Annotated in this window: 83 protein-coding genes and 2 tRNA genes; 48 read left to right on the top strand and 37 right to left on the bottom strand. The window is 41.0% G+C overall.

All coding sequences use genetic code 11. The features are described 5' to 3' along the window. The 3 genes from HWE15_RS06000 to HWE15_RS05990 form a co-directional block, all read left to right on the top strand. On the top strand, positions 1–1,219 hold a 1,219-nt coding region (locus HWE15_RS06000), incomplete at its 5' end, for an AAA family ATPase (protein WP_290506603.1). A gap of 75 nt (positions 1,220–1,294) precedes the next feature. After that, entirely contained in the window at positions 1,295–2,071 is a 777-nt protein-coding gene (locus tag HWE15_RS05995) for a UDP-2,3-diacylglucosamine diphosphatase (RefSeq protein ID WP_290506602.1), read from the top strand. Beyond that, complete coding sequence (locus tag HWE15_RS05990) at positions 2,068–2,898, top strand: hypothetical protein (protein ID WP_290506601.1); 831 nt, start codon at positions 2,068–2,070, stop codon at positions 2,896–2,898. Before HWE15_RS05995 ends, HWE15_RS05990 begins: the two co-directional genes overlap by 4 nt. Before the next feature lie 50 nt (positions 2,899–2,948). Here the strand turns inward: HWE15_RS05990 and HWE15_RS05985 are convergent, their stop codons facing one another. Then, complete coding sequence (locus HWE15_RS05985; protein ID WP_290506607.1) at positions 2,949–3,377, bottom strand: peptidylprolyl isomerase; 429 nt, start codon at positions 3,375–3,377, stop codon at positions 2,949–2,951. Between the two features lie 193 nt (positions 3,378–3,570). On the opposite strand from HWE15_RS05985, the gene HWE15_RS05980 reads away from it, so the two are divergent. The 3 genes from HWE15_RS05980 to HWE15_RS05970 are packed head-to-tail and all read left to right on the top strand — an operon-like array spanning position 3,571 to position 6,473. Continuing rightward, positions 3,571–4,953, top strand: a complete 1,383-nt coding sequence (locus HWE15_RS05980) for a sigma-54 dependent transcriptional regulator (protein WP_290506600.1) — start codon at positions 3,571–3,573, stop codon at positions 4,951–4,953. After that, positions 4,943–6,286: an ATP-binding protein gene (locus HWE15_RS05975; protein WP_290506599.1), complete on the top strand. Its 1,344-nt coding sequence runs from the start codon at positions 4,943–4,945 to the stop codon at positions 6,284–6,286. The genes HWE15_RS05980 and HWE15_RS05975 overlap by 11 nt, the downstream gene beginning before the upstream one ends. 1 nt (position 6,287) lies before the next feature. Further along, complete coding sequence (locus tag HWE15_RS05970; RefSeq protein ID WP_290506598.1) at positions 6,288–6,473, top strand: hypothetical protein; 186 nt, start codon at positions 6,288–6,290, stop codon at positions 6,471–6,473. Positions 6,474–6,493: 20 nt separating this feature from the next. Here HWE15_RS05970 and HWE15_RS05965 read toward each other — a convergent pair whose 3' ends face one another. Both HWE15_RS05965 and HWE15_RS05960 read right to left on the bottom strand, forming a co-directional pair. Further along, on the bottom strand, positions 6,494–7,819 hold the full coding sequence (locus tag HWE15_RS05965) for a polysaccharide deacetylase family protein (protein WP_290506597.1): 1,326 nt from the start codon (positions 7,817–7,819) through the stop codon (positions 6,494–6,496). A gap of 125 nt (positions 7,820–7,944) precedes the next feature. After that, the gene (locus HWE15_RS05960) at positions 7,945–9,294 is read right to left on the bottom strand and encodes a Gfo/Idh/MocA family oxidoreductase (protein ID WP_290506596.1); all 1,350 of its coding nucleotides are present in this window, start codon (positions 9,292–9,294) and stop codon (positions 7,945–7,947) included. Between the two features lie 257 nt (positions 9,295–9,551). Here HWE15_RS05960 and HWE15_RS05955 point away from each other — a divergent pair, with 257 nt between their 5' ends. After that, a complete protein-coding gene (locus HWE15_RS05955) occupies positions 9,552–10,358 on the top strand; it encodes a metallophosphoesterase (protein WP_290506595.1) in 807 nt (268 codons plus the stop codon). A 2-nt stretch (positions 10,359–10,360) separates the two neighbouring features. On the opposite strand, the gene HWE15_RS05950 is transcribed toward HWE15_RS05955, so the two are convergent. The 3 genes from HWE15_RS05950 to HWE15_RS05940 form a co-directional block, all read right to left on the bottom strand. Then, positions 10,361–11,089, bottom strand: coding sequence for a class I SAM-dependent methyltransferase (locus HWE15_RS05950; RefSeq protein WP_290506594.1), 729 nt, complete (start codon positions 11,087–11,089; stop codon positions 10,361–10,363). A 116-nt stretch (positions 11,090–11,205) separates the two neighbouring features. Beyond that, entirely contained in the window at positions 11,206–13,416 is a 2,211-nt protein-coding gene (gene katG / locus HWE15_RS05945; protein ID WP_290506593.1) for a catalase/peroxidase HPI, read from the bottom strand. Between the two features lie 215 nt (positions 13,417–13,631). Beyond that, positions 13,632–16,106: a DPP IV N-terminal domain-containing protein gene (locus HWE15_RS05940; RefSeq protein ID WP_290506592.1), complete on the bottom strand. Its 2,475-nt coding sequence runs from the start codon at positions 16,104–16,106 to the stop codon at positions 13,632–13,634. A gap of 356 nt (positions 16,107–16,462) precedes the next feature. Between HWE15_RS05940 and HWE15_RS05935 the strand changes: the two genes are divergently transcribed. Continuing rightward, entirely contained in the window at positions 16,463–19,135 is a 2,673-nt protein-coding gene (locus tag HWE15_RS05935) for a glucosidase (protein WP_290506591.1), read from the top strand. Continuing rightward, a complete protein-coding gene (locus HWE15_RS05930; protein ID WP_290506590.1) occupies positions 19,107–19,709 on the top strand; it encodes a ribonuclease HII in 603 nt (200 codons plus the stop codon). The genes HWE15_RS05935 and HWE15_RS05930 overlap by 29 nt, the downstream gene beginning before the upstream one ends. Before the next feature lie 16 nt (positions 19,710–19,725). On the opposite strand, the gene HWE15_RS05925 is transcribed toward HWE15_RS05930, so the two are convergent. From HWE15_RS05925 to tsaD, 5 genes are read right to left on the bottom strand one after another with little or no spacing between them, the layout of a single operon-like run. Continuing rightward, positions 19,726–20,175, bottom strand: coding sequence for a hypothetical protein (locus HWE15_RS05925; protein ID WP_290506589.1), 450 nt, complete (start codon positions 20,173–20,175; stop codon positions 19,726–19,728). Between the two features lie 41 nt (positions 20,176–20,216). Continuing rightward, positions 20,217–20,729: an HNH endonuclease gene (locus HWE15_RS05920; RefSeq protein WP_290506588.1), complete on the bottom strand. Its 513-nt coding sequence runs from the start codon at positions 20,727–20,729 to the stop codon at positions 20,217–20,219. Beyond that, positions 20,729–21,529, bottom strand: a complete 801-nt coding sequence (locus HWE15_RS05915; RefSeq protein WP_290506587.1) for an SH3 domain-containing protein — start codon at positions 21,527–21,529, stop codon at positions 20,729–20,731. Before HWE15_RS05915 ends, HWE15_RS05920 begins: the two co-directional genes overlap by 1 nt. After that, on the bottom strand, positions 21,492–21,959 hold the full coding sequence (gene smpB / locus HWE15_RS05910) for an SsrA-binding protein SmpB (RefSeq protein WP_290506586.1): 468 nt from the start codon (positions 21,957–21,959) through the stop codon (positions 21,492–21,494). The genes HWE15_RS05915 and smpB overlap by 38 nt, the downstream gene beginning before the upstream one ends. Before the next feature lies 1 nt (position 21,960). Next, complete coding sequence (tsaD, locus tag HWE15_RS05905; protein ID WP_290506585.1) at positions 21,961–22,974, bottom strand: tRNA (adenosine(37)-N6)-threonylcarbamoyltransferase complex transferase subunit TsaD; 1,014 nt, start codon at positions 22,972–22,974, stop codon at positions 21,961–21,963. Here tsaD and HWE15_RS05900 point away from each other — a divergent pair. From HWE15_RS05900 to HWE15_RS05885, 4 genes are read left to right on the top strand one after another with little or no spacing between them, the layout of a single operon-like run. Continuing rightward, positions 22,974–27,578, top strand: coding sequence for a translocation/assembly module TamB domain-containing protein (locus HWE15_RS05900; RefSeq protein WP_290506584.1), 4,605 nt, complete (start codon positions 22,974–22,976; stop codon positions 27,576–27,578). The genes tsaD and HWE15_RS05900 overlap by 1 nt on opposite strands. Positions 27,579–27,624: 46 nt before the next feature. Beyond that, positions 27,625–28,923, top strand: a complete 1,299-nt coding sequence (locus HWE15_RS05895) for a deoxyribodipyrimidine photo-lyase (RefSeq protein WP_290506583.1) — start codon at positions 27,625–27,627, stop codon at positions 28,921–28,923. Continuing rightward, positions 28,920–29,870: a Smr/MutS family protein gene (locus HWE15_RS05890; protein WP_290506582.1), complete on the top strand. Its 951-nt coding sequence runs from the start codon at positions 28,920–28,922 to the stop codon at positions 29,868–29,870. The genes HWE15_RS05895 and HWE15_RS05890 overlap by 4 nt, the downstream gene beginning before the upstream one ends. Positions 29,871–29,873: 3 nt before the next feature. Beyond that, complete coding sequence (locus HWE15_RS05885; protein ID WP_290506581.1) at positions 29,874–30,707, top strand: hypothetical protein; 834 nt, start codon at positions 29,874–29,876, stop codon at positions 30,705–30,707. On the opposite strand, the gene HWE15_RS05880 is transcribed toward HWE15_RS05885, so the two are convergent. After that, positions 30,708–31,853 (bottom strand): cystathionine gamma-synthase, encoded by a 1,146-nt coding sequence (locus HWE15_RS05880; RefSeq protein WP_290506580.1) that lies wholly within the window; start codon positions 31,851–31,853, stop codon positions 30,708–30,710. Between the two features lie 98 nt (positions 31,854–31,951). Here HWE15_RS05880 and HWE15_RS05875 point away from each other — a divergent pair, with 98 nt between their 5' ends. Beyond that, positions 31,952–32,647 (top strand): VTT domain-containing protein, encoded by a 696-nt coding sequence (locus tag HWE15_RS05875; RefSeq protein WP_290506579.1) that lies wholly within the window; start codon positions 31,952–31,954, stop codon positions 32,645–32,647. Here the strand turns inward: HWE15_RS05875 and HWE15_RS05870 are convergent. Together HWE15_RS05870 and HWE15_RS05865 are read right to left on the bottom strand one after the other, a co-directional pair. Beyond that, a complete protein-coding gene (locus tag HWE15_RS05870; RefSeq protein ID WP_290506578.1) occupies positions 32,644–37,662 on the bottom strand; it encodes a C25 family cysteine peptidase in 5,019 nt (1,672 codons plus the stop codon). The two genes, HWE15_RS05875 and HWE15_RS05870, sit on opposite strands and share 4 nt — an antisense overlap. Continuing rightward, a complete protein-coding gene (locus tag HWE15_RS05865; RefSeq protein ID WP_367203816.1) occupies positions 37,650–38,666 on the bottom strand; it encodes a PorV/PorQ family protein in 1,017 nt (338 codons plus the stop codon). The genes HWE15_RS05870 and HWE15_RS05865 overlap by 13 nt, the downstream gene beginning before the upstream one ends. Positions 38,667–39,126: 460 nt before the next feature. Here HWE15_RS05865 and HWE15_RS05860 point away from each other — a divergent pair, with 460 nt between their 5' ends. From HWE15_RS05860 to HWE15_RS05820, 9 genes are all read left to right on the top strand, one after another. Continuing rightward, entirely contained in the window at positions 39,127–39,456 is a 330-nt protein-coding gene (locus tag HWE15_RS05860) for a PadR family transcriptional regulator (protein WP_290506577.1), read from the top strand. A gap of 45 nt (positions 39,457–39,501) precedes the next feature. Continuing rightward, positions 39,502–41,460 carry a PspC domain-containing protein gene (locus HWE15_RS05855; RefSeq protein ID WP_290506576.1) on the top strand — a complete coding sequence of 653 codons (1,959 nt, stop codon included), beginning with the start codon at positions 39,502–39,504 and terminating at the stop codon, positions 41,458–41,460. Positions 41,461–41,520: 60 nt separating this feature from the next. Continuing rightward, on the top strand, positions 41,521–42,921 hold the full coding sequence (locus HWE15_RS05850; RefSeq protein ID WP_290506575.1) for an MBL fold metallo-hydrolase: 1,401 nt from the start codon (positions 41,521–41,523) through the stop codon (positions 42,919–42,921). A 10-nt stretch (positions 42,922–42,931) separates the two neighbouring features. After that, positions 42,932–43,399, top strand: a complete 468-nt coding sequence (locus tag HWE15_RS05845) for a carboxypeptidase regulatory-like domain-containing protein (protein WP_290506574.1) — start codon at positions 42,932–42,934, stop codon at positions 43,397–43,399. A 101-nt stretch (positions 43,400–43,500) separates the two neighbouring features. After that, positions 43,501–44,070 carry an RNA polymerase sigma factor gene (locus tag HWE15_RS05840; protein ID WP_290506573.1) on the top strand — a complete coding sequence of 190 codons (570 nt, stop codon included), beginning with the start codon at positions 43,501–43,503 and terminating at the stop codon, positions 44,068–44,070. Then, a complete protein-coding gene (locus tag HWE15_RS05835) occupies positions 44,063–44,854 on the top strand; it encodes a hypothetical protein (RefSeq protein ID WP_290506572.1) in 792 nt (263 codons plus the stop codon). The genes HWE15_RS05840 and HWE15_RS05835 overlap by 8 nt, the downstream gene beginning before the upstream one ends. A gap of 34 nt (positions 44,855–44,888) precedes the next feature. Beyond that, complete coding sequence (locus HWE15_RS05830) at positions 44,889–45,923, top strand: outer membrane beta-barrel protein (protein ID WP_290506571.1); 1,035 nt, start codon at positions 44,889–44,891, stop codon at positions 45,921–45,923. Between the two features lie 31 nt (positions 45,924–45,954). Then, positions 45,955–46,773, top strand: coding sequence for an outer membrane beta-barrel protein (locus tag HWE15_RS05825; protein ID WP_290506570.1), 819 nt, complete (start codon positions 45,955–45,957; stop codon positions 46,771–46,773). A gap of 10 nt (positions 46,774–46,783) precedes the next feature. After that, complete coding sequence (locus HWE15_RS05820; RefSeq protein ID WP_290506569.1) at positions 46,784–47,713, top strand: DUF4097 family beta strand repeat-containing protein; 930 nt, start codon at positions 46,784–46,786, stop codon at positions 47,711–47,713. A gap of 67 nt (positions 47,714–47,780) precedes the next feature. Here the strand turns inward: HWE15_RS05820 and HWE15_RS05815 are convergent, their stop codons facing one another. Both HWE15_RS05815 and HWE15_RS05810 read right to left on the bottom strand, forming a co-directional pair. Further along, positions 47,781–48,281, bottom strand: a complete 501-nt coding sequence (locus HWE15_RS05815; RefSeq protein WP_290506568.1) for a hypothetical protein — start codon at positions 48,279–48,281, stop codon at positions 47,781–47,783. Then, on the bottom strand, positions 48,274–49,377 hold the full coding sequence (locus tag HWE15_RS05810) for a ferredoxin--NADP reductase (protein ID WP_290506567.1): 1,104 nt from the start codon (positions 49,375–49,377) through the stop codon (positions 48,274–48,276). The genes HWE15_RS05815 and HWE15_RS05810 overlap by 8 nt, the downstream gene beginning before the upstream one ends. 202 nt (positions 49,378–49,579) lie before the next feature. Between HWE15_RS05810 and purB the strand changes: the two genes are divergently transcribed. Beyond that, entirely contained in the window at positions 49,580–50,923 is a 1,344-nt protein-coding gene (gene purB, locus HWE15_RS05805; protein WP_290506566.1) for an adenylosuccinate lyase, read from the top strand. A 167-nt stretch (positions 50,924–51,090) separates the two neighbouring features. On the opposite strand, the gene HWE15_RS05800 is transcribed toward purB, so the two are convergent. From HWE15_RS05800 to HWE15_RS05790, 3 genes are all read right to left on the bottom strand, one after another. Then, on the bottom strand, positions 51,091–51,447 hold the full coding sequence (locus HWE15_RS05800) for a transposase (RefSeq protein ID WP_290506565.1): 357 nt from the start codon (positions 51,445–51,447) through the stop codon (positions 51,091–51,093). Positions 51,448–51,983: 536 nt separating this feature from the next. Further along, positions 51,984–52,919, bottom strand: a complete 936-nt coding sequence (gene ctlX, locus HWE15_RS05795) for a citrulline utilization hydrolase CtlX (protein ID WP_290506605.1) — start codon at positions 52,917–52,919, stop codon at positions 51,984–51,986. Then, positions 52,915–53,787, bottom strand: coding sequence for a hypothetical protein (locus HWE15_RS05790; RefSeq protein WP_290506564.1), 873 nt, complete (start codon positions 53,785–53,787; stop codon positions 52,915–52,917). The genes ctlX and HWE15_RS05790 overlap by 5 nt, the downstream gene beginning before the upstream one ends. Before the next feature lie 61 nt (positions 53,788–53,848). On the opposite strand from HWE15_RS05790, the gene HWE15_RS05785 reads away from it, so the two are divergent. From HWE15_RS05785 to HWE15_RS05710, 16 genes are all read left to right on the top strand, one after another. Continuing rightward, complete coding sequence (locus tag HWE15_RS05785; RefSeq protein ID WP_290506563.1) at positions 53,849–54,271, top strand: hypothetical protein; 423 nt, start codon at positions 53,849–53,851, stop codon at positions 54,269–54,271. An 81-nt stretch (positions 54,272–54,352) separates the two neighbouring features. Beyond that, the gene (locus HWE15_RS05780; RefSeq protein ID WP_290506562.1) at positions 54,353–55,210 is read left to right on the top strand and encodes a hypothetical protein; all 858 of its coding nucleotides are present in this window, start codon (positions 54,353–54,355) and stop codon (positions 55,208–55,210) included. Positions 55,211–55,345: 135 nt separating this feature from the next. Continuing rightward, a tRNA-Asn gene (locus HWE15_RS05775) sits at positions 55,346–55,419 on the top strand. 187 nt (positions 55,420–55,606) lie between these two features. Continuing rightward, positions 55,607–56,818, top strand: coding sequence for a phage integrase SAM-like domain-containing protein (locus tag HWE15_RS05770; RefSeq protein WP_290506561.1), 1,212 nt, complete (start codon positions 55,607–55,609; stop codon positions 56,816–56,818). Between the two features lie 117 nt (positions 56,819–56,935). Next, complete coding sequence (locus HWE15_RS05765) at positions 56,936–57,793, top strand: AAA family ATPase (RefSeq protein WP_290506560.1); 858 nt, start codon at positions 56,936–56,938, stop codon at positions 57,791–57,793. Between the two features lie 980 nt (positions 57,794–58,773). Further along, positions 58,774–60,321, top strand: a complete 1,548-nt coding sequence (locus HWE15_RS05760; RefSeq protein ID WP_290506559.1) for a type I restriction-modification system subunit M — start codon at positions 58,774–58,776, stop codon at positions 60,319–60,321. Then, positions 60,318–61,484, top strand: a complete 1,167-nt coding sequence (locus HWE15_RS05755) for a restriction endonuclease subunit S (RefSeq protein ID WP_290506558.1) — start codon at positions 60,318–60,320, stop codon at positions 61,482–61,484. Before HWE15_RS05760 ends, HWE15_RS05755 begins: the two co-directional genes overlap by 4 nt. A 16-nt stretch (positions 61,485–61,500) precedes the next feature. Then, complete coding sequence (locus tag HWE15_RS05750; protein ID WP_290506557.1) at positions 61,501–62,640, top strand: hypothetical protein; 1,140 nt, start codon at positions 61,501–61,503, stop codon at positions 62,638–62,640. Next, complete coding sequence (locus HWE15_RS05745) at positions 62,627–65,734, top strand: type I restriction endonuclease subunit R (protein ID WP_290506556.1); 3,108 nt, start codon at positions 62,627–62,629, stop codon at positions 65,732–65,734. The genes HWE15_RS05750 and HWE15_RS05745 overlap by 14 nt, the downstream gene beginning before the upstream one ends. 64 nt (positions 65,735–65,798) lie before the next feature. Next, positions 65,799–65,978 (top strand): type I restriction enzyme endonuclease domain-containing protein, encoded by a 180-nt coding sequence (locus HWE15_RS05740; RefSeq protein ID WP_290506555.1) that lies wholly within the window; start codon positions 65,799–65,801, stop codon positions 65,976–65,978. A gap of 29 nt (positions 65,979–66,007) precedes the next feature. Beyond that, positions 66,008–67,201: a DUF4339 domain-containing protein gene (locus tag HWE15_RS05735; RefSeq protein ID WP_290506554.1), complete on the top strand. Its 1,194-nt coding sequence runs from the start codon at positions 66,008–66,010 to the stop codon at positions 67,199–67,201. 121 nt (positions 67,202–67,322) lie between these two features. Next, on the top strand, positions 67,323–68,300 hold the full coding sequence (locus HWE15_RS05730) for a DUF3871 family protein (protein ID WP_290506553.1): 978 nt from the start codon (positions 67,323–67,325) through the stop codon (positions 68,298–68,300). A 75-nt stretch (positions 68,301–68,375) separates the two neighbouring features. Beyond that, positions 68,376–68,438, top strand: a tRNA-Asn gene (locus HWE15_RS05725). Between the two features lie 735 nt (positions 68,439–69,173). Continuing rightward, positions 69,174–69,782, top strand: coding sequence for a hypothetical protein (locus HWE15_RS05720; RefSeq protein WP_290506552.1), 609 nt, complete (start codon positions 69,174–69,176; stop codon positions 69,780–69,782). Position 69,783: 1 nt separating this feature from the next. Further along, positions 69,784–70,236 (top strand): hypothetical protein, encoded by a 453-nt coding sequence (locus HWE15_RS05715; RefSeq protein WP_290506551.1) that lies wholly within the window; start codon positions 69,784–69,786, stop codon positions 70,234–70,236. Between the two features lie 24 nt (positions 70,237–70,260). Further along, positions 70,261–70,482 (top strand): hypothetical protein, encoded by a 222-nt coding sequence (locus HWE15_RS05710; protein ID WP_290506550.1) that lies wholly within the window; start codon positions 70,261–70,263, stop codon positions 70,480–70,482. A 366-nt stretch (positions 70,483–70,848) separates the two neighbouring features. Here HWE15_RS05710 and HWE15_RS05705 read toward each other — a convergent pair whose 3' ends face one another. Continuing rightward, positions 70,849–71,046 carry a hypothetical protein gene (locus HWE15_RS05705; protein WP_290506549.1) on the bottom strand — a complete coding sequence of 66 codons (198 nt, stop codon included), beginning with the start codon at positions 71,044–71,046 and terminating at the stop codon, positions 70,849–70,851. A gap of 204 nt (positions 71,047–71,250) precedes the next feature. Here HWE15_RS05705 and HWE15_RS05700 point away from each other — a divergent pair, with 204 nt between their 5' ends. The 8 genes from HWE15_RS05700 (at position 71,251) to HWE15_RS05665 (ending at position 80,150) form a co-directional block, all read left to right on the top strand. Continuing rightward, positions 71,251–73,008, top strand: a complete 1,758-nt coding sequence (locus tag HWE15_RS05700) for a tetratricopeptide repeat protein (RefSeq protein ID WP_290506548.1) — start codon at positions 71,251–71,253, stop codon at positions 73,006–73,008. A gap of 190 nt (positions 73,009–73,198) precedes the next feature. Next, positions 73,199–74,413: an alpha/beta hydrolase-fold protein gene (locus HWE15_RS05695; RefSeq protein ID WP_290506547.1), complete on the top strand. Its 1,215-nt coding sequence runs from the start codon at positions 73,199–73,201 to the stop codon at positions 74,411–74,413. After that, complete coding sequence (locus HWE15_RS05690) at positions 74,410–74,832, top strand: hypothetical protein (RefSeq protein WP_290506546.1); 423 nt, start codon at positions 74,410–74,412, stop codon at positions 74,830–74,832. The genes HWE15_RS05695 and HWE15_RS05690 overlap by 4 nt, the downstream gene beginning before the upstream one ends. 128 nt (positions 74,833–74,960) lie before the next feature. Then, positions 74,961–75,425, top strand: a complete 465-nt coding sequence (locus HWE15_RS05685; protein WP_290506545.1) for a GNAT family N-acetyltransferase — start codon at positions 74,961–74,963, stop codon at positions 75,423–75,425. Between the two features lie 120 nt (positions 75,426–75,545). Continuing rightward, the gene (locus tag HWE15_RS05680) at positions 75,546–76,460 is read left to right on the top strand and encodes a hypothetical protein (RefSeq protein ID WP_290506544.1); all 915 of its coding nucleotides are present in this window, start codon (positions 75,546–75,548) and stop codon (positions 76,458–76,460) included. A 118-nt stretch (positions 76,461–76,578) separates the two neighbouring features. Next, positions 76,579–77,925, top strand: a complete 1,347-nt coding sequence (locus HWE15_RS05675; RefSeq protein ID WP_290506543.1) for a serine hydrolase — start codon at positions 76,579–76,581, stop codon at positions 77,923–77,925. A gap of 21 nt (positions 77,926–77,946) precedes the next feature. Next, entirely contained in the window at positions 77,947–78,879 is a 933-nt protein-coding gene (locus HWE15_RS05670; RefSeq protein WP_290506542.1) for a hypothetical protein, read from the top strand. Beyond that, a complete protein-coding gene (locus HWE15_RS05665) occupies positions 78,876–80,150 on the top strand; it encodes a hypothetical protein (protein WP_290506541.1) in 1,275 nt (424 codons plus the stop codon). The genes HWE15_RS05670 and HWE15_RS05665 overlap by 4 nt, the downstream gene beginning before the upstream one ends. A gap of 808 nt (positions 80,151–80,958) precedes the next feature. On the opposite strand, the gene HWE15_RS05660 is transcribed toward HWE15_RS05665, so the two are convergent. From HWE15_RS05660 to HWE15_RS05585, 17 genes are all read right to left on the bottom strand, one after another. Further along, positions 80,959–81,267 (bottom strand): DUF5335 family protein, encoded by a 309-nt coding sequence (locus HWE15_RS05660; protein ID WP_290506540.1) that lies wholly within the window; start codon positions 81,265–81,267, stop codon positions 80,959–80,961. Positions 81,268–81,339: 72 nt separating this feature from the next. Then, on the bottom strand, positions 81,340–82,395 hold the full coding sequence (locus HWE15_RS05655; protein ID WP_290506539.1) for a hypothetical protein: 1,056 nt from the start codon (positions 82,393–82,395) through the stop codon (positions 81,340–81,342). Beyond that, positions 82,388–84,352, bottom strand: a complete 1,965-nt coding sequence (locus HWE15_RS05650) for a hypothetical protein (RefSeq protein ID WP_290506538.1) — start codon at positions 84,350–84,352, stop codon at positions 82,388–82,390. The genes HWE15_RS05655 and HWE15_RS05650 overlap by 8 nt, the downstream gene beginning before the upstream one ends. Before the next feature lie 126 nt (positions 84,353–84,478). Continuing rightward, positions 84,479–86,062 carry an amidohydrolase family protein gene (locus tag HWE15_RS05645; RefSeq protein ID WP_290506537.1) on the bottom strand — a complete coding sequence of 528 codons (1,584 nt, stop codon included), beginning with the start codon at positions 86,060–86,062 and terminating at the stop codon, positions 84,479–84,481. Positions 86,063–86,094: 32 nt separating this feature from the next. Next, positions 86,095–87,291, bottom strand: coding sequence for a carbohydrate porin (locus tag HWE15_RS05640; protein WP_290506604.1), 1,197 nt, complete (start codon positions 87,289–87,291; stop codon positions 86,095–86,097). Between the two features lie 203 nt (positions 87,292–87,494). Continuing rightward, positions 87,495–88,886, bottom strand: coding sequence for a Xaa-Pro peptidase family protein (locus HWE15_RS05635; protein WP_290506536.1), 1,392 nt, complete (start codon positions 88,884–88,886; stop codon positions 87,495–87,497). 285 nt (positions 88,887–89,171) lie between these two features. Next, a complete protein-coding gene (locus tag HWE15_RS05630) occupies positions 89,172–90,563 on the bottom strand; it encodes a Xaa-Pro peptidase family protein (protein WP_290506535.1) in 1,392 nt (463 codons plus the stop codon). Between the two features lie 130 nt (positions 90,564–90,693). Further along, positions 90,694–92,070, bottom strand: a complete 1,377-nt coding sequence (locus HWE15_RS05625) for a hypothetical protein (protein WP_290506534.1) — start codon at positions 92,068–92,070, stop codon at positions 90,694–90,696. A 73-nt stretch (positions 92,071–92,143) separates the two neighbouring features. Further along, positions 92,144–93,073: a hypothetical protein gene (locus HWE15_RS05620; protein ID WP_290506533.1), complete on the bottom strand. Its 930-nt coding sequence runs from the start codon at positions 93,071–93,073 to the stop codon at positions 92,144–92,146. Positions 93,074–93,324: 251 nt separating this feature from the next. Beyond that, on the bottom strand, positions 93,325–93,501 hold the full coding sequence (locus tag HWE15_RS16055) for a helix-turn-helix domain-containing protein (RefSeq protein WP_367203820.1): 177 nt from the start codon (positions 93,499–93,501) through the stop codon (positions 93,325–93,327). Between the two features lie 179 nt (positions 93,502–93,680). Beyond that, positions 93,681–95,012 carry a ferric reductase-like transmembrane domain-containing protein gene (locus tag HWE15_RS05615; protein ID WP_290506532.1) on the bottom strand — a complete coding sequence of 444 codons (1,332 nt, stop codon included), beginning with the start codon at positions 95,010–95,012 and terminating at the stop codon, positions 93,681–93,683. Positions 95,013–95,266: 254 nt separating this feature from the next. Then, positions 95,267–96,637 carry an amidohydrolase family protein gene (locus HWE15_RS05610; RefSeq protein ID WP_290506531.1) on the bottom strand — a complete coding sequence of 457 codons (1,371 nt, stop codon included), beginning with the start codon at positions 96,635–96,637 and terminating at the stop codon, positions 95,267–95,269. Between the two features lie 11 nt (positions 96,638–96,648). Continuing rightward, positions 96,649–97,077, bottom strand: coding sequence for an amidohydrolase family protein (locus HWE15_RS05605; protein WP_290506530.1), 429 nt, complete (start codon positions 97,075–97,077; stop codon positions 96,649–96,651). Positions 97,078–97,295: 218 nt separating this feature from the next. After that, positions 97,296–97,544, bottom strand: coding sequence for an AraC family transcriptional regulator (locus HWE15_RS05600; RefSeq protein ID WP_290506529.1), 249 nt, complete (start codon positions 97,542–97,544; stop codon positions 97,296–97,298). Positions 97,545–97,938: 394 nt separating this feature from the next. Continuing rightward, positions 97,939–99,111 carry a BamA/TamA family outer membrane protein gene (locus HWE15_RS05595; protein ID WP_290506528.1) on the bottom strand — a complete coding sequence of 391 codons (1,173 nt, stop codon included), beginning with the start codon at positions 99,109–99,111 and terminating at the stop codon, positions 97,939–97,941. Positions 99,112–99,181: 70 nt separating this feature from the next. Next, complete coding sequence (locus HWE15_RS05590) at positions 99,182–100,399, bottom strand: hypothetical protein (protein WP_290506527.1); 1,218 nt, start codon at positions 100,397–100,399, stop codon at positions 99,182–99,184. A 157-nt stretch (positions 100,400–100,556) separates the two neighbouring features. After that, positions 100,557–100,832, bottom strand: a complete 276-nt coding sequence (locus tag HWE15_RS05585; protein ID WP_290506526.1) for an amidohydrolase family protein — start codon at positions 100,830–100,832, stop codon at positions 100,557–100,559. Between the last annotated feature and the right edge of the window lie 309 nt (positions 100,833–101,141).

Raw genomic sequence — 101,141 nt, 5'->3', positions numbered from 1 at the left:
TATCATCTTTATTGATGAGATTGATGCGATCGGACGATCCCGCGGAAAAGGTCAGATGCCTGGTTCAAATGATGAACGAGAGAACACCCTAAATTCTCTATTGGTAGAAATGGATGGATTCGGAACAGACTCCGGAGTTATTGTCTTGGCAGCTACTAACCGTCCGGATGTATTGGATAGTGCTCTTCTAAGACCAGGTCGTTTTGATCGACAGATTTCCATTGACAAGCCTGACATCGCCGGACGAGAGGCAATTTTCAAAGTACACTTAAAGCCGATCAAAATTTCCGAGGATGTAGACGCTAAAAAATTGGCCGCTCAAACACCTGGATTTGCAGGTGCTGAAATCGCCAACGTCTGCAATGAAGCAGCCCTAATCGCTGCCCGACGCAATAAGACTGCGGTAGACATGCAGGATTTCCAGGACGCTATTGACCGAGTAATTGGTGGATTGGAAAAGAAAAACAAGATTATTTCTCCTGAAGAGAAGAAAATTGTAGCCTACCATGAAGCCGGTCATGCGGTTGCAGGATGGTTTTTGGAGCATGCAGATCCTTTGGTAAAAGTATCTATTGTTCCTCGAGGTGTAGCAGCTTTGGGTTATGCCCAATACCTTCCCAAGGAACAATTCCTATATCAAACAGAACAGTTGATCGATGAGATGTGTATGACCTTGGGTGGTCGTGCAGCCGAGGAGATTGTTTTTGGTAAAATCTCAACCGGAGCATTGAGTGACTTGGAGCGCATTACAAAAATGGCTTATTCAATCGTATCTATTTACGGTATGAATGAGAAGTTGGGGAATGTATCCTTCTATGACAGCAAGAGTGATGGCTACAAAATGACCAAGCCTTATTCTGAAGCTACTGCAGAATTGATTGACAAGGAAGTTCATAAGCTTATTGATTTTGCTTATCAGCGAACCCTAGATCTTCTCCGAGAAAGAAGAAATGAGTTAGAGACCTTGGCAAAAGAACTTCTTGAGAAAGAAATAATTTTCCAATCAGATTTGGAAAAACTTATCGGGAAACGACCATTTGCAAAGGAAACTACTTACCAGGCCTACACTAGTGGCAAAAAGGAAACTGCGGAAACCAAACAGGAAGGAGTAAAGGAAGAAAAAGAGCCTAAATCAGAAAAGGAATCTGAGAAACCTAAAAAAAAGGAGAAAAAAGAACCAGTTGCTGAAACTGGTAGTGAAGAAAAACCTTCCGAATAACTTTAAATCTACTTAAAAGAAAGTCCTGAGCAATCAGGACTTTTTATTTTTGCACTTCTAGTTCTATCTTTCCGCATGTCTCTGGAACCATTCAATTATCAATTACAGGATAAGAAGTTATTTTTCGCATCTGACTTTCATTTAGGTGCTCCCAACGAGCAAGAAAGTCTAGACAGAGAACAAAAAATCATCCGTTGGCTAGATCAAATCCAAGATGAGGCGGCTGCTATCTTTTTGGTTGGTGACATCTTTGACTTTTGGTTTGAATACAAGGAGGTAATCCCCAAAGGTTTCATTCCTTTCATTTCCAAGATCCATCAATTAAGAGAGAAAAAAATCCCAATTCTGTTTTTCACGGGGAATCATGACCTCTGGATGAAGGATTATTTCACCGAGCAATTAGGAATCCCTGTTTACCATCACCCCATCGAAATTGTAGTCAATGAAAAACGGATTTTGGTAGGCCATGGTGATGGTTTGGGTCCCGGGGATAAGAAGTACAAACTTTTGAAAAAGGTTTTTACAAACCCACTTGCTCAATGGCTCTTCAGATGGTTTCATCCGGATTTAGGAATCAAACTTGCAAAAGCCTGGTCCAGCAGTAGCCGAATTTCCAATATTGAGAAAAATGAAAATCATTTTTTGGGAGAAGACGAATGGCTTTGGCAATACTGCAAGGAAATCGAGAAGCGGAAACATCACGATTTTTACATCTTCGGACATAGGCACCTGCCCTTGGAATTGGAGGTTGGGAAGAATTCTACCTATTACAACCTAGGAGAATGGGTAAGTCAATATACCTATTTGGAATTCGATGGGCACAAAGCCAAACTATTACGTTTTGAAAAATGAGATGGGTTCTTTCTTTTGTATTCTTTTGGATCAATTGGGGAGTTTTTTCCCAAGTGGAAGATGCATTGAGCAAACCGATTGCTGAAATCCCCCTTCAGGAATTAGATCAGGTTTCATTGGATACCCGGGACCAAATTTATGTGAGTAATCCTCAAGGGGATATTTTTCTTTTTAATACTTCCGGAAAGCAACAAAACTATTTTTCACCGGCTCGCCAGGCCAAGCTCAGCCAACTGGAGGCCGCTTGGAGCGTGACAATTTTTTCCTTTTCTGAAGATCTGCAAGAATACCGTATTCTGGATCGTTTTCTAAATCCAATCGCTGAACGTAACTTTTTGGATGCCTCAGTCAATTTGGCTAAGGCTGCTACTTTGGGAAATAACAATATTGTTTGGGTATGGGATGAATCCGATCTCTCACTTAAACGGATGGATTATTTGAGAAATCTCATTTTGGATGTTCAACCTCTAAATCTGATCACCTCTGTCAAAAACCTTCAAATTTCTGCCTTAAAAGAATATAAAAATCGGGTGTTCGCACTAATCCCAGATGAAGGGGTATTGATTTTTGATAATCAAGGTAATCTACTACTTGACCTGAAACTTCCTCAACTAACGAAACTGAGCCTATATAAAGATTACTTGCTTTGGCTTGAAAATGGGTATTTAATGGGTTTTAATTTATCAAGTCGAACTGTTGAAGAAATTCAACCTTTGAAAACTCAGGCTGGAAGCTATGCACTTGTAGGTCAAACAGTTTTTTTACTGATTCATTCTGAAAAAATAGAAGTCTACCCCATTCCCGAATCCCTAAAAGAATTGCAATAAAAAAGCCGGAAAATATTCATTTCCCGGCCGTTTTTTAAACCTGACTTGAATTAGGAGATAGTCACTAGTTCAATTTCAAAGATCAAATCTTTCCCAGCCAATTGGTGATTGGCATCTAACGTTATTTTTTCTTCATCTACGAAAGTAACGGTCACAGGCATAGGCTGTCCATTACCTCCTTGAAGTGTCAATTGCATTCCAACCTCGGGGTTGATATTTGCCGGAACTTGGGCACGAGGTACATCAATCATCATATCATCTCTGCGCTCTCCATAAGCTTCAGCAGCTGGAATAGTTACTGTTTTTTTGTCTCCGACTTCCATCCCATGAACAGCCTCATCGAAGCCTTTAATCATATTACCATCGCCCAATGTAAACCCCAGAGGCTGACGGTTTACAGACGAATCAAAAACACTTCCGTCTTCTAGTTTTCCTGTGTAGTGTACCGCTACGGTATCACCTTTTTTTGCTTGCATAATACTAATTGGTTTTGTGTTACCACAAAGGTACAAATAATACGCCGGGGGATAAAACCGAACAAATTCAGGACAAACTGTCCGAATTCAATATAATTATGTACAATTACGGACACTTATTCAGTTAAAAACCCAAATAAATGCCTTAAATTGAGTTGGCACTATTTTCCCCATAAAAGGAGTAAACAATTGAAGTATGGAAAATCAAGACTTGGGAAAAATCCTTATTATCGACGATAACGAAGATTTACTATTTGCTGCAAAAATGCTTTTGAAAAAGCATGCAAAAGAAGTCAGTATCGAAAAAGACCCAAGACGCATCCCTTTTTTGATCAATAACAATAATTACGACGTCATCCTTTTAGATATGAATTTCCGAGAGGATACCACCTCAGGAAAGGAAGGGTTTTATTGGCTAAAGCAAATCAAGGAAATTGATCCAAAGGCAGTTGTCATTCTTATTACGGCTTTTGGAGACGTAGAAATGGCTGTACAGGCATTGAAAGAGGGAGCAACAGATTTTATCCTGAAGCCTTGGCAAAATGAAAAATTGATTGCTACCCTTTCCTCAGCTGTAAAGCTGAAAGAGAGTTACAACGAAGTAGAAAAGCTGCAGAAGAAACAAAAGGCCCTTCAAACCGATCTAAAAAAACCTTATACCGAGATTATCGGAAGTTCCGCTTCCATGAAGAATATCTTCTCCATCATTGACAAAGTTGCTCAAACCGATGCCAACGTTTTGATTCTTGGGGAAAACGGTACGGGTAAGGAATTAATTGCGCGAGCAATTCATGAACGATCCTTGAGAAAGGATGAGATTTTTGTTGGTGTGGATATGGGTGCAATCACAGAGACCCTCTTTGAATCAGAACTTTTCGGTCACAAAAAAGGAGCTTTTACAGACGCAAAAGAAGATCGTGCCGGTCGCTTTGAAGTTGCAGATCAAGGAACACTCTTTCTGGATGAAATCGGGAACCTTTCTATGCCTCTTCAATCTAAATTATTGACAGTCCTTCAACGTCGCGAAGTGACTCGTATCGGTACAAATAAGCCGATTTCTGTGGACATTCGACTTATTTGCGCGACCAATATGCCAGTTCATGAAATGGTGATGGAAAACACCTTCCGACAGGATTTACTCTACCGGATCAATACCGTAGAAATCTTCCTACCACCTTTACGTGAAAGACAGGATGATATTCCTCAATTGGCCAATCACTTCTTGAAAATATACAGTCAAAAATATAGGAAGACCCTCGATGGATTTACGCCATCAGCCATGGAATTATTACAGCGGTATTCCTGGCCAGGAAATATTCGTGAATTACAGCATGCTATCGAGCGGGCTATCATTATGTCCGATGGAAGTCAATTGGATAGCAGGGATTTCTTCTTCCTGTCTGCCAAACCAGCTACTGAAAAAATGCCGGCCAATAATACTTTGAATTTGGATGACATGGAGCGCACAACCATTCAACGAGCTATTGATAAAAATGGTGGAAATATCTCCAAAGCAGCGAAAGAACTGGGATTGACTCGGGCTTCCCTTTATAGAAGACTGGAAAAATATGGACTTTAAGGTAGGCCTTTTGGGGCGTATTGCCCTTTTGGCAGTCTCTTTATTTGCATTAGGTTATTCCATCGCAGATGAATGGGGAGTATTCATAAACTCTCTATTCATAATTTTGGTCATCATCCAAGTGGTATTCCTACTTCGGTATGCAGAAAGTTCATTCAAAAAAGTCCGAACCTTTCTCGACAATATCAAGCAGGATCAGTATTCTCAAGTCTATCCCGTAAAATTCGATGGAACTGAAACCGATGATCTTCACATTGAATTCAATGCTATCCTTGCCAAACTCAAGGAAGACCAAGCTGAAAAAGAAGCCAACTATCATTATTTCCGATCCGTATTCAAGCATTTGAGTATTGGACTGATCACCTATGGGGAAGATGGTAAAATCCAATTGATCAATACAGCTGCAAAACGCATCCTAAATGTGGATGATCTCAGTAATATCAATCAAATTGAATCGGTCAATAAGGAACTTCATCTAGCAATCCATCAGCTTAAAACAGGAGGAAGTGAACTTATCAAAATTGCTCACCCAGATGGCATCATGCAGCTTTCCGTGTATGTCATTGAATTGATGATGCGTGGGGAACAATTCAAATTGGTATCTCTTCAAAACATTCAGTCTGAGCTGGAAGAAAAGGAAATGGAGGCTTGGCAAAACCTGGTTCGAATTCTAACGCATGAGATTATGAATTCCATCGCCCCGATTTCTTCCTTAGCTGGAACAATTAAGACTGATATCGAACAAAAACTGGAGCAAGCAGATCCTGTTACCGATAGCGATTTGGAAGATTATTTAATGGGGATCACCACGGTCGAAAAACGTTCTGAAGGATTGATAAACTTCGTATCGGATTTCCGAAGTCTTGCCCATATACCAGCACCTAAATTCAGCAGTATTCGGCTTGCAAACCTCTTTGATCAGCTCGAGGTACTTTTCCAGCATCAATTGGAAACACACAATATCGAATTACTCAAAGAACTTGATCCACCCGAATTAATCTTGTTTGGTGACCAGAGCCAAATTGAACAAGTACTCATCAATCTAGTTCAGAACGCCATTCAGGCCTTGGAAGAATCAGAAAGAAAATTGATCCGACTACGGGCTTATATCGACGAGGCCGGAAAAATCATCTTAGAAGTTTGTGATACCGGAAAGGGAATAGAAGAAGAGGCATTGAGTAAAATCTTTATTCCTTTTTTCACTACCAAGAAAAAAGGTTCGGGTATCGGCTTAAGCCTTTCCAAACAAATCATGCGTCGCCACAAAGGCAACATCCAAGTTCGCTCTCAATTAGGCGAAGGAACAACCTTCAAATTAATCTTCAACGGTTAAAATGAATCAGATTTTTGATTGGTGTGTAGATTTCCTGTATTGGCTTTCTGATATTTTAGGGATGACCTACAAGGAAATCAACGTGTGGATTTTTGTTATTATTTGGCCCTTAATCTTCATCATTCAATGGATATATATAGCCTATTTGAAAAAGAAAATCCATGATAGCAAAAGACTAAAACCCTAAATCTTCTGGGCTAAAAGAAATCAACCTTCGGAGTTCATCAATATTATTCCCTGAGAATTGGGAGGTGTAGAATAGATCACAAAACTCCCCTTTCCATCCTTCATGATTTCTAAGTCTTGGCTTTCCTCTCCATTTTTCAATTTCACACTAACCCATTCCTGCGGAATATAGGTTTTTAAAGTTAGGGGCTCTTGGTATAATTTCGAATCCAGAGAACAAGTCAGATTGATTTCGATTATATCCGAATTTACTTCTACCTTCACCGTAGTAGCTTTTCTTTCCCGTAAATATTTGGTAACATTTCGAAATGGAGCAATCCAAAGTCGACCTTCATTGCTTTTCAGATAAGAAAAATATTCTACTAATTCAGCTCGCTTTTTAGGCTCCCATCCGAGATTCTCTACACCATGATAAACCAATACCAACCAGGTATTGTCATGATTCATAACCGTATCCGTCCATGCTTTCATTTGAGCTGGCGTAGTTCGAGTTAAGGGTCCCCGCTGCCATTGAACGTATTCTTTTATGGATTGACCTGGGGTGCGGTCACTCCCTCGATTGATTTCTTCCAACCAATCCTCTGGCATTCGATTTCTCAAGGAAGGATAAACTTGATGCGCATAATGCATGACCCGTTCATTTTCTGTCCCATAGGGACCTTCCGCTGAGAAAATGGATTCTTCACCAATAAATTTCAATAAATCCGATTTACTCTGCTCAAGTTCATACATCAAGTTCACTTCATCCAATACGGCTAAACGAGGATGTGTCACGGTATGGGAGGCGATTTCATGACCTTGAGCCGAATAGGATTTATATTGTTCCCAGGTAGTTGAATCCTCCACATTATTATGAAATACCACTTCATCGGAATTTCTCATGGCACCACTTCGGATTTTTGAATATCCCTCATCGGTCAATGCATAGGCTTCCTCCACTCTCCCCTGTTCAAATAAAGACCCAATTCGTGCATGATAATCCTCTGCCTCCGAAGTACCTGTGAAGGCAATCAAGGAAGCCCTTTCAAATAAGTTACTGGAGTCGGTAGGTATTTGAGCAGTCTCAGCAATGATTTCTTGGGGATCTCTCCCAATGAATTTTCCTTTTCCCGATCCTTCTACTTTTCCCGTAATGATGTAAAAAGTAGCTTTGAGATCTAAGCTATCCAAAATAGGTTTTGCGATCGTGAGCTGATTGATGATACCATCATCAAAAGTAATCGAAACAGCTCCTGATTTATTTCCTTGCCATTTTGTAATTTCCGTTTCGCCTACGACTGGATCTTGCGGACCACAAGAGCATACAAGAAGAGAAATAATAAGAATTAAAGAGTAGAACTGTTTCATGATTTTAAAGGGATCTTGATTATCTAAGTTCTGAATTTGACTTGAAAATCCAGTAACCGCTAAACAAAAAACCTTTGAGATCTTTCTGACCTCAAAGGTTTAAAATATACGGTTTATACTAATTTTTAGAATTTTCTATACTTGCCTTTCAGGAATTTATTGGCTTCTTTCTCTGCAAATCGAGCCTTTTTACTATCCCAGTTTAGGGTTTGATTCGGGAATCTACCTGCAATCACTCCCAACAAAATGGTTTCGGTCAAACGCGCTGAATAAGAAAAAGGAGCACTACATTCAGTTTTTCCCAAACAAGCATCTACAAACTCATGGTAATGCTTTTTACTTTCCTCAGCATAGTCCTTTACAGGCTCACCTAAGTTGAATTGAGCTATATCCATTTCCTTATACTGACCATCTACAATCAAGCGTGGCAACTGCATAAAGTGAGGCAAAAGTAATCTTCCTTTTTCTCCCATAAACATGGCACCTTGATCGGGAAGTTGATCGCCATTTGGCAACTGCAAATCAGGATGATCCGAAGGTGCTCCAGGACCATCGTACCAAACCCAAGTCAAGGTTTCGGCCGTGAATGGAGTCGATGGAAATTCATATGTAACCACATTGTGCTCAGGAAATCCAAAACCAGTTGGTTGACGACACTCATTTCGAATCGTTCGAGGCACATCCAATTCCAAAGCATTATACGGCGTATCAAAAATATGAACCCCCATATCACCCAAAGTTCCGCAACCGAAATCCATCACTTTTCGCCAGTTACCCGGATGATAGTATCCTTCTTTAAAGGGACGCTCTGGAGCAGTCCCCAACCATAAATTCCAGTCTAATCCTTCAGGAATCGGATCACTACCTGTTGGTTCGGGACCGTCAAAACCCCAATTTTTAGGGGACCAGGCACGAACTGCGTGGACCTTTCCAATAATCCCAGATTGAATTAGTAGCGTAGCCAATTTGTAATCATAGAAAGAGTGAACCTGAATTCCCATTTGAGTGACCAGCCCTTTCTTTTCGGCTACTTTCTTCATTTCTCTTGCTTCCGAAACATGATGAGTCAAAGGTTTTTGGCAGTAAACCGCCTTATCCATTTTCATCGCCATCAAAGAGGCTGGAGCATGCGTATGATCCGGAGTAGAAACAACTACTGCATCAATGTCATCTTCCAATTCCTTCAACAAAACACGATAATCACCAAAAGTCTTGGCTTGGGGATACAGCTTTTTTGCATTATCGATCGCGCGACTATCCACATCACAAAGTGCTACTACTTCTACTAAGGAATGGGAAGCGATTGCTTTTAAATCCTCCATTCCCATGGCACCAAGGCCAATTTGTGCAATTCTTAATTTTCCATTGGCTTGTGCTTTTGCCAATAAGGAAGGTGCTAGGGCCAAACCGGCTGCACCCAAAGCCGACCTCTTGAGAAAATCCCTTCGGTCGATAAACTGTAGGTTCTTATTCATGTTGGGTTGATTGTATATTATGTGATTGTTGTTCTTAGAATTGAAAGCCAAAAATCATTTGGAAACCTTTCTACTTCCCCCTTTTTTATCTTGCGTTTTAAGATAAGGCTGAAAAATCGATTTGCCAATCCAAAATGGGAAAGAAGGTTGAAAAGAAGCTTGTTGAAATGAGAAATTACAGGGCGAATCGCCACTTCTTTTTTCTTATTTGCATCAGGAATTCATCATATTAAGATGCCTCTCTTTATCTTAGAATTATGAATCGACGACCTTTTCTCCAAAAACTTGGCATTCTAACCACCGGCACTATGACCCTTCCTTTCTTCTTATATGGGAAAATGCAACTTCCAAAAGAGACTAAATTCAAGTTTATTACAGCTTCTGACGGGCATTTCGGTCAACCAAATACCGACTTTGAAACAAGTCACCAAAAACTAATCGAGGCGCTTAATCGGGAAAAGGATGTGGATTTTGTGGTCTTCAATGGAGATTTAATCCATGATGACCCTACACTCATGCCTGAGGTAAAAAAGGTTTATGATCAAGTTCAGCATCCCTACTTCGTCACTCGAGGAAATCATGATCGCGTGACTACTTCAGAATGGGATTCAATTTGGAACCAACCTGCAAATTTTTCTGAAGTTCACCAGGAAGAATTAGGAATGCTTCTCCTGAATTGTTCCAACGAGGCTGGGGACTACCTTTGCGCGGATATGGATTTTGCGAAAGAAAAACTGGATTCCTTTCAGGATTTACCCCATGTAGCTGTCTTTATTCATATTTCCCAAAACGAATGGACCCGCCATGGAATAGACTGTAAAGACTTTATGGATTTGGTTAGCTCCTATCCAAATGTGCGGGGGATTTTTCATGGACATGACCATGACGTAGATGGGGTTATGCTTTATAAGAAAAAGCCCTTCCTTTGGTCTGGGCACTTTGGAGGTAATTGGGGAAATCCCTTTCCCAGCTATCGAGTTTGCGAAATTGGAACGGATGGAAAAGCAGTATCCTATTTGAAACGAGTTTCAGATGGAGAAATTTTAAGCGGCTACACCCTGTAATTTTAGTCTTTTTTCTGAAAGACTAAAAAGTGCTGGATTTTTAAGAATTGTCCATTTTCTATCAATTCAAATCCATTTGCTTCCATTTCCTTTTTTGCCTGACGCACAGTCATCTTATGAAGTGGCTTGATAGGAACTGAAGGATCCTCTCCCCTGTATTCGATCAAAAGAATTTTGCCATTCGATTTTAGAGATTTTCGGAGATTTTGAAGCATTTCCTCCGGAAATTCAAGTTCATGGTATACATCCACAAAAATGGCCAAATCAATGGAATTAGCTGGAAGATTAGGAGATATTGAAGAACCTTTCACTGCTTTCACATTCTCAAAACCCAACTCCTCGCTTCGTTTCCTTAAAAATTCTACCGCCTCCTCCTGAACATCCACAGCATAAACCTGCCCATCTGGAACCAGCGGAGCAATTCGAAAGGAATAATAGCCGGAACCCGCACCAATATCGGCCACCACACTATTGGAGGTAATCGGCAAATTATTAATTGCTAAGGATACCCCTTCTTCTGCTTCTCGAGAATCCCGCTCCAACCAATCTTTTCCGGCAAAGCCCATGATATGGGATATTTCTCTTCCCATGTATACTTTCCCAATTCCATCCCAAGAAGGTGTTTTGAACTTGTAAGGAGAATTTGGGTCTTTGGAGCCACTTTGGGCTTGGCATGCCAAATGCAAACTGCCAATCAATACCAACAAAATGAAAAATCGAATCTGTCTCATGTCTTTTTAAACTGAAAAATTTGAAACCTGTTTGATTGGAGGCAGAAATAGAAACTCTTTAAAATAAAAAAGTGGCTCCTTTTGAGAGCCACTTTTTAATCTTGATGAGATGCGATTTATTTCGCAAGATCAAATCGATCTAAGTTCATCACTTTATCCCAAGCTTTCACGAATTCCTGAACAAACTGCTCAGCTCCATCTGCAGAAGCATAAACCTCTGCCAAAGCTCTCAATTCAGTGTTAGAACCGAAAATCAAGTCAGCGCGAGTTCCAGTCCACTTAGGCTCACCAGACTTACGATCACTTCCTACGAAGATGTTGCTCTTGTCGTTGGTAGCTCTCCAAGTTGTACCTAGATCCAAAACATTCACGAAGAAGTCGGTAGTCAATTGACCTGGCTTATCAGTGAAAACACCATGCTTTGATCCATCCCAGTTTGCTCCCATAGCTCTCAAACCACCAACCAAGGCAGTCATTTCTGGAGCGGTAAGGGTAAGCAACTGTGCTTTATCAATAAGCAATTCTTCACCTTTTACTTCACAATCTTTAGCAATGTAATTTCTGAAACCATCTGCAACCGGACGTAGATATTCGAAGGATTCGATTTCAGTTTGCTCCTGAGAAGCATCCATACGACCAGGGGTGAAGGGAACAGTCACATCATATCCAGCGTCTTTAGCAGCCTTTTCAACACCAGCACATCCCGCCAAAACGATCAAGTCAGCCATTGAGACTTTCTTACCACCTGCTGCCGTGCTGTTGAATTCTTCCTGAATACTTTCAAGTGTACCCAATACTTTAGAAAGTTGAGCCGGATTGTTTGCTTCCCAATTCTTCATTGGCTCCAAGCGTATGTGAGCACCATTGGCACCACCTCGCATGTCAGATCCACGGAAGGTAGAAGCAGAAGCCCAAGCTGTAGAAACCAACTCAGCTACGGAAAGACCAGAAGCTAAGATGTTTGATTTCAAACCTGCGATATCCTGATCATCTACTAATGGATGATTAACAGCAGGAATTGGATCTTGCCAGATCAAATCTTCAGCAGGAACTTCAGGACCTACATAACGACTCTTTGGCCCCATATCTCTGTGAGTCAATTTGAACCAAGCTCTAGCAAATGCATCTGCAAACTCGTCTGGATTCTCATAGAATCTTCTGGAGATTTTTTCGTATTCAGGGTCAAATCTCAAAGACAAATCAGTAGTCAACATGAATGGCTTGTGGAATTTGCCTGGAATATGGGCGTCAGGAATAATAGCCTCAGCATCCTTAGCAACCCACTGATGTGCACCAGCAGGACTCTTTGTCAATTCCCACTCATATTCGAACAAGAACTTGAAATAATCATGGCTCCACTTAGCAGGAGTACTTGTCCAAGCTCCTTCCAAACCACTGGTAATGGTGTCAGCTCCATGACCGGAACCGTAAGAACTTGTCCATCCCATACTCATTTCTTCGATGGAAGCTGCCGCTGGTTCTGGACCTACGTATTGGTCAGGATTTGCAGCCCCGTGAGTTTTACCGAATGTATGTCCACCTGCAATCAAAGCCACGGTTTCTTCATCGTTCATAGCCATTCGGCCGAAAGTCTCACGAATAGCTTTAGCAGCCAATAGTGGATCAGGATTCTTATCTGGACCCTCTGGGTTAACATAGATCAATCCCATTTCGGTAGCTCCCAGTGGAGACTCCAAAGCTTCAGGATTTCTGTGGGCAACCCATTCTTTCTCTGATCCCCAGTAGATATCTTGCTCTGGTTCCCATACGTCAGAACGACCACCACCAAAACCGAATGTTTTGAAGCCCATAGATTCCAAAGAAACGTTTCCTGCCAAAATCATCAAGTCAGCCCAGGAAAGTTTCTTTCCATATTTCTGCTTGATAGGCCACAACAAAAGTCTAGCCTTGTCCAAGTTGGCATTGTCAGGCCAAGAATTCAAAGGCGCAAAACGCTGCGTACCTGTTCCTGCACCACCTCTTCCATCATGCACTCGGTAAGTACCCGCACTGTGCCATGCCATTCGGATCATGAAAGGACCGTAGTGACCATAATCTGCAGGCCACCAATCCTGAGAAGTTTTCAACACTTCTTCAATCTCTTTTTTCACCTGAGGCAAGTCCAAACTAGCGAACTCTTTCGCATAGTTAAAGTCTTCGCTCATCGGGTTAGACAAAGAAGAATGCTGTCTTAAAATATTCAAATTCAGTTGATTAGGCCACCAATCAACGTTCTGGGTGCCTTTTCCGGCACCGTGTAGCATGGTACCGTTGTGAAATGGGCATTTGCTCAAATCACCGCTACCATTTCCATGTGGATTACTCATATTTTTATTGGTTTATAGTTAATCATTAATTTCAAGCATGACGAAATTACCAAAAATTTTATGGATATGAATTTTTTTTTGATTGATAAAAACTATGACTCTTATTGGGAATATTCTTGATTCAAGTAGAAGCCTGTTTTATCCAAAAACCTGAGTAAAATCACCCAAACAAAAGCCCAATTTGAAGATCAAATTGGGCTTTGATTATTAATTCATCACTTATCTTTTGGCTTTTCCCGCTGCATCTCGATCATATCAACAGGAGGAGGAGTATTATCACCCAATAGATGCCGCACAAAGTAATCTCCCATTTTCCAGAAGAAGTATTCGCGCATATTTCCATACCCGTGTCGCTGACCTGGCATAATCACAAATTCAAATCGTTTTCCAGCCTTGATGAGGGCCTCAGCCATTCGAATTGTTCCTGCTGGGTGAACATTGTTATCGACATCACCTGTTGACAACATCAGATGACCCTTCAGGTTTTTTGCTAAATCAGGATTCTTCTCAATGCTATAAATGAAGGTAGTATCTCCTTTTGGAGTTACTCGCTCCAATACGCCATGATGCTTTTCAGACCACCAACGGTTGTAGATATTGTTTTCATGGTTACCTGCTGAAGAAACAGCCACTTTAAAAACATCCGGATAAACAAGCATCGCCGCAGTAGACATAAAACCACCTCCGGAATGTCCATGGATCCCCACTTTGTTTCGGTCAATAAAAGAGTATCGGTCCACTAGTTGCTCAACAGCAGCTTTTTTATCTGCCAATCCATAATCACGTAGATTTCCATAACCATAATTGTGATACCATTTGGAGCGAGCTGGATGGCCGCCTCGGTTACCTAAGGTCACTACCACAAAACCAAATTGCGCCAATCGATCCGTTCTATCCATACCTCTACCAAAAGATTTGTTAACTGCTTCGGTCTGAGGACCAGGATATACGTACTGGATTAATGGATATTTCCGAGTTGAGTCAAAATCAAAAGGCTTATACATCACGCCGTAGAGATCCGTGATTCCATCGTCTGCCTTAAATTTGAATGGCTCCGGGAATTGATAACCTGCTGCAAAAAGCTGGCTCAAATCAGCAGTTTCTAGGTCCATCACCTTGTTTCCATTACGGTCCATTAACACTGAAACAGGCGTGGTATTTACCCTGGAGAAATTATTGACAAAGAAAGAAGCTTGGTCATTCATGTCAATATCATGCGTGAAGTTTCCTGGATTAAGCAGGCTGATGGCTCCGCCATCTAAACTTACACTGTACAAATGCTCGTAGTAGGGATCTTCTCCTTTTTCTCTTCCATTCGCAACAAAATAGACTTTTCGATTCCGCTCATCGACTCTGGCAACACCTCCCACGTGGAAAGGACCGGAAGTCAATTGACGTTTCATAGTTCCATCCTTACCATAAAGATAAAGGTGAGCCCATCCATCACGCTCAGACCACCAAATCAGGTCATTACCCACTAGCTCCAGCTTATTGAAATCAATGTAGGTATTGCTGCGCTCTTCAATGACAACTTCTTTTTCATTGGTAGAAAGATTCCATCGGCAAACATCCACTCGCTTTAAATCTCTGCTGGTAATTGCAAAATAGAACTCATCCAAATCACCCAGCCAAGTAGCCGGTCGGAAATCATCATCGCGCGTATTAGCTGCAGGCGTAGTAGACCACAAACTCACAGTTTGATCTTTGAAAGTTGAAATCGGAAGTTTCTTCAACTCCATGCTTTCGAAGGAAAAATGCAACAGCTCCGTTTGAGGCTGTTCTTTTTCACCTGGCATAGCATATTTGTAAGTTTCCAAAGTTGGACGAGGATCACGTGTATTGTGAATCACCCAAAGATCCTTCACTTTACGCTGATCGGTACGGGTCATCACAAACTGCTTGGAGTCCGCACTCCAAAGCACTCCTACTCGTTTACGGTCATTCTTTTTCTTTTCTTCCTCCACATTATCATCACCTCGGCCACCCCAGCCATATTCATAGTCCTTTTCCCCATCAGTGGTCAATTGATTTTCAACAATCGTAGAGTCCTTTTCATCCTTCACTGCTTTTAGGAAGTTTTCCTTATCCATCCAATAAAGGTTGAAATTCTTAGCATAGATTACTTTTGAAGAATCAGGAGCAATATTGGCCCAAGAAAGACGCTTGGGATCCTTTTCAGTTTCTATTTCAGTTAATTGTTGAGTCGAAATGGAGTAAAGGAAGGTATGAACTTTCTTCTCAAGTGAGTCTTTGGCGTTTTTATTCTTTTCCTTGATTTCTGCCCAATCGGACTTCAAGACATCAGCTGTGCTTTTTACTTTAAATCGAAGTGTATTTTCATCATCCATCAATTTCAAATCATCCAATTTCAAATGCTGACCATCGAATGGATCCTTGACAACTTTGGTGATTTCGGCAGCTAATTTATCTCGATCAAATAATTCAGTTTTGGTTCTTCGAACAGGATCAACAACATACCATCGCTTGCCATCTGAAGTTTCGTATTCATACCAAAAACGCTCGGATTTTTTCATCCAATGCGGATTCACCGAGGTAGAAAAAATCATTTTCTCCAGCTTATCTGGTGAAAACCTAGCCGCTAATTCGTAATTCCCTTTATAAATCGGCTCTTGTGCCCAACCTAGTTGAGCTGATAAAAAGAGCCCAAAAACCAAGAGTATTCGTTGCATATTTTTATTGAGTTTTATTTCGCAACGAAACTATACAACATGACCTTTCCGAGCTTAACCGCTGAAATAAAATTTGATAAGATATTATTAGAATATTTTTTCATCCTTAAAAACTTTACACGCTTTCAACCAAACTCAGCTCTTTGGAATTGGGGAGAAAAATGACACAAATTATTAGACAAGCTCACATATGGCACTCCTGAATCAGCCATTATTATTGAATGTTTTGAATTTGAATAAAACCATTATCCTCTATCCCCCTCTTTCTAATTGGTAAAATACTAAAACAGCTTTCCTATTTTTGAGCTTAAGTGATTGAAAAAGTCTAATTTCGGCACTGCTCAAGAAGAACCTACATGTTAGCTGAACATATACGATTACAAGAGGATCGAGAATTTAAAAAACATTGGAAAAAATGGGGTCCCTATTTGACGGAAAGACAATGGGGGACAGTCAGGGAAGATTACAGTTCCGATGGAGCCGCTTGGGAAAATGTAACCCATGATGAAGCCAGAAGTAAGGCCTATCGCTGGGGCGAGGAAGGGATTGGTGGAATTTCTGATCACAAACAAAAGCTTTGCCTCGCCTGGGCATTTTGGAATGGAAAAGATCCATTTATCAAAGAGCGACTTTTTGGGTTGACGGGGAACCAAGGGAACCACGGAGAGGATGTCAAGGAAATCTATTATTACCTGGATTCCACCCCTACTCATTCCTATATGAAGATGCTCTATAAGTATCCTCAGGCTGAATTCCCCTATCAAAAATTACTTCTTGAAAATCAAAAAAGACAAAAGACCGATCCGGAGTATGAATTGATGGATACCGGTGTTTTTAAGGAGGATCGCTATTTTGATATTTTCATTGAATACGCCAAAAATGATGCTGAGGACATTGTCGCCAAAGTAACCATTCACAATCGAGGACCAGAATCTGCTCCCATTTGGGTAATGCCTACCCTTTGGTTTCGAAAAACTTGGTTTACAGGGCATGAGCCTTTTATGCCAAAACTGAACCTTGTTCGTTCAAATTGCATCAAGGCCTTCAATCCCAAATCGGGTAATTACTCTATTACTTTCAATGGGAATCCTGATATTCGATTTTGTGATAATGAAACCAATCGGGAGCGATTATACGGCATCCATAATGAGAAAAAATATCCCAAAGACGGCATCAATGACTATGTAGTCCATGGAGATTCGTCCAAGCTGAATCCAAAATTTACAGGCACAAAAGCAGCAGCGATCTTCAAATTTGATATTCCTGCAGGAGAAAGTGTGGAAGTAAAGCTTCGTTTGCAGCATCAGTTAGAAGACCATCCTCTCCATATCTGCGACGAATGTCTAAATGCTAGAAAAAGAGAAGCGGATGAGTTTTACAATCATTTGCAGCATCGGGTAACAGATCCCGACCTTAAAATGATTCAGCGGCAAGCATTTGCAGGAATGATGTGGTCTAAGCAGTTCTATTACTACGATGTAGAACGTTGGCTAGAAGGAGATCCGGGACGCTATGTACCACCGGTAGAACGTAAAAAAGGGAGAAATCATCAATGGCGCCACCTCCAAAACTATGATATCATTTCCATGCCTGACAAGTGGGAATACCCTTGGTATGCTGCTTGGGATTTGGCATTTCATTGTATTCCCATTGCTCGGGTTGATCCAGAATTTGCGAAGCAACAACTCCTATTACTTCTCAGTGAGTGGTATATGCATCCGAATGGACAGATTCCAGCCTACGAGTGGAACTTCTCCGATGTTAATCCACCAGTGCATGCTTATGCGGTTCAGCGGGTATACCAAATTGATAAAAAGGCAAATAATGGCATAGGAGATCAAGAGTTTTTGGAACGCGCCATGCACAAGTTGATGCTCAACTTTACTTGGTGGGTCAACCGAAAAGACAGTGAGGGAAATAATATTTTTGAGGGAGGATTCTTGGGGCTGGATAATATTTCAATCTTTGATCGATCAGCAGCGGAATATTACCAGGGAAAACTGGAGCAAGCGGATGGCACCTCCTGGATGGCGATGTTTTCCTTGAACATGCTTCGTATTTCCTTGGATTTATGTGAGTTTAACAAGGTTTACCAGTTTACAGCTACCAAGTTTTTAGAGCATTTTCTTTACATCGCGGGAGCCATGAATAATATTTCCCGTGATCATATTTCCCTATGGGATGAGGACGATCAGTTTTTTTATGACATCTTTCATTTCAAAGGAAAGGAGGCTAAAAAACTTCGAGTTCGTTCTATTGTGGGACTGATTCCATTATTTGCGGTTGAGCCTATTCGAGAGGAATTATTTGATAGTCTACCGGAATTCAAAAAACGCCTGGACTTTTTCATGAAGGAAAAACCTAAACTGGCTGCGCTAGTATCCAGTTGGATTCATCCGGGAAAAGAAAAGCGCCGATTATTTTCCCTCCTCCGTGGACATCGAATGCGAAGTGTCCTTCATAAAATGCTGGATTCAGATGAATTTTTGAGTGATTTTGGAATTCGATCCCTTTCTAAATTTCATTTGAATCATCCCTATGCTCTGAAAATGAACGGAGACACCTATTCGATTCGCTATACTCCAGGGGAATCTGATACCCGAATGTTTGGTGGAAATTCCAATTGGCGAGGTCCAATCTGGTTTCCGATTAATTATCTCATTATCGAATCCCTGAAAAAATTTAATTTCTATTACGGAGGAGACTTTTCCATTGAATATCCAACCGGTTCGGGAAACTACCTTACTATGGATATGGTGGCAAAGGAGCTTTCTTTACGTTGTATGAAAATTTTCATGCGAGATCATAATGGCAACCGGCCTGTATTTGGAGCGGATGAAAAATTCCAGAAAGACCCTCACTTCAAGGACTACATCCTGTTTTACGAGTATTTTCATGGAGATAGTGGGAAAGGACTTGGCGCTTCCCATCAAACAGGTTGGACGGGCTTAGTAGCAGAGATGATTCATAAGTTTTACAAAGAGCAAAGACCTGAAGCACATGCCACTTCTACCCTATTTAGAAGCTAATCGACTGGAAGCAGGATGTGATGAAGTAGGACGCGGATGTCTCGCGGGTCCGGTGGTTGCCGCTGCAGTTATCTTACCAAATTCATATGAAAATCAATGGATCAATGATTCCAAAAAACTAAGCAAATCCCAGCGGGAAGAATTGGTTGAAGAAATCAAGAATGCCTCCATTGCCTGGGCATTAGGAGAGGCTACTGTGGCAGAAATAGATCAAATCAATATTTTAAATGCCTCTTTTTTGGCAATGAAAAGAGCGATTTTAGCGCTTCAAACTCAACCTGAACATCTTCTCATTGACGGGAATCGTTGGAAATCTGATTCAGACCTACCCTTTACCTGTGTAATTAAAGGGGATGGCAAATTTACAAGCATTGCTGCTGCCTCAATTTTAGCCAAGGTGCACCGTGACCGATTCATGGAAAAACTCGCTGAGGAATATCCCTTTTTTGGCTGGGAATCAAATGCTGGCTACCCTACCAAAACTCACCGAGCGGGCATCGTAAAACATGGAGCAACACCCTGGCACAGAAGTAGTTTTAAATTACTTCCTGAGCAATTAAAACTAGACTTGTGAGCTTATTTTAAAAAAATTAGTCTTCCTCCGGTTCTATATAAGGTTCAAAAATCAATCTACCCAACATTCCTGATTGAGTGATCGGTTGAAGAATGAGTTTGTTTTCAGTTAACTCTACAATTTGAGCTCTTCGAACCATATCCTCATGCTTAATAAGTAAGACCCTGTTTTCATCTACTTCGAAGGTTGCCTTTCGTAACACCAATTCCTGATTTACCATATCGGTGTATTTCAATGAATCTTCAGGAAGGAATTCGTAAACGGTATTTTCCAGCCGGTTTTTTATCCGGTATTCCATATTAGAACGTGCTGCTGGAGTGGCCTCTCGAAATTGTGCGGAATTCCGAATCTGATCAATCCCATCAAAGTATACCAATTGCCATTTGCCAAATAATTGTTGCGCTTGAAGTGAACTGGAAATTTCAAAAAAAGAAAAAATCAGCAGGGTTAAAATTCGAATTCTCATAATGAAAAGAGGGGCAATTTTTCTGCCAAAATTAGAAGAAATCAGGACTGAGTGATTTTTATATTCAAAAAGGGGAGCCACTCTGACGCATGCCGCTCTGCATAATCTGCTAAAAAATATGTCAAAGTAGGTTTAAATGGATTTGATTTTAAGGGCATTCCAGCCTCTTCTGGAGTTTTATCCCCCTTATTTACATTGCAGCGATTACAAGCCGTGACCAAATTTGTCCAAGAAGTCTTTCCTCCTTTAGAGCGAGGAAGCACATGATCCACCGTCAAATGACGTTTTGAACCACAATATTGACATTCGCCATTGTCCCGACGAAACAGATTGTTACGATTCAACAGGACTCCCCGATAGGGAATATTTTTGTATTGATTAAGCCGAATGACAGCCGGATAATCAAAGGTTTGACGAATGGTTCGAATCTGTAAAAACTCATAGGCGGTAAGAACGGTCGCTTTTTCCAAAAGTGTGAGTACAATAGCCTTTTGCACCGATACCACTGCTACCGGAGAATGATCCAGGTTCAATACAAGCACACGTTTTTCCATCACAATCCAAATACTGACCTAGCTTCCAAAACGACTTGTTCAGTTCGATTGTTTGCTAGATGATCTTGCCATTCGTCCAAATCTGAAACCCGCATTTTGTGATCCATCCACAGCACTTCTTCTAGCCCCAAATAAATCGCAAAGTGATCGGTTCGCTTCAGTTCATCATGAAAAATAAACAAATCTCCAGGCATGGCATGATTGAAAGGCAAAATCCTGCCAGGTAAAGCCGCTGCATGCCATGTGTAGCCCCCAATAGTATAAATTAAGGCAAACCCCAGCACCTCATCCAATCCAAAAATACTCCTTCCTCCAGGTTGCCAAGGGGCATTGACGTATCGTAGCGCTATTTCGATCAATTCATCCCGATCGGCACGATGGGCATGGCTTCGACTTGATCCTGTGAACCCAATCGTATCCTGCCAGTTGAACAATTCCAATTCCGAGAAATGCAGGCGACTTCCCGGAAGAAGGTATAGGTTGGTTCCTTGGTATTCTATGGCGGCGATTGGACTTGTCACCACCTGAAAATCCTGACTTAGAAAATTGAGGTAATCTTGTTGTTGGATTTCTTTCAGGGATTTGGATGAAATCCATCCCCCCATCCGGCTATCCTCATGAAAAATCCGGTACCACTGGCGGTCTTGTGAAACTGCTAAAACTTGGTAACATTCTCCAAAAAGCAGTTGAGTCAATAGAGCAGAATCCCGAGAAGGCTTTTTGTAAACAGGCAAGATCGTCTGCCTGCAAATTCCATACGCATTACTTAAGGGCCATTCGCTGAAGTTCTCTTTTGGCATCTTTTTCCTTCAAATCCTGACGTTTGTCGTGTATTTTTTTCCCACGACCTAGGGCAATCTCCATTTTGGCGAGTCCTCGGTCATTGATAAATATACGAACAGGAATGATAGTGAGACCTTTTTCTTGAGACTTCGTCTGGAGTTTTTCCAATTCTTTTTTGCTTAAAAGTAATTTTCGATCTCTTACGGCCTCATGATTATAGCTTGCCGCCATGGAATAAGGAGCTATATGCATTTGGCGCACAAATAATTCATCATCTAAAAAAATGCAGAAAGATTCTGTCAACGAAACCTTTCCTTCCCGCAAGGATTTGATTTCGGTACCTTTCAATACAATACCAGCCACGTATGTTTCCAAAAACTCAAATTGGAAACTGGCTTTCTTATTCTTGATGTTAATGATTTTATCGAATTTCTTTTTTTCAGCCATATCAGATTTTCATTTTGGCTAATGGAGTCACATCCAATGATGAAAATTCTCCTTTCAGATATTTAAAATGAGCCGCAATCGCGATCATACCCGCATTATCAGTACAATATTCAAATTTGGGAATATAAAGGTTCCAACCTTTTTTGGCAGCTATTTGAGTCAAAGTCGACCTCAGGCCTGAATTGGCAGATACACCCCCCGCGATCGCAATTTCTTTGATCTGTAGTTTTTTGGAAGCCTCTTCTAGTTTGATCCGAAGCATCTCAATTAACGTGTACTGAATACTCGCACATAGATCAGCAAGATTTTCTTGAATAAAGTTCGGGTTTTCCTTCATTTTATCTTGAAGAAAATACAGTACAGCTGTTTTTATCCCGCTAAATGAAAAATCCAATCCTGGCATCCGTGTCACAGGAAAATCAAAAGCTCGGGGATTTCCTTTTTGGGCATAGCGATCAATCAAAGGCCCCCCAGGGTAAGTTAACCCCAGCAATTTAGCAGTCTTATCAAACGCTTCCCCCACTGCATCATCCCGAGTCTCTCCAATCACTTCCATTTCCAAAAAATCCTTCACCAAAACCAATTGAGTATGTCCTCCACTCACCGTAAGGCAAAGGAAGGGAAATGAAGGTTTGGGATCCTCGATAAAATGAGCCAAAACATGGGCTTGCATGTGATTGACCTCGATTAAAGGAATGCCTAGGGCCTGCGCTAAAGCTTTGGCAAAACTCACTCCCACTAATAAGGCCCCCATCAGTCCAGGACCGCGCGTAAAGGCAATAGCGGAGAGTTGACTTTTTGAAACACCTGCCGACAAAAGTGCCTCTTGAACTACCGGAACAATGTTTTCCTGATGGGCTCGAGAAGCTAACTCCGGAACAACACCACCATATTTTTCGTGGACAGATTGTGTGGCGACAATATTATTAAGTACTTTGCCATTAAAGATGACAGAGGCCGAAGTTTCGTCACACGAAGACTCAATTGCCAATATATAAATATCCTTAGTACCCATTGGAAAAGAAGCCGAAAGTTACGGATTTTTTACACAAGACCTTCCGGGTATTTCTAAGGGTAATTTTATACTTTTCCCTCCTGATTTTATTGATTGCTGCCTTAGTTCAGTTCACGACTATACAAAACTGGCTCGTTGATCGCGTAGCAGGCTATCTTAACGATCGTACGAATTTCCACACTTCCATAGATCGAATTCAACTCACTTGGTGGGATGCTTTGACGATTCAAAATTTCGAAATTAGGGACTCCAGAGACAGTCTTATGCTTGGGGCAAAAGAGGCCTTTGTGGACTTTGAACTTAGCTCCCTTCTTTCCGCTGGAAACCCTACCCTGGACCAGATTCGAATTGAGGAAGCAACAGTCCAGCTGATTACCCATGAAGGTGATTCCATCATGAATATTAACCAATGGGTGACTGAATTAAGTGAGGCATTTGGCTCTGGTGGTGGATCGGGAGGAGGAAAATTCTCGATCGATCAGATCGACTTTCGAAACTCAAAGTTTACATTGATTAACTCGAATTCGGAGTTAATTACAGAGGGCTTGGATTATAATCGGATGCAATTTTCGGACATCCAACTATCAGCCTCTGAGTTTGCAATCCAAAATGGGGTAGTCAAATTGAATATTGGACATCTTTCAGGGAATGAAATTGCATCAGGTCTAAACATCAAAGAGTTCAAAACCAATTTCACCTTCGCTCCCCAATTCATGGAATTTGAGCAATTGAAACTGGTAAGCAATGAAAGCCACATTCGTGATTACTTGAGATTTGAATATGATTCACCAGCTTCCTTTTCCAATTTCGTAACGGATGTTACGATCCAGGCCCGTATGGAAGAAACGATCTTGGGACTGGGAGACCTTAATTTTTTCGCTCCTACACTTCCTAATATTAAGGATCAAATTATCTTAAGCGGGGAGGTTTCGGGGACTATTTCAGAAATCAAATCAGACGAATTCCTCCTACGAATTGGAAAAAAGACTGAGATTTTTGGAGCTTTCTATTTGGATGGATTACCGGACGTAGAAAACACCTATATCAACCTTTCTCTCAAAAATACCACCATCCAAACAAAGGACCTGAGTCCTTATTTAGATCCTGAGGTTGGGAAACAGGTAAATAAACTCGGGACCATCCGATTGAGCGCAGACTTTGCTGGTCTTTTAAATCGTTTTACTACCAATGGGGATTTCAAAACATCCATTGGTAACCTTATCGGCCGGGTAAACTTTGATAAAAAAGGAGACTTCAATTCAATTGTTTCCAAAGTTCAGGTTCAAAATCTGAATCTTGGCATTCTTACTGACAACCCCGAACTCCTACAGCAAATTTCATTAGATGGAAATGTAGATATTCAAGGGAGCAATGCAGAAGACTTGCTTTTAGATCTTAATGCTTCAATTTCAAAATTGGGTCTCTTGGGATATAACTACACGAATATCCGTACAGATGCCAAATACGGGTTGGAACTTTTTGAAGGAAATCTATCTATCAATGATCCCAACCTAATATTAACTGGAAATGGGTCTATTCAATTGAAAGAGGGTTCAGAATCCATTAACATGTTGCTGGATCTCGATTCGGCAAACCTTCAGGCTTTGAACTTGATAGACACCACAGCTTATGTTCATGGTGTTTTGGAAATGGATACCCGCGGAATTGAAATTGACCAACTCAGCGGAATCATGCGTTTCAAGGACATTATGGTTGGTTTTGAGGACCGGGTATTGGATGTGGGGGATTTCGCCTTCCAGTCACTTTTCGCAGGCGGCACCCGTACCATGTCTCTTAATTCTGACTATATCGTAGCCGGTGCTTCCGGGCAATTCCAGTTGGAGCAAATGAGTAGGGATTTACCCCTTTTATTTGAACAATACCTGGCAATTCTATTTCAGGAAACACCTCCCATTGCTGACCTAGAGCAGAATTTCAATCTCCCATATAATTTGGATTTGAATGTCCGATTGATCAATATCAATCCAATTCTAGATCTCATCCAACCTGAATTGTATATTTCAAAAAACACACTCATCGAAGGTGCTTTCTATCAGACCTCAGAAAACACCATTTTCAATTTTTTCACCAGTATTGATACAATCCGATTTCAAGGAAATGAAGCTAGAGACGTCAATGTAGATTTCAATACATCAAAAATCATTAACAGTCCGAAAGTATTAGCCTCTTTCTACATTTTTTCTAAGCAGCAAAACGTAGGTGGCAAACTCGATTTTAGCAATTTGGGATTTGAGGCCATCTGGAACAATGAAGCTTTGGACCTTAACTTTGCATTGGATCAAGATTCTACTCAGAGTAGGGCACGAATTAACGCTGTAGCTCAATTTTCTGCCGAGGAAACAAAGATTCAAATGCTCCCCTCTCAGCTAGAGGTATTGGGAGATCGTTGGGAAATTGACCCCGAAAATCAAATCAGACTCCTTCCCAATTCAACTATTTTTGAAAATTTACGACTTCACTCAGGAAACCAAGAAATCAAAGCAGAAGGAGTTTTGGGAAGTTCGGCAGACAAAAAATGGAATTTGACTCTAACGAATGTCAATGCTAATATCCTGAACACCTTCGCTCCGCAGGAATATGAAGGAGCAATCAATGGCTTGGTAACAGCCTATTACAGTGCAAGCGATCAACTTATTTTAAACTCCGAAATTACAATCGGCGGATTTGCAATAAATGAAATCCCCGTCGGAGACTTATTGATGAGGGCTAATCTTCAGGAAAATGCCTTGGACCTTGCTATTGAAAATGTGCTAAATGGCAAAAAAACCATAGACCTTTCAGGGCAATTGGGCCTCAATGACTTCGATTTTGATTTGAAAGGGAATTTGGAAGATGCTGAACTTGCCATGTTTGAACCTTTCCTCTCAAATTATCTCTCAGATATGGGGGGAAGTATTTCGGGAAATATCCAATTGCAAGGTGATCCCATCAATCCCATTTTACAAGGAGAGGGTAAAATCAATAAAGGAAGAGTTCGAGTGAATTTTTTAAATGCCCTTTATCAGTTAGATGGTAGTATTTTGTTTACCCCTGGGGAAATCCGATTTGATCGCTTGGTTGCAAAGGATGTTCGGGGAAATACAGCAAACCTTAATGGAGGGTTGACCTATCAGGGAATTGAGGATATTTTATTAGATATCAGCGCCCGCATGAACAATTTCCAAGTAATGAATACCACCATCAAAGACAATGAGGTATTCTATGGAAATGTCTATGTTTCCGGCACGCTCGATATCACAGGATCTACTAACAATCTTGTGATTGATGCCCGGGCCACCAGCCAACCCGACACTCGAATTTTCATCCCTCTTTCAAGTAGTGATGAGCAGGTAAGTGAAGACTATATTCACTTCATCAATATTTATGATACCGTTTCAGTACAGGGCTTGAGTGAGGAAATTAACCGACTGGACATTCAAAATGTGCAAATGAATTTTGTCTTGGATGTAACTCCAGATGCCTATGCAGAAATTGTCATCGACCCACGAACCCAAGAAAAGATTTCTGGGCGAGGAAAAGGGGTTTTGACCATGAATATTGATACTCAAGGGAATTTCTCTCTTAATGGAACCTATGAAGTTACCGAAGCAACTTACAATTTCTCCCTCTATAACGTAGTAAAGAAAGAATTTAAAGTTGAACCTGGGGGCCGTATTTCTTGGTTTGGAGATCCCTATGAAGGGGTTATGGACCTAACTGCAAAATATGAGGAATCTGTATCCATTCAGCCATTATTAGCAAGTAGCTCTACCAATCCCAATCAAGATAATACTGTAGCGAACCGCAGGTATCCAGTTGGGGTCATCATGGATTTAAATGGAGAATTACTGTCCCCAGATATCGAATTTGGGTTTGATTTCTCTCAATTCCCCAATACCGGAGATGTTCAAACTGCAGTTTCCTCCTTCCAGACTCGGGTTGCGAATGATGAGCAGGAAATGAACCGACAGGTATTTTCCGTTATCATGACCCGTTCATTTTCGCCAGAGGGTCAATTCGCTGGTGTAAACTCACTGTCTAATAGTTTGGGACAACTTCTCTCTGCCCAACTTAATTCCTTTTTGGGACAGGTGGATAAAAACCTGGAAATCAACGTAGACTTAGCCACCTTGGACCAAAGTGCCCTCGAAACATTTCAATTAAGTGTGGCCTACACCTTCTTGGATGGACGACTTCGAGTATCTCGAGATGGTGGATTCACAGATAATACCGGACAAGCGGATGCCGCAGCAATCATTGGTGATTGGCAGGCAGAATACCTATTGACTGATGATGGCGTTTACCGAGTGAGGATATTCAATCGGAACAATTTCAATACTTTCACCTCCCTTTCGCTTTCTAGAAATGTGGCCACTTATGGCGTTGCTCTTTCGCAGAATGTTTCATTTAATTCCTTTTCCGAACTCTTCCAAAAAATAACGCGCCGGAAAAAGCGACAATCGAATCTAGTGGAAGACTCAGATTATTTCTTGAGATACAATGATGAGGAAAATTGGCAAGAGATTGATTTAACTCCCGTCGAGAATCGTCTGGATTCTATTTCCAACCGATCCATCAATTACCGCTACATTCCGAATCAATAATCGAAACAATTAATCCCGGTTCTTTATTTCTTCTTAAAAACATTCCATGGAAAAGATCACCCTTTTTTGGTTTAGAAGAGACCTGAGACTTGATGATAATTCAGGCCTTTTTTACGCCCTTCAGCAGGAAAAAAATGTACTTCCCCTTTTCATATTCGACTTGAATATTTTAGAAAAACTGGAAGATGAAGATGATGCTCGCGTTGGATTTATCCATGACCAAATCACCAAACTCAAATCTCAGCTCGAGGAAAAAGGGAGTTCGATGATTGTTCGAATCGGTAAGCCCTTGGAGGTTTATCAATCACTCTTGAAAGAATATTCAATCCAAGCTGTCTATACCAATCGGGATTATGAACCCTATGCAAAAGAACGGGATGAGCAAGTTTCATCTTTATTGAATAATCACGGAGTAGAATTTTTTACATTCAAAGATCAAATGATTTTTGAACCAGGGGAAATCCTCAATGGATCAGGTGAATTCTATAAAGTATTTACCCCTTTTAGTAAAATCTGGCTGGATGCTTTTAAAAATCAAAATGTAGAGCCATTGAAAAATCCTCAGTGGAATAATCTCTATGTTACAAAACCTCTTCCACTCCCTTCTCTGGAAGAAGTAGGATTTAAAAAATCCTCCATTGAAATTCCTCCTATGGAAACTGATGAGGATATTATCCGTCAATATGACCAAACCCGAAACTATCCCGCAAAGAAAGGAACGAGTCGCTTGGGTATCCATTTGCGTTTCGGTACAATTTCCATTCGAAAATTGGCGAAACTTGCTGCAAAGCTGAATGCCACCTATTTAAACGAACTGATCTGGAGGGAATTTTACATGACCATTTTGGCTTATAATCCTCAAGTAGTAGATCGAGCTTTCAAACCAGCCTATGATCAAATACCATGGCGAAATAATGAAGAGGAATTCAAAGCCTGGTGTGAAGGAAAAACAGGATATCCCATCGTTGATGCGGGTATGCGGGAATTGAATGCCACTGGATATATGCATAATCGAGTCCGGATGATCGTTGCCTCCTTTCTGACCAAGCATTTGCTAATTGACTGGAGGTGGGGAGAAGCGTATTTTGCTAGAAAATTACTGGACTTTGAGTTGGCATCGAATAATGGTGGCTGGCAATGGGCTGCAGGAACCGGAACGGATGCCCAGCCCTATTTTCGGGTATTTAACCCCGAATCCCAGACAGAAAAATTTGACAAGGACATGAAATACATCAAAAAATGGGTTCCGGAATTAGGAACAGATTCTTACCCAAAACCCATTGTAGATCATAAGTTTGCACGGCAACGAGCCATTAACACCTACAAAGAAGCATTGAATTCATGAATATCGGTGATCGCGTAAGACTTCTTCATGGAAAAGAGGAAGGAATAATTAAGAAAATCTCTTCAAGTGGTAGAATCGAAGTTGAAATAGAGGATGGATTTATTATTCCAGCCCTAAAATCAGAAGCTGTCGTTATTCATGCTGCTGAATCCACCTATTTTGGAGAAAAGGAAAGTTCTTCAGAAAAGGAAGAAATGCCCCTTCCTATTTCAGCACCAAAAGATCAGGGAATTTATTTGGGCTTTGTACCGATCAATGACCAAAACCTAAGTCTATACCTGATCAATGATAGCAAAAGCGAATACTTAAGTCATATCTCAGAGGTTTTTGGGACAAATCAACGGACGCTTTTAGCGGAAAGAATTCGACCTGGTGAAGCGAAGAAGTTCGATGATCGACTCATCAAAGAGATGAATGAATGGCCGGCTTTTCTTCTCCGATTTCTCCCCATTCAACACAAATTAGAAACCGCCAAGCATCCTTTTGAGCGGCAATTAAAAATCAAACCCACTCAATTTTTTAAGCACCTTTCTGATCTACCGATTCTTGGAAAACGGGGCTATAGTTTTCATTTAGAGCAAACTACGCAAGAGTTGGATATCCAGAAACTCAACCAAGAACTGGAATCAATTCAGCCGAAACCTGCGTTGGAACCCGTTCCAAAACCTGCTACTCGAATCGATCTTCATATTGAGGAACTTGTTTTCAATCCCGAAAAACTGAGCAATTCAGAAATGCTACGAATCCAATTGGAACATTTTGAAAAAACACTCAATCAGGCTATTGCTTCAGGAATGCACGAGATTACATTTGTCCATGGAATCGGAAATGGAGTACTTCGTAAAGAAATTCACAAGCGATTGAGTCAATTGACAAATATTCAGTACTTTCAAGACACGCAGAAAGATCAATGGGGCTATGGAGCCACCCTTGTTCGAATAACTTAAACCATGCAGACCAAAGTCTCCCGGATTTTTGAAGTGTTTGAGAAAAACCTGTTAGAGGCAAAAAGCCTATTTCTCGAATTGAGCAAGCAGATCAAATCCAAGAAGGCTGCTTCCCTCTATGAAAAGCTGGAATACCTCGAAATATATGGGGAGTTACTTGGAAAAATCCATTTTGAACAGGAAGGCCTTTCCAATCAGATTTTTAGGGATTTTAGGCTACTTCAAAAAGATCTACGAAAAATCATTCGGTTAAAAACCGTTGAAAATGGCCTTCGCAACCGACAAAACGACAAAAATCTTACCTATCGAAGCTATGGAGCTTTCCTAGCCGAACATAAAAAAGGCTTGCATACGGAAGCCTTTGACCGGATAGTTGGAGGCACTCTCTCGAAATGGGAAAAGCTACAAGAACAGATAAAAAAAGGAAGTGCCGGACATAAGCCCATCGCCATCAGTACAGCTATCCATCAGTTAGTCCATGAGGAACTAGAATTTTTCCAAGTAGATTGGAAAATTGGTTTGGATAGTAAAGCTTGCAAGGACCTGCAATCCGGGCTCATCAAAATCCTGTATCTAGAAAGTATTCTTCATAGCCTGGGCTTTAATCCCATCTTTGTTGAAAGCATTCACGAGGAAATGCGCCAACTTCTGGGATCACTTTCCAAATGGTATAGTAATCACCTCGAACTCCAAACTCTTTCTCAATACTTATCTGATAAAGAAGAGGTTGCAAAAAAATACCTGGAATGGCTAAAGGACCTTCAGATTAAAAAGAAAAGCCTGTCTTCCTTGGTAGAAAAACAGGCTCAGGTTCTGTATCAAAAGATTCTGGATTGATTAGATCATATCCAAGGCATGTGCGAGATCATTTTTCAAATCTTCAGCATCCTCTACACCTACACTGAGTCTGATCAGAGAATCTACTAATCCCACCTTTTCACGTTCTTCTTTTGGAATGCTAGCGTGCGTCATAGAAGCAGGGTGTCCACATAGGGACTCCACTCCTCCCAAGGATTCTGCCAACGAGAATAATTTGAAATTTTCCATCACCTTCACGGCATCCTCCAATCGGTTACCAACCAAGGTAAAGGAAATCATTCCTCCGAAATCACGCATTTGCTTCTTGGCAATTTGATGATTCGGATGATCCTCAAAGCCTGGCCAGTAAACCTTATCCACTTTAGGATGATTTTTCAAATAAGCCGCGATAGTCTTTCCGTTTTGAGAATGGCGCTCCATACGTAGATGAAGCGTCTTGATTCCTCTTAAAACCAAGAAACAATCCTGAGGTCCAGGAGTGGCTCCTGAAGCATTTTGTAAGAAAACCAATCGCTGAGCCAGCTCATCATCGTTCACAATTAAGGCTCCCATGACCACATCAGAATGTCCTCCTAAATATTTTGTCACGGAATGCATCACGATATCCGCCCCTAAATCCAGCGGATTCTGCAAGAATGGAGAAGCAAAAGTATTATCTACTCCCAAAAGAACTCCATGCTTTTTGGCCACTTGAGCCACGGCATCTATATCGATGATGTTCATCATGGGATTCGTAGGAGTTTCCACCCAAATCAACTTGGTATTGGGATTAATTTTGTCCTCAATGGCGTCCATTTCCGCCATGGGTACGAAATGAAACTTGATTCCAAAAGGCTCAAAAACCTTCGTAAATAAGCGATAGGTTCCACCATACAAATCATTGGTGCTGATGATTTCATCACCAGGACGAAAAAGCTTCATCACTGCATCAATCGCTCCCAACCCTGATGAAAAACAAATTCCGTGTTTTCCATTTTCTAAGGCTGCTAAGTTTTGCTGAAGAGCTGTCCGGGTAGGATTGTGTGTTCTTGAATATTCATACCCCTGATGATCTCCAGGCGAACGTTGCACGTAGGTAGAAGTTTGAAAGATAGGAGTCATAATCGCTCCTGTACTCGGATCTGGCTCTACACCTGCGTGGATAGCTTTGGTACCGAACTTCATAGATTTTTATGTATTTAGAGATTCTTTTTTTGTGTATCCAAATGAGCGGCTGAAACTTCTTATACTTGTACTCCAGCCTTCCTTGAGGGAGACCAAATATGACAAAAAAGGGTAGTTTTTTCAATCAATTTCTTCAATACCTGAAAATTCATCCTTCGGCTAGCATTGCCTGGGTTTGGTCGGCAACTTTTCCTTTTTTGGGAAGTCTTTGGTTGGCTGGAAATTACAATTCACTCCTTGAAAAACAGCCCTTGCATTTCGGTGAATTTGCAGTTTTTGGAGTATTGGCAGCTGGAGTCATGGGACTAGCCCTATTACCAACTACCTTGACAGCATTATTCACAGGATACTGGCTAGGATGGAAAGGTTTTTTTTGGTTGGTCGTAGCCTATTCCTTAGCAAATGTACTTGGCTATTGGATCGGCAAAATCCTAAACGTTGACTTCTTGAATTTCCTTGAAAAAAAATCCCCAGGATTCCTCCGAGTTTTGGAAACAAAGAAAGACAATTGGGGAGCTTTGATATTTTTTATCCGAATCAGTCCAGTGATTCCATTTGCGATTTCAAATCTGATCTTTGCATCCCTTCAGGTGCCTTTACGAAAAGTTCTTTTCTATGGAATTCCGGGAATGCTTCCACGCACTATAATGTCTTTTTTGGCGGGAATTGTAGCCGGTGACTTTTTAGAAGCTAGGGAAAACCTTCAAGAACCTTGGCAAATCCTTCTTCTTATCTTCCTTTTTGGACTGAGCCTTTGGGGGATTTGGAAAAACTGGAAAAAGTCTAAGAATTAACGCAACAGATACATTTTTCCATATCCCTGACGGAAAGCACGGTCTCCGGCAGTCGGCCGATGCTCCATGAATTGCCCATTTTTTCGCACCAAGACCCTGTAAATATAAACTCCATTTGCGAGTTGATCTCCATACTCATCTTTCCCATCCCAGGCGTATTCTGTGATATTGTTCCCGATTCGGATTGGGCCCAACTCGTCTTGGAGAATTTCACGAACAACCCTTCCAGTCACTGTCATAATCTGGATTTTAATTTCATCAGGAATTTCGGCTCCCGTTAGGGTAAAGACAAAGCGAACGCTGGTACTAAATGGATTAGGATATGGGTAAAAATTCGTGATTTGAGATTCATTGACCACTTCAAAGGTGACCTGATAAGGTTCAGGCGAATCTTCATTCTGAACTTTCAAGGTATAGGTTCCATCTTCCAAGGGACCAGGCTGGAAAGAAACCCGAAAATCCTGATCTTCTGTTTCCGGAATCCAAGTTAGTTTGGGATCCGAAAAATTGACTCGTTGAAATTCACAATTGTCACAGTTTTTCTTCAAGAAAATCTCCAAGCCCAGGGTATCTTTTTTCAACAAAAGAGATTGGTCATTTTTCAAGATGGCATTAATCATCACCGTTGGAGAAACCAGATCCCCATCCATGATGTAGATCCCATCAAAATTGACATCCAACAAGGCCTGACTATCATCTTCCTGTACTTCAAAATAGACTCCCAAATCAAGCTGATTATTTCGATACGTTTGTTCAGGAAGAATGCGCGGATTGGCAAAAATCTGAACTTCATAACTACCTGATTTACCAAGTGTATTGAACTCAATACTATGAGAAATAGCATCTCCCGCCTTCAATGGAGCAAATTTCTTGGAGAAATTTTCCACAGCTCGAGTTCTGGAGTTTATAAACCTCCAATCAACCTGAATAGAATCCAAAAAGTCATAATCGGATACATTGATAAATTCAAAAGGCAGTGTACCCACTTGTCCTTGGACTAATTGACTGGTCTCTAGATTGGGTTGAACAACCAAGGCTCCTTCAGGAACACCCGTATAGTTCACTTGCCAGAAATCCAAATCGGCTGGATCACTCGACTCGGGATCATCCATCAAATAGCGTAATCTCAAAAAAGGATAATTTACAGAACTAATAGCGGAAAGATCAACTTCTTGGTCTTGAAGTCCAGAAAGCAAAAGCTCCTCTTCCCCTGAAGGCTTAATCCCAATGATATCAAATGTTGTCAACTGCTCTTCAATCCACGGCCGTTCATTGATTTTTTGAATCATTCGTTCCCACTGACTAGATGGACCTATTTGAGGTGTCACAATAACTCCCTCACTGATATAGCCTTGAAGTTCTGTTTTGAAACTCAAAGTTTGTTGATTGGCTGGCAATTCAAAGTCAGCATTTCCAATAATTTCCAAAGCTTCACCCGGTTTCATCCCTTTTCGGCCATAGAGGATGTAAGGATCTCCGCTTTGGAGATTACGAAGTGTCACTTCACTTGCACCAAATTCTTTCAGACGTGCGTAGGCTTTGTCTGGCCAATCATCAAAATTGACGCTTCCAACGGTGAAAATTACCACATAATCGCCCTCAGGAACATTCTCAGTGTACTCGTCCAGCATGGTTTGTCCCGGTGTAGTGATCCATGCATTTCGAATACTTTGGATCAATTGAGGCGGTCTTCCACAGGATCTGCTGTCCAAAATGTCAAAACCTGGAACAGGGACGGGTAGGTAAGGTTGAAGCGTTTTTTGTTGAAAAGTTACCAAGCCCAGGGATCCATTGGGACAAAGGCGGCTATTTGCATTATTGACATTATCGATGATCTGGGGGACATCATTCAAATAGAACTGTGTATTTCTAAAGGAAAGAGTATCCACCTGAGACCCAACTGTAAATACTTCAAAACCTAAATTTTGCTCTAAATATTTCCATTGAGCTCCTTTTTCGTCCAAGGCAATATTTTGCAAGGAATTCTCGGCTAATTGGGAAATCTCCCGTTGAGTCCATCCTTTCGGACCATTTTGGATAAAGGAGAAAGAGGTATTCGTCCAAGCATCCGATTCACCAGCTTGCGGTTCTTGATATTTAGATCGCCAATAGTAGGTCATAGAATCGTACCCGGCCAGCAAATCAAGCTCCCACCGAAACAATCCTTTTGTTGGGATTCGTACCTCCTTTCGATATGCAGAATTAAAGTTTGCTGTCGTATCGACTTGAACGATGACCGTACGCTCCAATTCATTTTTCCCAGGAATTTGCCCAATCAATTCCATATTCTGAGCATTGACAATCCCATAATTTATTGGGAAAAGATGCAAGGTTCCACTTAGGGGAATGAATTGGGAAAAGCTGATTTGATTATTAGACAAAGTCATTTCCTCCACCTCACGTTTGCTATTCACCTCTAGCTCAAAGGTATTTTCACCAGCCGAATTCAAGTTCAAATTCGGAACAGAAAAGAATAGCGTATCCAACCGATTGGTCGAAGGAATTTTTACTTCCGAATAATCAATCAAAGTCCCATCCGGCAATCTTCTTCGAATCCGGTAGTGAATGGAATCTTGATTTGTAATACCAATATTCCGAAGGACAAAAGAAAGCTTCAGGCTATCCGAGAGCGAGGAAATAGGATCGTTGTTGAAGCTTTCAATTCTAACCTCTGCTGCATCCACCGAATAATCAGGTTTATCAGCTGGAAAAAGCCGAACACCAGGATCACCCAATAGAATCATTTGCTCCATATGGGAATAGTTCAAGGGATTCAATCCATAACGCACAACAAAACTGGCTTCAGCTCCTCTTTTGATTTCTCCAACTGTTCGAAAAATAGTAGTACTATCTGCAAAGGCTTCCAAATAGAACTCCTCTGAATAGCGACGAAGGTAAACATCTACCCCAATGGAAGAATTGGCAAGAATATTCGAAGCTCCCTTTTCCGCAGCCATTACCCAATCCTCTCCTTGGGTATAATTAGTTCCAAAGGCACTTCCATAATCACAACCATTAAATAGCATGACTGGGTATTTCCCTTTGTTTCGATAATTGATAGTAGGGTCAGAAGCAAACCCAATATCAATATCCAAAATCGTGGGTGAGCCATGGCCAAAAAAAGTAACCAGGGAACGTCCCTCATTCAAATCTCCCGTAATATCAATTACCTCCACCACATTGTTGGAACGCTTTCGATAGGTGGTCACATTTCCTCCTAAAAAAGGACCTTCGGCAATAGCTTTGAATCCATTTAAGAAATTAAAATACCGATCCAATTCTAATTCAGAGACTCCTCCTCCCAAGTGAATCAGTTCTTTTTGCCATGGAGCAGCTAGACCCAATTGATCCTTTTCAATTGCCTTTTTGAGATATACTTCCAATTCGAGAGACGTTTTGGCTGGAATACGGCCAATAGCTAGGGCAGGAATCGTTGGATTTTCCGGATCTAGATCAATCACAAACTCATTGTCTGAAAAGGGATAACCCGCTACAGGAACTAAGCTTTGGAAAGGAAAAGCAGTAGGTCTATTTCTATAAAAATAATTTACACCACCTTCTCTTGCAGTAGAGTAGATAGCTAATGCTCTTCCAGCAAGTAAGACATGAGTAGGTTTGTGTATTGGAAAGTAGGATTTTAGAAAATTCTTAAGAGCAAGAGGGGTTTCTTCTCCAAAGGAAAATTGATTGTATAAATCCTCCATCAAAACCGTCAGCGTGTCAAAACCACCTCCCGCAGCTGAAGCTCTATGCTCCGCATAAGCTTTCAAAGGATTCTCAAAGTCACTTCCCACTTTTTGTAATTCCCGATGTCCAACCAATAGGTAATTAGCTGCCTGCGCTACATAATCCCGAAACCGCACCCTTTCTAAGCCATTGACTTCTTGGATATGATCTTCGTTTTCCAGCCAAATATGGCTAGGTCTCCAATCGGTACCGGCTTGAAAACTTAAACTTGTTGCTGACTGATCTAGGATCACCCATTGAGGATTAGATGGATCAAAAACATCTATCCCCCAGTAATTCTGACTAAGGCCAGAAAGCTGCAAACGGGAATTTCCAGGTGGAACCTGAATTCGTTCAAACTCAAAATCCGAATTGACAGGAGCTTTTTGATAGGAAATCCGCGCGTAAGTGATGGATAGATTATCCGTAGACTCAGGCCCTACTGGGCTGACCGTAATCAATAAATTTCCAATGGGATCAAAGTCTGAAAATTGAAGGGGTATTTCCAGGAAAACGGGATCAAAGTTTTGAAAAGAAGCATTTTGAGCAACACGCAAAGTGGAAGTATTTTTACCGACACTAATGCGAGCCAAATGCTCATTTCCAGATCGGCCCACCAATCCGATTTCCAAAACAGGAGATCCTGCATTGACAGCCTGACCCAAATTTTGAAAAGAAATGGACCGGACATTTCCTTTGGTTAGAACTGAACTCATCCAACCTTCGCCTACATCATATTTGGAAAGGCGAAATCCAAGTGCATATGAGTTTCCAAGCGAATACTGTTCCCCAAACACCTGCATTTGGGAACTTTCATAATTTGAAATTTGGGGAAGCGTATTGGGAGGAGCCAACCTTCTTTCCATTCGCTTTCCAGTACGATTACTGTTTACCGTCAAGAAAAAAGCAGTGGAGTCTGAATGGGTATTGTAATAAGGATTTGAAGGAATGATATCTCTGTAAAGAGCAGAATCTAAAGTTCCATCATTTCGAAGTCCATAAAAGGCAATAAAATCACCTTCATCAAATTGACCGTCAGCTTCTCCTTCGATATAGAGCGCAACTTCCTTCCCTCGATGGTAAAGGCTTAGATTGCGAGGATCAAGTGTATTTAGGTTGATACCAGCTTCTGTTAAGGCTTCCCTAGAAATTCGATAAATCCCGTCCTGCCCGGTTTTTATTTTATAATAATCTTGATCAAAGGAATACCAGTCCCCTTCCTGCGCAGCAAGTGGCAAAGCCCACAAAAGGAGCAAAAAAACCTTAACTACTGACTTCAATAGGTCCATCCTTTGTATTTTCTATCTTCTTCCTTCAGTTTTTCAAAAGAAACTTTCACACTGAAAATATGGGAATATGGCGTCTCAGACACATTTCCAATATCCGAAAGTGCATAATCAATTTGAATTCGTTCATTTAGGATAAATCCTAAGCCCGAACTTGGCAGAAAATTCAAACTTCGATCGCCTTGAAAATCCTTGATATACTGAAAATTGCTAATTCCTGCCCGAACAAACACCGTATTTTTAAATCCAACTTCCAAGCCCATTTTGGGGTCTATGCTTAAAAGAGAGGTAGAAATAAGGGTATTTCGATTCCCGTCAAAGGTCATTTCCAAATCAAGAGCTGAGGTCAATCCAAATTTCTCCCCAAGAGTCCAGAAATAGCTCACACTACTAATCGCCCGAGGCAAAGTCAATTCAACCGAATTAAGTGGTATTTCATTGTTGGTTTGAGAGTAAATGTCCCGAACCAAATCTGCATTGTGGGCCCACGCATTAAAGGTAGTCGTGATATCCCGAAGCATCAGGCCTGCCGTCAGGCGTTTATGCACATAAATTCCTCCTACATCCAACCCGAAACCCCAAGCAGAAGCAAACTTCCCAACATTCCGATGAATTACCTTCGCATTTACTCCTACTTTAAACTTATCCGAAAGGGCTCGCGCATAGGTTAATAAAAGAGCATAATCTGCTGCATTAAAAAACTGGATGTTATTATAATTCAAGGCACCGTTTGCATCATATAGAAATCGTGTATCAGGAATATCATCCACCCCAAAACGAATCAAGGAAACTGCCAATTGACTTTGGTCTTTTAAAGGAGTGGTGAAAGCCAAGTAGTCAAATTGAGCGATGCCTGCAAAATATTCAGCATGCATTAACGTAGCTTCATATTTATAAGTGGTACCAAAAAGTCCCGCAGGATTCCAATAGGAAGCTGTGACATCCCGAACAGCAGAAACTTGTGCACCTCCCATTCCGAGAGCACGAGCACCTACCCCTATATTCAAAAATTCATTGGAATATTTGGGCGTCAGATCTTGACCAAATGCAGCTGACAGTTGGCAACTAAAAAAAAGCAAAAAGCCTAAATGCCGTAGAAAAGATGCGTTATTCCCAATCACAATTCCAAAATAACCAAAATCTTTTTAGACCGATTATGAGAACTTAAATTCTCGAAAAAATTGCTTCATGAGTGTACATAAGCGGACAGTTTTCTGTTCGCAATTTAACAGCTACACAGGATTTTTTTAACCAGCCTCGCTGAGCTAAAAAAAAGTAATAAAAAAGGTAGCGACATAAAAAGTGGCTTTGATTTATCATAAAGGGACATTTTTAGAATTCCCCTTGCGAAAATCCATCAACTTATACCTAGAATTAGGTAATACAAGGTAGCTTGGAAAAGATTGGTATCATTTTTCATCATAAGAGAGTGAGGAAAAATTCTTTTCCATCAAAAAAGCCAACCTTATGAATATTGCCAACACACAAATTCAAATGAGAAAAGGGCTCTTGGAGCTTTGTGTTCTTCATATCATTTCCAGAGGTGAAGTCTACACCTCCGATCTGATCGAAGAACTCACCCAAGCGCAAATAATCGTGGTAGAAGGCACTCTCTACCCTCTTCTCAACCGTCTTAAGTCCTCCGATTTAGTCCAATACCGATGGGTGGAATCCGAATCCGGTCCTCCCAGAAAGTATTATTCTATTACCGATCATGGGAAGGAATTTCTAGAAACCCTTCAGGATACGTGGAACTCCTTGATGAATTCCACCCAAGCAATCACCCAAAAAAAATGAAATCGGAACTAGTATCCGGAAGCAGACGAAAAAACTGACAAGAACATGAAAAAGACAATAAGTATCAACATCAGCGGAATCTTATTCCACATCGAAGAGGATGGCTATGATACCTTGCGCAAATACCTTGACGCGATCAATAAGCATTTCTCATCCTATCCCGACAATCAGGAAATCATCTCAGATATCGAAAATCGTATCGCTGAGATTTTTCTAAGCAATCTGAAGAACAACAAACAAGTCATCACAGCTGAAAACGTGGATAATCTCATTAAAAAAATGGGAACCATTGCTGACTTTGTTTCTGTAGAAGAAACTGCCTCTGAACAAGAGGAGGAACAAGAAAAAGCTACCTCGGATGATTTCTACAAATATGTAACTCCACCGGATGCGGATAAAAAGGGTTACAAAAAACTCATGCGTTCCGAGCCTAAAAAAATCTTGGGTGGAGTGTGTGCAGGAATCGCCAATTATTTCCGAATCGATCCACTTTGGGTTCGATTGATCGCCCTTTTGTTACTCTTTAGTGGAAACATTAATGGCTCTTGGGGTGGCCCTGGTTTATTTTTATTCGATGATTTTCGATTGAGATTTTCCTTCGGACTATTCGCAGTAGTAGCCTATATCGTCCTTTGGATAATTCTGCCAGTGAGCTACGACTACGAAGAGGATAAGAACATCAAAAAACTTTACCGAAACCCTGATGATAAAGCCTTGGGAGGTGTTGCAAGTGGATTGGCTGCTTACTTTGGAATTGAAGTACTTTGGATTCGACTTGCCTTTGTTTTCTTAACCATTGCAGGAGGTTCTGGAGTCTTGATTTACTTGATTTTGTGGATCATTACCCCAGTCGCCATGTCTATTACAGAGCGGATAAAAATGAAAGGTGGAGAAATCACCTTGGATAATATTGATTCCACGATCAAGGAGAATATGAACCCTATGCCTCCACAGCCTGAATCCACACTCAAAAAGATTGTGATGACCCCTTTTCGGATTTTGGGGCAGGTGATTGAAGCAATTGGAAAAGCACTTGGACCATTAGGGATTTTCATTTTGGCCTTATTCCGAATCGTGTTTGGACTCATCGTATTATTCATCGGACTTGCTATTACCATCACTCCGATTTTGTCCTTGGCTTTCTTCTTCGAATACCTTAATCCAAACGATTATTTATTCGAAACCAATGGAGTTCCTATTGAACTCTTCACCGGAATCGTACCCGATTGGTTAGCTATCAGTTCTTCTTTCTTATTGATCATTCCTGGAATCATCTTCATGTTGTTGGGATTGAGCGTCTTAATCAAAAAGAACCTCGTTGGAAATCGGTTTGGGTTAGTGGCCTTTGTTTTATGGCTCCTTTTCTTGGGAATCATCCTCTTCCAAGTACCGAGAATTGCTTCTCAATTCAAAGAAGAAAACTGGCACAGAACCACTGAAACTGTTCCTGTTAGTGAGGGGATCATGATTCTGTCCGTAGACACACAAGCGGAAGATCCTGACTTCAACGAAGTAAGTCTGAAATTGGAAGGATCTGCAGATTCACTAGTGAGCCTAGAGAAGGAGTTTTTCTCAAGAGGAAAAACCAAAGCAGAATCCCTTGAAAACGCCAAGCTATTGGGTTACCAAGTTTCAATACTAGATTCCATGGTAACTTTTCCTCCTGGATTCGATTACAGTGCTATGGAGGTCTTTCGTGACCAAAAAGTGAACCTTGTGATGAAAATTCCATATGAGAAACCATTTATTATGGATCGCTCTCTTTTGGAAATTCTTCGAAACACGCTGTACCGAAATGGTTACAAATCCAGAGATGTTCGTGAAAATAACATTTGGGCTTTTAATGAAGCAGGATTGGTTTGCCTGACTTGCGGCCAAGATTCGGATGAAACTGAAAATCAGGAAGAAGTCACGGAGGAAACGGAAGAAGAACAATTGAACAGGGAAACCCTTGACAGTCTCTCTCGCGTCAAATTTCGAGAACGAATCGATTCCGTGGAATAAAAACAAAGGGGTATTCAAGCATGGATACCCCTTTTTTTGTATCTTCTCCAAAAAAACAACATGGATATTAGCGTAAAATTTTTGGGAGGTGCCGGCTCAGTTACAGGTTCCAAATATTTAATTGACACAGGAGATTTTGAATTTTTAGTAGACTGTGGGCTATTCCAGGGAAGAAGAGAATTAAGGGAACGAAACTGGGATAAATTCCCTATGCCCTTGGACCAAATGGAAGCCATTATTCTTACTCACGCCCACCTTGATCATGTGGGTTATTTACCAAGGTTGGTAAAGCAAGGTTTTACAGGACCAATTTACTGTACGGAAGCCACTGCAGAACTTGCAAAAATTTTATTGTTGGACTCAGGAAAACTTCAAGAAGAAGAGGCTGAATACGCCAGAAAAAAAGGGTACTCCAGGCATGACGATCCTCAACCTCTTTATTCCATGGAAGATGCTGAAAAGGTATTTCCTCAATTCGTTCCTTGCGATTTCGAAATACCAATTGAAATAAACCCAAATATCCATGCGACTTTTTATCATGCTGGACATATCCTTGGAGCTTCCATTGTGAAGATTGTTATTCAAGGAGATCAACAAAAAAAGCGATTGGTGTTTTCAGGAGATTTGGGTCGCTACCACGACCCCATCTTATTCCCTCCTACCCGAATTCCAAAAGCAGATATTCTTTGGATTGAATCCACCTATGGTAATCGGGTTTCCAAAAAAATAAAACCTGAAGATGAACTTCGAGATGCCATTTTGGACACTTTTGATCGGGGTGGCTTAGTCATTATCCCTTCCTTTGCAATCGGGCGTACACAATTGATCATGTATTACATTTTTCAATTGATGGAAAAGGGCAAAATCCCAAAAGTCCCCGTATTTGCAGATTCCCCAATGGGAATTAATGCCACTGAATTATACATGAAATTCAAAACCGATCACCGCTTATCGGCAGTTTTGGAAGAAGATGAAGCTCATCCCTTTGATTTTCCGCAGCTGAAATATTATAAGAATCAAGAAGAATCTAAATCCTTGAATGAATTCCGCGGAAATGCCATTATTATTTCGGCTTCTGGAATGGCTACCGGAGGACGTGTGCTCCATCACTTGTACCACCATTTACCCAATGAACGAAATGGAATCATTTTCGTAGGTTTTCAAGCCGAGGGGACCCGAGGAAGAAGAATTGTGGAGGGAGAAAAGTTTGTCACGATCTATGGACAACAGGTTGCTGCCAATGCCAAAGTTTACCAAGTCGAAAGCCTTTCTGCACATGCAGACCAGGAAGAATTAATGGAGTGGGCAGAGGGATTTTGTGAGAAGCCAAAAATGACTTTTGTAATTCACGGAGAGGAAGAAAGTTCAGAAGAGCTAGCCTTGAAACTGAAAACCGAACTAGGCTGGAATACCATCATCCCTAATTACCTGGAATCCGTCATGCTATTTGAAGGAATTTGATAAAACTACCATGCAAAAAATATCTTACCTCGTATGTATCCTTGTAATAGTCCTCATGAATTTTTCCTGTAAATCTCAATCCTCCGAAAATCAAGGAATCACAGGAAAAATCACTTGGCTTGAAGGAAATCAAATGCCGATGATTTCTGAAGATGGATCGGCAACTCCTCCAAATCCTAAAGGAATTCCCGTCAAACGGACGATTTTGATTTATCCACTCACCAATTTGGCGGATTCAAGAATGGAGGATGGACTATTTGTCCAAGTAAAAGGAGAACCCATCGCCCAAACTGAATCGGATGAAAATGGAAAATACACCTTGGAGTTGAGCTCAGGAAGGTATTCCATATTCACTCAGGAAGAAGAAGGCCTCTTTGCTAATCTTTTTGATGGAGAGGGAAATATCCAACCTGTGACAGTCAAAGAGAGAGAGTGGACCACATTAGACATTATTATCAATTATAAAGCAGTATTTTAATTCACTGATTTATAGCTATTTGTAATTTTTTTAACTTTTTTTCACTGGTGAAGCAACCTTTTCCATAAGATTCACATCTACCTCCATGAAAGCAAACCAGAATGTTCTCTAGAACCGACTATTCTACCGAAGACAAACTCATAAAAGGATGCCTGAAAGGTGATCGGTCAGCCCAAAGGGCCCTCTATGAGCGGTATTCGGGAAAGTTTCTGGCCATTTGCATTCGATATCTCAAGGATAGAGAACACGCTGAAGATGTCATGATTGAGAGCTTTATGAAGATTTTCGAAAAACTAGCCCAATACGAATCCAGAGGGAGCTTTGAAGGTTGGATGAAGCGAATCGTAGTCACCCAGGCGCTCATGACCTTGAGAAGTAACCGACACCTGATGATGGAAGTACATGTGGAAGAAGATCATGAATACGAGCATTTTCACTACGAAAGCACTACGCTGGAAGCAGATGAACTTCGGGAACTCATAGAAAGCCTCCCGGTAGGTTATCGCACGGTCTTCAACTTGTATGCTATCGAAGGCTATGCACATCAGGAAATTGCCGAATTGCTAGGGATATCGGAAAGCACTTCCAAATCCCAACTCAATCGAGCAAGAAATACCCTTAAAGAAAAAATTGCCAGTCAACAACTCAAAGAAAGGAGAATAAATGGCTAAGAAGAATGAACATATCGATGTGATTTTCCGGGAAAAGTTGGAAAGTCATGAGGTGAAACCCAGCCAATTGGCTTGGGAGCGCCTTGAGCATCAACTCCCAAAAGAGGAAAAATCTAATCCACGAATCTATTGGTGGGCTGCGGCAGCTGCTGTAGTAGTCATCTTCTTGGTGGGTTCTTTGCTTCGCAACCCATCCCAACCTTTTGAAGGGGAACAATTGACTGCAGAAAAAGTCGAATCTACAGAAACCCAACCAAGTCAAGAAACACAAGAGGTAGAAGGTTTGGTAGCAGATAATGCTACAATCGAAAAAGAAGAAAACGCTATTCCTGAAATCGAAAAACCAAAACAAAAAATCACAAATCAAAAGCAATCAAAAACTCCTGAAATAAAAACTCAACTCGAAGAACCTTCCAAAAACCTTATAGCTGAGGCTCAAATCACAGAAAAAGAGGGAGAAAGAAAAGATGAAGCCAATCAGGTTGAGATTGCACCAATTACACTTCCTATCGAACGGGAAATCCCGGAATTAAAACCGATAGATTTAAATCAAACGGTGGCGGAATTGAAGTCGGAAAAACCCGAAGAACCAGCTTATAAGGTGACTATTATTTCCGATGGAATCAAAGATGACAAAAACCTCATTGTTGGCATCGGGAAAAAAGTGGACCAAGTAGGTGGCTTATTGGGAAAAGTTGATGAAGGCTTTGCCAATCTTCAAGATGCGAAAAACAACCTGTTTGCAAGCTTGACCAGTAGAAAAGAAAAAATGACCGAAGAGTAATAAAAGATCACCAACCCATTATTTGAAAACTAAGATGAAAAAATACCTGCTATTATTTTGCTTGATGGCGCTCGTGCAAGTTGCTTTTGCTACCGAAATGCCATCCTTCGATCGCCAAATCAACAAGGATTCCGTGATCGTTGAATTTGGGAAATCCGGAAAAGTCGTAATCATCGTGGACAGTAAGGATGATTTTGAAAAACTAAAGTCCATGAATATCAATGAAATCATCCGGTCTTTGGATTTGGAAGAGAATGAAAACACTGGTGAATTGACCATCGTAGAAATCCGCAAAAAGGACGGATCGACCAAAGAAGTGGTCAAAGTTCGAGAAGATGGTCTTGAAACCGAAGTGCAAATTGGTGGTATGCGAGTCTATGTAGATGAGTCCGGAGCAAACACCAAGGTCAAAATCGAAACCAATAAGTCCAAAAAAGAAGAACCTCCCTTCCGTACCTATTTCAATATTGACTTGGGAGTAAATAACTACCTAAATCCTGATGGACAATTCCCTTCCTCTGATAATCCTTATGCTGTGAAAGGTTGGGGAAGCTGGAATCTAGGTCTAAACTGGATGGCCGCTCAGCGAATCTCCAAAGGATTTTATTGGGACTTCGGGATTGGTTTCCAGTTCTACAACTTCAAATTTGAAAACCGCGATTTCCAGGCAGTACGCGGAGATAACCAAATTGAATTTATTCAGCGAAACGATGTCAATGGATTCAAAAGTAAGATCTCAGCTTCCTACATCACAGCCATGACTATGCTGGAGTTGGACTTCGGAAAAATGAACGACAATGGCCGAAGAGGACTTCGAATAGCAGCTGGACCTTATGCCGGATACCGTTTAGGTGGGCAGTCTAAGTATGTCTATCGGGAAATAGGCGGTTCTGGAAGAAAGAAAGACAAGCAGAATACCGGCTTATATCTCAACAACTTCCGATATGGTGTTCGGGGTGAAATCGGTGTAGGCCGTGTCACATTCTTCACTACCTATGACCTAAGCAATCTATTCCAGGAAAATAAAGGCCCCGAGCTAAATCCAATCACTTTTGGAATCGTCTTTTAATCAAAAGCCTTACATTTTAAACTAAACCAACATGAACAAGAGTTATTTGCTACTTGCTTTCCTAACTGTTTTTTCCATTACAACCATCGCTCAGGAAGCGGATACCAGTCAAGTCAAAAAAGAAAAGATGTACACTGTTTTGGGGAACAGCTGGAAAGTCACCAAGTATGAAGATGGAACAAAGATTATCGAGTGGGAAGAGGAAAAAGAGGACTATACCCCCAAAATCAGAAATAAAAGAAGCAAATTCCACTATAACTTCTTGGAAGCAGAAGTCGGCATTAACCTCTACCCTATCGATAAGGGAGCTCCTCAGGTGAAACCCTGGGGCAGCTGGTTTGTCGGACTCCATTCGGTAGGTACCTGGAAGCTTAGCAAAAACTTCCACCTTCGATCCACCATGGGTGTGGAATGGTACAATTTCAAATTCGAAGATCGCAATATTATCGCGGTGAAAAATCCGGATGGGTTGGATTTTGTCGATTTTGATCAATTGCCAAATGGACCGGAAGGAACACCTACCAAATCCAAAATTTCCGCTTCCTATGCAAGTATTTCCCTGGTCCCTACCATCCGAACTAATGATGGCAACTTCCGATTTGGAGTTGGGGGTTATGCGGGATTGCGACTAGGAGGAAGAGGAAAATATGTGTATGATGACGCCGATGGATCCAAACAAAAATCCTACACCAAATCCAATATGTATTTCGAAAACTTCCGATATGGACTTCGAAGTGAAATTGGAGTTGGTGATGTTACCTTTTTCTTCAATTATGACCTCAATGATTTATTCCAGCCTGGCTTAGGTCCTGAACTTCAAGCTATGAGTTTTGGAATCCGATTAGACTAAAAAACACACTATGAAAACAACACTAAAAACACTTACCCTCGGCCTCTCCTTTATCTTTTTGGCCACGATTGCCTTTGCACAGAATGTACTGGTCGACGTCAATAAATCCTATCCAGGCATCAATCGACTCGAAGTCGAAGGGGGATGGTTGGATGTATCCTATGAAGGCGGATCTGGAGCCGATGTGCAAGTGGAAGCCTATTTGGCCTCCAATGATGAAGACCAAGACATTGTCTTTGTAACCGTCGGAGATGTATTAAAAATCAAATATGAGCGCAAATCCAGAAACATGACCTGGAGTAACTCTCAAAATAAAGGGTTCATTAAAATCAAAGGACCTGAATCCATCGAGATCACCTTCAGAAACAGTTCCGGAAATACCACTGTCCGAAATGTAGCATCCGAAGAAACCTACATGAAAGTCACCTCAGGAAGAATCACTGCAGAAGGCATTGATGGTGATTTGACAATAGGAGCTACCTCAGGGCGTTTGATAGTAAGCGACGTGGCTGGAAATGTAACAGCATCTCTAACCTCTGGAAACGGAGAAATCAATCAAGTGTCTGGAGATGTTGACTACAAGTCTACCAGTGGTTCATTGGATGCTTCCCAAATTGATGGGGAACTATCAGTAGAATTCACATCTGGAAGAGCTGTTTTGGAAAATATCGGTCAATTGGGAACCTTGAAATTCACCTCAGGTTCAATTAGAGCTGAAGAGGTTGGATTAGGACCCAATACAAGTTTTTCAGGTTCCTCTGGAAACTTCCGAATTCAAACTTATTCTGATCTGAGCGACTTCAACTTCAATCTTAGCTCCTCTTCTGGAAACTTAACTGTTGGAGATAGAAGATCTTCCAAAAACCTGGAAATAGACAATGGATCAGATACCTGGATCAAGGGTAGAATTACTTCTGGAAGTATTTCGATAGAAAACTAAACCAACTAGTTTATATCCAAAGCCCTTTCGAGGAAAATCTTCGAAAGGGCTTTTTTTATTCATTCAATTAGTCAGGTCGAGAAATCAAACGTAAAATTTCACCCTCCTCTTTGGACAAGCGTAATAATCGCTTGGTTCGCTCCGGTGATACCTTGGCCAAAGAAAAGAAAACCAAGGTCAGGGCAAATAAAATGATAAACCAGGCAGTTTGATAAAACAACAAGCCAACGGTACTGATTAAGGAAATCCCAAACAAATAGAAAAATCGCTTTTTGGAGGCGTCCAAAAAGAAAATGATTTTCTCTTCGAAGTCTTCCTCTTGGCGGGCTTTTTTCAAAGTATCTCGAAAAATGAAATATTGCCCCATCAATACCCCATAACCCAAACCAGCCAATAAGCCCTTGAAGAAATCAGGGATTTCAGGCAGGTTCCAGTGTAGATTTCCAGAATTATAGTAAAGATACACCACGCCAAATAAGGGCAAGGCCAGTATCATCAACACTAGCAAAGTCACTTCCTGACTTCGATAATGCTTTTTAAGTCTTGTACTATTTATTTCCTTATTCAATGGTAATGGCAATTTCTTCACTTATAGCGCGGGAAGAACAACATAAGATGTACCCTTGCTCAATTTCTTTTTGACTCAACCCAGCATCCTCATCCATCTTAACTTTTCCGTTGGTTAATCTTCCACGGCAAGCAGTACATAGGCCACTTTGGCAACTGTAAGGCATATCCAATCCAGCTTCCAATCCAGCTTCCAAAATCGTCATATCCGGGGACACTGTTACCATATGCGTTTCCCCCTCCAAGGTAATCTTAACATCTCGGGTCAAAAGCCCATCAGTGATTCCTGCTCGCGCATCAGCCTTTGCTTGTTCAGCGGCAGCGGAGAAGAAAGATTCCCGATGGATCCGTTCCTTTTCAACGCCAATTTCTTCTAGGACCGATTCGGCTGTATCCATAATCCCTTCCGGACCGCATAAAAAGTAAATTTCTTCATAGCGTTGCTCATATTCTGCATTTGCTACCAGATCATGAAACTTTTCCTTATTCAATCGCCCTTTACTTCCCTGCCAGCTTTCGCTAGGTTGGCTTAGAACATGTTCAATTTTCAAGCGATCGGGATTGGCAAGTTGTAATTGATCAAGTTGTTTCTTGAAAATTATTTGTTCCTCGTTTCTGCTACTGTAAATAAGGGTGATGATGGATTGAGGTTCATTTACCAAAACCGATTTGATAATGCCCATCATCGGAGTAATTCCACTTCCTCCTGCAACTAAAATAAAGTGCCGCTGATTAGCCGAATGAAAATCAGTAGTAAAATTTCCTAAAGGAGCTAGGACATTGATGGTTTTTCCGGGGAAAACCTGATCATTTAAATAATTGGAAAAAAGACCACCTTCCACTCGCTTTACAGCAATTCCTGGAAAAGGATCCACGAAAGGTGAAGTGCAAAGACTATAGGAACGTCGTTGCTCTTTCCCATCAAAATCCATCACTAAAGTAAGGAATTGACCTGCCTTGTATTCCAAGAAAGGCTCGGGTTGCTCGAAGTAAATACTAACGGTATCTGCTGTTTCACGAACTACCTCTCTCACTTTTAAAGGAAGGAAATTCGATTTCTTGGAATCTGTCTTTTTCTTTTTGAATAAGTTAAACATGTCTTTTGGGACAATTTTGGGTGCAAAAATACGGAGCCAATTGAGAAATCGGCTAGTGATTGTAGCTTTTCATAAATGCAAACCACAAAAAGTCGAATGAAGTTTGACTTCGAAGCAGAATTATTCAGGGTGAAAGGCATTTTTTCTGGCTATCCACTAAATTGCAGCAGAATTAATCTATCTGTACCCAATAAAATCCACCATGGAATTCAATGCCTTGACAGCGGTGAGTTCGGTTGATGGCCGATACGCCTCCAAAACCGAACCTTTAAGAGCTTATTTTTCAGAATTTGCCTTGATTAAATATCGGGTTCACGTAGAAGTCGAATATTTCATTGCCCTGTGCGAATTACCACTTCCTCAGTTAGCGGATTTCGATACCGATCTTTTTTCAGCTCTGCGAAACATCGTAAAGAACTTTTCTCTCGAAGATGCCCAATCCATCAAGGAGACAGAGAAAATCACCAACCATGACGTCAAGGCAGTAGAATATTTCTTAAAGGAAAAATTCGATGAATTAGGTCAGGAGCAATACAAGGAATTCATCCACTTCGGACTAACCTCGCAAGACATTAATAATACAGCGACTCCGCTCATGTTGAAAGAGGGCTTGGAAAAGGTAATCCTCCCGCAATTAAACCAAGTTTTAAATAAACTACGGGAACAGGCAAAAGCTTGGGAAACTATCCCGATGCTGGCCAAAACGCATGGCCAACCCGCATCTCCAACGCGACTTGGAAAAGAAATCCAAGTCTTCATCACGCGGATTGAAAAGCAGTTGGAGCAATTAGAAGGAATCCCCTACTCGGCCAAGTTTGGAGGAGCAACTGGAAATATGAATGCTCATAAAGTTGCCTATCCTAAACAACCTTGGAATGACTTTGCCGAGCACTTTGTAAACCATTATTTGGGGCTTACCCGTTCTTTCCCGACTACTCAGATTGAGCATTACGATAATTTAGCGGCACTTTTTGACTGTCTGAAGCGAATTAATACCATCTTGTTGGACTTTTCAAAAGACGTCTGGCAGTATGTATCGATGAATTATTTCAAGCAAAAAATCAAAGCAGGTGAGGTAGGTTCCTCGGCTATGCCTCATAAAGTCAATCCAATTGATTTTGAAAATGCAGAAGGAAATCTCGGGATTGCCAATGCTCTGTTTGAACACCTTTCTGCAAAACTTCCGATTTCGAGATTACAACGGGATTTGACCGACAGCACAGTCCTACGTGTGATTGGTGTACCCTTGGCTCATATGTTAATTTCTTTGGAATCTTTGAAAAAAGGATTGGGTAAACTTGAACTTAACGAAGCAGCAATTCAATCGGATTTGGAAGAAAATTGGGCAGTAGTCGCCGAGGCTATTCAGACGATTTTGCGAAGAGAAGGCTTTCCTAAACCCTATGAGGCTTTGAAAGACCTTACCCGAACCAATGAAAAAATCACCCAACATTCCATTGCACGCTTCATTGATGGATTAGCTGTTTCTGATGAAATAAAGGCTGAGCTGAAAGCTATTTCACCTTTTAATTACACCGGAATTTAATTCAGTCAGCAGAAGGCAGTATTCAGTTGGCAATTAGCTTACGTCAAGGATTAATAAACGTGAGTGAAGACACTCACGTGGGCAATGGCCATCGCCGCTGTGAGTGTCTCCACTCACAGCACTTTTTAATAAAACACTATTGCTTTTTTTCTTAATCTGATAAACCTCTAAAACCGTTCTCCCAAATGGTTTAAGAATCCAAATCGGTCAATTCCTGATTCGTAATATTTGTAGGAAGAGAAATAGTAGTCGACCGGATCGGCCGCAAGCATCCATTTTCCTTGACACGGATTGTTGTGAATATAATTTAGCTTTTGAATTGCCACATCTTCAGAAAACAACTCTATTGCCAATGAATCTCTTTGCCAAAAGGAATGTGATTTATTTGATTCACTGACTCTGAAAATCTTTAACGCATGTGGATCAGTATCCCTAAGCTTACTTAAAAACTGATGGGAAGTGAACTTTAGGAAGCTTGCATGAGGCATCTCCTTTCCATTCATCTCAATATTCTCTAATATCAAATGAATGTGATTTGGCATAAAAACAAACCCATAAATCCTTATCAAATCCTTTTTTGACAAAAAATTCAGACTTTCAACTAAAATTTCTTTAAATCCCTTCCTATCAAGTAAAGGGACCCAACTTTTAATTGTAGCGGTGAAAAAATAGACCTTTTGTAGTTCCATCGAATTAAAAGCTTTAGATGTAAGCCAAAACGAATAATATAAATTCGATGCCAAGGCATTTCAGTTATCATTAAGCTTAATGAAGAAATCTTCGATACAATTTATCAATTAAACTTTTAGGATCAATAATTGGTAAATTCTTGTAAAATATACTATTAAGGGTATAGGTAAATTAGGAATAAAATTTCGCGTGTGTGAAGACACACACGTGGGCCAGGTAATTTGCCAATTAAACTTTTAGAATCAATTATTGGGAAGCCCAGGCAATATAAACCAAAGAACCAAGTTAGATTTAGGTTTAAATTTCACGTGAGTGAAGACACTCACGTGGGCAGTCAGCAGTGAAGTTCACTAAAAATGGAATCGCAATATTAACTTCTCGGCAAAAATATCTCAGCAAGCATGCATCTTGCTGAGCCTCCACCTATCTTTTCTATTGTTGGGATTTGTGGGCTGATGATGGTGGTATGTTTTTCAATCATTTGAATTTGCCCGGCATTAAGAGAGTCATATGCAGCCTGTGACATCACGGTGAATTTTTCTCCGCCATCATTCCTTACTTCTAGCATATTTCCGGCAAAATGAAATTTCTGTTTGGCAGTAATCGGAATTATTTTCTTGCCAGAATTGGTTAGGCTTTCTTGGACTTTTTGCCGATCCGAAGCACGGACTATACTTTCCAAACAAACTACCGCAAATTCTGTCCCCACATGCATCATCACATTGGTATGGTAGATTGGAATTGATTTTCCCTCCACTTCCTGCTCAGCTTTAAAAGCAATTACTTGATATCCCAAAATTTTAGAAAGGTAATCCAAGGGAACGGGATGGGTTCGTTCGGAATAGCAAGCATAAATCACCTTTGAATCATGATCCATCACCATACTTCCAGTACCTTCTAGAAATTGACCATCCTGCTCAAAGAAACTCAAATCAATAATTTCCTGAACTTGGAAACCTGTATTCATGAGCTGTTCAACAATATCTTTCCTACGCTCCAGACGCCGATTCGGAGAAAACATGGGATACAAAATCAATCGCCCATCCGGATGGGTAGAAAACCAGTTATTCGGGAAAATCGCATCGGTTTTCAATGGTTGCTCCGTATCATCGACGACCAGGACTTCAACCCTTTGATCCCGAAGTAAGGCTACAAAACCATCAAATTCCTGTCTTGCCAAAAAGCGAATGACCTGAGAAGGCCGTTCGTCCTGCTGCTGATAAATATTATTGGCCGCCGTATCTGGATTGAATCCAAAATGGGCGGGTCGAACCATCAATATCGTAGAGGTCGTTTGCATATTAATCGTTCGCAGGATAGGTGTACAAAACGGGTGTGATAGAAAATCGTTTTTCAGAAATCGTGTAGAAGGAGTTTCCTCGTGGACTAAAACCAATCGCCTCGCCTTGGGGCTCGGGGGTATAGGGTAATTCAATGGGATCTTTTTGTAAAGCGTCCAAAAGAGATTCTCCAGCTTTACGGTCCCAGTAAAAGATAGACTCGTAATTTTTGATTAGAATCTGTGTGCCATCTGCAGAAATATCACCGGCAGTTGACATGGTGAAAGGCAAATTAAAATGAGAATCCAGCTCAGTCACATCAGGGGAATCAAAAGCCGAAGCTTTAAAACTGTAGAGAGAATTTTTTGAGTCCCGTTTGGACAGGATATACAAGGTTCCGTCCCAAGGATCAACCATTAATGTTTCAGCATCCCGAGCACCTTTTGGATATTCCAATCTGGCTAATTCAACCGAAATAGATGCAGATTGGATTTTTTCAGGTTCAGGAAAACGATAAACTCCTATTTCTCTATGAACCGCTGCATTATCACCAATTTCTCCCACATACACATAGGACTTTCCATCGGGTCCAGGCCCTACAGCAATATCCTCCCAATCCCGATTCTCTACACCCTCCAATTCCAATTTCCCCAATTCATTTCCTAGAGAATCCAACAAATAAACAGCCGCCTCACCTCCACTGTCAGTATGCATGTAAATCAGATTGGGGTGAATCCGGGAGAAGGCCAAACCACTCACCTCCTCCAACAAGGGATTAGAAATAGTAGCTACTGGACAAGCTGCTCGAAAAGGCACCTTAGAACTTTCTCCCTCTTGGGCAAAAACAGCAGTTGCCACCATAGCTATCAAATAGGTAAGCCAAATCTTTTGCATCCTTAAAATTAGGGATATGTGGCAGGTTTTTATTGAAATCAGGTAATTTAAAGCAAAAAACATGGGACCACTTTTAAAAAAAATGAATTTCAGGGAAGGTCAGAAAATTCGGATTTGGAACCTTCCAGAAGAACTTTCCTTTCTCGAAAAGGAATGGGAAGAGCAGGGGTTTTTAGCGAAAGAAAGTGAAAAGCCTGATTTTTTGATTGGCTTTGTCCAGGGTGAGCCAACTATTCGAAAGATTTTTGAAGAAATAAAACCACTAGTCCAAAACGATGAGACGCTTTGGTTTGCCTATCCTAAAGGAAGTTCCAAACGGTATCAGGCTTCCATCAACCGAGACAAAGGATGGAAGGCCTTGGGGGAAGCAGAAATGGAAGCAGTCCGACAAATCTCCATCAGCGAAGACTGGTCAGCCCTGCGTTTTCGAAACGTAAAATTCATCAAAAGCCTAACTAGGAAATTTTCGGCGAAAGATCAATGAATCGCGCCTTGGTGACTTTGGTCTCCAAATAAGAGAAATCAATCACCGTATTTGTTGGTTAAATCTTTCAAATTCAATCCCTTGATCAAGAATTTCTTTAAGCAGCAAATCCGGATTTTTGATATTCTGGATGTACACTGGGAAAGTCCCCGTGTCAGCAAAATGATCAGTAATTTGGTGGTCTTATTTTTTGTAGCGGGGCTCGTTATTGGCCTCTTGAACTATTTAAATATCCCCAATCCCCTCCATCAGGTTTCCTCTTTCTTTGCGATCGAACTGGCTTTCAATGTCCTTTTAATCTTTGAAATCCTTGGATTGATATTCTTGATTCCCCATTCCGTTGCCGATTCGGTAGGCAAGCAATTTGAAATTATTTCCCTATTACTTCTCCGGGATGCCTTTAAAGAGTTTGGGCACTACTTGGGAGAATTGAATTGGGGAATGGATTTCCTTTGGGAATTAGCCCCCATCGTTTCCGACGCCTTTGGAGCCATCCTACTCTTTTTGATTACAGGCCTATTTTACCGCGCCCAACGCCATATTCAAATCACAGGAAACTATGAAGAACAAAGTGGCTTTTCGAATATCAAGAAGCTCATCTCCATCTACCTGACGTTGACTTTTATTGGACTGGGAGCTTATGATTTATTTACTGCTTACCAAACCAACCATTTCAATTATAGCCTGGAGCTGTTCTACACCCTGCTCATCTTCGCCGATGTGTTTATCCTCCTGTTTTCCTTACGCTACACGGCTAAATACCTGAATCTTTTCCGGTATTCTTCCTTCGCGCTTGCGACGATTTTCCTTCGTTTGACGCTCTCTGCTCCTCCCTATTTCAATGTGCTCTTGGCAGTGATTGCAGGGTTGATGGTTTTGGGGGTGACCTTTATTTACAACAGCATGCTCGAAAAATCAAAAGATGGAACCGAGGCGTAAAAAAGTAAGTTGTTGATAGCGAAGCAGAAGTAGTACGAAGAAAAAAACTTGAAGATTTTTTTTGAAAGTGCATTTGGAAAAAATCAGATAGCCTTCTACATTTGCATCACGTTATCGGAAAGCGGTACGGAACACTCCTCCTTAGCTCAGCTGGTTAGAGCACATGACTGTTAATCATGGGGTCCTTGGTTCGAGCCCAAGAGGGGGAGCAAAACAAAAACAGCCTCTAGATTTAATTCTAGGGGCTTTTTTGCTTTAATCCTCTCTCACATAGAATACAGAGAAGAATTGAGCACCATCTTTTTGCCACTCTTTGAATCATGATTTTGTGATTTAGGGTGGCAAATAAGTGATCCAATTTTTAGCACATCTCGAAGGCCATAACACCTCAAAATTATGGCTACAATAATTCTCACACTAAAGAATAAAAAGAGAAAAGACAATACCTATTCCATTGTAATAAGGATTAGGCATGAGGGTAGATTCTTTGACATACTCACTGGGGAGAACGTCCCAAAAAACAAATTTGATAAGAAAAAGGGAGCTGTTCTTGGAAACAGAGCTCTTCAGCTTCATTTGGATGAGCTCAAAGAAAAATATGCAAAACGTTTAAGAGCATTTATCAGTGAGAACATCAACAGACCTTTCAGCTTAGAAGAAATTAAAGCTTTTGTTCTCCGTAAATCAGCAGATGAAATCACTGTGGAGGAATTTTGGAAGGAGAATATTGATCAATTGATCAAATCTGGTCGTGGAGGATCTGCAAGAACTTACAAAAACACACTAAATGTCTTTTCAAAAATAATCAACCTGAAGTGCTCCTTCAGGGCGATAGGTCTCAGAGATCTCCAGAGCGTAGAAAAAGAACTCAGAATACGAGGAAATAAATACAACTCCATCGCAGTCTACATGAGAACCTTTAGAGCGATTTGCAATCGTGCAATTCAATACAATCTGGTAGATTATGAATGGTATCCATTCAGAAAATACAAGATCAAAAAAGAGAAAACAGTGCCAAGAGTACTCTCTTTGGAAGAGATCAAGACCTATTTTCAAACAAAAATAAACAAGGACGACCCCTTATTTAAGGCTTGGAATGTCGGAAAGCTCCTCTTTATGCTTCGAGGGATTAATCTTAGAGACCTACTCTATCTGACTGAGGATAATCTCAGGGCAGGACGGATTATCTACAAGCGTGGAAAAACAGGAAAAATGTATTCTATTATATTGAGCCCTGAGATCGAAAAATGTCTCAAGCTCTTTCAGAATGATAGAAAAACCCTAATGGGGATTATGCTAGATGAATATCTTGAAAATCCTACAAAGTCTCTTCATTCCAGAGCCCAAATAACCAAGCGACTAAACACCAAGCTCAAATTGCTTGGAGAGAGGATGGGGTTCCAAGAGAGGCTTACCACTTATGTCTTTCGATACACCTATGCAAATGTGGCTAGAAAACTGGGCTACAGCAAGGATCTTATCGCTGAGGCTCTGGGTCATGAGTACGGTAACTCGGTGACAGGAATCTATCTGGAGCTCTTTGATCAGGAAACCTTGGACAAAATGGCTGACCACATCCTTCAAGTAGTCACTAATCAAAAAACTTAATCTAATCAGAGTGGTAAAAACTATCTAATCAAAAAAGTTAATCTCAATTTATTTCTAACCAAAAATGTGAAGGCATCCAGAAATGGGTGCCTTTTTCATTTCTAAACAATTAAAACTATGCAATTACGAAAATCAAATCGCTCTCAGGCAAAGATCAGAATCGCTTTGCAGGGCGCAAGTGGAAGTGGTAAAACCTATTCTTCCCTGTTGTTAGCTTATGGGCTTTGTCAGGACTGGAACAAAATAGCAGTCATTGATACGGAGAATCAAAGTGCTGATTTATACTCCCATCTGGGGCATTACAATGTACTAAACCTACTACCTCCATTTAGTCCAGAAAGGTACATAGAAGCAATTGCTACCTGCGAAGCTTCTGGCATGGAAGTAATCATTATTGACAGTCTCTCACATGAATGGGAAGGTGAGGGAGGCATTCTGGACATCCATGGACGAATGGCAGGAAATAGCTTTACCAATTGGGCTAAAATCACTCCTAGACACAATGCATTGGTTCAGAAGATCCTTCACTCACAAGCACACGTAATAACTACTGTTCGAAGCAAACAGGATTATGTCATTACAGAGAAGAACGGGAAGCAGGTGCCTGAAAAGGTAGGGCTAAAAGCCGTACAGCGTGACGGATTGGAATATGATTTCTCCATTGTATTTGAATTGGATATCAATCATCAAGCAGTTTGCTCTAAGGATCGGACACAGCTCTTTGCTCAAAAGATACCTTTTGAAATATCTTCTCTAACAGGGAGTCAGATCAGGGATTGGTGCGAAGGAGGTATTCCTACACATGCATCACCAGTAGATCCGATAGAGAGTAAAATCAAAGCTATCAATACCATTGATGAGCTTAATCGATTCTACAGGGAAACAACCGATAAGAACAGATATTTAGAGGCATTCTCAAGAAGGGCTGAGGAAATTCGAGCTATAAAGCCGAAATTGAATTCAATACCCTTTTGAATGAAATAATAACAACGCAAAGGGACTTATAAAAATCTCTTTGCGTTGGTTTTTATTATATCTATCATTCTCTGTGAGAGATACCGTTAAAAACCCCTCTTCATTTCATTAGTAAAATGATACACCTTCCCCTTACCCAAAATCTCTCAAATTTGGTTAATAAGGAAAAGTACTCGATCCTAATCAAGACAAAACTTATACTTCACGGTACGTCAAAAGCCTAAGCTTTCTACACCCACCTCGGTCTACCCTCTTTATTTCAATATTAATCGAAACGTCCGAGCTGAAGATTTCGACTTTGTCCCAGTTCCTGGAGCTATCGGGGACACCTCACCGCTATTTATTTCTTTTATTTCAAGAATACAGCTACTACCCGACTTCTGACCAGCAGTTTATGGGGATTTCCCATCCGTTCAACAGGTGATTATGCACATGGGTTTTTGGTACACAACTCCATTTCAAAGATACAAATTTTCTGAATTTCCTTCTCTCCAAATTTTGGATTTTTTTTAAAAAAAATATCCTTAAAGACTTATAATAGAGCGTTTTAAACACTTTCTTATTTTATCCATATAATAAAAAACTAATTTTTTTATCAAAAAATTAATTTTGTAATTTATTAAGAAGTACGTATCCGTTATGACCTATTTATCCTTTTTGAAAGGACTTTTCAAAAAGTCTCCATTAATAAATAAATAGCATTAATCGATCACTTTTTTGAAGTCTTTTCATTCAAAATCACAGTAATTTTTCAATTAAACTCTTATTTTTAAGCATTGACTTTTTCAAAAATGTTTCAAGATTTTATCAAAGAAATTCAATCCTCTCCTAGAGAGGACAGCAAGAGGTAGAACATTCTAAGAGATATTCCTTGCACTTTAGTAGAATGATGTACAAAGAAAGGCAAAAATCAGCCTTTAAACGTTTTTAAAAAATTGCCCATAAACAAGAAGTTATACCACAGAAATAAATAACATTAAATGACAAGCATAGCACAAAGACAAGAACTTCAAAATAAAATCTGGAAAATAGCCAATGAGGTACGTGGTTCAGTTGACGGTTGGGACTTTAAACAGTTCGTGTTAGGAACACTTTTCTACCGTTTTATTAGCGAGAATTTCACAAATTACATTGAAGGTGGCGATGAAAGTGTTAATTACCCAAGCTTATCGGATGATGTGATTACACCTGAAATAAAAGACGATGCAATAAAGACAAAGGGTTACTTCATCTACCCAAGTCAGCTTTTTGTGAATGTTGCCAAAACTGCCTACACGAACCCAAATCTTAATACGGACCTAAAAGCAATTTTTGATTCTATTGAAAGTTCAGCAAATGGGTATCCATCTGAGCAGGACATAAAAGGATTGTTTGCAGACTTTGACACTACCAGTTCAAGACTTGGAAATACTGTAGAGAACAAAAACAATCGTTTAGCTGCTGTTATAAAAGGTGTAGCTGAGTTGAATTTTGGAAATTTTGAAGACAACCAGATTGACTTATTTGGGGATGCTTATGAATTCCTAATCTCTAATTATGCAGCCAATGCTGGAAAATCAGGTGGTGAGTTTTTTACACCACAACACGTTTCCAAACTCATTGCACAATTGGCGATGCATGGTCAGAAAACTGTAAATAAAATTTATGACCCAGCAGCAGGTTCTGGTTCCTTGCTTTTGCAAGCAAAAAAACACTTTGATAATCACATTATTGAGGAAGGATTCTTCGGGCAAGAAATAAACCACACTACCTACAATCTTGCTCGTATGAATATGTTCTTGCACAACATCAATTACGACAAGTTTCATATTGTTCTGGGTGATACCCTTCGAGAACCTCATTTAGGTGATGAAAGGCCATTTGATGCGATAGTTTCCAATCCGCCTTACTCAGTAAAATGGATTGGAAGCGATGATCCAACCATGATCAATGATGACCGCTTTGCTCCTGCAGGTGTTTTGGCTCCAAAGTCTAAGGCCGACTTTGCATTCGTATTGCATGCACTTAGCTATCTGTCAAGTAAAGGACGGGCTGCCATTGTCTGCTTCCCAGGCATCTTTTACCGTGGTGGTGCAGAGCAAAAGATTAGAAAATACTTAGTCGACAATAACTATGTAGAAACAGTTATATCATTAGCTCCAAACCTATTTTATGGCACTCCAATAGCGGTCAACTTATTGGTGCTATCCAAACATAAAACAGAAACAAAAACTCAATTCATTGATGCAAGCGGTGAAGATTTCTTCAAAAAAGTAACCAACAACAATGTGATGACAGAAAAGCACATTGCCAAGGTTTTGGAAATATTCGCAAACAAAGAGGAAATCCCTCATGTGGCATGCTCTATCGATAATACTAAGATTGAGGAAAATGAATATAATCTTTCAGTAAGCTCTTATGTTGAAGCGAAGGATAATCGAGAAAAGGTCAACATTATTGAGCTGAATAAAGAAGTAGACCAAACTGTAAAGAAGATAACCAAACTACGTGCGGATATTGAAGCAATAATAAAAGAGATTGAAGCATGAGTTTTTTAAACCAATTGTTAAGAGGCAAAAAGGTTGAGTGGCAGCCTTTAGGTGATATCACCAATTACGAACAGCCTACAAAGTATCTAGTAGAATCGAAAAATTACAGTAACAAGTTTAAAACACCCGTTTTAACTGCTGGAAAAACATTTATACTAGGATACACAGACGAAACGGAAGGGATTTACAAAGCTTCTGAAAACCCCGTCATAATTTTTGATGATTTTACAACCGCAAACAAATGGGTTGATTTTGACTTTAAGGCAAAATCTTCTGCCATGAAGATGATAACTTCAAAAGACGAGGGTAAAGTCTTGTTAAAGTATATATTCTACTGGCTTAATTCACTCCCGAGTGGTTTGGTTGAAGGCGATCACAAGAGACAATGGATTAGTAAATACTCAATGAAATTATTTCCAATACCAGAACTAAAAATCCAAAAAGAGATCGTTCGAATTCTCGATTCATTTACAGAGCTTACCACAGAGCTTAACGCAGAGCTTACCGCTCGGAAGCACCAATATAGTTACTATAGAGAACAATTATTCATTTTTGAGGAATCAGAAGTTAAAAAGGAAAAATTAGGGGAAATTGGCGAATTCCAAAGAGGTAAACGCTTTGTTAAAACTGATCTAATCTCTGAAGGAGTTCCTACAATTCATTACGGTGAAATGTACACACACTATGGTACTTGGGCGAATGAAACCATATCATTTGTAAGCGAAGAACTAGTCAATAACAAAAAGCTAAGAGTTGCTGAAAAAGGTGATGTTGTTATTGTAGCAGCAGGTGAAACTATCGAAGATATTGGCATGGGAACAGCTTGGTTAGGAGATGAAGGCGTTGTTATTCACGATGCTTGTTTTTCTTTCAGAAGTTCATTAAATCCAAAATATGTAGCCTACTATACGCGCACACGTCAGTTCCATGATCAGATAAGAAGGCATATATCTTCTGGAAAAATTTCTTCCATCAATTCTAAAGGATTGAGTAAAGTATTAATTCCTGTTCCCTCAAAGGAAGTACAAGAACGAATTGTTTCAATCTTGGACAAATTTGATGTTCTCACTTCTTCAATCAGTGAAGGCCTACCAAAAGAGATTGAATTAAGACGAAAGCAGTATGAGTATTACCGTGAAATGTTATTAAGCTTTCCTAATTAAAATGCAGAGGTTTAATATGGGAAAGTCATTAACAGAAATAGCAACTGAGTTAAGGGATACAAATAAAAAAGTGCAGTTAATCTATGCGTTTAACGGTTCAGGAAAAACACGCTTATCCCGAAAGTTCAAAGAATTGATTGCACCCAAAGATTCTGATGCCGAAGACGAATCAGGTATCAAGGTACTTTACTACAATGCTTTTACAGAAGATTTATTCTTTTGGGACAATGATTTGGATAACGATACTGACAGGAAGTTGAAAATCCAGCCCAATAGCTACACTAATTGGATACTTAAAGAACAAGGTCAAGAACCTAATATATCAGCCCATTTTCAACGGTACACAAATGATAAATTGACTCCAAATTTCAACGAAGAATTTTCAGAAGTACGATTCTCATTTGAAACTGGTGACGATTCAGATTCTGAGTATGTGAAAATTTCCAAGGGAGAAGAGAGTTGCTTTATCTGGAGTATTTTTTACAGCCTTTTAGAGCAAACCATTGATATTTTGAACGAAGCAGAGGTGTCTGAGCGAGAAACGGATCAATTCAATGATTTGCAGTATATATTCATTGACGACCCAGTAAGCTCTTTAGATGACACCCACCTTATTGAATTGGCTGTCGATATTGCTATGCTAATTAAGTCGAGTACTTCTGATTTAAAATTCATCATCACCACACACAACCCATTATTCTACAATGTGCTCTTCAATGAATTTAATAGGGTGAAAGATACTAGGAAATGGCGTTTAGAAAAATTAATTGATGGGACTTTTTCTCTTGCAGATCAACCAAAGGATTCCCCTTTTTCATACCACTTATTTCTCTTAGCTGAACTTGAAAAAGCAATAGAATCAGGAGAAATTCAAAAATACCATTTTAATTTTTTGCGGAATATATTTGAGAAAACCTCTACTTTTCTTGGCTTCAATAATTGGGAAGAATTACTACCAAGAGATGCTCGTGAAGCATATTACAACCGCATTATCAATTTATCCAGTCATTCCAAACACCATGGAGAAGAGGTTTCAATTTTGGACGAAAATGACAAACGAGTATTGGGTTACCTTGTTAGGGAAATAATCATAAAAATATACCGCTTTAAACCGTCTAATACAGAAGTTGTAAATCAAGAGAATGTCGCAGTATAAAACCATAGCGGAATCGAATAACTTCATCGTCTTAGAAAAATACAAGAAGTATTCAGAAGCTCATGGAGCTCCCGCAACTTATCAAACCGAATCAGCACTTGAGCGCGAGTTCATCCAAGATTTAGTAAATCAAGGTTATGAAAATCCCAAAAACATAACCACACTGGAAGCAATGTTGGCAAATGTTAGAGTGCAACTACAAGCACTTAACGACATGGAGTTTAAAGATGGTGAGTGGGCTCGTTTTGTAGAGGAGTATTTAGACAAACCAGGAGAAAGTATCGTAGATAAAACCCGAAAAATACACGATAATTATATCTATGATTTTGTATTTGATGATGGACATATCCAGAACATCTATTTGGTAGATAAAAAAAACATCATTCGAAACAAAGTACAGGTAATATCACAATTCGAGCAGAAAGGAACACATTCCAATCGATATGATGTAACAATTTTAGTGAATGGTTTGCCTCTTGTGCAGGTAGAATTAAAAAAGCGGGGAATTGCAATCCGTGAGGCTTTTAATCAAGTACATCGTTACAGCAAAGAAAGCTTCAATAGTGAAAACTCATTGTTTAAATATTTACAGGTATTCGTCATTTCAAATGGTACTGATAGCCGCTATTTTGCCAATACAGTAAAACGAGATAAGAACAGCTTTGACTTCACCATGAATTGGGCAAAGGCTGATAATTCTTTGATTAAAGATTTAAAGGATTTCACAGCTACATTTTTTCAGAAACATACAATTTTAAATGTACTGCTAACCTATTCGGTTTTTGATGTGAGTAACACGCTGCTCATAATGAGGCCATATCAAATTGCAGCAACTGAACGGATTTTATGGAAGATTAAGAGTTCATTTGAAGCGAAAAAATGGTCAACAAATGAAGGTGGCGGTTATATTTGGCACACCACAGGTTCAGGTAAAACGCTAACTAGTTTCAAGGCAGCGAGACTCGCTACTCTACTTGACTTTATTGACAAGGTCTTCTTTGTAGTAGACCGTAAGGATTTGGACTTTCAAACCATGAAAGAGTACCAAAGGTTCTCACCTGATAGTGTGAATGGTTCAGAAAGTACTGCTGGTTTAAAGCGGAATATTGACAAGGATGATAATAAGATCATAGTAACCACCATTCAAAAACTGAACAACCTCATTAAAAGTGAGGGTGATTTGCCCGTTTACCAAAAACAAGTTGTATTCATTTTTGATGAAGCACACCGTTCTCAATTCGGTGAAGCTCAAAGGAACCTAAAGAAAAAATTCAAAAAGTTTTATCAGTTCGGTTTTACTGGAACACCAATTTTTCCAGAAAATGCTTTGGGATCAGAAACAACGGCAAGCGTTTTTGGAAGGGAGTTGCACTCCTACGTCATTACAGATGCAATCAGAGATGAGAAAGTTCTGAAATTTAAGGTGGACTATAATGATGTTCGCCCACATTTTAAGGGTATAGAAACAGAGGTTGATGAGAAAAAATTAAGTGCAGCAGAGAACAAGAAAGCGTTACTACATCCTGTTCGTATTAAAGAGATTTCTCAGTACATCCTACAGAATTACAGACAGAAAACACACAGAACTAAGGGAGGTAACAGTGGTTTTAATGCCATGTTTGCTGTAAGCAGTGTGGATGCAGCTAAATGCTATTATGAGGAGTTGAACTTTCTTCAAAAAGAAAGTGAAAAGCCTTTGAAAATAGCTACCATCTTTTCTTATGCAGCCAACGAAGAACAAAATGCAATTGGTGAGATTGTTGACGAAACCTTTGAGCCTTCAGCAATGGATCAAAGTGCGAAAGAGTTTTTGACCAAAGCTATCAATGATTATAACGCCATGTTCAAAACTAGTTTTGGGGTTGAAAGCAAAGAATTCCAAAACTACTATCGTGACCTTGCGAAACGAGTGAAGAATAAAGAGGTTGACCTTATTATCGTAGTAGGTATGTTCCTTACAGGTTTTGATGCACCTACTATGAACACATTGTTCGTCGACAAGAATCTTCGTTATCATGGTTTAATGCAAGCATTTTCGCGCACCAATCGTATTTATGATGCCACAAAGACCTTCGGAAATATTATCACTTTTAGAGATTTAGAAAAAGCAACTGTAGATGCCATAACACTATTTGGAGATAGCAACACAAAAAATGTAGTACTAGAAAAAAGCTACAAGGAATATTTAGAAGGCTTCACAGACATTTTAACAGGAGAAGCACGTAGAGGTTACGTTGAAGTCGTAAAAGAGCTTAATGAGAAATTTCCTAATCCTGAAGATATAGCTACTGAAAAGGATAAAAAGGACTTTGTAAAACTGTTTGGTGAGTATTTACGAGTAGAAAACATACTTCAGAACTATGATGAGTTCACTAAATTAAAAGCACTTCAAACAATAGATATTAACGATCCAGAAGCTTTAGAAGCGTTTAAGGAAGATCATTTCGTTACTGACGAAGACATTTCGGCCATGCGAAAGATTGAATTGCCTGCTGAGCGAATAATTCAGGATTATCGCTCAACATATAATGATATTCGTGATTGGTTAAGAAGGGAGAAAAGCGGTAAAGAACCAGAAGAATCAACAATTGATTGGGATGATGTTATTTTTGAAATAGATCTTCTGAAATCACAAGAAATAAATCTTGATTACATCCTTGAATTAATCTTTGAACATAATAAGAAAAACAAGGATAAAGCCTCATTGATTGAGGAAATCCGAAGAGTTATTCGTGCGAGTATTGGTAATAGAGCTAAAGAAAGTTTAGTGGTAGACTTTATCAATGCAACCGAACTTGACTCCATCCAGGATAAAGCAAGCATTATTGATGCTTTCTTCACCTATGCACAAGAACAACAGAAATCTGAGGCAACTGAGTTAATAAAAGGTGAAAATCTTAATGAGGAGGCCGCAAAGCGATATATCTCTGCTTCTCTAAGACGAGAATACGCAAGCGAAAACGGAACAGAACTCAATGCGCTCTTGCCGAAAATGAGTCCGTTGAATCCTCAGTATTTGACAAAAAAACAAAGTGTATTTCAAAAGATATCTTCGTTTGTGGACAAGTTTAAGGGAGTTGGAGGACAAATTTGATTACGCAAACCATAGAGTTTAAATTAGGATTGATTGGACGATAAGAGAAAAAGTTCAAGTTTAAATGCGTATTGCTGTTGAGCGAATTCTTAGAAAGCATGGCTATCCTCCAGATATGCAAGAAAATGCCACAGAGACCGTAATAGAACAAGACAAGATGATGGCAACTTGGATAAATAAAGAACCTAAAAATTATCAGTTGCCACCAAGTGGAGAATTGGGGATTGCTGCGGTCAATAGTTAAATATTCATATCATAAAACCATAATTAAATATGGAGTCTACTTATTACTATTTAGATGGAATAGAAAGACGTGGACCTTATACCGCCTCTGAAATAAAATCGCGTAAACTAAATATTGAAACGTTAATACTTAAAGATGGTGAGAACAAATGGGAGCCTCTAGAAAAATTTGAAGAACTCCTTGAAAAAAAATTTGATTCGGATAAAATAAAAGAGAAGGATAATGAGGTATTAATAACAACTGACACTTCTGAAAAACAAGAAAATAAAATTAGAATACCAAAAATACTATTTTGGTTTTTGGGTGTCCTTGTTTGTTTATTTATTTCATATTTCGTGATAGATTCTCAAAAAAGCGAGGATCTAGCTGAATTTAATAAAAAGATTGACCTCGTTTTTGAGGGTAAATCATCAATCTCTGATTACGATTTGAAAGGTACAAAAGGTAAGATGTATGATGTTGAGTTATCTACGTTTTTTCAGTATTATTCTAACTTGAAAAATGATCCTGGAGAAAAAACAGTGGTTCATACTAGTGAACATCTTATAGGTTTTAAAGATGATCCTAATGTTGATGAAGAACAATGGGATTACATTTCAAAATTTGTGGAATATTATGAAGCTGAGAAATTTTCTGGTTTCTCAACTTATAAATTGAATAAAGAATCTGAAATATTTTCGATAACTTATTGTTGGTCTGGAGATATGGCATACAGTATTGGGGAATTCAAAATTCTACCAGGTTACAAATCCCCATATTTTAGTGTGCCAGATTCTAAGGTTTCAACTTTTAGAGACCCAATTCATGTAGCTTATGAAAAGACTGCTAAATTTTTAATTGTAGAAAATGAAGATAATTCATATTCTCAAGGTTCTTTATCAAAGATTTCTGATTTTCCTTACCTCAAGTCTGAATTTTATGAGATAGAACAGCAATTTCCAAAGTACTATCGAGGAATTGATACTGTTCATGTTCAATTTAAAGATTATACAAGCTACTTACTTGATACAGATAAAATTTCAAAGAACACTAGTAGAAATGATAGTAAGGTTTTCAATGACGAATGGACGGTTTGGTATAAATGTTATACAAATCGATACTATATTTCTGAGATTGAAAATATTTTTTATAAAAAGGTCTTAATATATTTTTCTATTTCCTCCTTATTATTTTCGGCTATATTCTATTTTTTCATTAATCGTAAAAAAATTCAAGTGGTTTAGTTTGATTAGGAATGAAACAAATCAATGAAAATTAAGCTTACATCCTGTTGATAACCCCTCCCATGATTGAGGCCGTTTGGGTACTCCCCACGGTTATGTTTCACCAAAACAATTTTCAATCATGGAACAGTTGTTTCCCATTATTCAAAATGGAGGAGCGATGAAGAAAGAATCGCTACCCCGAAAACCATTCATTGAGGCAAATAGCCTAGAAGTTCAACTCCATCATCTGGAACACGATTGTATTATCCCAGTCTTTGCAAAGGATAATGAACGGACGATTTCCCACCAAGAATTCATTGATATTGCTATGCTAGCCACTTCTGATGCCTTGGGAGGAATCTATCTGGAACATCCAGAAATCAGGGTGAGTCACGAGATCAAAGGAAGAACGCCTGAGGCCATCCACAAGCCTGCTAAGGAGCTCTTTGATCACGAGAAAACCATCTACTATGAGCGCATGGCTTTTATCGCTAGAATTCCATCCATTGAGGAAGAAATCAACGGCAATTCATTGGCGCTCACTATCGGAGGAGTTAGAAGCTACAATCTGGAAAACCTCTTCAATAAGAAGTCCATGGAAAAGTTCAAGTTCTTTATTGGTTTTCAGAATTTAGTTTGTTGCAACCTCTGCATTAGTACAGATGGAATCCAAACAGAACTGAGAGCATCTTCGGTGAAGGAGCTTTATGGAAAAATCTTTGAGCTGGTTAAACAGTTTCAGGTTGACCAGTTGCTGGGCCAGCTCTATGATCTCACTCAGCACAGCTTAACAGAGCACCAATTTGCCCAACTAATAGGACGATGCAGATTATACCAGCATCTCCCAAAAGAACAAAGAAAGGCAATCCCTGTTCTCGAATTCAACGACGGGCAATTCAACACAATAGTAAAAGATTATTACAAGGATGAAAGCTTCTGTAGGAATGATTCTGGAGAAATCAATCTTTGGAATCTCTACAACCTGTTCACTCAGGCTAACAAGAGCTCATACATCGATACATTCTTAGACAGAAACCTCAATGCCCTACAACTTTCAACAGGAGTTGTAAAGGCTCTGAAAAATGAAAATTCTGGGTACGAGTGGTTTCTTTCTTAAGTTAAAACAGGCCTTTGCGTGCTATAAAAGTGATCCTCATTCTGATTCCTGACCTTAACTTTCTGATAGTGAGCCAGCTCAGCTGGTTAGAGCACATGACTGTTAATCATGGGGTCCTTGGTTCGAGCCCAAGAGGGGGAGCAAAACAAGAAAGAGGTCATTTTGACCTCTTTTTTCGTTTAAAACCTATTCTCTTTCATTTAAACGAGGTTTTTGTGGTTGCAACTTTTTAAAACTAATTCATCTCCAAAGAGATATCCAACAAATAAAGAATTAAGTGATTTTTTGTGCCACTTTGTGTCGCCAGAAAAGTTAAGTATACCTTCTATCATCTTTTTCCCCTACCTTGAATAAGGTAAATTAAAATAGAAACAGGACTTTAAGGGATTTTCGGAGCCATAATCTATCTCAGCGTGGGATTGATTTAGATCTAAATTGAGACTAAAGGGATGAGATATTTATTGTCGATTCCCTAATATAAAAAATCATTGTAATAGCCAGAGTATTTTAATCCAACCATTAGGAAGTGTTTACAATTTGGATTTAAAAGTCATGAAAAAAGTCACCTCAGAGTTTGAATTTTATGATCGAAAAATTATGCGGGGCATGGGTTCGTCAAAGATCGAAGAGCTTAATTGTTGCTACCAACTATTGTTTAACCCATTCTGCCGTGAGTTTACATTTCCAAGCAGTCAGAAAAAACTCAACATTTAACAAATAGGACGATACACTTTAAAGAAACGACAATCTTACTTTGATGAAAAATAGAATATGAGAGAAACAGTTTTTGAGGTTTTATCAGAAGGTGGAAGTTTGACAATCGAACGCAATCGAGATCGAAACGGAGAGAAATTCATTTACCATCACAATGAAATGGATTTGACTGATGAAGGATTAGAAGTAAACGAAAAAGGCGAATACGGTAGATTTGACCAACCTTTTCAACTAATCAATTCAAAATATCCTTGGTTTAGATTTCATCTAACAAAACTTCACGAAGATTTCAGAGACTACGTTTTGTCTGAACTCATCACCACTCTGAACGAACAAGGAATATTACCCGATGATCTTCGTTATTCAAAACAAGATTTAGAAAATTCATTAAACGCTAAATTTGAATTTGGAAATGCGCCTTTAAGGAACGGACTACAAAATATAAAAGTCAAGAACTTAATTGAGGTTACTGAATACGATTATCAAGAATTCACCGAGCAATACGCTCAAGAAATTGGACAGAAATTTAAACTTCGAGGCAAATACAAAATGTGGGTAGAAGAGCAACCATTTTATCCCGAAAATATGGAAGTATTGAACGAATCCAACAATTTTGAAACCGTTGGAAAACTTGAAGTAAGCGGAAATACGATTCTGATCAAAAACGAATTTGGACAAATTGAGTTCGCTTTTCCGTCAGACAAATTTTTTGTTTCAACAACACCCATTTTAAGCAAATCAAAAGGTTGGTTCTATAAAAGCATTTAATATGACTAACAATAAACTTTCTAAAGGAATTACAGGAATTGCAGGAGAATACTATGCTGCTGCTGAACTTTCAAGACGTGGATTTATGGCGTCCATTACTCTACGAAACAACGAAGGTGTTGATATTTTGGCTCTTGATCCAAATGGATTAAAAACTTTTGCAATTCAAGTAAAAACAATCCAAAACGGAAATAAAAAATGGCCGTTAAATAAGAAGTATGAACGTGAAAAAAGAAAAAATTTATACTACATCTTTGTAATGCTAAAATCCGAATTTGAAAGGCCAGAATTTTACATTGTTCCCGGTGACGAATTGGCTGAAAATATCAAAAACAATCATCAAACCTGGCTGAATGCACCTGGAAGAAACGGACAACCCCATAAGGATAATGATATTAGGATATTTAGAGACAACGTAGATTTTTATAAAGAAAAGTGGGAGTTATTGCAATAAGAAATAAATCTCAAATTAATGACTATGAAAAAAAAGAATAGAGAACCAGAAAATGAAGAAGATAGGGAATTAAAAAGTGCCAATGATAAGGAGTTGTTTAGAGCCTATATAAACTCTTTCCTTTCCCCTGATAAGGATGAGCACATTTCTTTAGAAGATGATTCTTTCTTCGAAAAAATATACGGAAAAGAAGGATATCAGAAAATGAAAGCTAGTCTTGCTGAAAGACTTAAAAATGTAAAATAAGTGCTTAGGTTCAAGCTAAAATAATTTGAATTCATTTTAATGATAATCCCTTTTCAACTTCCTTCAATCATAAAGGAAGAGTATTCCGGTTGCAACTATCGTTGATAGGGGGAGCCAGTTTAAAAAAGAGGTCAAAGACGACCTCTTTTTTCGTTTAAAGCCTCTCCAGTTTCGTTTAATCGGACTTTTTCAACGGCTGCAGCTTTTTTATAACTCACAACTCAAGAAAAAGACCGAGCTGCAGCTGAAAATTATAATTGATTGATTATCAATCAAAAACTAAGCTAAATGAAAATAGAGCCTTTTCGTTTTTTTACGTAAAGAATGAGCTTTTTAAACCAAGAGCGTCTTTTTAAGATTTTCTAATTAATCATTTCCGAACGGGTCTCTAAGGCTATCACCCAAGTTATAAGGAATGTAAACACCTTCTTTCCGAAACCTTTCCCTGTTATCAAGATGAAAAGACAATAGTCGCTTCACTCGATATTCCAGATCAGGATCTGTATTTTGATCCATAAATTCATCAAATTCAGACTGAGTCAATGAGAAGTAGTGTAAAGCCAATTTCTTTCGCCCAATTTTTATTCTGGCTTGAAATTAAAGGCAATCCTCATGAAAGCTAGTATTCCAATCGTATGGAAATCTGAGAATTACAATGTTCATTTTTTCCATTTTTTTAGCCAAAAACTTCAGGAAGTTTTATCTTGAAAGGTCTTCAACAGCTAATACTTATTTCCAGAGCACTTTTTTAGTGTTCTTCACCATTGGATGAATCAACGCTCCATCGCCGTACTTCCTTTTGACAATCTCAGTTCTGACCTGGAAAACGAGTATTTTTCCGACGGAATAGCTGAGGAAATCATCAACGCACTCAGCAAAATCCAAAGTTTAAAAGTCATTGCTCGAACTTCCTCCTTTGCATTCAAGGGTCAAAAAATAGACGTTCGTATCATCGGAAATAAGCTGGGGGTTTCCTCTGTCATCGAAGGAAGCATCCGAAAAGCAGGAAACCGGGTTCGAATTGCCGTGCAACTCATCCGAACGGACAACGGATTTCACATCTGGTCCGAGACTTTTGACCGGACGCTGGAGGATATCTTCGATTTGCAGGATGAAATCAGTTTGTTGGTCGCAGACCGAATCCGGGAGAATTTTGGACACTTGGAAATCGAGGATCACCTAGTCACTGCTCATACCAAAAACTTTGAAGCTTATTCCCTATACCTGAAAGGTCGCTTCCATCAGCTTCGTTGGAATTTTAATGAATTTGATGATGCCATTGAGGCTTTTGAGAAAAGCACCCAGTTAGACCCCATGTTTTATCAACCCCATTTTGGATTGGTTCAATGCTATGGGCTAAAAGCCTCCTGGGGTGCAATGGATAAAGAGGAAGGCCTAAAAAAGGCAGATTACCATTTGAAAGAAGGGGTTCGAATAAACAATCAAACTACTGAAGCTCATTTTGCTTTAGCAACAAAGTCACTTTGGGTCAATTGGAATCCATATGAAGCCTTGGACCGCCTAAAATTAGCCTTATCTATCAATCCCAACGATCCAGAATCTCTGGAATCTGCTGCCGAAGCTCACATTGCTTTGGGACAATTTGACGAGGCTGAAAATTTCATAAAGAGCGCATTAGATGTCAATCCGCTCTCTGCTAATCACCACTTTACCATAGGCAACATTTACTACTTGCAAAAAGATTTTTCTACCGCTTTGACTCACTTTCAAAAGTCCCTTGAAATAGACCCAACCTGGGAATTTTCAATCCAAGTGAGTGCGCTATGTTATATTTTTTTGAATGATAAAAAAAACCTAGATGAGCTCCAGAATAATTATCCTAATTTGACAGAAGCCTACTTATTCCCTCATTTGTTCCATGCATTAAATAATGGAAAGCCTATAGACCTGAAGCAATTACCAAAATCCGAGGACATTTATTTCCCCTGGTCACTTTGGAAGCTCATTTATGCAGAAGAAAAAGAGGAAGCCTTTGACTACTTGCTCACCCAACTGGAAGTGAAGCGAGGTCAATATTTAAATTTTCTTCAGGAACCATTAAATCACCCGATCACTCGATCGGAAGAATTCCAACCGCTCATTCCCCAAGTATTTGATCAACCAAGTGCCCAATCCCATTCTAAAAATAAAGGTCCTTCCAATATTCTCATCTCTGAAAAAGAACAACAGGACTATTTATTAAAACTCAAAAACCTGATGCAAGGAGAGCATCTTTACACCAAAGAAAGCCTGACTCTTCGAAACTTGGCAGAAGCAATAGACTTACATCCAAATCGTCTTTCTTGGCTGATAAAAGAAGCAATCGGAAAAAACTTCAATGAATATATCAATGGATTTCGAGTTGAGGCTTTTAAAAAGAAAGCGTTAGATCCATCTTATCATCACTATACGCTACTAGGGATAGCCTATGAATGTGGGTTCCGTACCAAATCAGTTTTTAATGATTTTTTTAAAAAGTCAGAGGGATTGACTCCATCGGCCTGGCTTAAAAAACAAAGAAAGTAACCGCATAAATCTTTTTAAAAAGGTCTGAAATTTCATTTTCGGTCGCCTGCCTACTTTTTCCTTCGAAAATTTACACTCAAATATTACCCTGGTTTCTTTTTGGCTCAGTCTGTTAAAAAGGTGATCTAAAAAGTCAAAATCACTGATTTTACTCGAGGTAAATTAAACTCAAAAACTAAGGCACTCCACTATGAAAAAGACAATTTTATTAATTGCACTACTCCTGCTACAAGTAAGCGTATATGCTCAATTAGCCAATAAAATTGAATTAACATCAGACGATCAGCTCTTAGGGCTTGGTAGGCAGTATATACTCTATTCAGAAATTCTTGAAGAGGATCGCCCTTTCATTATTTCACTTCCAATAGGCTATGAAAAAAGTCAGGGAGGCTATCCGGTACTGTATGTTCTGGATGGGCTGGCAAACATTAAGCACACGGTCGGAACTGTAGAGATGCTAAGCGAATCAGGCCTGATCCCGCCGATGATTATTGTTGCAATAGAAAGCCTTGACCGAGCAAGAGATCTGACGCCATCCCATGCTGGGGAAAATGCTTTCGGAGGCTCAGGAAATACAGGGATTTCTCAAAGCGGAGGAGCTCCTGCTTTCCTGGAATTTTTGAGCAAAGAACTCATTCCATATGTAGATAATAACTTCCGGACACATCCCTTTCGGGTATTGGAGGGGCATTCATTCGGTGGCTTATTCGGTGTATTCGCATTAATGGAGAGTCCAGAAACCTTCGATGCTTTCATTGTCCAGGCACCGGCACTTTGGTGGAATCAAGAGGAAATGACGCAAAAAGCCAAAGAGTTTTTCATCGAAAACACTCAATTAAACAAATCTGTTTACTTCGGTATCGGTGGTGGTGACGGTTGGGGAATGCGACAGGAACTCCTTCGCTACGTGGACGTAATCAAGCGAAATACACCGGAAAATTTTATTTGGAGACATGAAGAAGTAGGTGATGAAGAGCATGATGCTTCACGTCTACTACTCCATTATCATGGCCTTAGATTTTTATTTTCTGACTTAGCACTTTCCAATGATTTAAAAACCAACTATTCTGATGAGGCCTTCCTTTGGGGAGAAGAAGCGTTAATGGCTAAATACGGTGAGAATACCAAAAGGCCAGCCGGCGATTATATCAAGCTGGTAATGGAAATGGAAAAAATGAATAAACTAGAAAGTGCCATCACCATACTTCAACGAGCGACCGAGGCCTATCCAAACTATATTGGAATTTTAAGCTATTTGGCTCAACTGTATGAGAAATCCGGGCAGATAGAAGAATCAATCAATACTTATAATTCAGCAATTAAAGTTTCCTACCAATATAAACTCGGTCAGGAAGCTGACTTTCAAATGGAGATAGACCGCCTTATCAAAATAATCTCGGAATGAAAAAAACTGCAGAAATCGTACTAATAGCCTTATTTTCTCTGATCATTGTTTTTCACTTTATGATCATTTTCTCAATAATCCCCTATACAATCGTGTGGGGTGGACGCCTAATCAGTTCGGGCCAAATGATCATTTTCGAATCCATTTCCATTTTACTAAATGGATTCTTTCTGGCTATCATATTGATTAAAATAGGCTATTTAAAAGTAAACATCCCCTCCAAGGTCATTAGGAGTATCCTTTGGGGGATGCTGATCCTATTTTTGCTAAATACGCTCGGAAATCTAGCCTCAGAAAGTGGATTTGAAAAGCTCGTTTTCACTCCCTTGACACTCGTAATCTCTCTATGCCTTATCATCTCCTTATTCTCAAAACCAAACGAAACGAGGCTAGCTCATGATGATGCTTTGAAGAGTTGAAAGAAAAAAGAAAACTCTATGTCAGGACAATTTTTAATTATTTAGATAAGAGTCTGGAATTTCATTTTCGGTCGTTCTGTCAAGGTTTTCTTGGAATCTTTGCCGACATAGCAAAAGCACAATGACACATGAAGTTCAGAATAGCCTACAAAAAAGACCTTGAATTCATCGTGTCCTTACTAGCCAATGACAATCTTGGAAAACTACGTGAGGACTTTAGAATTCCCCTACCCGCTTGCTACCAAGATGCTTTTGATCAGATTCAAAATGATAAGAACCAAGAGCTGGTAGTCATGGAAGATTCGAAGAATCAAATAATCGGGACATTTCAACTCTCATTTATCCCATACCTCACCTACCAAGGTGGAATCCGAGCACAAATCGAAGCTGTTCGCATCCATAAAGATCATAGAGGCCAAGAATTGGGTTCTAAAATGCTCGAATGGGCAATTGATCGAGCCAAGGCGAAGGGAGCGCATGTACTTCAACTTACAACCGATAAAAGGAGGCCTGAAGCGCTTCGCTTTTACGAAAAAATGGGTTTTGAGGCCTCCCATGAGGGCATGAAGCTTCATTTCAAAAAACTCAAATAGAAGAATCATAAAAATAATTCTAAGAGAAAAATTTTCCTTTTAGGGATCTATAATCAATGCTTTAGAAGAAATCTCAATACGATAAAAGAGTAGATTCTTTGTAGACTCAAAAAATGAATAATGACTTCCACACACCTAAAATTCAATCTTTTAATTATCGCTTTTACGCTACTGCTAGCGACCTCCTGTGTGGACCCAGACACTTACCAGGGACCTGATTCTAAAAGCTACTTGATGATCCCGGATTTTGAGTTTGAATCAAAATTAATTGAGTTGGGAATAGACACAGAAGGCCTGATAGATCAAAAAATTTTAAAAACTGATGCCAAGAAGGTCACACATTTGAATTTTAATGAATCAAGTAACCCTGGAAGGATTCGTGATTTTTCAGGTTTGGAAGAATTTGAAAACATCACCTTCCTAGCCGCATCTGGACAAGAAATTGAGAATATTGACCTGTCAAAAAATATCCTTCTAGACACCCTGCTATTAGATGGGAACTTCCTGACTAATATCGACATAAGCAACAATCCAAACTTGCTTCTTCTCGACCTCAAGAACAACGGTTTGGAATCTTTCAAAGGCCTATCAAAGGCCAAAAATCTAATCACCTTAAATCTGTCATTTAATCATCTTAAGGAAATAAGAATTGATAATCAATCAGTTGAAAACCTGTTCATTACCGATAACCAATTAAACTCAGTTGATATTCGAGCTGCCATAAATCTTAAAAGTTTGCTCGTGACAAGTAATCTTTTGGAGGATTTGAACCTAAGTTTTAATCAAAAGCTGGAGACCTTGATCATTTCCAATAATAAGCTCTCCTCCATATCCCTGGAATCCAACCCACTGCTGAGGCACTTATACATTTCCTCAAATACCCTCTCGGGTCTAGATATAAGCCATCATCTTTATCTAACGAGCATAAGAGCAGATCGAAATCCAAAATTGACATGTATAAAAATTAATGAGAATCAAGAAATCCCTAGTATCTCAATATCAGATTACCAGCAATTGAGCTCTGAATGTGATTAAAACCAACCCTGAATTTAGTATGAAATCAATCATGGTAAGGAATTCAAAATCTTTTGGCAGCTCAGTATTCAGAAAAACTCAGACTATAAATTATTCCACTTAAATATCGAATTGAAAAATGCGTAAAATCATAATTTTACTCTTGACCACAACCTTGCTTTATTCATGTGATAGGGGCTCAAGCTCTAAACCTTCGAATGATGCTTTCAATAAATCAAAGTTGGATAGCTTATTGAATTTGCTTCATGAGAATGACAAATTCATGGGAACCGTTACGCTGAGTCAAAAAGGAGATGTTGTATACTCCAAAACAATTGGATTTGACGATTTGGAATCCAAAAAGAAGTCAACAACGAATACCAAATATAGAATTGCCTCAACATCCAAGATGTTTACTGCTACCTTGATTTTCAAGGCAATCGAGGAGAATAAACTTGATCTTGAACAACGAATTAATCAATACTTTCCAAGAATTGAAAATGCAGATAAAATAACGATTCGTAATCTATTGAGTCATAGAAGTGGTATCCATAGTTTTACTAAAGACAGTTCATTTTTTACATACAGAACTCAATACAAGTCTCCTAATGAGATGGTGGATATCATCTCAAAATACAAAAGTGATTTTGAACCTGACTCAAAAGTAGAGTACAGTAACTCCAATTACTTTTTGCTATCGGTCATTTTAGAGAAGATCTATGAAAAGCCTTTTGGTGATTTATTAATAGAAAAAATCTGTGAGCCTTTGGACCTTAAAAACACCTACTATGGAAGTACAATCAATCTAGCTAATAATGAAGCCAATTCTTATACTTTTAATGATACTAATTGGATAAAAGAAATCGCTACAGACCTATCAACAACCATGGGGTCTGGAGGCATCATATCCACTTCATATGATTTAACCAAGTTTTTAGAAGGGTTATTCCAACTGAAAATAGTATCAGCTAATAGCTTGCAAGCTATGATGACCATTCAGGATAACCATGGTATGGGATTACTTCCATTTGATGTAGAGGATAAGTCAGGTTTTGGACACGGCGGAATCTTGGAGGGCTTTCGATCCTATGCCGTTTATTTCCCAGAAGACAGTCTTGCTATCGGGATCACTTCCAACGCAATAGACTATAATTTTGCCAGACTTTTGAGGGATGTTACCCAATGCTACTTCAATATACCTTTTTCATTACCTGAATTTGGTTCAGTAGACCTTTCTTCAGAGGAATTGGAGAAATATGTTGGAATCTATTCTCAAGAAGGAAGAGGGAAATTCACCATTACCAGAAGAGAAAACACGCTCTATTCACAATTAAACGACTTTGAGGCCTACCCGATGATTTATAAAGGGAACCATACCTTTCTCATGGAAGACAATGGTGCTGAATTCAAATTCAATCTAGAAACGGGTGAGTTATCTCTGGTTCAAATAGGCGTTGCAAATGCCTATGTATACATGAAAGAGTAGTTGATTTTTTTAGCAAAAACTATGAAAAGGCTCCTTTCATTCATCACCATATCTATAGTCCTGGTCACTTCATGCCAGAAGAAACAGAAACACAACCTTGAATTGCTCAGTTATCCCATCCCATTGGATTCAGCACTGATTTTTGCACCAGGGATTATCTCAACGGACGCCTTTGAGTTCGCCATTACGTTCAGTCTGGAAATGGATGAACTGTTTTTTACCCGTAGAATGCCCGAAGCAGACAATGAAATCTATACCATGCGATTAGTCGATGGAAGTTGGTCGGAACCGGAAGTTGCCTTCTTCAAAGCAGAAGAAGGATGGGATTTTGAACCACACATCAACCCAACCGGAGATCGACTCTATTTTGGAAGCTTAAGACCGCTTCCGGATTCCTCTAAATCAACCGGACTGCACCAATGGTACTGTGAGAAAACCGAAAGTGGCTGGAGTCAGCCAGTTCCTTTGAAAGGTCCTTTTCTAGATCGAATTGCCATGTATCTGACGGCTGCCGAGAATGGCAATCTTTACTACACCTCCTGGAAGAGTGAAAATGGCGAAACAAAAGATAACGGCATTTACAATTCGATCAATGAAGAAGGCACCTACAACAGCATGAATAAATTGGCACCAGAAGTCAACAGAGCCGAGCTTAATATGATCGCTCACCCCTATGTAGCTCCTAATGAAAGCTATGTGTTATTCGATGGAAAAAGTGACTCCTCAGGATATGGAAGCTGTGATCTATATATCAGCTTTAATAATAATGGTATCTGGACGGAGGCTCAAAATCTGGGCCCTTTAGTCAATACTAAATTATGTGAGTTTACAGCCAGTGTCTCACCAGATGGTAAGTATTTATTTTTCCATAGAGGACTCGTCTCTGAGGAAGAAGAGAGAGGCAATATCTATTGGATAGCATTCGAAACGGTTAAAAAGCAATTACAGCAATGAGAAATACTAACTTATCAATAGTATTAATTGTACTTACGCTATTTTTAAATGCATGTAATACAGAACAACACAATTTTAAGGCAAGGGCTTTAATTGTTCTATCAGATGCGGATATGATTGCTTCCTCTTATGAGGATGGAGTTTTAAACAAGAATTTCCAAATTGAGGATAGCCTGACCGTACTCTCTTTCAACCACCCCAATAGTACAAAAAGTCAAATTTCGCTCAGCAATTCAGTTATTGGTTGGCCTTCCGTTTTTAGTTATTCACCCAAAACACAACTAGGCTATTTTGCAGAAACAAAGGGTAGCAATCATCAAACAAAAATCAAGATGCAGCGGGTGTGGGATGCACTTCCCGATGGAGGTAGACTTTTTGTAGTTGACCTTTCTAATATTGAAAATCCAAGAGTAGTGCAGCAAGAAAAACTAGGAAACAATGTTTTCTCTGTCTCGGTAAATTCAACAGGAACTGTATTAGCAAGTTCCGTAATTCAGAGTGAAAAGACACAAATTCTTCTTTCTCAACTTGAGGATGGTAAAATCGTCAAAACCTTTTTAGCAGACACGAGTATTTTCAACAATTTCAAGAGAATTACCTCACTATATTTTCATCCCTCCAAGGACATATTAGCTGTCAATCTTGACAACACCTCAATAGGGTTTTATCGGATAACAAGAAATAACAATACCCTTGGGCTAGAACCTATCGGTGGATTACTAAAAGTATCTATCAGGTGGAGTGAAGGCAAGTGGTTCAACAACGGTGATTTTTTTGCAGTTTGTGACTATGCATTTACAGGCTTGGATAAACCACGTGTAAGTTCTATTAAATCAATCAAGTTTGATGTGAAGGGAAACCATGAGCTTATTTCTGAAGTAAAGACCGGGTTGAGTACGGAAGGCTTTGATCTCAGCCCTGACAATCAATATATCGTAGCTGTGAATATGGAACGATCCTTTCTGCCGCCAACCTATGCTGATTCACTTTTTATTAGACCTTCTTTAACCCTTATTAAAGTTTCTCCAAATAATGGAAAACTAGAACGTTTAGGAGCCAATTATTCTTTCGATGGTGCTCTCCCAGAAGATGCTGCATTTGATTCAGAAAGCAATACGGTAGCTGTAGTTTCCTTTCATGAAATGAAAGAATTAAACCCAAGAAAAGGGAAGGTAGAATTTTGGGAAATACAGCATGAGCGCCTGATAAAGTTAGATGCAAAAGTGGAATTAACCAGAGGAGCTCATTTTATCCATGCTATTTTGGACTAAAATGAAAATAGAACAGTTTAAAAATGAACAAATTAGTAATTAAAAACTGTCAAAATGAAGCAATCAGAACCTATAAAATAATGATGAAAACAAGAGCGTCTTTAATCCTATTTACTGTTTCTTTTCTAGTTTTTAATAGTTTCAGTCATTTTTAATGCTATAGGTTAGATTGTTAAGAATAGAACTATAAACTGGATGGGAAATGAAATCAATATTGAATAGAAAGGATAAAGGAATTGAAATCTAGAGTTAGTAATAGAAATGCCAAACATCAGATAAATCAAAACGATTATTAGTCCCAGTTGCGGCTTTTGTCAAGAGGGGGAGCCAATTTAAAAAAGAGATCAGAAATGATCTCTTTTTTCTTTTTAACACCATCCCACCCTCTATACCCATTAGAACCGATATTTCAGTAGTGAAAGGGTGGTTGCAACTTCGAAATCAAGATTTTCAATTTTTTCTTTAAAGATGCAGCCGAGAATCTTTTTCTTGGTTACGGTCACATTTACTACAAAAAGAAGGAAGTTCTGGATCATAGGTAGTTACCTCGTTAAATATTCCATCTTTTAGCATTCAACCTCATTGCTCATTCGATTTTTGAATTGACAGTGCAACTGCAATCAATGCCATCCCGGTTCTCATCAACCAAACAAGCGTATTATATCAGACCTAAGAAAGCACTGAGGTGATGAGCAAAAAGAAAAAAACAAATAACTAGGAAGTTATGATTGATCCACTATATCTACAAGCATTTTCGGTGCTTGATTATTAATAGCATGTTTATCATAGTGGAATTTGGTTTATTATTTTAATGAAGCCTCAAAAATGTTATCACACCGTTTTGGTCCAAAATTTCTAGTGTAGAAACCATATCATTGGATTCTTCAGTTATGTACATCTCTACAGGTTCATCGACCATATGGACGAAACCATCTATTGCCAGAACTAGATCATTTCCTTTTTGTATGGGATCGTAAATAACACAATTGAATGCCTTATTTTCAATGATGGTCATTCCCCGTGCTACAATGGTAGCCATTCGACCCTTATTAGTGGATGAAAAAGCCTGCAATTTATTCTGCCAATGCTCGTTTTCAATTTTTCCCCTTGATCCCATTGAGAATTTGGTTAGATAATTTCAGAAATTGGTATTAGTTCACAATTAATTCAATTCATCCTGTTAGAAACCCTACAGTGTTAATCCCCTTAGGAAGTTTTTACCACGAAAACCAAAACGATAGTTCACTGATAAGGTGATTTGTTCTCGGCTGCCCAAAAAGGTATAAATACCATTCAACATAAATCGGTGGTTAATTTGATAATTGGCTCCGACTGTCATACTGATTGGATAATATAGGCGCTTGCTGAAACTGTAATAAAGTTTTGAGCTCTCATCGTTCTTTAGCCATCCCGAAAAACCATCATAGATACCTCCAAATAGCTCCTTCGCTGGATCTGTCAGATCATTATACCAGTCATCCAGCTGCTCGGCAGCCTCCTTTCTACCCTCTGGAGTAATTCCTAGAATCTTATCAATATCAGCAGCTCCTTCGCTTACTCTATTAAGTCCGAGGTAGGAAGCACCGACTAGAACTACAAGGTTCTTATCTGGCTTTCTAGGGAACCGAAACATATAGCCAACACGTCCATCAAATAATGTAGTACTTGATGGTCCGTTTACGTTTCCAGTCCAGGTCCAGTTCATTACGAAGTTCCCCGTCATTACCATAGGGCCTACACCTCCGGCAACCACAGCGCCCCATCCTGCATTTGTTCCCTCAGTGGTGACATTAAATCTCAAGTCTATTGGCAAACCCAAATGCACATTGCTAACGGCTCTGATCCGGCCCCCAACACCGAATATATTTAGAAATGGTAACAGCCAAAAATCTACCCTAGCCTGATAAGCATCAACATTGGCTTGCATGGATTGAAGTCGGGCAAAACTACTGACATCGATGAGGTTGTTTGGATCAAAACTTACTGCGAGGTCGTCAATGGTTAGCTGCTGTACTGAATGACCATAAGTAAACATTGCTCCTACTGGGTAAGGTATATCAAACCCCAATTCCCTAACCTTTGCTCCCATGATCGGAAGGGTCCACGGATAATCAGTATTCTTAAGACTATCGCGGTATTTTTCATATTCGTCACTGATACTTAGGTTTGATACCTGACCATAAGAACTGACAACAACAATTGAAAGTGCAAATGATAAAAATGCATATAATCTTAATTTATTCATGACGTAGGGTAATTGTTACTTCTTTAAAGTTATTTGCGACTTTGACGTCATTCCATAAATTGTTGTATAAAACCAAGGCAATGATAGCCGACAAACGATCTTCTGTAATAACATCTTCAAAAATCCCGCTATTCACCAGAGCATTAACAATCGCCTGGGACAGTTGCTCTGGATTAATCTCACTGATAGATTCTAACACTGGCAACAAAATGGCTGCTATCGTTTCCTCATTAATATTATCCTCTATGATATCAAGTGATAATATTGTTTGTGCGATATACCTTGCTACGAGTTCTGCATTGATGTTGGAAACAAATTCAATAGCTGGCAGGATTAGCGTTTTAATATTTTCCTGTGTTACATTTTCTTTGATGAATCCATTTAGTGCCTGAGCAATTTTGAAAGCAGTAAATTCTGGATCTAGGTTATCAAGTATTGGGCTCAGCAGGTCGCTTAAATATTCAATAATGTCCGGTGAGATAATTTCAGCCAGGTTAGTCAGCCAGGCTGCAATTTTTTCACCCACAAGCTGAGGATCCAGATTCTGTAGGGCATTTATTGCTGAGGTAAATACCTGCGTTAGAGTATCTGTACTGAGGAACTGCGTCTTTATCAATGCAGCTACTTGCTGGGCAGCTTTTTCCGGTCCTCCTACCAATCCAATTACAGGTTTGGCTGCGATGAATATAGCCCTGATTTGGCCCTCCATGCTTTCGTAGTCCGGTTCCAGGTTGAGATCAGGAAAGGTGGTATTGATTTTCCCAACGAGTGCTTCTATAGAATTTACTGCCTCGGCCGCAAGCTTTCCCATCTGCAGTAGAGATGTTTCGTCAATTTTTTGTGTGATTGGAAGGATCAGCTGGGTGATATTCTCTTCGTTTATCCAAACTTTTTCTACTATGGATGTCAGTGTATCGGCGACTACTTCTACTTGCTTATCATCAAGTTCAGTAAATTTTTGCCATGCTGAAGCAATGATTGGTTGAAGGTTTTCTTCATTAAAAACACCCAATAACAAATCGACAACAAGTGTGCTGATTTTATTTGCGCTACCATCGGGATCCGTTGCCAAATCATCCAAAAATGGCAATACCAAGTCATAAATCTTGTCTGTAGAGAGCAACTGATTGATTATTGCTGTTATTTCGGAAGCTATTTCTCCAGCCACAACATCTGGATCAATGTTGGTGATCTTTTCCAGCTCCTGCCTTATCAATTCCGTAAGTTTTCCTTCCCAATCAATACTTTTAAGTTCCTCGACAATCCTTTTTGATAAAATATCTGCCGACTCTTTTGGGTCAAAATCGTTAACAAATTCTAATTTACCTGCAAGTGCCGAAACTACTAGGTCGTTAATCAACCGTTGAATCGATTCATTATTGAAAAGGATCTTGGCCACCAGGTCTCCCAACTTGTCTGGGCTTTTATTGGAAATGGCATCTATCAATTTCTGGTTAGTTTTTTGGATTAGATTACCTGCTTGCTCAGAAGTTAGCGTCAAAGAGAGTTTTCGCTGATTATCATCATATAAGTACCTATAATTCAGGCTGAGTTCGTTGGAAATAATCCTAATAGACCGTTCATTAAAAACAAAGTATCGCGCCACACTATCACCCAAAACATCAATTGGTCCTTCTGAAGTAATCAAGTCACGCGAATCCGTAAACAGCACAGTATAATCTCGCATATCCGATGCATCGAAAATCATGTCATCCAGATCATACCTTCCTACTCGCATCAATGAATCTGTCAAGCTGAATAATATAGGCGGAGGTATATCCTCATCATCGACAAGAATTGTAAATTCTTCCAACTGCCAACTGTACGACTGCAATAGGGTATTGGTACTAGTGACTGATTGAATAATTGGGTCAAGTGGCTGCTCACATGAGCCTAGAAAAAGCAGCCAAAATACTAACCAGCTTCTTGCCAAAACTCTTTGTACTTTTTTACTCATTGTGTAATTATTGGTTTTTTACTTTTTTACCTGTGAACATGCTTTTCTGACCAGACAGCTGATACCTAACTATACAGGAGTTTTAACAACGGTTCACTTTTTCTATTTGCCATCTACTCTCCATTCCTACTGCCCCTTTGGCGTTCGCCGGATCTGTTGTCCTGGTAGGGCTTCGGTGTCAATCTTACCGTCCTTCAAGATGAAGACACCGTTGACGAGGGTATGATAAAATCCGTCGTTGAGGGCTGCGACATCGTCCCAGGTGGCGTTGGCTTTTACGGTCTCGGGGTCGAACACCGTAATGTCTGCGTCCATACCGACCTGCAGGCGTCCCTTGGTGTTGAACTGGGGAATGTGATCGCCCAATTCCTTGGCGGGGATATAGGAGGAGTTGGCGATCGCCTGCATCAGGGTCAGCGCACCCTGCTCTCGAACCCATTTCCCCAGGATGATCGCATGGGTGCTGGTGGTTCGCGGCTGGCCTCCGGCATCCTTTGGCAGAGGCCAAACATCAACTCCAGACCCCAGGCCTAGTTTGTCCGCACCTTTGGGTTTGCCCTCCCACGCAATGGGTGTTCCGTCTGCGGCAGGGATGGTGTTGGGGAATGTTACCGCGGCCCGCATCGCCGCCAAGCCCTGGGGTGTGCTTTCATCTATGTACTCCATCTGTACGAAGGCAGCAGGATGTTCCTTTTGGTATTTATGGAAGTCTTCCTTATCCTTGAATGTGTAGTGGGGCTTTTCCTCGGTCCGTACATCGCTCCACTCGAAGCCGATGCGCTCATCGGAGTTCTCCCATTGTAGGTAGTCCGCGGATACAGGCGGAGCAGTGACACCAAATGGATAGACCTCGGTGGTAAGCCTGAGTCCAGCCTTACGACCAGCGTCGATCACGTCGAGCATCATGTAAGGATCGCTGAGGCCAAGAAGTTGAATGTGGCAGAGAATGGCATGGGCACCAGATGAGGCAGCCATGCCTAGCATCTCGTTCATGGCCTGAACCGAGCTGTTCGGATCTATCATGGACTGATAGCGCACATGGACAGAAACCGGCACGTTGTTGACTGCCGCCTTCTTCCAGAGATTGATTGCCTCCTTTACTCCGGCACCACTGCCGTAGGCTGGGGGGTAGCCGATTGCGATGGCTCCATCGTCTAGATCCTTCTGTACCAGTGCCAAGATTTGTTTTTCTTGCTCGGAATTTGAGACTGTTGCGCCCCACTTGGCGGGTGCTAGGGCCTCCACAAAGCCATCCCAGGTCGCCTCGCCCTTGAAGCCCGTCATGACATTGGCTCGGTTCATGGCCCAGCTGGAGGCAAAGCCGTAGTTGATTGGATGGCCACCGCGCTTTGCTACATGGTCGTAGGCCTCGGCCACGGGACTGCGGCCAAACTCTAACTCCATATGAGTTGTGGTACCATCCTGCGCAGCAAGTCGACCATCAGCAATGTCAAGGCTGTGTTGGTGTGTATCAATGAAGCCCGGAGAAACCACGAGTCCTGTCACATCGATGATTTCCTTGCCAGAGATTTCGTCAGTGGTCACCGCCGCGATCTTGCCACCCTTGATGCCCACATTCATGACCGCATCGAGCGAGGTCTCCGGGTCCATGACCCGTCCACCCTTCAGGACAACGTCATAGTCCTGGGCGTAGGCTGAAAAAGTTCCAACCAGCGCTATCACCAAAAGTATTGTTTTGTTGATTTTCATGATTTATTAATGATTAAGATTAAATATCAACTTCAAAAAGCTGCTCGGCCCCGAAGGCCGAAGAGTACTGTCGAACCCGCTTCAGAATTCAGGGAAGGGTTGATAATATATTGGAAGTTCGGAGTTAGTTCGATCCCCTTGGCTAGCTCCAACATCCAAAAAGCCTCGAAAGTTACCTGATCCTCCAGTTCTGTACCATACGTGTCTTCGTTCGGCCGACTCCAGCCGAGGCCAAGGCCTAAAAGCCCCTTACTTGGATCCTGGCTGTATCCGAAGCCACCGCTAAAAGCGGTTTCATAGATAGCATCACCAGCATCTGCCCAGCCACCGCGAAGGAACGGAAGCCAATGCCCACCTAGGACGTAGCTAAGGTGAAAGGACAAGCCATACCCACTGGAAGTTCCTTCCTCTGTACGTGCGTCCTGCTGCCAAAAGGTCACGTGCGCACTGTTGAAGAAACGCGCCTTCGGACCCGTCGTCCAACCCACCTCTAAAGATTTGAAGGTCTCCCTTTCACCAAAATACGTCTTAAATCCGGCAAGAGGGTTCCTAGCATTTCCGTTAGCGTCTACAATCCCACCACTGATGTAGACATTGTTATTGAAGAAATAGCCCGCGGCCAAACCCAAGGAGGAATCGGGCAGCCCTCCGATAGTTCCTGACCCGGTCTGAAATTGGAGGTTTGTGAACCCCTGCCAGGGACTCGCAAGTGCATATGCATCAACATAGTCGGTGACATCGAGCCAACCCACGTAAATGGCACCTCGACCTTGGGCAAAATTCTGATTCCAGAAGAGGTGTGTCAATCGCAATCTCTGATCACTATATGTGGCACCGATAACGCCGGCATACCCCAGTTCCCCGGCGAAGCTCTTGACCGGAACCTTACCCAGGCGATGTCGGTAATCGACCTTGCCAATCAGAGAGCCTGTGTTTTTGGTGCCGCGCCCAGTCAGTTCCCACTCCGCGAAGAGACGTACGACACCGGTGGCGGCCGTATTCTGGCCCACGCTTTCTGTCGCGACTAACCCAAGAGCTATCAAGTCGAACCCGAAGTCGAGGCCAGTGCGATTCTTTAACGAGGCTTTCCAATCCGACCATCGGTGCTTCGACAGACTGTCCGAGGCAAGCTGGGCACGCGTCGAACTCGGCCCGGCGAGCTTATCGCTTGCAGATTGCCCATGCAAGGTCGTCGGAACCAAGAGAGCTATGATTACGCACGTTACCATAATCCGCTGATTCAAAGTAAGCGCAAGCAGCATATTCCGTCTCATCCAATTATTATTTTTTAGTGTTAGTAATAGTTTGCTATATAATAATACATAATATAAGCTCCCTAATTATTATAGGTAGGTCAGTCTGCAATTCTTGTTTACAATACCGATGGGGTTTTGATCGAAATTCCGAGAAAACCCTTTCGGAGAATATGTTCCTATTTAGCCGGTAGACTTCCGTCCCAGACCAGTGAACTTGGCACAGTGGTGAAGCGATCGTATCCATCTTCGGTAATCGCAAAGGAATCCTCAATGTTGTACGGCCCAGGCGCATAGGCGCCCTGCGCTGCCATGTAGGAGGTCTCCATACTCACGACCATGCCAGGTTGGAATTCGATATCAAAACCAGGCGCGAACAGTGGATGATCCTCGAGCAACGGTGAGAGGCTGATGCTGTGCCCCATGTGGCCCCTAGCGTAGTTAGGAAAGATTGGAGACTTTTGCACTTCTGCCCGTACTTCAGCATACAGTTCCGACATTTTCACTCCAGGCTTAAGCAATGTGAGGCCTTTCTCGAACCCTTTATACAATGCGTCATAAGTTTCTTCATGCTTGGAGCTAGGCGAACCGCCAACGGCCCAGGTACGCGTGATGTCACTAATGTACCCAAAATGCGTCCCACCACCATCAATACGCATAAGATCGCCCTTTTTGATCTCGTAGTTCCGAGGCGACTGGGATACGCCCCAATAAGGTCCAATGCCGATCTGGTAGGACATGCCTTGCATAGTGTGTTCCTTATCTTCTGCCCAGCCCGCAGCCATGATCATAGTGTCAAAAGCCAAGGCATTCATCCCAGGCTCAAGCTGCTGCGCCACGCGCGACTGGACGCGCTCCATGTGCTGCGCCGCCATGCGCAACATATCGATTTCCCATGGTGTCTTGATCAGGCGTGCTTCAAATAACAAGTCATCGGAGTTCACGGACTGATCCTCTGTCACTTGGCTGTTGAGATAGGCCAAAAGCCCTCCGAGCAAGGCGCCCTTCTCGATACCTATCTTCCCATTGGAAGCAAAGTCCTGGGCAGCCTTCAAAGCATCTTTGAAGCCGGCCAGTGGGTCAATAGTTGCGCTGCGTTCCTGGCGCGACTCGTCTGTTCCGTCGTCTACGAAGACGAAACCCGGCATGGCCGAAACCTCAACATCGTTGGTCATTCTTGGTGCATCATCACTTTCCATCAGGTTGATGAATAGGTGAGCATTCCCATCCGCCGGAATAACAGCAGCTGCCTGGCTTCCCGCTGGAACACCAGCTCCATAGGCGAACCTGGACACATAGCCCGTAGCATAGGCTATATTTTCTGGTTTCACAACAACGAGCGCGCCAATACCGTCTCGTTTCATGAGGTTTTGAATACGGCCTAGAATCGCCTTCTGATCGCGCTTCGCCAGCAAAGGGTGAATGTTCTTACCTGGTGCAGGGGCTGGTACGGAGCTCATTGCAACGCTCGCCTTTTCATCCTGATTGGCACAAGAGGTAGTCCAAGGTAGGATCAAACCGGCAGCGGATAAGCCGGCCATTGATGCAAATTCTCTTCGATTAATTTTCATTTTACATTATTTTTTAAAACAAACTTTTTTTTTTCTGTTGATTCTGATAACCAACTCATGAATTCACAATACCAAAATCCATTTGAATAAATTATTTCAATCAAGAATTGGATTTCATATATGAAAAATTTATAAGCGTTTCAGTTTAATAAATATAGCCTAAAATATTCAATATGGATAAAAACTACATGCAGGCCAGACCGTAATTCTCGTGTAAAATACCGAAGGGGTTTTGATCGCGATTACGAAAAAAACCCCTCGGCAATAGATGTTCTTATCCAGTCACTATACGTTCCAGATTAGATGATCGTTGGCCATGGTGAACCGGTCGTATCCATCTTCGGTAATCGCAAAGGTGTCCTCGACGTTGTACCCTCCTGGTGCATAGGCGCCCTGAGCAGCCATATACGAGAACTCCACACAAACGACCATGCCAGGCTCAAATTTGGCTTTTTGACCTCTAGAGATCGTAAGAGAGTCCTCTGCCTGCGGTTTTACGCTAATACTGTGCCCCACGTGGCCCCGGGCGTAGTTAGGAAAGATTGGAGATTTTTCCACTTCTGCACGGACTGCTTCATAAAAATCCCCCATCACCACACCAGGCGCGAGCATATCAAGGCCTTTCTTCATACCTGCATACAATGCGTTATAGGTCTCTACATGCTTTTGATCAGGCTTACCTTCCGAGCCACCAACGGCCCAGGTACGCGAGATGTCACTGATATAGCCCAAATGGGTACTTCCGCCATCAATACGGCAAACATCGCCCTCCTGGATCACATAGTTTCTAGGCGCTAAGCCTATACCCCAGTAAGGTCCTATTGCAGTCTGGTAGCCAAGAAGACTCATTGAGTTTTCTGTATCTTCTGCCCAAGCCGCTTCTTGACATATCCTATCAAAAACCATGGCGTTCATCCCTGGTTTCAGTTCTTGAGCTACGCGTGTCATCCAACGCTCTGCGTGTTGGGCTGACAATCTCAGCATATCGATTTCCCAAGGGAACTTAATCAGACGCGATTCATACATCAAATCAGTACAATCCGATAGCCGATCAGCTCCTAATTCTTTATCCATAACATCCTTAAATGCCCAAGATAACATGCCAAGCTCCGTACCGATTTTTCCATTACCAGCAACGTCCTTTGCAATCTCTACAGCAGATTTAATGGTAACAAGTGGGTCTAATCGGGGATCTTTTTCCGCACGTGACTCCTCGGTTCCGTCATCTATAAAAACGAATCCCGGCATGACCTCAACTTTCACATCATCTACTACCTGTCTTCGAGCATCATCTGCTTCGTACGAGCTAACACATATATGTGCATCCCCATCTGCCGGGATAACTGCGATTGTCTGTGCCCCTATAGGAAGACTTGGCGTATAGGCAAATTTGGAAAAATAGCCTGTTGCATAGCATACATTTTCGCCTAGCATCAGTATGAATGCACCATATCCTTCTCGTTTCATAATGCCTTGAATACGGCCCATAATATCCTTATGAGGTCGCTTGGCCGCCAAGGGGTGCCAGTTCTTGCCAGGATCGGGGGCGGCTACAGGTCTCCCCATGAGGCTTGTTTTATCATTAGTTTTAGCACCTGCTTGGGTAGTCCAAGGTAGGATCAAACCGGCAGCAGATAAGCCGGCCATTGATGTAAATTGTCTTCGATTAATTTTCATATTAAATTAATATTTTGAAATAGAACATATTGTTTTTAATTGATATTTGGTCCCTGTTTTGAATAGAATTAGGAGGACGAATATATTCTCCTTCAAACCTTTTACTTTTTTCTTGTCTTAATTGCATAGTCTATTTCACTGGTATTGTCAGAACAGGACTCCCACCGCCACCCGAGGGGGCTATTTCCATATTAAATAAGTCGTAGACTGCATTGAAGAAGCGTTTTGAAGCATAATCACGATCGTCCACGTAGAACCAGGTGTCACGATGCTTCACGGCTACGAAAGCGTTCTCCGGGCGCTTACCTTTACTCGAATTCACTACGAACTTATCACTTAAATCTACTGCTCGTCCTTCACTAACCGCTTTATCATAAAGGGCCTTGGTAAAAGCTCTGCCTTCCTCTTCGTCCCCTGGGGGTAATTTAATGCCATAGGCTAGCAAATTCAAAACTGAATAGAAGGTACGCAGCTGCATCCTAACCTCTGGCCGTGGATCGTCAGGCACATTTTCGAAGTCAGTACCCTCGACAACCCGGTTCGGAGAAAAGGACCAGACTCTTTTCAAGGGAGTGGGCTGCAAATTCAGCGTCTGAATTATATACTTTCCATCAGTTGATGTTCGAGCCTCCGGGTCAATCCACATGGCTGGATAATCGTGCTTATCCGTGAAATAGTAGTTCTCTCCACCATCATAGCTTCGAAATCGACCCACACCGCTACCAAGGGCAATGGCGGTAAGCTGGTTATCGACCGTAATCTCTTCACGCGGGATGGCAATGTCAGAGTAAGGGTCGTTCCAACTGAAGGTTCCCACTTTGAGTTGTCCATTGTCCATGAGTCTTCCTATTGATTGGATGACTTTAATATATTCTGGATCACCCGGGCGGAAATCTGTGCCCACACCAGCCTCGGGTCCGCGAACATCGGTAAGTCCCTCGACCATTAATGCCAACAGGAAATCGAAACGGTAGCCAGCCTGGGCCATACTGGCGATTGTTAGAACACTCATCCTAGAGGTCAGGGGCCCTAGGATCTCATGGCCCTGTCTGGGCGTGAAGGTGATGGTTGGTGTATTAGAATAGCCAATATTGGCTCCTGCGTTGCCGGAACCTCCTAAGGAGGTGGATGCACCGCCCGAAGCTCCAGCCGAAAAGCTCATTGTTGCGTTGATGTTTGAAATAGTCACAAACTGAGGTGCTTCGTAATACCGCCGACGAACAATGTTGAGCAAAAGTTCCTCTTGGATTACCTGTTCGACAGCTTTGTTATAATCGATATGAGACTTAAGTACGACCTTTGGCCCAATTGATTTGCAGCTGGAGAGAAATAGCACTACCAAGAGGATGCCAAGTCCCATGCTGACTCTGAGCCAATCGGTCGCTTTCGTCAAATGCGTTCGTGTATCGATAGTTCTTACTTTACCCAATCTTTCCCTTAGATTCTTCATTATAAATCCTTCCGCTTTGCGAATTCCGGACTTACCGGTAAGGTGTGTATGGATCATGAATTTAAGTAATTAAAATTGGATTTTGATATGCTGTGCTCACCTTAAATAGGAATTAATTTAATTTTCAGTTCTACCATGGCAAGGGTATAACCGGTGCTATTTGTAAGCGTACCAGATGCTTCGGTCCAAAAGCCTCAGGCGATGCCGCGTAGTACCAATACTGTAAGGCTAATTTAACCGGTAAATTGCCGAACTTTGTCACTTTGACGACTCCTGTTCCCAAAGGAAGTGTAAGCTTACTCCCTTTTTCTGCGTTATGATTAATGGCAAAGGTTGGTGTGCCTGCTATTTGCCAGCCATTTTTCAGGCCAACAATATAGAAGTATTGGCCTGCGGTAACGCTTGATTTTCTTGGTACGCCTGCCGTTGATGTCACAAACGCATCCTGCATGATGTTAAAACTTTCCGTGCCAGGATCACCACCACTACCGACACCAAAGCCGTGATTCACCATAATCCCTAGAAACCCAAAATTCGTGGTTTTACCGATGATAACTTCTGGTCCCAACGTCGTGTATTTGGCTTTAAGCTCTTCGATAGATGCTGTACGAAATCCAGCAAATACCCCTATCATTGTCATCCACTTTGATGGCCATGTTTTTCCCAAAGCAACGTCTGCACTAATATTTCCTAAGCCAGCCTTGCTACTAAATCCATCTGTTCCCGAAACCGGCTGGCTTAAATAGACAGGGATCAATGGTCGCACGAATAAATTCACACCTGTACCCAGCGGAATAGGTAAACTGGGTTGAAAGTTGAAAACAACACCGTTTTGCCCTGCGTCTGGAACATCTCCTGAATACCGTGAGTAGTCAAATTGAGTAAACAAAACGCCTAATGTTGCATTTGGATTTGCCAATTGTTTAGCAAGATCATCAGAACTTTGCTCTGTCTTCTGTTCTGTATCATCTTGAGCCTTCAGCTCCATGAAAGCGAACAATGATATAATCAAGATTATACATGTTTTCATAGAGATCACGTTTTTACCTATCTGGATCATGGTTGGTGTTTTTAATTACTTCTTGTCTTTCTTCTAATTGCTAATCCTGGCGGGGCATCGAGTAAATCTTTACCATTCTAAATAATTGGTGTTCCCATTACCAACACATAAACCATGACTTCTTTTCTAGACTGTTTATAATGGTCGTGCTCTATGTTAAAATACCTCAATGTTTGCCAAGAAACAACCTTATGAGTAAAACAACCCTAAAATATCAAATCAGGCTTAACCTTATGTTCTAAAAAATTAACCTATTGTTCCTGAGACGATTTTTCTCTGTATTTGCTGATAGGTAGGCCCATTTCTTTTGGAAAGATTTTGGTGAAATATGGGAGGCTATCCACACCTACTTCGAAAGCCACCTGGCTAATGTTCATTTCGGAAGTCCGCAATAGCCGAGTAGCTTGCTGGATGCGTACCTTCTTAATGAAATGAGAAAGGAATGACCTGTCAGCGCCTTGATTTTATTGTGCAGCCATAGCGATGCGTTCCATGGCTGTCTCAATGCGGGATCGCTGCGTGCCCAGGTTCAATCGCAGGAACCCAGCTCCAGTTCCACGGGCTCCAAAACGTAATCCGGGTTTTTGTGGTCTACCGAAGCATCCGTCTACCGAAAATCGAACGCCTCACGATGGAACTGTCCTTTTGGCAATCCCATGGACATAAAGCTTTTCTCAAGGGCATCTCCAAACTTCAGGGGTCCACAAAACCAGATACTTGAAGCTTTCCAATCAGGTATCATTTCCACGACCTGCTTTGCATTCAGCGGCGCCTCTTGTTCAGTATCGATAACATGCAAACGAACGGCTCCCGCGCTTGCTATTGTCGATAGGCGCGCCAGGGTTTCGGGAGACACATGGCGGGCGCTGTAAAACAGATCGACAGGCTCATGCTCTGCCGTGCTGGCCACAAGATGCTCTAACCGTGCGACGAAGGGGGTCAGGCCAATTCCCCCCGCGATCCAGATCTGTCGCCCTTTTCCCTGATCAAAAATGAAGCTGCCGTATGGTCCCTCGACCCTGACGGGAGCTTCAGCAACGAGGGTACCCGGCAGCGTGGACGTATAGTCACCTAGTGCCTTGATCGCCACACGAATGCGGTGTAGACGTGCGTTCTCCCCCTCCCATGCGGAGGCGATTGTGAAGGGGTGCGCGCCTTCGCGGGTGTCGAAAGTGAATAAGGCGAACTGCCCTGCCTCGTGTCCGGGCCAGGCCGGACCAAGATCGATCTGCACTTCTTGAACACCTTTCCCAAGCGACGTGACCTCAGCCACGCGCCCCTGAACCTGTCGGTTTCGCCCGATACGGCCAGAAAGACTCAATCCAGTAGCAACAAGCCCTGCAACGACACAGATGACGAAAACGGCGCCGCTCAGGTTTTTCCAGTAAGAGAGCGGTAGAAATACTACCCCGTGGAGCACAAACCCTAGATACAGCAATGGCAAGATACGGTGCAGTCGAGCGAACAGGTGATAGGGAATGGCCCTGATGAGTGCCACCGCCACAAGCGCTAATGACGCGTACAACCCCAATTCGCCCAACAGCTTGGCGACATCGTGCCAGGTAGAGAATAGTTCGGGAATACCCGAATCAAAGCCTTGTGGCTTCACCAATAGCCCTTCTTTTCGCAATGCCTTGGCGCCCACCTTGATAAGGTAATGAGTTAGCCCCAACCCGACGCCCCATTCCGCCGACAGGCGATGGAGCCGGTAACATTGGTCAAGGCCACCGACCCAGGATTCGATCTTCGGGAGTCGAAGCGCCAGGACCATGGCAACCGACATTAGGGCCAACGCAAGAAACCCGGATGCAAACAGAAGTTGCAAATAGATGGTCCAAGGTAAAGTTGGTCCCGCATCTGAAACAGAGCCCCACGGAAACGCCAAACCAACAATCAGCAGCCCGACACCAGTCACTGTCCAAATATTCAATTTCTTCATTGCCATGATATTTTTACTATTTCGCCGCGCTCTTCGGTTTTTCGCCCAAAGCATTTTAAGATGATTATAAGGTTTGAGTTATACATTCTAATGAATTTTGGTTGAACCTTATGTTTGTAATATTCAGCTCACTCAGCTTTAGCAGTTTAGTCCGTATTACGCTTATACAGTGTTGTGCAACGGTCTGGATAAACCATGTTTTTAATACCGTGATTATTAGTTAGATACCATCTACTTTCTAATCGGTTTCCGTTTTACTGAATTGTATTTTTGTAAATCGTGCCATCTTTCATGATCATCACGAAATTCTTTTCTGGATCAGCAACCAAATCGATATCTTCTAATGGGTTGCCATCTACTAATATCATATCGGCATAATTCCCTTCAACAATAGATCCGATGCCGCCTTCCCGATATGGGTTACGTGGACCGCAAAGCATCAATAACTCAGCGTTGGTAGAGGTTGCCATTTTTAAAACCTCGTATGGCGTATACCAACGCTTTAATTTGGCTAACATTCTGCCTTGGGCAGCAGCAGCTGAAGGATCAAAAAGTGCATCGGTACCAAAGGCAACCTTTACACCCAATTCTTTTGCTCTTTTATAAACGTTATCCGTCCCATCTGTAACCTTATTATACTTTTCCGTACTATAGGGGTTCTCAAATTGTAGGGCATCTTCATCTTTCAACAGGGGCTGAAGACTTAACCAAACGTCATTGTCTTTCATCATTTTTAAGGTTTCATCGCTCACTAAAAAACCATGCTCAATAGATTTCACACCCGCCTTTATAGCTGTTTGAGTGGCTTCATCTGTAAAAATGTGAGCAGCCACATACGTATTCCAGGTCTTTGCAACGTCTACCGCTGCTTTCATTTCTTCAAAAGTGTATTCCTGTACATCCAGATCATCATAGCTGGAAGAAACGCCACCACCACCGGCTATTTTCAGTTGTGTGGCTCCGGCTCTTAAATTTTCTCTGGCACGTCTTATTACTTCGTCAACGCCATCTGCAACCATTATCAAGCTATTGCGCTCCCAATAGGTCATCGGGTCTGTCGAGTTTCGTGGCACATCGTTCTTTCCACGGAAGTCGAAGTGCCCAGAAGTCTGGCTGATCGGTGGGCCAGAGATAAACAGGCGAGGACCAGGATATTTCCCAGAATCCGTCATCTTTTTAACTGCAAATGGATTGCCGCCAACATCTCTGCACGAGGTAAAACCGCGCATAAGGGTTTGTTCGGCACCCAAAAATCCGATGATGGCCACTTCACTCATATCGCCATTAACCAATACGCTTTGCGGTGCATTGGAATAGTATGTATGCCAGTGCGCATCAATGAGTCCGGGAATTAGTGTTTTGCCTTCAGCATCAATAACAGTGGCATTTTTAGCTGATAGATTTTTGCCAATTTTTTTTATGAGTTTACCTTCTACAAGTACATCAGAACCTGTAATAAGCTTTTCATTTACGCCATCAAAAATATTGGCGTTTTTAATGATAACCGTAGTTTGTGCCTTGACCTGAGCAAATAGGTTTATACTTGTAATGAGTAGAAGGCTAAAGATTAATAGTTTTTTCATTTCATATGTTTTTCCTTGTTCATTATTTGTTTGTGTTTTCATTGCCAAGCTTATTAATTTGAGACTACCTCTCTTCTAATCGGTAATCCTGGTGAAGCATCAAGTAATAATTCGCCATTTTCAATTATAGATGTACCCATTATCAGTACATAAGACATGCCTTCTGAAGGGTGATAAGGCTCTAGATAGGTTGCATTTACTTTGATGTCATTTAAATCAAATATCGCAATATCCGCATCCATGCCTACTTGAATCCGCCCTTTATTTTTCATCTGGGGAACGTAATCTTCCAATGTTTGAGCTGGCATGAGGCTCATTTTTTTAATGGCATCCGAAAGACTAAGCAATTGTCTGTCTCGCATATAATCTTGCAATATCTTGGTGAATGTTGCCCCAGACCTAGGATGATTGATTAAGTCTGCTGGCAGAGGCCACTCATTTCCATTGTAAGGAACAATACCTCCATCTTTAGGAACATACATGGGCATCGCATCGGACTCTATCTGTACATCAGTATTAATGCTATTCTCTTCATCTCTTCTCTTTTAGACTATTTATAATAGTCGCGATCTAAGTCAGCATCCTGATACGTTGAAATGAACCACTCCTCTGTTAACTGAAAAGATCCAACAATGAAACAGATAAGGCTTAACCATATGTCCTAAAAATTATCCTATTGTTCCAAAAATGATTTTTCTCTCTATTTGCTAGGAGATAAACCTATTTTTTGGGTGAAATAGGGGAAGCTTTCTATTCCTACTTCTAAAGCCACTTGGCTGATATTCATTTCTGTAGTCCGTAATAGCTTCGTGGCTTGATGGATGCGTACCTTCATATTGAATTGAGAAGTGGAATGACCTGTCAGCGCCTTGATTTTATTGTGCAGCTGTGTGCGACTCATCCCAACCTTCCGGCATAGCTCTGGTACGCCAAAATTTTGTTCATGCATGGATTCTAGAATGATTTCCCGAAGTTGGATAATGAGTCCCTTTGGTTACGATTTATTGAAGTTGAACCCGACTCCGAGAAAAACCCTAACATTGTTCGTTCCGTTAACCCAGGAAATATCCAGGTTTATAGGGCCCAAAAGGGAATTATAGGGAAAGGTGCTACCCACCGACATCAAATAACTAGTGTCCGTTCCCTCCTGCCAGGTCCCCCGGGGGTTAAAAAACTCCTTGCCAAAATCCTCAAAAGACCAAACCCCAGTATCTCGAATGCCAGGGATTCTTCATCATTGAGCAACTCGTAATTCACTTGGGTAAATCGGGCCGTCCCCACGCCCCTGTCTATAGCCGACTTTAGTTCTGCCAGGCTATAGGTTTGGTTAGCCCAGGGACTACTCAGAGCCAGGAAGACCCGAAGACGATATAAAACGCAAAATCCCTGCCATTGCCCAAGGCAAAATCAGCCCCCATGTTAACACCAAGCACCCGGGCAACGTTGTACCTGAACCCTGTCCCAACCGTATAGGCCCAGTCAAATGACCCGAAATTCGCCAAATCGTTAAAGGCCTTGCCGCCCCCCGTAAATGCAACCAGTGACCACCGTTTGTACACATTGAAGGTCCATTCTGTTTCTGCCACTATGGTATTATCGCCCTGGTAGCGCATGGCCGGGATCCCACGCAGGTCAATGAACGGATAGGCGTAGAACGGGGCGTCCCCCAGCAGGTAATTCCCCTGAAATCGCCATCCGGACCTGACAGCCGAGGAAATGGGAAGGTATCCGAAAAAATCGGTGCCCAGTGTGCTGAAATCATTCGAAGAACCCAGCCATTTGGCAGCATAGTTTACCGAAAGCCTGGAATAGATGCCACGGGCAGGGGTAAAGGTATTGTCCCGGTTGTCATAGGCCAGAGTCGGCTTGATCGAACTGATTTTTGAATTGATGTTCAGTCTCTCTAATATCGGGTTAATGATAGGCTTGTTGGGGATGGTATCAAAACTTACTTCCGTATTGAAAAAGGTATAGGTGGCCCCAGCATAGAATTTTGATTTCCCCAGGCGTACTTCGGCCTTTTGAAGGATTACCCAGGAATCCAGGTTGATTCCCACTGGGTTATCTTCCAGGATGGGACTGTTATTCCCGTAGTATTTCAGACGCACATTGGCCTTGAGAAATGCGGTGGTGGTGCGTACCCGGTTTTCCCCGAAAATATGCTTGTGGAAGGCCCCGGCTCCCCAGGTTTGGTTGGAAGTATACAAACCGGCGATCCCCGAAACACTGGGCGGCACATAGCTGTTGTACTTCTTTTTGCTCTTGTGGAAGTAAAGCAATGCCAGGGCGCCGCCATATCCTACGGCTGGCTCTGTTATAGGGATCGCCACGGGCAGGACTCCATTGGCCTCCAGCAGGTACTGACTCAGGTCAATCGCTCCGTCTTCCGGGTCCTTTAAACTGAGTTTTTTCTTCCCCGGGATGCTGTCTGTTTGTCCGTTGCTGAGTGAAGGAATAAGAATTCCTAACACTGTGCAAAGAATGAGAAGTCGAAATGGGTTTTTACAGTTTTTCATAAAGATGGTTTTTTATTGGGACTTTCCAGGTTTATGATAAGAAAACCGCTTCGATCCCCATTTTATTCCTTTAAAAGTATTCGTTCAGGCCAAAATAGATCGCCCCTTTGTTATCGGCCCCAAACCCGTAATCAATCGCGATATTGGTACGAGTATTTTTGTTCATTATAAATCGCAATCCGGCCCCGCCCCCCATTTTTAAGTAATCAAAAAGTTGGACATTCAGGTCGGAAGCTGAAGCAGTGGTCATATTGGCAAAAAGGACTGCGCCAATATGGTTCCGTTCTTTATTGATCAGGGGTATTTTAAGACGGATCGGTAGCTGGAACCGGTATTCAATTTCGGAATAAAACAAGTTTTCCCCCCGGAACCGCCCCTGCGGATAGGCCCTGCCCGACTTGCTGGACTGATCCCATCCCAGGGCGGGAAGGCCCATATACGGCAACTGTCCACTGGCTGAAATGCTAGAATAAAGCCAGAAGGCCAATATGTTGCGCGGTACTCTTTTGTTGATGGAAATATAATCCCGGTATTCCAACCAGAGCGAAGTGGCGTCCTGGCTGCTCCCAAGCCACGTGGGTAACATCCGAAATTGTATAAAGGCATACCGGCCATTGTAGGGGTTGTTGATGTTATCCCGGGTATCCAGAAGAGCGTTTACACTCGGGCCCGAAATAACGTACTCCTCCGGTTCAAAGCCGTGCAATAGGCTGTAGGCAAAGTGATTGGTGATCACCGGGGGATCTTCCGACAGGTCCAGCAGGCGGTCCTGGATTTTCCTGTAATTATCAAGATGGAATCCGACCCCGACATAGAAATCATCCACGATTTGCCTGAGAGCAATCTCGTAAAACCGAAAAAAACGGAACTCCATAAGTTCGGCTTGGTCCACCCCGTCCAGGTAGTCCCCCAGTTCAAATCCGGGTCGGTCCCCATTCAGCAGGATTTCGGATTGTGGGCCGGTCCCCAGGCCGTAAGTTGGCTGCGAGGAGATCATGTACCTCCAATCTCCCATGAACACCCAATTGTCCCCACGGGTATAAATATTACTGTTAAACTTGACCACCAACTGCTGTAAGGAGGTATAGGTGGCCGATAGAATTCCTGCGGAGAGGCGCGTGTCCTCATGTTGGCCCAGGAGTATATTACCGGCACTTGAAACCCCGTAAATTAAGCCATAAGCCGGGTTATAACTTATGACAGGAAGCGGAATGAAATACAGCTTGTTTTGCTTCAGTAAGTCCTGCGGGTCACTATCGGCTATCTGGCTCCACGAAGGTCCGGCCATCAACAGTAGAACCACTGGTATGCAGTACCTGAGCTTACTCCGATACTTTAGGAGGGATGAGATGCAATTTGGCATAGCTGCGTTGAATTGTGACTTGTGGCGCATGTTATGTTCCGATCGCCTTGGTGTGGGCTGAAATATCCTTTCAGACCTAAATTTATCGAGGCATCGATAAAGGGAGGATACCAAAAGTCCAGGCTGCTGCTGCACCATAGTGAATAGGTAGATTCTTTTTTGCCTGACCTGCATAGAATTCATCTATGGGAAGCACACTAGATTCAAGTTCTAGAGCCATAGTAACACCTTGAGTGGCCTGCATTCGGTAGGCCCCAAGATTCTGCCCATGCATGTGAAGATCTATGAAACCTGGAGAAACTATTTTACCGGTCGCATCAATAGTCTTTTTACCTGAGATATTGTTTTCCGTAATCATGCTAATTGTGCCATTGACTATGCCAATATTTCTGACCGCATCAAGTTGGGTTTCCGGATCAATGACTCTTCCATTCAGGACAACTACATCAAACTCAGTATTTGCTGAAACTTCCGAACCAGATTTTTCGGTACCATTTTATTGGTTCCACCCCATTAGAAATGCAATCTGTACCATCATTATTAATGCTACTCTCTTCATCTCTTCTCTTTTAGACTATTTATAATAGTCGCGATCTAAGTCAGCATCCTGATACGTTGAAATGAACCACTCCTCTGTTAACTGAAAAGATCCAACAATGAAACAGAT

The organism is Algoriphagus sp., from assembly GCF_013373065.1.
Lineage (GTDB): Bacteria > Bacteroidota > Bacteroidia > Cytophagales > Cyclobacteriaceae > Algoriphagus.
Note: the sequence above shows the minus strand (reverse complement) of the source record. Positions and strands in the feature narration are given on the sequence as shown.

What these genes read in the sequence shown, in the direction of transcription:
- HWE15_RS05995 (WP_290506602.1), top strand. Translation starts at nt 1,295, where the DNA reads ATGTCTCTGGAACCATTCAATTATCAATTACAGGATAAGAAGTTATTT.
- HWE15_RS05990 (WP_290506601.1), top strand. Translation starts at nt 2,068, where the DNA reads ATGAGATGGGTTCTTTCTTTTGTATTCTTTTGGATCAATTGGGGAGTT.
- HWE15_RS05980 (WP_290506600.1), top strand. Translation starts at nt 3,571, where the DNA reads ATGGAAAATCAAGACTTGGGAAAAATCCTTATTATCGACGATAACGAA.
- HWE15_RS05975 (WP_290506599.1), top strand. Translation starts at nt 4,943, where the DNA reads ATGGACTTTAAGGTAGGCCTTTTGGGGCGTATTGCCCTTTTGGCAGTC.
- HWE15_RS05970 (WP_290506598.1), top strand. Translation starts at nt 6,288, where the DNA reads ATGAATCAGATTTTTGATTGGTGTGTAGATTTCCTGTATTGGCTTTCT.
- HWE15_RS05965 (WP_290506597.1), bottom strand. Translation starts at nt 7,819, where the DNA reads ATGAAACAGTTCTACTCTTTAATTCTTATTATTTCTCTTCTTGTATGC.
- HWE15_RS05960 (WP_290506596.1), bottom strand. Translation starts at nt 9,294, where the DNA reads ATGAATAAGAACCTACAGTTTATCGACCGAAGGGATTTTCTCAAGAGG.
- HWE15_RS05955 (WP_290506595.1), top strand. Translation starts at nt 9,552, where the DNA reads ATGAATCGACGACCTTTTCTCCAAAAACTTGGCATTCTAACCACCGGC.
- HWE15_RS05950 (WP_290506594.1), bottom strand. Translation starts at nt 11,089, where the DNA reads ATGAGACAGATTCGATTTTTCATTTTGTTGGTATTGATTGGCAGTTTG.
- katG (WP_290506593.1), bottom strand. Translation starts at nt 13,416, where the DNA reads ATGAGTAATCCACATGGAAATGGTAGCGGTGATTTGAGCAAATGCCCA.
- HWE15_RS05940 (WP_290506592.1), bottom strand. Translation starts at nt 16,106, where the DNA reads ATGCAACGAATACTCTTGGTTTTTGGGCTCTTTTTATCAGCTCAACTA.
- HWE15_RS05935 (WP_290506591.1), top strand. Translation starts at nt 16,463, where the DNA reads ATGTTAGCTGAACATATACGATTACAAGAGGATCGAGAATTTAAAAAA.
- HWE15_RS05930 (WP_290506590.1), top strand. Translation starts at nt 19,107, where the DNA reads ATGCCACTTCTACCCTATTTAGAAGCTAATCGACTGGAAGCAGGATGT.
- HWE15_RS05925 (WP_290506589.1), bottom strand. Translation starts at nt 20,175, where the DNA reads ATGAGAATTCGAATTTTAACCCTGCTGATTTTTTCTTTTTTTGAAATT.
- HWE15_RS05920 (WP_290506588.1), bottom strand. Translation starts at nt 20,729, where the DNA reads ATGGAAAAACGTGTGCTTGTATTGAACCTGGATCATTCTCCGGTAGCA.
- HWE15_RS05915 (WP_290506587.1), bottom strand. Translation starts at nt 21,529, where the DNA reads ATGCCAAAAGAGAACTTCAGCGAATGGCCCTTAAGTAATGCGTATGGA.
- smpB (WP_290506586.1), bottom strand. Translation starts at nt 21,959, where the DNA reads ATGGCTGAAAAAAAGAAATTCGATAAAATCATTAACATCAAGAATAAG.
- tsaD (WP_290506585.1), bottom strand. Translation starts at nt 22,974, where the DNA reads ATGGGTACTAAGGATATTTATATATTGGCAATTGAGTCTTCGTGTGAC.
- HWE15_RS05895 (WP_290506583.1), top strand. Translation starts at nt 27,625, where the DNA reads ATGGAAAAGATCACCCTTTTTTGGTTTAGAAGAGACCTGAGACTTGAT.
- HWE15_RS05890 (WP_290506582.1), top strand. Translation starts at nt 28,920, where the DNA reads ATGAATATCGGTGATCGCGTAAGACTTCTTCATGGAAAAGAGGAAGGA.
- HWE15_RS05885 (WP_290506581.1), top strand. Translation starts at nt 29,874, where the DNA reads ATGCAGACCAAAGTCTCCCGGATTTTTGAAGTGTTTGAGAAAAACCTG.
- HWE15_RS05880 (WP_290506580.1), bottom strand. Translation starts at nt 31,853, where the DNA reads ATGAAGTTCGGTACCAAAGCTATCCACGCAGGTGTAGAGCCAGATCCG.
- HWE15_RS05875 (WP_290506579.1), top strand. Translation starts at nt 31,952, where the DNA reads ATGACAAAAAAGGGTAGTTTTTTCAATCAATTTCTTCAATACCTGAAA.
- HWE15_RS05870 (WP_290506578.1), bottom strand. Translation starts at nt 37,662, where the DNA reads ATGGACCTATTGAAGTCAGTAGTTAAGGTTTTTTTGCTCCTTTTGTGG.
- HWE15_RS05860 (WP_290506577.1), top strand. Translation starts at nt 39,127, where the DNA reads ATGAATATTGCCAACACACAAATTCAAATGAGAAAAGGGCTCTTGGAG.
- HWE15_RS05855 (WP_290506576.1), top strand. Translation starts at nt 39,502, where the DNA reads ATGAAAAAGACAATAAGTATCAACATCAGCGGAATCTTATTCCACATC.
- HWE15_RS05850 (WP_290506575.1), top strand. Translation starts at nt 41,521, where the DNA reads ATGGATATTAGCGTAAAATTTTTGGGAGGTGCCGGCTCAGTTACAGGT.
- HWE15_RS05845 (WP_290506574.1), top strand. Translation starts at nt 42,932, where the DNA reads ATGCAAAAAATATCTTACCTCGTATGTATCCTTGTAATAGTCCTCATG.
- HWE15_RS05840 (WP_290506573.1), top strand. Translation starts at nt 43,501, where the DNA reads ATGTTCTCTAGAACCGACTATTCTACCGAAGACAAACTCATAAAAGGA.
- HWE15_RS05835 (WP_290506572.1), top strand. Translation starts at nt 44,063, where the DNA reads ATGGCTAAGAAGAATGAACATATCGATGTGATTTTCCGGGAAAAGTTG.
- HWE15_RS05830 (WP_290506571.1), top strand. Translation starts at nt 44,889, where the DNA reads ATGAAAAAATACCTGCTATTATTTTGCTTGATGGCGCTCGTGCAAGTT.
- HWE15_RS05825 (WP_290506570.1), top strand. Translation starts at nt 45,955, where the DNA reads ATGAACAAGAGTTATTTGCTACTTGCTTTCCTAACTGTTTTTTCCATT.
- HWE15_RS05820 (WP_290506569.1), top strand. Translation starts at nt 46,784, where the DNA reads ATGAAAACAACACTAAAAACACTTACCCTCGGCCTCTCCTTTATCTTT.
- HWE15_RS05810 (WP_290506567.1), bottom strand. Translation starts at nt 49,377, where the DNA reads ATGTTTAACTTATTCAAAAAGAAAAAGACAGATTCCAAGAAATCGAAT.
- purB (WP_290506566.1), top strand. Translation starts at nt 49,580, where the DNA reads ATGGAATTCAATGCCTTGACAGCGGTGAGTTCGGTTGATGGCCGATAC.
- HWE15_RS05790 (WP_290506564.1), bottom strand. Translation starts at nt 53,787, where the DNA reads ATGCAAAAGATTTGGCTTACCTATTTGATAGCTATGGTGGCAACTGCT.
- HWE15_RS05785 (WP_290506563.1), top strand. Translation starts at nt 53,849, where the DNA reads ATGGGACCACTTTTAAAAAAAATGAATTTCAGGGAAGGTCAGAAAATT.
- HWE15_RS05770 (WP_290506561.1), top strand. Translation starts at nt 55,607, where the DNA reads ATGGCTACAATAATTCTCACACTAAAGAATAAAAAGAGAAAAGACAAT.
- HWE15_RS05765 (WP_290506560.1), top strand. Translation starts at nt 56,936, where the DNA reads ATGCAATTACGAAAATCAAATCGCTCTCAGGCAAAGATCAGAATCGCT.
- HWE15_RS05760 (WP_290506559.1), top strand. Translation starts at nt 58,774, where the DNA reads ATGACAAGCATAGCACAAAGACAAGAACTTCAAAATAAAATCTGGAAA.
- HWE15_RS05755 (WP_290506558.1), top strand. Translation starts at nt 60,318, where the DNA reads ATGAGTTTTTTAAACCAATTGTTAAGAGGCAAAAAGGTTGAGTGGCAG.
- HWE15_RS05750 (WP_290506557.1), top strand. Translation starts at nt 61,501, where the DNA reads ATGGGAAAGTCATTAACAGAAATAGCAACTGAGTTAAGGGATACAAAT.
- HWE15_RS05745 (WP_290506556.1), top strand. Translation starts at nt 62,627, where the DNA reads ATGTCGCAGTATAAAACCATAGCGGAATCGAATAACTTCATCGTCTTA.
- HWE15_RS05740 (WP_290506555.1), top strand. Translation starts at nt 65,799, where the DNA reads ATGCGTATTGCTGTTGAGCGAATTCTTAGAAAGCATGGCTATCCTCCA.
- HWE15_RS05735 (WP_290506554.1), top strand. Translation starts at nt 66,008, where the DNA reads ATGGAGTCTACTTATTACTATTTAGATGGAATAGAAAGACGTGGACCT.
- HWE15_RS05730 (WP_290506553.1), top strand. Translation starts at nt 67,323, where the DNA reads ATGGAACAGTTGTTTCCCATTATTCAAAATGGAGGAGCGATGAAGAAA.
- HWE15_RS05720 (WP_290506552.1), top strand. Translation starts at nt 69,174, where the DNA reads ATGGATTTGACTGATGAAGGATTAGAAGTAAACGAAAAAGGCGAATAC.
- HWE15_RS05715 (WP_290506551.1), top strand. Translation starts at nt 69,784, where the DNA reads ATGACTAACAATAAACTTTCTAAAGGAATTACAGGAATTGCAGGAGAA.
- HWE15_RS05710 (WP_290506550.1), top strand. Translation starts at nt 70,261, where the DNA reads ATGAAAAAAAAGAATAGAGAACCAGAAAATGAAGAAGATAGGGAATTA.
- HWE15_RS05700 (WP_290506548.1), top strand. Translation starts at nt 71,251, where the DNA reads ATGAATCAACGCTCCATCGCCGTACTTCCTTTTGACAATCTCAGTTCT.
- HWE15_RS05695 (WP_290506547.1), top strand. Translation starts at nt 73,199, where the DNA reads ATGAAAAAGACAATTTTATTAATTGCACTACTCCTGCTACAAGTAAGC.
- HWE15_RS05690 (WP_290506546.1), top strand. Translation starts at nt 74,410, where the DNA reads ATGAAAAAAACTGCAGAAATCGTACTAATAGCCTTATTTTCTCTGATC.
- HWE15_RS05685 (WP_290506545.1), top strand. Translation starts at nt 74,961, where the DNA reads ATGAAGTTCAGAATAGCCTACAAAAAAGACCTTGAATTCATCGTGTCC.
- HWE15_RS05680 (WP_290506544.1), top strand. Translation starts at nt 75,546, where the DNA reads ATGACTTCCACACACCTAAAATTCAATCTTTTAATTATCGCTTTTACG.
- HWE15_RS05675 (WP_290506543.1), top strand. Translation starts at nt 76,579, where the DNA reads ATGCGTAAAATCATAATTTTACTCTTGACCACAACCTTGCTTTATTCA.
- HWE15_RS05670 (WP_290506542.1), top strand. Translation starts at nt 77,947, where the DNA reads ATGAAAAGGCTCCTTTCATTCATCACCATATCTATAGTCCTGGTCACT.
- HWE15_RS05665 (WP_290506541.1), top strand. Translation starts at nt 78,876, where the DNA reads ATGAGAAATACTAACTTATCAATAGTATTAATTGTACTTACGCTATTT.
- HWE15_RS05660 (WP_290506540.1), bottom strand. Translation starts at nt 81,267, where the DNA reads ATGGGATCAAGGGGAAAAATTGAAAACGAGCATTGGCAGAATAAATTG.
- HWE15_RS05655 (WP_290506539.1), bottom strand. Translation starts at nt 82,395, where the DNA reads ATGAATAAATTAAGATTATATGCATTTTTATCATTTGCACTTTCAATT.
- HWE15_RS05650 (WP_290506538.1), bottom strand. Translation starts at nt 84,352, where the DNA reads ATGAGTAAAAAAGTACAAAGAGTTTTGGCAAGAAGCTGGTTAGTATTT.
- HWE15_RS05645 (WP_290506537.1), bottom strand. Translation starts at nt 86,062, where the DNA reads ATGAAAATCAACAAAACAATACTTTTGGTGATAGCGCTGGTTGGAACT.
- HWE15_RS05640 (WP_290506604.1), bottom strand. Translation starts at nt 87,291, where the DNA reads ATGGTAACGTGCGTAATCATAGCTCTCTTGGTTCCGACGACCTTGCAT.
- HWE15_RS05635 (WP_290506536.1), bottom strand. Translation starts at nt 88,886, where the DNA reads ATGAAAATTAATCGAAGAGAATTTGCATCAATGGCCGGCTTATCCGCT.
- HWE15_RS05630 (WP_290506535.1), bottom strand. Translation starts at nt 90,563, where the DNA reads ATGAAAATTAATCGAAGACAATTTACATCAATGGCCGGCTTATCTGCT.
- HWE15_RS05625 (WP_290506534.1), bottom strand. Translation starts at nt 92,070, where the DNA reads ATGATCCATACACACCTTACCGGTAAGTCCGGAATTCGCAAAGCGGAA.
- HWE15_RS05620 (WP_290506533.1), bottom strand. Translation starts at nt 93,073, where the DNA reads ATGATCCAGATAGGTAAAAACGTGATCTCTATGAAAACATGTATAATC.
- HWE15_RS05615 (WP_290506532.1), bottom strand. Translation starts at nt 95,012, where the DNA reads ATGAAGAAATTGAATATTTGGACAGTGACTGGTGTCGGGCTGCTGATT.
- HWE15_RS05610 (WP_290506531.1), bottom strand. Translation starts at nt 96,637, where the DNA reads ATGAAAACACAAACAAATAATGAACAAGGAAAAACATATGAAATGAAA.
- HWE15_RS05605 (WP_290506530.1), bottom strand. Translation starts at nt 97,077, where the DNA reads ATGTATGTTCCTAAAGATGGAGGTATTGTTCCTTACAATGGAAATGAG.
- HWE15_RS05600 (WP_290506529.1), bottom strand. Translation starts at nt 97,544, where the DNA reads ATGCATGAACAAAATTTTGGCGTACCAGAGCTATGCCGGAAGGTTGGG.
- HWE15_RS05595 (WP_290506528.1), bottom strand. Translation starts at nt 99,111, where the DNA reads ATGAAAAACTGTAAAAACCCATTTCGACTTCTCATTCTTTGCACAGTG.
- HWE15_RS05590 (WP_290506527.1), bottom strand. Translation starts at nt 100,399, where the DNA reads ATGGCCGGACCTTCGTGGAGCCAGATAGCCGATAGTGACCCGCAGGAC.
- HWE15_RS05585 (WP_290506526.1), bottom strand. Translation starts at nt 100,832, where the DNA reads ATGATTACGGAAAACAATATCTCAGGTAAAAAGACTATTGATGCGACC.